The organism is Alkalihalobacillus sp. BA299 (assembly GCF_017745675.1).
Lineage (GTDB): Bacteria > Bacillota > Bacilli > Bacillales > Bacillaceae_F > Alkalihalobacterium.
Window position 1 is genome coordinate 57,672 of record NZ_JAFLJM010000012.1, and the last position, 109,120, is coordinate 166,791.

Sequence of the window (109,120 nt, forward strand, 5' to 3'; positions counted from 1 at the left end):
ACGGACACTTTCTAATTCTGTTATCGTTTGAAGATCTCGAACTGAGATCGATGAAAGAATAGGATTAGTCAAGGTTTCTCTCCTTCCTTCTAAAAATAGTAAGGACTACCACTGTTTTCGATCTGCTTCTATTAACAGTTGCGTCAGTATTTTTATTCCATATAATAAGGCATCTGAATTAAACGTCATGTTTGGATGATGTAATCCAGGCTTTAAGTCGCAACCTAATCCAATCATGGTTGCTGAAAGAGCAGGATTTTTCAAGGTATAAAAATGAAAGTCTTCTGCACCTGGAGATACGCAACTTGGTACTAAGTTTTCTTCCCCGAGAACTGAGACAATAGCTTTTTCAGCAAGACGTATACCTTCATCATTTTTAACAGCAGCAGGAGAATACTCCTCTACTCCTGATTCTATTTCTGTTTCAGTCAGCTTTGATACGGTTTGAATGATATGTTGGGCTTCTTCAATCAGTGTTGACATTAGATCATTGGATGCTGCTCTAAGATCAAGAGTAAATCGAGCGGTCTCTGGAATGGAATTCGATGACTCTCCAGCATGCAGTTCTGTCATTTTAATAGAATAAGAGAAATCACTCTTTATACGCAGCTTTTTAATAGCTTGTATTAATAGGGCTGCAGCTTCAATCGGATTATTTCCTGCCTCAGGTCTTGCAGCATGAGCTGGAAACCCTTTTATCACACCTTTGATACAAGCCGTTGACCCATGTAAAATTACAGGTGCAGCCTTCGAAAATGGGATCTCCATCACTGGTCGTAAATGAATTCCACCAAGAAATTTAACATTTTGAAGCACACCATCTTTCAGCATTTGCAATGCCCCCTCAGCCTTTTCTTCAGCAGGCTGAAAAATAATTCGAATGGTGTTCGTTGGAAGCGGATAATGTTCTCGTAACGTGATCGCAGTAAATAAAGCCATCGTACTATGTGCATCGTGACCACAGGAATGATTTGAACGGACAACTCCATCGACTTCTTGAACTAATGCATCCATATCCGCCCGAATCGAAATAACCTCCTCTTTCATCCCTTTAATTTCAGCAACTAAGCCAAAATGTTCGTCAAAAGTTCGAACATTAAGGCCAGCATTTAATAGCTTATTTTTAATATAAGCAGAGGTTTTTTCTTCTTTCCAGCTAGGTTCCGCAAGCTGATGCAGCTCTTGATAAGTTTGAAGAATTTCTTTTTTTTGCTGGTCAATAAAATAGTCAAGCTCCATTGACATTTAAAATTTCCTCCCCCTCACCTTAATCACTCTATTTAAAAAATTAAATGAGCAATCGCGACAACGATTGGTAAAGTTATGATCGTACGAATTAAGAAAATCAAGATAAGATCTTTAATGCTAATTGGTAGTTTAGATCCTAATAATAAGCCGCCCATTTCAGACATATAAACAAGCTGTGTGACAGAAACGCAAGCAATAACAAAGCGCGTTAACTCACTTTCGATCCCGCTTCCGATAACAGCCGGCAAAAACATATCTGCAAAGCCTACAACCATTGTTTGAGCAGCTGCTTGTGCTTCAGGTACCTGCATCAAGGTTAGGATTGGTTCAAATGGCTTCCCAAGAATCGTGAAAACCGGTGTATATTCTGCAGTAACCAACGCTACAGTTCCAATTGCCATAACGATTGGAAGTACGCCAAGCCACATATCCAAGACATTTTGACATCCATCTTTAAAGATCTTTGATACGCGTTCATTTGTTTGAGCCTTTTTTACGGCCTGATTAATTCCCCATTTCATCGTTGAAATATGAGCAGGTAGGGAATCTTCTACTTTTATTGTAGCCTCTTCATAACAAGAGTTAGCCTTTCTAGATAGCGGGGGAATTCGTGGCATGATAATGGCGGCAACGAGACCTGCAAAAATAATCGTTAAATAATAATGTATAAAATAGTTTTCTAGGTTTAAATAAGAAATAACAACGATGGTGAATGTAATTGAAACAACGGAGAATGTAGTTGCAACAACTGCTGCTTCACGCTTTGTATAATACCCTTCCTCATATTGCTTAGTCGTTAATAACACCCCGATTGTTCCATCTCCAACCCAAGATGCTAAGCAATCTAATGAAGATCGACCTGGCAATTTAAAAACAGGTCTCATAAATTTCATTAGCAAAGCCCCAAAAAATTCCAGTAACCCAAAGTTTAAAAGAAGGGGTAAAAATAGACCAGCTATAAGAAACGTTGTAAATAGTATTGGAATTAAATCATAAATTAATAGACCACCAGTATTTTCTGAAAATATCCATTCAAAACCTAATTCATAAAGAGTAATAATCGCAAAAACCATTCCTAAGAGCCTTGCTACAAACCAAAACTTACTGACATTTAATAATTTATTAAAATATACACTTTCTATAATAAATTTCGGTTTAAATACTAATGCAATGAAAGAGCCGATAACGGAAAGCGACATGACAGCTATAATAATAGTAGGAATTGCATTTTCGAGAACTGAATTGATTTGATTAGCTAGAAAGGCAACAGGAATTGTAATACCATCCTCTGAAGAGATTGGTATCATAAATAACATAATTCCGATGAGGGAAGGGATTAGAAACTTCAAGTAATCGTTGGTAGCAAATGGTTTTTCCTCAATGTTCTTCTTTACCTTAACTTGTTCATTCATTTTCATTCCACCTCTTCTTTTTATGATATAAATTCGAGCTTTTTTTATTTACTCTAGAAATAACTCTTGATCCGTATAAAGCTGTTCTAATTTTTGTTGACGCAGTGCTATGCTTTCTTTATTTTGATCCTGTATTCCGGCAATAATAATTTCTAGTAAACTGATTACTGATGCAATAGAATGGTGACCAGAATTCATATGCTCCTCTGTCGTTAGTGTAATATCCGCTAACTGACCTATAGGTGAGAGTTGTAAATTAGTGATAGAAATAACTGTAGCTAGTTGTTTTTTTGCCATGTTTACAAGATTAAGAGCTTCTTTTCTATATCTTGGGTAAGAAAAAACGATAGCGACAGAATTTTCATTTAGTTCAAAAATGTCTTCAGGGGTAAATCCATTTGGGTTTGAGAGAAATACATTTCCTCTTAATTGTTTTAAAGCATAATAAAACCAGTAGCCCGCAGCATATGAACTTCCAAATCCACCAATATATACTCTATCTGCTTTGATAATTGAATTTATAGCTTTCCACACTTCATCTCGTTTTAATTGTTTCAATAACTGCTGTAAAATAAGGACTTCCTGATCAATCACTTTCTCAAAGATATTTTCTCCATTGCCCTCTGATACAACCTCACCCTTACCAATCACTAAGTCTTTATGTAAAAGCCACTCTTCACGAAGTATTTCCTGCATTTGAGAATAACCACTAAAGCCAAGTGCATACGCTAGCCGAATGACAGTAGTTTCACTTACTCCAACCTTTCGTCCAACCTGAAACGCTGTAAGTAATACACCTTGATCCATATGCTGAATTAGATATTCAGCCACTTTTTTTTGACCAGGTGATAGCGAAGAAAACCTTTCTTTAATTGTTTTGATTAACTTTTTTTCGTTCATATTGTCTCCCCTCACTTCAAAAGAAGCATTATATACTTCTTTAATGTAATTATAATGCATTATATCCTTCAATACAATGAATATTCTAAAATTTTAAGATTCTAATTATTTAGCTTCTATAAATGGGGGTTTATTACTTATTCTTGGTTTGCGTAACACCTCTTCTTCTATAGAAAAATAAAGTCAATAATTCTTTACAAAGTTTGCGTTGTATTATGAACATTTAATTGAAAAAATAGTTATTGTACAAACTACAATACAAACTACATTAGGAGCTGAAAAACATGAATAAATGGGCATTTGTATCTGATTTTGACGGGACGATTTCCAATCAAGATTTTTATTGGTTAGTAATTGAAAAGTATTTTCCAGAAGGACGTGGACTTTTTAAGAGGTGGAAAGCAGAGGAAGTTCTAGATATCGATTTTTTACGAACCGTTTTCTCGTCGATCCATCAAGATGAACATAAAATAATTGAAGATATATTATCCATTCCAATTGATAATGGTGTTCCGGAGTTTGTTAGAAAAGTACAAGAATCCAACGGTGATTTTTATGTGTTAAGCGCTGGCACTAATTATTACATTGATCATTTATTAAAAAAACACGGGATCAAAGACGTCAAAGTCTTTTCAAACGAAGGCTACTTTCAAGAAAAAAACATTCATTTGACCATTGATGAAACACATCCACATTTTTCAAAGCGATACGGGATTGATAAGTCAAAAGTTATTCAAGAGTTAAAGAAAGAGTACGCTAAGGTCTATTTTATTGGTGATAGTGAACCAGACAGCCACCCTGCAGCTTACGCTGACTTAACATTCGCTAAAAATGGCCTGCAGGAAATGCTGCGAGAAAGAAATATTCCATACGTACCTGTAGAAACATTTAAAGAGGTCGAAAATTATTTAATGTCCAAAGGAGTTCTTGTCTGATGTTAACTCCAGTGACATTTTGGCAGACTTAGATATTATTAAACATGCACCGAAACGCTTTATTTGGGCTGGTGATCTTTTTTAATTGAATACAACGATTAATTTTTTGAGAGTTTACTATGATGCACCGTTAATAGTATGTAACAGAATAAAAATGTTCCTATAAGAGTGAGCATTTTACGCAACCCCTTCCTTACAATTATTCGAGTTAATAGTGATTAAGTTTAAAATTTAGGTAAACTTCTAATTCAACAACAGACATTTGTTGTAACTGTCTAAATATTAACAATGATTTCAGATAATTGTTATCGGGAAATATCCTGAATTTTATGTTATCCATATCCCCTATATTTGAAGAATACTGACTAAGAAAAAAGAGTAATGAATGGATATAAAAGAACTGACTACCTTACTGCAAAGGTAGTCAGTTCGAACCATAATGAAAAACCGCACTTTTTAAGATCAGGGGATTCCCTACAAAGCAATTTCATATTTTATGAAATTTTTATCCTACGCCAATTGTTCGTCTCCTTTTGTGACAGCCGCTTCCCTATTTTGGCACAATTAATGTAATCGCTGTCCCTATTCCTATTTCAGACTGAATGTTAAAATTGCCATTAATACTTCTTGCACGTTCTTCCATACTAAAAAGACCTACACCTTTTCCTAGGTCATTTTTATTAAAGCCCATTCCTTTGTCAATAATTGAAACTTCAACTGTATCGTCCTTTTCTATCAAATCCACATTTGCTTCTGATACATTTGCATATTTTGCAATATTCGTTAATGCTTCTTGGATGATTCGATAAATCGAAGTTTCTTTTTGCATAGTTAAACGATGACGCAAATTACTTTTGAAATGGACGGTAATGCCATAGTACTGCGAGAATTTTTCAATATGCCTGTGAATAGCAGGAACTACTCCAAGGTCATCTAACAAAGAAGGACGTAAATCCCAAGCCATACTTCTTACCTCTTCCATTATTCCCGAAACTTCATTACGAAGTTTCTCTATCGAAGAATAGTTTTGCTCACTCATCATCCGATCCATATGGATAATTAATGAAAAAAGACTTTGTCCTATTCCATCATGAAGTTCACGTGAAAAACGTTTACGTTCCTCTTCCTGGATTTCCATGACACGATTCATCATAACCTTAATTTCTTCTTCTGCTTTTTTTAACTGAGTCACTTCATTACGTATCGCTAAATACTGGTATGGTTCGCCGGTACGTGATAAAAAAGGAACAATCGTAGTATTCACCCAATAAAAGGATCCATCCTTAGCTTTATTTTTAATCTCGCCATGCCATACCTTTCCTGATGAGATCGTATCCCATAAGTTCTTCATAAATGCTTTGTCATGATAACCAGAATTTATAATTCGATGATCTTGTCCGATTAACTCAGCTTTATTGTACTTTGAAATCTTGCAAAATGTCTCGTTAACATATTTGATTTTACCTTTAGGATCTGTAATCGCTACAATGGAGGATTCATCTAATGCGAATCTAAGGTCTGTTAATTCTTTTAGAGAACGCTTTAATTCATCACGAAACTTATGATCTTCGATATGACTATCAATCTGAAGCAAGAGACTGTCTTCATTTTGTTTACTAACTTCATATTGACTGTCAAAGGCTCCTTCTTTAGTCAAAGTTAAGCAGTCCTTTCTTTAATGCGTATTTCACTAATTCAGGTCTAGTTTTAAATTGAAGCTTTTCCATAATATTACTCTTATGTGTTTCAACAGTCTTTACACTAATGATTAGATTCTCTGCTATTTCTTTATTAGAATAACCTTTGGCAATCCATTCGAGTACTTCTTTTTCCCGTTGAGATAGCGTTTCAAAAGACTTAGAGTTACCCCCATCTTTTAAATTGCCCATATACTCACTCATCAGTCGTTTTGTAGCTGTCGGGTTTAAGTACGCATTTCCTGTCGCTACGGATTGTATTGCTTCTAGTAACTCTTCATGAGGCGAGCTTTTCAAAATATAACCAGAAGCTCCTGCATGAATAGCATTAAAAAGGTATTCATCATCATCATGCATCGTCAATACTAGTATGGAAATTTCAGGAGCCTTCTGTTTAATTTCTGATGTAGCTTCTAAGCCCCCTTTACCATGTGGCATGCTTAAATCCATTAAAATGACATCGGGTTGTAGTTTTTGAGCCTGACGGATCGCTTCATCTCCATCTGCCGCTTCTCCAACTACCTCTATATTATTTTTTCCATTTAGGAGCATAGTTAACCCAGAACGGACCACAAGATGATCATCAACAATTAGGAGCTTAATCATACACGCCTCCCCTTTCAACTATATATCACATTAAAACTGTGTTTATAAGACTATTCTCTTTTTTATCATATAACAAATATTGTAACATTAGAAATGTATTTTTGAAGTAAGGATAAGAGACTAGCCCATATTACTGTTATAATGGGGATTGTGTAATAAATGAAATAAACCATTTAATCTAACCAAGAACTAAATCACTAACCCGACTAATGACGTCCAAAGTGAAAAGATCAATCACTTTGGATAATTTTTTTTCAACTTATGATAATTTATTTTCAAATTCAGGCCAATTATTTTCAACTTCTTGACTTTTATTTTCAACTTCTTGACTTTTATTTTCAACTTTAGATCATTTAAAGATTTCTAGACAACGTTAGACAACGTTCAACACTCTTTCGTTTCATGGTAAAATAACAAAAAAAAGCGACTTTCCCATCTAAACTATTGTTTAGATGGGAAGTGAGTCGCCTTGAAAGTATTGGAAATTATCAAAATAAACCCAGAGTCTACTTTTTTTGCTTGTTTTCAATCTCTAATAATGAGGCAATTTCTTTTGTCATAGCTAAAACATATTGGATGTCATCGGCAAAATAAGTTCGGTTTGAACGACTTCCTACAAGTAAAACCCCTATTACTTCTTGCTCACTAAAGATTGGTGCAGCAATTGCAGAGTATAATCTTTCTGCAAGCATAATTGGAGACTGTAATCGTTTTTGAGCTGCGTCTTTATCATTATTATCAATTATTATAAGTCGCCCGTGGCGCACGACTGCACCGACTAAGCCACTCCCGTACATTTTTCGCATTTCCTTATATCTATCGTTAATACTACCTATTGCACTTCTCCAATAGATTTGATGAATTATTGGAGCTACTAAAGCAATACCTGAAAAATCACTTGATGTTTTAATATTCAACTCTGATAATAATTCAGTTTCCATAACCGATTACATCCCCACTACTATCTTTTTCTTTTATTCTATACTTTTTAGGAGGGATTGTAATTCAGGAAAAACCCTGATTTTTATCAAAACAGACTTTTATTTTTCATTGGCTAAAATTGCCGTGAAGTTACATTTACTTAATATAATAGGCAACTAATCTCTCAAAAACAGGATGGTCTATGTCGTCGAAAAATTAAAACGGTCACATCCATATTATTGCGCTTTTCTTTGAAGTGCAGCATCTGCTTCTGCTTGCTGCTGTAGTTCATCATCCGTTAAATAGTATTCTTCTCCGAATGAATTCTTTGGCTCTTCAAGCGTGAAATAGCAAACGACAAAACTAATTAATGCACCTGATGCAAGGATAAAGAAAAACTGTTGTGGTGTTACAAACGTATATAACGTTAAGTAAACAGTTGCCCCAACGTTACCATACGCACCAGCCATTCCAGCGATTTGTCCTGTTACACGTTTTTTGATCATAGGAACAATTGAATACGTTGCACCTTCAGCTCCCTGGACAAATACTGAGGTTAAGACCGTAATTGCAACAGCTAACACTAGCGGCCAACTAGAGTTCATCATCCCCATTCCAAACAGGCCAAGCGTAATCCCAAGCATATAGACGAGCATTACTTTACGTCGATTTCCCATTCTATCAGAGAGAAAGCCACCTAATGGGCGTGCTACTAGATTAATAAATGCAAAAGAAGCAGCGATTAATCCGGCTTGTGAGGCTGAGAGTGAGAATGTTAGCTGGAAGAACATCGGTAACATAGAAACGATCGCTAGCTCAGCACCAAAGTTGGCAAAATACGTACTATTTAATGCACCAACGTTTTTAAACTTATATCTATCTTCTTCTGGAACACCTTTTTTAAGTCTTGGAATATTTACTTTCAAAATATTGAAAACTTGAAAAATAAGAACACCTACAATGACTGCATAAATCATATTAATCACTGTATCCGAAATAAATCCAAGTCCATTTAATCTCCATGAGCTAATTCCTACCGCTGCACCAAGTGGAATAGTCCATAAGATGAGTTGTACTAAATCACCCCAGCTACTCACTTCAAGAGCAGACGCTTTTTTCGGTTTAACTAACGCTTTACCTTCAGGAGTATCCCTTACACAAATGAAGTAAATAATTCCGTAGATAAAGCAAATTACACCTGTAAAAGCAAGAGCATATCGATACCCATTATCCCCTCCTAATAACGTTAAAGCAAACCATGGCAATAACATAGCAGCCGCAGCAGAACCAAAGTTCCCCCAACCACCATATATTCCTTCAGCAAATCCTACATTTTTGGGAGGAAACCATTCTGCAACCATACGAATCCCGATCACAAAACTAGCTCCGATACTACCAAGGATGAGGCGTGAAATCATTAATTGTGACCATGTATCACCAAAAGCAAATACAACCGCTGGAATAGACATGACAACCAATAAACCAGAATAGACAATTCTCGGACCATATTTATCTAATAATGAACCGATAATAATTCGAGCAGGTATTGTCAGTACTACATTACAGATCCCTAAAGCTGCAATATGTTGCGGTGTTAACCACCCCATATCTTCCATCATCGTTGTCGCTAATGGCGCCATACTAAACCATGCAAAGAAAGAAACAAAAAATGCAAACCACGTAAAGTGTAAAATCTTGATTTGTTCATTTTTAAACTGAAATAACTCTGTCACCTTCATTATAATTGCCCCCTAATATAATATACTTTAATACATCCGTAACCTAGCTCCCTATTCAAATATGGTTACTCTTTCTTCAAAAAAGGTCTGAACTCACCCGCACCACTTCCTCTCATTTTTTTAATATTGACTGTGTAATAATGACTTGTTTGTATTTGATTGATTTTAGGCTCAGAGATTGAGTCATAAATATCTGGGTTCCTCTTTTTACTCCAGAATATAAAAAGCCACAAAGGTATTTATTATCCTTTGCGGCTCCGTTGCCGAAAATGTATTCCACCCCCATTGATGGAATCACTATATAGAACGCCAATTATCTAATCCAAATTTCAATAGGCTGAAAGCTTTTTTATCATTCATCTGAACACGTCAGTGTGTTCGTGGACGGTCAACCATTGAACGTCGCTGTTTCTTAAAACTGATGTTATAACAATCTAAAAATTCCGTCAATAAAGCGTGCGAGGAAATATAACATATTTTTAACGTTAACACTATTGCGTTGGTATAATCCTTAGTAAGACAAAGATTTTCACTACAAACTAATTAGATAAAGAAACTTCAAATATATTACACGTGCTAAATATTTGATGATATTGGAGGTAATGTTGGATGATTGACCGTTTTCTCTTGTTCATGGGCCCTGAACTTAAAGACTATTACAAACCAACTGATCCATCAAACATTGGGGGCAGATTGCAAGATCTTGGTTATCATGTAATTAAAACTAAAGATATATCTGCCGTAAGTGCTTTCATTCAACAAGTGGACGCTCTCATTATTTGCTCTACAGTTGTAAATATAGAAAATTCGGCAAAAAAATGCCTTGCTCATCGTTCCTTGCCATTAATCTGGTGGGTTCACGATGATCCCAAGTCCGAACAAAAATGTGAATTAGATATAAACATTGACTCCTTAGTAAGCTCAAAAATGACCGACAGTGAATTACATTGGTCCCTTTACTTATGTTCGAAGCACTACCTTGAGCGAATACAATGGCAAAAAGAAAGAGAACTATTACTTTCTAAATTAGAAGAACGCAAACATCTAGAAAAAGCGAAAGCAATCCTTTGCGAAATGAAAAAAATTTCTGAACCACAAGCATACGAATTTATTCGCAAGCAAGCTATGGACGAACGGAAACGGATGGTCGATGTAGCGATGTCAATTATAAACGCATACCAAATTTTAATAGCCGAATAAAGGAGATAGATATAATGATGAAATCCTTTCTAAAAGAAGTAGGTCGCGGTAAAAGAGGAGCAAGAGATTTAACATACGATGAATCACTTCGGGTAGCTGAGTTAATATTTAATGGTACAGCTACACCAGTACAAATGGGTGCCTTTTTCATTGCTGAACGAATAAAAATGGCATCGACAGACGAAATGATTGCATTTATCGACGTCTGCCGCTCACAAAGCCTCATACATCCGATTCCAGGAAGTCTCGATTGTGCTGGTCCCTACGATGGAAGAAGAAACTCATTTTTAGCTACTTTTCCAACCGCATTTGTTTTGTGTGCATCAGGTATTCCCGTTACCTTACACAGTAGCCATACTCTACCACCGAAAAATGGTGTAACCTTATACGACCTATTAAATGTTTTAGAAGTTTCTACAGATAAGTTAGATTCTGACGCCTTAATAAAAGCAGCTGAAAAAACAGGATTTTTATTTGTCCCTACAGAAGAGTGGTGTCCACCACTTGCTCGCTTGCGTAACATTCGTAGTGAGATCGGCATGAGAACGTTGCTAAATACCGTTGAAAAAATGCTAAGATTATCCGATTCAACCTATATGACAGTCGGTATTTTTCATGGAACGGTCCTAGACAAAGTAGTTGAATTATTGCGAAGAACTGGCGTCCATAAAGGGCTCGTTGTACAAGGGATGGAAGGTTCAGAAGACATCTCAGTGGAACGCATTACTCGAGCATATTGGGTGTCAGAAGAACAAAAAGAATGGTTCGTTATCGATCCTGAACTTCTGGAAATGCAGGTCGAATATCCAGACATTAAATGGACAGCCAAACATCAAGCTGAAATGACTTTATCAGTATTGCAAGGAAAAGGCGATCTTCCCCACTACAATACGGTACTTTTAAACGCAGGTGTACGTATTTGGCTGTGCGGAAAAGCCAAATCTATTGAACAAGGAATATACCAGGCTAAGTACATTATCGATAACGGCCAAGCACTGGAACAGTATTTAATGTGGAAAGACATAGTAGAAAATACTCCTCACCCACTATCTAGTCAATCCTAAATATATCTGATTAAATAGGGGAATCCAAGCATACCTAAAGAAGCAGGCAACCTAATGGATTCCTGCTTCTTTATACTTTAATTGCAATATAGTGAGTATGCTAAGACTATAAAAGCGGATTCTCATGCTTCGCTTTAAGACGTTGCCACCCGTATTCATATAACCTTCATTATCATACTCGAGCATGATGAGATTATGGTTTCGAAGCGCTGTACCAATGGCAGAGCCCATTCCAATATCCATTCCACCGTCCCCTGTAACCATGACAAATGTAGCATCCTCGGCAACTTCAATTTCTCCACGACGTTTTAGTTCTAAAAATACTTCTACTGTACCCGATAACCGTGTCACATGCTGCACAGTTAATACATTTTTCTTGCTCTAACTGCGGTAAGAACCCTTGACGTGATCCACTTAAATCCTTTACCACACTGTTACCTTGCGCAGTAATAACTCCACCAATTTCTTGCGTTAAGTAGCCTAACTGAGGTTGAGCTCGTTCAAATGTTTGACCAACTGCATCTTCAGGTACTTCATACGTTTTAAACTTTACTTCATTAAAACCACGATCAAAGGTACGAATATTTGATTCTACTAAATGAGGATATTTTTTTTCGAACGTTTTACGAATAACAGCCCTCATAATCTCCGGATCTAAAAAATCACATATTTTAAACATTGCACCTAGCATTGCGGTATTTACCTTTGTTTTCTCTTCAACGGCAATGTTTAAGGCATCCACGACCGCTGTCCCATATTCGATTTGTAAGTCTCTTTTAATTTCATCAAATTCTCTTATTGAGTTGACAAGAATAATTCCATCGGACCTCATTCCACTAATAACATTAACCATTTTATATAATGCCTCATGAAATACACCAATGACGTGCGGTTCTACTCCCTCCCTAAACTTCATTTAATAAAATTTATCATTTGATGAACTTCCCCTATTTTCATTATAGAAGGTTTGAAGTTTTTTCACTGTGACATAAATCATACAATTTTAAAAAAATTATATAACACTTTTTTTAATAAGATTAAACTCTAGCATTATTCAACAAATGATTACAAAAATAATTGTATAACAGATCAAAATATGTACTATAACAGAAAGAAGAAGCTCTTTTAATTGATAAGCTTCCCCATTTTCTTAGCTCAATAGGACATATACAGTTTAAATTTCAAGTTTTTTTGAAATAAAGCTCTACTAGTGATTAATATCACAACCTCAAATTGAATGGCTTGTTATTATTACCGTAGTTAAAAAATTGCTAATGAAGTATTGGCAATGATGACTTCATTTAAGTAACGACTTACTAAAAAACAAAAAGTTTATTGGAGGATATGGTTTATGAGTATGTTTTGCTATCAATGTCAGGAAACAGCAAAAGGAACAGGTTGTACAATTGTAGGGGTATGTGGTAAAAAAGATGACCTTGCGAATATGCAGGATTTACTGATCTATACGATAAAAGGGGTTGCGATTGTAAATAATATCGCACGGGAGCTCGGTGTCAATCAAAAAGAGACAGATGAATATATCGTTACCTCTCTTTTTATGACGATTACAAATGCAAACTGGGATAAAGAAGATTTCTTTAATCATATAAGAAAAGGCTTGGCACTTCGTGAAGAGACGAAAAAGGCAATTGCTAATGCTGGTGAAACAGTACAAAATACGAGCGACTTTGTCACTTGGTTTGCCGATACGAATGAAGCGATTGAAATCAAATCGGCGAGTCAAGAAGTAAGTATACTAGCTACAAGAGATGAAGATATTCGTTCATTACGTGAGTTCATTATTTACGGTTTAAAAGGTTTAGCGGCTTATATGGAGCATGCGAATCATTTAGGGTATCAAAAAGACGGTCTTTATGCCTTTATGCAAAAAGCACTTGCTGAAGTGACCTATGATGATCTTTCCATTGATGAATTAGTAGGGTTAGCAATGGAATGCGGTAAATATGGTGTGCATGCGATGGAGCTGTTAGATAAAGCAAATACAACTACTTATGGTAATCCTGAAATTACAAAAGTAAATATTGGTGTTCGAAATAATCCTGGAATATTAATTAGTGGTCATGACTTAAAGGATATGGAACAACTCCTTGCACAAACGGAAGGAACTGGAGTTGATGTTTATACGCATAGTGAGATGCTTCCTGCTAACTATTACCCAGCATTTAAAAAATATAGCCACTTTGTTGGAAATTACGGTAATGCGTGGTGGGAGCAAACACGTGAGTTTGAGAGCTTTAACGGTCCGATCCTCATGACGACAAACTGTATTGTACCACCAAAAGCTTCATATAAAGATCGTATGTACACAACAGGTGCAACGGGTGTTGAAGGTGTCATGCATATAGAAAAGAATGAGGACGGAACAAAGGATTTTTCAGCGATCATCGAGCATGCGAAAACCTGTGAGCCTCCAGTAGAAATTGAAAATGGAGAAATCATTGGTGGATTTGCACATGACCAAGTCCTCCAATTGGCTGACAATGTTGTAGAGGCAGTAATAAATGGGGATATTAAACGTTTCTTTGTGATGGCTGGTTGTGATGGTAGACATAAAACGAGAGGCTATTATACAGACTTTGCCGAAGAATTACCAAAAGATACCGTTATTTTGACAGCTGGCTGTGCGAAATATCGTTACAACAAGCTTGATTTAGGAGATATTAATGGTATTCCAAGAGTATTAGATGCCGGACAATGTAACGACTCATATTCACTCATTATGATTGCATTAAAATTAAAAGAAGCATTTGGTTTAGAAAGTGTCAATGACCTACCATTATCATATAATATTGCATGGTATGAGCAAAAAGCGGTTATTGTTTTCTTATCCTTACTATACCTTGATGTAAAAAACATCCATGTAGGTCCAACTTTACCAGCATTTTTTTCAGACAATGTGAAAAAGATGCTAATCGAGAAATTCAATATTGGTGGCATCACTAACACAACAGATGATATCAAGATGTTCATGAATGCACTAGTAACACAATAATCTGTCGCTATAAATTAAACTTTTTTAATAATAAAGGCTCTTTTCTCAAAGATTGTTGTTTTTAGCTTTTGGACCGTAAGCCAAGCGGATGCTTGGCTCTTCACACATAGTGTGAAGAGTTTCAAAAAACGGTCCAAAAGCAACAAAGTTTACGAAAACAGCCATAATAAAAGAAGGATTCCATGTAACTAAATAATGGTTACTCGGAATCCTTTTATACTGTAATTCAGTATTTCTTTTCTTTTTGGGGAACGAATGGTAATAAACCTTATTATTATCTACTTACATTCATTGAATAACACTTTTCTCGATTTGTTTCAATTGATAAAAGTAGCCTTTTGCATCCATAAGTTCAATGAATGTACCATACTCAACAATCTTCCCTTGATCCATCACAATAATTTGATCCATTTGCTCTAATCCCTCAAGTCGGTGGCTAATAATCACTACTGTATCGTCTTTAGCTTTACGGAACAATAGTTCATAGAGTCGGCGTTCTGTCCATGAATCAAGAGAGGAAGTTGGCTCATCAAGAAGCCAAAAGTTTCTACCTTTAGCAACCGCCCGAGCCATTGCTAACCGCTGCTTTTCACCACCTGACAAGTTCTGCCCTTTTTCCATAACCTCATCCTCTAATAAGAAGTCTGGCAATTGGACATCGGCTAATAGCTGTTGTAATTGTTCTTCTGACCATAATTCGGACGATAATAAGAGGTTATCTTTAACCGTCCCACTGAAAAAGTGGTTTTCTTGAAGAACTACATTGGTCCCTTCCCATACGCTTTCTTCGTCATGCTGACTGACTGGTACTCCACTAAAAAAAAGCTCCCCCTCAGATGGAGAATATAATTTTAATAGGAGCTTCAACAACATTGATTTACCTGACCCGCTCGGCCCGACTATCGCAGTTTTCGAACCAGCAGGCAACACCAGATCAATTTGATCTAATGCTTTACGCTGTTCATCAGGAAAGATAAAGCTAACCCCTTTTAATTCAATCGATGGGGCATCACTAGGAAATGAGTTCCCTTTTGCAGGCGGTGCTGCTGTTTCTTCATTTTTTATAACCGAATCGAGTCTTTTTGCCGCTCTTTCACTTTCTTCATAATATATTGGAAAAGCAGCCATCGGCGTCGAGTGTTCAAACACCGTCAGACTTACCATGACAAGCATCGCTAAGAATACCCCCTCTAAGCTTCCACCGGCAACCAAAAATGCCCCGATAGCTAACACAGACCAAACGACTAAAAGTGAAGCACCCGTGTTAAATGATTGATTGTAGATCGATTGTTTAATAGCTTGTTGTTCTTCGTGAATGTACGCATTCGAAGCCATAACGAGCTGTTGTTCTTTTTCTTCTAGCTTTTGGTGAATTTTCAGCTCACGAAAGCCTTGAAACCACTCGGTCACTTCCGTAGATAAATGAGCTCGCTTTTCACGAACTCTTCGGCTAATTTTTTTCTGTTTTTGCGCAAACCATGCTGGAATAACCAAACCAGTCAAAAGCAGACCGATTGTAAGTAAAACAACGATCGAAATCGAATAAAACGATACAAAAAGAATTGTACTTAAGAAAACCAGCACCATAATGATCGGTGGATACATGACGCGAAGAAACAAGTTTTGCAGGCTTTCAACATCGCCAACTATACGTGCGAGCAGATCCCCGCTCCGATGCTTTTGTAGTAAACTAGGTCGAAGCCGTTCCAATTTTTCATAGAAATAAACTCGTAAATCACTGAGCATCGTGAAGGTTGCCTGATGAGAATAATAACGTTCCCCGTAACGGCTCAAAGCACGCATAATACTACCTATTTTAACAACAGCGACCATAACAAGTAATACATATAACGGCGGTTCAAGAGCTGCTCGAGAGATTAAGTAACCATTGGCTCCAAATAAGATGACTGCCGTTATTCCTGCAATATATGCAAATACGATTGACAAGATAATATCTCTTTTGTTCACCATAATGACGCGGATCATATTTATCAGCTCATTCATTTCTGCTCCTCCCTTCCCTGTTTAGAGAACAGTTCTTGATAGGCTGAAACGGAAGCTTTCAACTGATCGTGTGTTCCTTGTGCAACTAATGCCCCATGTTTCAGAAACAGAATATGTCCCGCTTCTTTTATTGTCTGTATCCGATGCGCAACCGTAATGATTGTCGAGGTTTCAGCTAATTCTCGGATTGATTGATGAAGCAATTGCTCAGTAAATAAATCAAGCCCAGTTGTTGGCTCATCAAACAGTACGACCAATGGCTTCTTTAAAAAGGCACGCGCTAAAGCAATCCGCTGTTTTTCCCCACCAGAAAGACCTCTTCCACCTTCACCAATCGGCGTATCATAACTTAAAGACAATGATTCAACTAACTCAGAAATCCCCGCTTTTTTAGCTGCAACCTTAATTTCTTCTCTAGTTGCATCAATCCCTAGCGCAATGTTCTCTGCAATCGATCCTGCAAATAAGTATGGATGCTGTGTAATATAGCTAATGTGACGAAACCAGTCCTGCTCTCTATATTCTGAACGTAATCGGCCATTGACAATCACATCACCTGCAGAAGGCTCTAATAGCCCTGCAATCACATGAAGCAGCGTCGTCTTTCCAGAGCCACTTTTACCAACAATAGCAACTTGACTCTTAGGTGGAATATTCGCCTGTATATTCTTTAAGGCAAAACCTTTTGAATCGTATTCAAAGCCAATGTTCTTAAGTTCTATTGAAACAGGTTGCTTCAGCATCGAACCGTTGCCCCACTTGGTTATGCAATCTTCTTTGGAAAGCTCTTGCTCAATTTTGGAAGCTGCACCTGTACTGCTTCGGCCTGCATGGAAAGCACTACCGAGTTCCTTCAGCATATTGAAAAATTCCGGGACTAATAAAAGGATAAAAAATGCTGCAAAAAAACTAATTTCATTAAATACAACGAGACGCAAGCCTAGCTCTAAGGCAACAAGTCCAATACTGAGCATCGAGATAAACTCTAACATCAATGACGAAGTAAACGCTACTTTTAAAATTTTCATCGTTGCATCGCGAAAATCTAGGCTACTATGACGAATCATCTCTTTGTAATGCTTGGAACGACCATACAATTTTAAGCTTACAAGCCCTTGTAATGTATCAAGAAACCGTCCAGAAAAGGCAGTCAAACTATCGAGCTTTTCCTCTGATTTTTGTTGCGTGATCTTACCAATGATAATCATAAATAGCGGAATAAATGGTGCCGTTAATAAAATAATAAGCCCAGAGTAGACATGTTGTGTAAACACGACAACTAAGAGCATAATCGGAGCAACTGTTGTTAATATTCGTTGCGGAACATATTTACTATAAAAACTATCCAGCTCATCCACTGCATCCATCATTACACTTACTTTTTCGCCTGATTGTCCTGTGTAGGATTCTATTAATGACTGACCTGAATAAGCTTGTAAAAGCCTTTTACGAAAGTCAGCTTTCACCTCTGCTGCCATGTTAAGACCAATCTTTCCACTCCAATACGATAATACCGCCCTAACCATAAAGACGCCTAATAAGAGCAATAAAAATAAAATCACTTCTTCAAACGTACGTTGATTGAGGAAAAGACCATCGACAATCGAAACGATCAAATAAGCTTGCATAATGACTGCAGCACCGAACATTATCGCTAGTACAAAAAGTGAATAATACCGCCCCTTCTGAGCCTTAGCAAGCTTTTGAAGTGTCTTCATCAATTAATCCTCGTACTTTGTACTTTTAGTAGCTACGAATATGGAAAGTATCATCGCTAGTACGACAACAAGGAACGGTGCATAAAACAATAAGAAGCTGTGCATCAATATTCCTCCTTAGACTTTACCTTTTTGAATGTAGGGCTTATTCATTATAAACAGCTTAAACACTAAATAAAGAGACGGAATGAGTAGCAATAGTCCTAAAATAAATACAGTCACTAATGCATAGGCCATCGTTTCATTCGTAAAACTATCATAGATCGTTAAATGTGGATACAATAAATAAGGATATCGCGACACTCCATAACCGTAAAAAGCACAAGCAAACTGTAAGACAACAAAAATAAACGACCAACCGTATTGCTTTGTTTTTAAAAACCATAAGCTAACGAGAAAACAAATAAAGGATATCGCAAAGACCCACCAAAGTGAAAGTAATCCTGCAAAATGAGCAGGGTTATGCCATCTCATTTCAATAATTATCCCTAGTGCTGTTACAATGGTCGGGAAGCTCCAAATCCACGTATATTTCCGGAACAAGCGAAGTGCCTGCCGATCCTCAGCAACAGAAGAGTAATAAGCTAAAAAACTCGCTGAAATAAATAATACACTCACAAGACTCAGCAAAACAATGGACCAGGCAAATGGACTTGTAAATAAAGCGATATAATCTAATTCTATTCCTCCCCAAGAAGTTTCTCGAATAAACCCTCCTTGTGACACAATTAAAGCTGTCGTCAATGAGGCAGGAATGAGCACGCCTGTTACTCCATACATTAATGTATACCCCTTGTGCCCTTTTGAACCATATGTCCCGAAAGCATAATAGCTTCCACGCAAAGCTAACAATATAATCGAAATGCTAATTGGAATTAATAACACCGTTCCGAAATAGTAAGCCGTTTTTGGGAAAAAGCCAATCATTCCAACGAAAAAGAATACAAGAAACACGTTCGTAATCTCCCATACTGGAGACAAATATCTCTGTATGACACTGTTTACAATATGATGCTTCCCTGTAACAATTGTAGAAGCATTAAAAAATCCTGCTCCAAAATCAATGGAGGCCACAATGACATACCCAAATAGGAACAACCACAGTACTGATATTCCTAAAATCTCAATCGTCATCTCGCAACACTCCTTTGTACGTTAGAGCTTTTTTCTAATTCACGCTCAACCGGATTCTTTTTAAACATACGAATTAATACGACAGCTGTTCCAAACATTAAAATGAAATAAAGGACTGCAAATGCAATAAACATCATCCAGACATGCGGTGAATCTGTTGCTCCTTCTGCAGTCGTCATAAACCCTCTCATGATCCACGGTTGTCGCCCTACCTCAGTAAACCACCAACCAGCCTGAATCGCGAGCATCGAGAGCGGCCCAGAAGTAACGAGTAGAAAACGAAACGCACGTGTTTGAATGAAAGACCAATTTCGTGACATGGATAGCCAGTACACCATCGATAGAACAGTTAACCAAATACCAATCATCACCATAATGTCGAACATATAATGAACCACATAAGGTGGATGAAATTTTTTAGGGATATCATTCAATCCAGTAACAACCCCACTTGGGTCACTATGGACGAGAATACTAAGAGCATAAGGTATTTCGATGCCATATTTCACTTCATTCTCTTCAGTTAATACACCGAAAAGAACGAGTGGTGCTTCCCCTTCTGTTTCAAAATGCCATTCGGCTGCTGCTAGTTTTTCAGGTTGATAATCTGCTAGAAGCTTCCCAGATAAATCACCTACAAGTGCTGTTGCGACACAAAAAATAAAGCCAACTTTCATCGTTAAAGCGAGTGCTTTACGATGGTATTCATGGCGGTTACCTCTCATCAAATGGAAAGCTGCAATAGATGCCAGCACAAAAGCTGATGTCATATAAGCAGACGTTAAAACATGCGCTACTTTTGTAGGCATAGCAGGGTTGAACATCGCTTGAAGTGGTTGAATATTTGTTAACTCACCATTCACTAGTGAAAACCCTTGTGGTGTATTCATAAATCCATTCACAGATGTAATAAATAGAGCTGACATAGCCGCTCCTAAAACGACTGGAGCAAGCAAATAAAAGTGAAGCTTCGGGTTTTTAAAACGATCCCATGTATATAAATAAATGCCGAGAAAAATGGCCTCAAAGAAAAAGGCGAAGGTCTCCATAAATAAAGGTAGTGCAACAAGCTGTCCAGCAAATTCCATAAAACGAGGCCATAATAAAGCGAGCTGCAACGCAATAGCCGTTCCAGTTACAACGCCTACAGCTACACTGATTACATAGCCACGTGCCCAACGCTTCGCAAGCAGCAGATAATGTTCATCTTGCCTTCTTAAACCGATCCAATGAGCAAGCATAATCATGATCGGCACACCAACACCGACTGTTGCAAAAACCACATGTACGGAAAGTGTTAACATCGTTAAATAGCGACTAAAATCAACTGATTCCATCTTCCCCTCCTCCTTTAACTCCATTACTTTATCAATATAAAACTATAGATATAGTGTATACCTATATCGTTTGTGAAACGTATCACAAAATAAACAATTCTGTTACAAAAGATTGAGCATTTCGTGACTACATTACATAGAAATCGACAATCTGTCCTTCACTATCAATTAATGTAAATAATTTAAAATAAACTCGTTATTCATAAAAGGTCAGGTACTAACCTCTTCTATTTATTTAATCGAATCATTTAAAAAAACCCAAATCCATATTCGATTTGGGCTTCTCATTGATACGTTATTCCTTATGCATCTGATAAAATATCAGTTCTTTGTTACAGCTACTCAAAAATTCCTGGAAGCCATAAGGTTAAGGATGGCATGAATGTAACAAGAAGGACAACGATAATTCCTGCAACAAAGAATGGTAAGATATCTTTGATGGTTTTTTCGATTCCTACTTTTGCAATATAACATGATATAAATAATGTAGCTCCAACAGGTGGAGTAAACATTCCTAAAGCTAAAGTTACAAGCATGACGATTGAAAATTGAATAGGGTCCATGCCTAGCTCTGTTGCAATCGGGAAAAAGATCGGGATAAATAAGAACAAGTTCGGAACCAATTCCATAATCATACCTGCCACAAGCATAATGGCCACGATGACTAATAATAAACCCCAAGTTGGCAGCCCAAGAGATCCCAATATTTCAGCAATCATTTTCGGAATGCCTTCAGTTATTAACACCCACGTAAAAATCATCGATGTACAAACGGTGATCATGACAACCCCAGTTCCATGGATGGTTTCACGAATCGACTGGTAAATATTTTTCAAGTTCAAACTTCGATATACAAATAACCCAACTAATAAAGCATAAATAACCGCTAAGGCTGCAGCCTCAGTTGCCGTTGCAATCCCGAGGACAATAGCGCCGATTAAAAGGATCGGCAAAAGTAATGCCCAGAATGCTTTTCGAATACTATTTAAAAATTCCATAAAAGTCGGCTTGCTTTCTCTCGGGTAACCTCTTTTTACTGAAATAATAACCGTTGTAATTAAATAAATAAGACCTACTAAAAGTCCAGGGATAACCCCAGCTATAAACATTTTGGCAACGGATAAATTGGCCAACCAAGCAATGATGATCATCGTACTACTTGGAGGAATGATAATCCCAACAACAGAACTTGAAGCGTTAATCGCTGCTGCAAAAGAAGAGGTGTAGCCCTTTCTTTTCATTTCAGGAATCAAAACACTTCCTGTTGAAGCGGCATCAGCTACTGAAGAGCCTGATACCCCAGCCATTCCCATACTTGTTACAACAGATACACAACCTAAGCCGCCAGGCAATTGCCTGACCATTGAATCGGCAACATCGATAATTCTTTTGGCAATATTGCCGTGGATCATTAAATTACCAGCTAGAATAAAAAACGGAATCGCTAAAAAGGCAAACGATTGAGTATTTGAGAAAAATCGTTGGGCTACCATCTCAAGCGGGATGCCAGCAACCAAAATGTACATTAACGCCGATGCACCCATAGCAAAAGCGATCGGAACTCCAAATACAATTAGCAGAAAAAAACTAGCGAGCATAACCCAAATCATAGCAAATTATCCTCCTCTCTAGGTGGCTCTAACTTATTTATGAAAATTAGGGCGAGTTGGTAGAGTAGAATAATGGTAATCGCAGCAAAAGATACGACCACTGAATAAAACAACCAAGCTCTTGAAATTCGCAGCAATGGCAAAACCTGACTCGCTACAGATTGTGCTAATTGATAACTAGAGAACATCATGTAAACGGAAAAAAACAGCATCACTAGCTTCGAAAAAATAAAGGCCCATTTTTGCGCTGCTCTTGGCAGTAATTCACGAAAAAAGTTAATCGAAAGATGCCCCTCATTTTTTGTTACAGAAATAATTGCAATGAATATAACCCATGGAAATAATATTTGTGTCAATTCATTTGAAAACACAAGAGGGAAATTAAAAACATATCTGCTTAAAACTTCACTGAAGACAACGAGTGTTAGGAGCACCATTAAAACACTTGCTAATAAATCAAGAAAATTGATCGTCTTATCTATGAAGGAAAGTGAACCTTTTCTGTTTTCATGTTCCATATTAAACACTCCTTATGAAAGATGAGGCCTTTGAGGAGGCCTCATCAAAAACAACTATTTATTGATTACGATAGTCTTCTAAAAATTCTTGTATATCAGCGATAATCTCTGCACCCATTACCTCTTCAACATCTTGATATACAGTTTGAACCGCCTCTTGGAATAATGGTAAATCAGGATATGTGATTTCTTTGAAATCTTCCTTCGCTTTTTCTAGGTAAAATTCATCACTTTCTTTAACAACTGCCCTGGAAGCATCACGTGCTAATTCTGATCCTTTAAGAACGACTTGCTGTAATTCTTCATCTAAACTATTAAAGACATCCTTATTAATAATCATGTAGCAATAGTAGTACGTATGGTTAGTCATTGCTAAATAATCTTGAACTTCGTGCATATTTTGATCATAAATGTTTAGTAATGGGTTAAATTGACCATCAATAACCCCTTGAGCTAATCCACTGTAAATTTCAGTATAAGGCATAGTTGACACAGAAGAACCGAACGCTTCGAACGTTTTAATTAAACTTACATCTCCAGGTGAACGAATACTCATGCCTTTTAAATCTTCAGGTGTATTGATTGGTCGTTTATTGTTAGTGATTTGTGCAAATCCTAGATCTACGTCCGTAAGTGAAACGAAATTTGTTTCTTGACTAAGGTCTTTTAAATGTTCGCCAACAGGACCATCTAATACCGCATAAGCTTCTTCTGGATTTTCTACTAAAAACGGTAAAGATAAAGCTGCATATTGTGGAATAACATTTGCTAGCTCATTAGCTCCTGGAATTGCCATTTCAAGTGCACCTAGTTGAACAGCATCGATCATTTCTGGTGAAGATGCATATGTTTCATTTGGGAAAAATTCAATACTAATACGTCCGTTTGATTCAGCTTCTACGTATTCTTTAAAAGCAATCGCTGCTTCTCCTTTGGTATCACCTTCTAACCCAGAGTTCCACCCTAGCTTCCACTCATAAGTTTCCTCAGCACCTGCTGTATCTGTATCAGTACCTGCTCCAGCGTTCTCTTCTGTTTCACTTTGGCCACATGCAGCAAAAAGCACGATTACTGCTAATAGGCTAGCGAACAACAACCATTTACTTGATTTCATTATTCATTTCCTCCTTTAGTTTCATCACATAATTGTTCTATATAATTTTTTAATACATGTATTGTTTTTACACAATCATTGAGTGAAGACCATTCCTTTGGATTATGACTAATCCCATCTTTGCTTTTCGTAAATAACATCGCCATTGGAACATGACGTCCAACCACCATTGCATCGTGTCCTGCACCACTTGGTAAATAATATGGACGAATACCTAATGTTTGTGCAAGCGAATTTGCCGCTTTTTCCTGCATGTCTTTACTCACTTCAACAGGTTTTACGTTTAAGGTTTCCTTAATATTTACTTCAATTTGATGTGCCGATGCAATTTCTTGAGCTGCGTTTACAATTAGATGAACGAGTTCGTCTTTAGTATGTTCGTGTATATCTCGTATATCGACGGTTAATCTAACTTCACCAGGGATAACATTTACCCCATTTGGATGTACTTCCAACTTCCCAATCGTCGCCACAGCTGAAGAACTAACTTGTGATGGAAACTGTTTGACCTTACCAATAAATTCACTTGCAGCAACTAATGCATCTTTTCGATCATTCATCGGTGTGTTACCGGCATGTCCAGCTTCTCCTTGAAAGGTAACATTTAGCCATGATGGGCCCGCAATGCCTGTGACTATACCGACGGGTAGATTTTCTTTTTCCAATCGTTTTCCTTGTTCAATGTGTACTTCAACAAAAGCAGCAATTTCAGATAAATCTCTTTTAGCATTTGTAAAACCTTCTAATTTTAATCCATCTTCAGCTACTACTTCTTCAAAAGTCCTACCATTATAATCTTTTAACTGTTTTTGCTTAGATAAATCAATCTCTCCTGCCATTGCACGACTGCCGGTCAACCCACCATTGAATCTTGCACCCTCTTCATCTGTAAAAATGACGACTTCAAAGGGATAGTCAGGTTGATAATTAGTATCTCTCCATGCTTGGGCAACTTCAAGTGCTGCTAGAACCCCAAGTGGACCATCAAAGTGACCTCCATTTGGGACACTATCCACATGAGAACCAGATAACACAACAGGTGTTTGTTTTTTTCCTTTAAACACTCCAAATACATTACCCGCGCCATCTTCTCTAATATTTAAGCCAGCTTCTTTCATCCATCCCTTTACTAATTCCTTTGCTTGCCTTTCTTCAGGAGAAAAAGAGATTCTCATTGAGCCGCCTTGTTCTGTTAGTCCAATTTGCGAAAGCTTCGCTAGTCTTTCAGCTACTCTTTCACCATTAATACCAGAATGATTAAGTGACTGGTCATAATCTGAAACCAGCTTTTTATGAAACGTCTCTGCACTTAAAACAGGTGTTGGCATCGTATACCTCTTTTCTTTTAGAAATTTTTATAATATTTCCTCTCTTTAATCTATTGACATTATACGACAATATCAGATCCTAATTAATGTCGGAAACTAACAAGATTCATTATCATTCCTTGTCCTTTTACAACAACCGCATGTTAAAAATGTAAATATTCGTGAATATAAAGGGCTAATTGTAAATCAAATGCAACCCGTCCATCTAGGGATTCTAAATTCAATATTTGGTTAATCGTTTTTAAACGATATTTTATTGTGTTCGTATGCACATACATTTTTTTAGCCGTTTGCGCCATATTTTGGTTTAATTCTAAATATACTTTTAAAGTAAGCAGGAGGTCTGTTTCGTTTTTTTCATCATAAGTAAGAATGGGCCCTAATGTATCATTAACGTATTCACTTAGTTCATCCCTCTCTGTCTTTAAGAATAACCGCTGAATCCCTAATTGGTTATAAGCCAGAATGGTCCTACCTTCATTAGGAGATTGTAAATAATCAATACATTTTTCTGCATCACGGTACGATACTTTCACTTTTTCAAGGCTATTCACAACTCGCCCTATACCTATTAATATCGATAGCTGAAACTTTTCACTAGCACGATTCAAAATCAGGATAAAGAGCCTCCTAATTTCGTTATCAATACTCTCCTCTGAATAGTGGGTTGGAAAGACAAACATAAATGCAATTTCCATGTTCTTATCAAGCACAAACGTCTTAAAAGGCACCTTTGAAATTTCTCTATAAATCAACCTCAAAAGCTGATGTTTTTTTATCGAAATTTCTTTGAAGGATAACAATGGATCATTTATGTACATTTTTATTGCATTGTACTTATGATTTTTATTTTCATATATATTTAGTTTGGATAATTGGTTTAAAGATAATGCATTAAATTGCTGATGAAGGATTTGATCTAAAATAAAACCTGAATATTTTAAGTCTTCTATAGCTGTACTTTCCCTACGATTCATTTCAAGCGCAAAAATTACAGATGCTTGTTCAACTGCAAACCTGTCAAGTGGATCTAATATAGCGTCACCATCTAGGAAAATTGTTAACAAACCGATGATATATTTATCTGCATATATAGGGAAAAAGTAAACACCCGTATTTACATTTAAAAAAGAGACGTTTTCATAAAATACTTTTTTTTCATCATCTATGACACGTTGCATAAGTTCAGGAAAGCTTTGAACCAATTCTAAAGCAATTTTAGCGGCATCATTTGAAGAACATTCGAGGATATCACCGAATTCATTATATACAGCCACTTTACATTGGATGAGTTCAGCTAATGCTTTTGTAATTTCAGCTAATCCTCCTTGTGATAAGGAAGCTTTTGACAGCTCCTCATGAATCCTCTTCGTCCGTTCATTCCCTGAAAACAGCGTGGCATTTTCAATCGCTACGGTTGCTTGGACAGCAAAAGTCTCGAGTAACTTTAAGTCATCCTCATTAAATTCAATTTCCTTATCATAAATATCAACGGTTAATACCCCTATACACTCTCCATTTGAAATAAGCGGTACACACAATGCACTCGTTGGATATTGCAGGCCAGAACGCGACTTACCGTATAGCTCTAATACTCTTTCACTAACATTTCCCATCCCTTTGGTCGTATCTTTTTTAGAGTGAAATATCCTCCCGCTTTGAGAAATAAAGGTTTTTCCACTCATTCCTTCTCCTGGCTCAAGTAAAATCTTTTTTAAATATTTCATATCAAAACCAGCAGCTGTTTTCGCATATAACTTATTTATCTTTTTATCATACAAAAACAAAACACTGGCGTTGGATCCATCTATGACATTTAATACTTCTTTTATTAATTGATTTAATACTTTATCAAGATCACGTGTTGAGTTTAATACTCTCACTGAATTAATTAAACTCATTAACTTTTTTTCAGTATTCATTCTAATTCCTCATCTTTCGATTAAGTCTAACTATTCTTATGTAGTCTACGTCATTCTAACATGGATTCTATTCTATACATTGTAGCAACAACGGCATCCGATTAAAAATAAGAGAGGGTATACTTTATAATTTGAATGTATTTGAATAAGATTAGCCACTATAAAGCTATATTTGGTAAATTTTCTGAGTAACAACTATCTTTACTGTCTACATTTGCTATTTTAAGCTCTTTTCCCTTGATTTAGTGACAATGAAAGAGGAAAATTTTATCTTTGGAAAAAATTTTTTTCGAGTTCCGCCCATTTATTTTCAAGTTTGGGTGCTTTATTTTCAAGTTCTGGCCATTTTTTTCAACTTTAGGGCATTTATCGATTTCTCGACAAAACTTGACAAAATTCAACATTCTTCACTTACATGCTCAGCCTTGTCATGCGCGATCACCTTATAGACATCCATGATTTATTTCGTCTCTACCAATACTTTTTCATTTCAGCTTTATTCATGTATAGATGCAAAAATCTATCCCACAGATTATGAGCTTTTATAATACGCCATACACTAAAATAAGTTCCCCACACAACACAATTGTGTACGAGAACTTACACTTTAAATACTAGAGTTTTCTATTAAGCTTTTAATCACACCTTATTAACTCCTCTGTTGCAGTTTGCTACAGTCATTACACAAAACGAAACCAAAGATTACCAATTCCTCCTATCACCTAATTTCTAGAAACCAAAAAGAGCCTTTCCAATAAAGAAAAGGCTCTTTTACTCATTTAACCCGTTTGGTGACAAAAGTGAAAATTATAGAAATGGTTAATCTCCTATTAATAAATATTATAAAGTGTTTAAGCTAAATTTTCTCCATTTGTAGCTATGACGTTTTTATACCAATGGAAGCTTTTCTTCTTATAGCGTTTATTTGAGCCTTCTCCTTCACTATCACGGTCGACATAAATGTAGCCGTAACGCTTTTTCAACTCGGCAGTAGAAGCACTGACTAAGTCAATTGGTCCCCAAGAAGTGTAGCCAATGATATTGCAACCGTCTCCGATTGCTTTTTTCATTTCTTCAATATGTGCTCGTAAGTAGTCAATACGGTAATCATCATTTATCGTACCGTCTTCCTCTAATTTATCAATAGCTCCTAGACCATTTTCAACAATAAATAACGGCTTTTCATAGCGGTCGTATAACTGATTACAGACAGTTCTTAGTCCAACTGGATCAATTTGCCAACCCCACTCCGACGCTTTTAAATATGGATTTTTCAAACCAGCTAAAAGGTTTCCAGACGTTTGTAACTTGACATGATCTGGATCTGTGCTTGCAACAAACGACATATAGTAGCTGAATCCGATATAATCAACTGTATGTTCTCGAAGAATATTTTCATCTCCTTCTTCCATCACAATAGTGATATCGTTCTCAATGAAATAATTTTTCATATAAGCTGGGTAATAACCTCTGGATTGAACATCTGAGAAGAATAATGTTTTTCGATCTTGAGTAAGAGCCGCAAACATATCCTCTGGCTTGGATGTGTAAGGGTACGTCAACATCGAAGCGATCATACAACCTATTTGTAAATTCGAATTTATTTCATGTCCAGCTTTTACAGCAAGTGCACTTGCGACAAACTGATGATGGACCGCTTGATAAATATCTTGTTCATTCTTTTTACCATCTTCAAATAATAAACCACCACCAGTAAATGGAGCATGAAGGTTAACATTGATTTCATTAAAAGTCATCCAGTATTTTACTTTCTTATGATAACGCTCGAATAATGTAGTAGCAAAACGCTCATAAAATTCAACTACTTTACGATTTTTCCAGCCACCGTAATTTTTTACAAGCCCAAGAGGCATTTCATAATGAGAAAGCGTTACAACTGGTTCAATGTTATATTTTAATAATTCATCGATAACCTTATCGTAAAATTCCAAGCCTTTTTCATTGGGAGTTTGTTCGTCTCCGTTTGGGAAAATACGTGTCCAAGCAATTGAAAAGCGAAAAGCCTTAAACCCCATCTCTGCAAATAACGCTATATCCTCTTTATACGTATAATAAAAATCAATTCCTTTATGATATAAATTAAACTTTTCCAAAGAAAAATCCGGGGGACTCATAATTCCATTTGGTGACACATCAGCGGTTGATAATCCTTTACCATCCTCTTGAAACGCCCCTTCTAACTGATTGGCAGCAACTGCGCCACCCCATAAAAATCCGTCTGGAAATTTTGCTAGTTTACTCATTTCAACACCTCATTTGATTTTATCTAAAAATCGTTTTCTCCGTTACCATTCATTTTAAAATATCGTGCAAGAGATTATTGATTCGACTGCTATTTTAATAATCCAACTAACTGCAAACCATGAATAACCCCATCTTCTTCAACATTTTTTGTTACATATTTTGCAGCAGATTTAACGATATCCGTGGCATTCCCTATTGCAACACTTTTTTTACGAACGTAAGCATTTCAATATCATTTAAGCCATCACCAAACTCATTCTTATATGAAAGCTCATCTGTTGACTCACGTTATCACTCTCCCTAATAGTGTTTAGGTTAAGAAATCTTATTTGTTTCCGAGACTATTTGTGGATTCTCTTTTGGTATACTTACCTGATTTGTTGACTCTGATTTGATCAGTAAGCCAACTCCCGCAAGGATAATTAAAATACTTACAATCCGCATAACACTAACTGGCTTCACCTCTACTCCAAACAATCCAAAATGATCTGCAATAGCTGCTCCTATTACTTGGCCTAAAACGACTAATACAAAAGCTGTTAATGCACCAATTTGTGAAATAGATAGTGTGATAATTGTTACAATGGTAATTCCAATCAATCCGGAAAATAAATACCATTTAAAGCCTTGAACTAAGGATCCACTTATTCCCATTGATGGTCTTTTTAATAGAATAAAAATAATAGCTGGTATCGCTTGGATGATAGAAAACCAAGCGATCATTGTTGGTAATCCAATAGCTTTAGCTCCAACACTATTAACAACACCATGAATACTAATGAGCAGTCCTGAGAGTAGTGCAAATATGATATAAATTACATACAACGAAAACTACCACCCTTCTTCTTTTTGAAAAGCAGTTTAATACCCCTCACACTTTTTGTATTTTTTATGTAAGGGGTTTTGATATCATTAAAGTTTTCTAAAATTAATTGTCCTAGCAAAGCTATTTTTCTAGAAACTACTATACTATGGTGATGAAATCATTCTCCTAAACCAGCTTTCATGACTTCATCAATCGCATTTAGCGCTTCGATTGCATCGTTACCGTTAGCTGAAATCGAAACTGCAGCACCTTTTCCTACTCCTAAAGACATCACACCCATAATCGATTTCAAGTTTACATTTTTCCCGTTATATTCTAGAAAAATCTCTGAATTAAATTTACTAGCTGTATTTACTAATATTGTTGCTGGACGCGCATGAATTCCAGTTGCATCTGTAATTGTATATGTGTTGATCGACATTTTAAATATCCTCCTTTATTCGTCTTTACACAAAATATAGTTGCTATAAAGCAACTATATTTTGTGGTCCCGATGCCTGACGCTACTTTTTGAGCGCCCTTAAGCTTCTACTTTTTTATAAAATTGAGGAAGATGTTCTTTATGAGCTTCCATCATTTCTGCAACAATTTCTTTTGCAATCGTATCAGAAGGACTTAATGGGTTAATGGTTAGGGCAAGTACAGCAGTATTGTAGTCACCTGTAATTGCGGCTTCTGCAGCTACCCGCTCAAACGATTTAATTTGTTGAACAAGTCCACGAACTGGCACTGGAAGATCTCCCATGACAATTGGTTTTGGACCATCTTTAGTAATTACACAGCTTATTTCAACAGCTGAGTCTCGTGGAATACTAGCAATAGCTCCGTTATTAATTGTATTTACAGGCTGAATATCTCCCTTATCATTGTAAATCGATGAAATTAAGCGAACGGCTGCATCTGAGTAATAAGCTCCACCTCTTTTTTCTAATTGTGGTGGTTTAATGTTTAAATTAGGATCTTTATAAAGCTCGAATAGTTCCTCTTCCAGCTTTTGTACCACTTCAGCTCTTGTACCCTCTTTTTCTGCATTTTTTAGGTCTTTTTCAAACATTTGTCGAGTTTTGTAATAGTACATGTGGTAAGGACAAAGAAGCACACCTAAAGCTTGAATAAATTCTGGCTCCCAGCCAATTCCCTCAATATTTTTAACAAAGCTACTGTTTTCAGGATTAGTTAATTTTTCAATAACTTCGTCTTTCACACTTACACCATCAACATAAACGTCTAATCCATATACCATATGATTTAATCCTGCAAAATCAATACGAATACGTGAATGATCAACATCTAGTAATTTAGCAATTCCCATTTCAATTCCGATAGGAACATTACATAAACCAACGATTTTGTTAATATTGGAGTAGCGTAAAACGGCTTCTGTCACCATTCCAGCTGGATTTGTAAAGTTAATCAACCATGCATCAGGGCACAACTCTTCCATGTCTTTACAAATATCCAAAATAACAGGAATAGTACGTAAACCTTTAAATAATCCACCTGGACCGTTTGTTTCCTGACCGATTACACCATACTTTAAAGGTATTCTTTCATCTTTAGCACGAGCATCTAATAACCCAACCCGAAATTGTGTTGTAACAAAGTCGGCATCCTTTAATGCAGCTCGGCGGTCTAATGTAAGATAAACTTCAATTGGTAACCCAGCTTTCTCGATCATTCGTTTCGCTAAATTCCCAACGATCTCCATTTTCTCCTTACCAGCTTCAATATCTACTAGCCAAAGTTCACGGATTGGCAATTCATCATAACGTTTGATGAACCCTTCTACTAATTCCGGTGTATAACTTGAACCGCCACCAATTGTTGCAATTTTTAATCCTCTTTTACTCATGATCTAACTCCTCCATTTGATTTAATTAGTTCATTTAAATCGATGATTTCAGCCGCTAAATCTTTTACAGTGATTGCATTCATTAGATGGTCTTGGGCATGGATCATTAACAATGAAATTTCTGTTTTTTCTCCTCTAACTTCACCTTGAATAAGGGATGTTTGTATATGGTGAGCCTCATTTAGCTCTTGCCCTGCTTGATTTAACTTTTCTCGCGCTTCTACAAAATTACCATTCTTCGCTGCTGCTAATGCTTCCATTGCTGAACTTTTCCCATTCCCAGCATGAAGAATAAGTTGGAAAATTACTTCCTCATTTGTTGTCATCTCTCTCTCTCCTATCACATTAATTAATTTGATTTGTTACCAATAGGCTAGTGAACTTGCTTCTAGCCTACTGATAACATTAGTTTCTTAGCCTACTTTTTTTTCTCCAGTCGTTTCAGGAGATGTTGTATCGCCACCTTCTTCAACTAACTTTTGTTTATCCCAAACTTTAAAGAAAGGTAACCAAATGAGTAAACCAACTCCGATATTCACTATTTGCATAACAGCACCTGAAATACTTTGAGTTGCTAAATATCCACCGATGATAGGAGGTGTCGTCCACGGGATCGCAATCCCTACTGGTTTAGCTACTAAGCCTGTGCTCATAGCGAAATAGGTTAAAACTGTCATAGCTAACGGTGTTAAGAAGAAAGGAACAATCAAAATCGGGTTCATGACGATCGGTGTACCAAAGATGACTGGCTCGTTAATATTGAAAGCACCTGGTCCAGCTGATAAACGCCCTAACTGTTTCATTTGTTTACTTCTTGACCATAAAAGCATAATGATTACAAGGGCAAATGTTGCACCTGAACCACCCATATTGATGAAAATCTCAAAGAACTGCGCTGTAAAAATATGCGGTATTTCCTCTCCAGCTTGGAAGGCCATACGGTTTTGGTCTGTAGCTGATAACCAAATTGGCGACATGACTCCACCAACAATTGAAGCACCGTGTAAGCCTGTAAACCAAAGAAGTGAAATAAGAATTACAGCTACCATCGAACCAATTAAACTACCACCTAAAGCACTTAATGGTGTATATAAGATATCTCCAACAACATTGTGTAAGCTTTCAAAGCTTGTCATTTCGATAACAATACGAAGTAACCATACGATTGTTATAACTGCAAAACCTGGTATTAATGCGATAAACGATTTACTAACTGCTGGTGGAACACCGTCAGGCATTTTAATAACAATATTCTTTGAAGAAACAAAACGATATATCTCTGTTGATAAAATGGCAATCAACATTGCTACAAACAATCCACCACTACCCATTAGCGCAGTTGGAATGACTCCACCTATCGTAACGGCTTCTTCAAATCCATCAAAAGTTCGTACGACATGGAATGGAGTAGCTAATAAGAACCCAGATACTGAAATTGCTCCAGCAGTTAACGGATCAATTCCATACTTTTCAGCTAACCGATAAGCAATACCAAACCCTGCTATTAAGGCCATAATTCCAAATGTCGCATCAACTGGATACAGAAGCTTCGTTAACCATTGATCTCCAAACACACTTGCCATAAACTCCCCATACCCTGGAATTGGGATAAAGCCAAGGATTAAAAATATCGATCCAATGATAATAAGTGGCATTGTTAGAATGATACCGTCACGTAATGCCTGTAAATGTCTCTGAGCCGCAATCTTACCGGCGAAAGGTAAGAAGTATTTATCTAAGAAAGCACTGAACTTTTCCATTTTTAATCATCCCCTTATCCGTTAATTAAGTTGATTGAATGCTTGACTACTTCTGCACCATTGCACGTTCCGTAATGAACTGTATTGATAACGTCTACTGGAATTCCATTTTCTTCACCTAGCTTCTTTAATTGCGCCAACATATAACGAACTTGAGGACCTAATAATAAAACATCTGCTTGATCAATATGATTTTTAACAGCATCACCTGGAACTGCCCAGATCTTTGCTTTAATTCCTTGATCAGCTGCTGCTTTTTCCATTTTTGTAACTAATAAACTAGTAGACATTCCCGCTGCACAACATAATAAAATATTCATCCAAAATTCCCCCTAAAAATAAGTATAATTTCTATTAATTTGACTCTACAATTTAGTCAGGATTTCGATTTAACTTCCTTCCTTTGTTGTAGATTGTATTTCCTATTGACTTCATTCTATAATTAAAGCGCTTTCATTTACACATAACCTTTTTCCGCTTCATAACGGAAATGATTAGTTCAAATTGATAGAAAATTATAAAAAAATAAAAAGCTCGCTCGGTAAACGCCGAAAGCAAGCTTTATTAAATATTGAGCTGTTTAGAAATGCTTTTGTTTTTAGGCACAACCATTCAGTTAGAAAAACGTGTAAAATATAGATTTCACATACTACTCTAAAATCAACTGTGTATCATCATTAACCTAACACTACCTTATTTATAAATCGGATGCTTTTTAATAAAAACATTAATAAATTCAGTATACGTATTACATTTAAGCAATTGTTGAATTAAGTCCTTACTATCTACAATACTCACAAGGATGTTGTACATTTTTTGTAAATCTTTTGAACTATTCTTCTCAACATTTAAAAGACAAATAAATTGGACTGGTTTCTTATCCCACATAATCGGCTTTTCTAATGTGCATATCGCCCAAAATGTCGATTCAGTCTGCGGAACAATCGGATGAGGAATAGCCACTAAATTCCCAAAACAAGTGGGAGATACCGCTTCTCTTTCCAATACTGAATCCGTATAATTTTGATCTACAAGACCTAACTGTTGAAGGTTTTCTCCTAAAAAATGAATGACTTCTTCTTTTGTCTTAAACTTTTGTTGGAGGAAAACTAACTCTTCTCTCGTATATTCAAAAGTATCTTTATCAGCTGTTGAAAAAATAGATTCAATTTTTTCAATATCTTCTCCGCCTAAAATCGTGTTCACTTCAATGACTGGTACAGATAATTTCTTTGAAATCGGAATGGTACTTATAATAAAGTCTAAAGAATGTAATGACATTTGACTAAGCCGGTAATATTCCGTTGTCCCAAGTATTTCTAATTTTGATCCAAACCTTGACTGCAGTTTGTAGTTCAACAACCTCGCACTCCCAGCTCCTGAAGCACAAACAATAATACACCTTCTAGGGCGGTCATTCATCTTCGTTCTTTCCACAGCGGCACCTAAATGTAAAGCAATATAGCCAATTTCATTTTCACTAATATCAATATCTAATTCCTCTTTTAAGACAAGACCTGCAATGACACCAGCTTGAAAAGATACAGGATAATAGGATTTGATCTCATTGAGCATCGGGTTTCTTAAATTCATACCGTAGCGTAAACGATTAATCGCAGGCTTTAAATGTATGCATAAGCTTACCTGTAGTTCTTTATCATTTTTTATACCCAGTTTTAGCTTTTCTTCAACAGTATCGATTATTTTCTTTGTTAACTGATAAATTTCATTATCCATTAATGCTTTAATTTGACTATCACCTATTTTGGATTCTGTCACCATTTTCGTTCCTAACAGATGAATAGCAATATAGGCGATTTCGGGTTCAGGGAAACTTACTTTTAAGCTTTTCTTTACTTGGTTTACAATTTCTATAGCGATATTGTACTCTCTTTCATGAATGATCTCTTTTAATTCTTCAGGATACATTGAAACATGATTACCATTTCTAATTCTCCTGCAAGCTATCGCAATATGAACAATTAAATTATTAATTCCTATGTCTGAAATTTCCAAATCATATTTATTCACATAATTTATAATAATCGACTTTATACTTTGCATTTCAGCTTCAGGCAAAATAGATATTGATCCATCAATGATATCTACTTCATTTCTGTTTAATAAATATTCTGACATACAAAATCTCAATTTTCGTTCCTCACCTTTAATCCTAAAGCCATAATTGGGGCGAATTTCAGTAGTGATTTCGTATTTTTTTAATATTTTCTTTACTTCCTGAAGGTCATTTTGTAATGTCGATTTACTAATAAAAAGCTCTTCAGCTAAATCATCTAGCTTTATAAATTCATCTGAAAGGAGAAGTTTTTTAAGGAGCAAACGAACTCGATCATCAGGTGAATTAGGTGAAAAGCCTAAACCGAGTTCATCATACCGAAAAATTTCTTGAAGCATCACTCTAAAAAGCTGCTCATCATGAATCTCAAGTTGATAGCCCTTCCCACGGACAGACTTGATGGATGCGCCATGCTTAGATAGAAGTAATTCCAACTCCTTCATGTCATTTCTAATGGTCCTAGAGGTTACTTGTACAACTTTTGCTAAATATTCACTACTTAAAGGTGTTTCTGCTGCCAAAAGTTCTCGAAAAATGGATGAAATCCTAACTCCAAGCACTCCACTTCCTCCTCCTTCTCTCAGATTCTCTATTTAATTCAATGCCCCTTCTATTTTCAAGTCCTTAAGAAGATATAAATTGCTTCATATCCCTTTTATATAAAGTAGCGCTAAAAAAAAGTATCGTCAATAGGGAAACCTCTGTATACTTAACCGTCAAATAGTATTCCCTTATCTACATTTTAAAAAGAGAATAAATCATAAACGTCTGAGCTTCTCGTACTTACCCAAAATAGAGTTGCTACTATATATAAGTAGCAACTCTATTTTGGGGTTGAGGTTATTGGATTACTTTGAAACTAACCCTTTAATGGCAAACGATACATTTTGTGGGCGCTCTGCCATACGGCGCATAAAGTAACCAAACCAATCATTTCCGAATGGTACATAAACTCTTACAGTATAGCCTTTTTGAACTAATTGTAGTTGAAGGTTTTCCCTAAACCCATAGAGCATCTGAAATTCAAATAGACTCCTAGGAATATTATTTTCATCTGCAAATTTCTTTACTTTTTCTATTATCATATGATCATGAGATGCAACAGCCGTATAACTTCCATTCAATAGATGCTGTTTAATAATTTGAAAATAATTTTCATCAATTCTATCTTTATCTTGATAGGCTACCTCTAATGATTCTTTATAAGCTCCTTTCACTAATCGTAGAGGTACACCTTTTAAATCTGCTATATCTTTCTCAGCTCGGTGAAGATAAGCTTGAATGACTGTACCAACATTATCAAACTCCTTCCTTAGCTCGTTAAGTATATCTAATGTTTGTTGACAATGAGCATAATCTTCCATATCAATTCTAACAAAATTATTATACTTTTTAGCTGTCTGTAAAATTCTTTTCATATTCTCTAAACAAAACTCATAGCTAATATCAAGCCCCAACTGAGTCATTTTTAATGACAAATTACAGTTCACATTCGATTCCTCTATCATTTCTAATGTCTTAATACAGTACTCTGTTGAATCAAGTGCCTCTTCTCTTGTATCAACAAATTCACCTAAATGATCGACTGTACAAATTAATCCCTTCTCGTTCAATTCTTTAACCTTTAATATAGCGTTTTCAATGGTTTGCCCAGCTACAACTTGCGAAGCCCCCAATTTTAATCCCCACTTTTTAGCAGCTTGATTCATCGCTTTGTTTTGAGAGAGAAACATAAAGAATGATTTCATTGATTGCTCTAACATACTAATCCTCCACCTTCTATTATTTATATATTTACTAAAATATTGCAAAAACTGTGCCAAAAATGAAATTCCATATTTTATATAAAAAAAGTTTTTCTATAAAGGTTTTGTATAAAAACAGTAAACAATTATGTAGATTTTATAGACAATATTGTAAACTTTTATTTTTAATAAAATTACAATTATTTACTTTCTAAATAAAACTATTCAGCTATCTCTATAATTGAGCTGAATTTTAATTTATATTAAGTTTTATTTTTATAATTTTTTGAACTTGGCACATTAATTGCAAGTATAAAGTAACGCGGCGACAATCATAAAGTTTACAAATAAGGGGGAAAGATGATGAGTTTACCACTTACCACATGGCTCTGGATTTTTATTCCTATGATCACCATTATCTTATTATCAACTGTATCTTTATTTATCGAAAGGGAGTGACCTCTGTTGAATTTAGCTACAATCATAACTTTTGTCATTTATTTAATTGGGATGTTACTTATTGGATTATGGACGTATCGAAAAACAAACACCATTTCTGACTACTTCTTAGGAGGAAGAAAGTTAAACAGTTGGGTAGCAGCTATGAGCGCTCAAGCCTCTGATATGAGTGGGTGGCTTCTGTTAGGACTTCCTGGCGCCATTTACGTAACCGGTTTAAATGGTATGTGGATTGCTATAGGACTAGCAGTGGGAACTTATCTAAACTGGCAATTTATAGCCAAACGCTTACGCCGTTATACTGAAACCGTAAACTCAATTACAATACCTGATTATCTAGAAAACCGTTTTAAAGATAACACTAAGGTCATTCGTGTGTTTTCGGCACTGACAATTATTCTTTTCTTTTTATTTTACGCCTCATCAGGAATGGTCGCTGGAGCTGTCCTTTTTGAACAAGCTTTCGGTATCGATTATAATGTTGCATTACTCGTTGGTTCAGTTGTCATTGTTTCTTACACCTTTTTAGGTGGCTTCCTTGCAGTTAGTTTAACAGACTTTATTCAAGGGATCTTAATGTTCTGTGCGTTGTTATTGGTTCCAGCAGTTCTTATCGTCTCCTTAGGTGGGTTTAGTGGTCTTTGGGGTACAATCAGTGATATTAACGTTGATTTACTTAACATTATGAAAACAGTTGGGGTTGAAGATGGAACATGGGCAACAAATATTACTTCATTTAGTATAATTGGAACAATTTCACTATTAGCATGGGGGTTAGGCTATTTTGGACAACCTCATATACTGACTCGTTTTATGAGTATCCGAAGTGCTAGTGAAATTCCAAAGGCTAGACTGATAGCTGTTGTTTGGGTAGTTCTATCCCTAATTGGCGCCGGATTTGTAGGGTTAGTAGGAATTACTCAATTTGACACACCGCTTGAAAACCCAGAAAGTATTTTTATTATCCTTGTTCAAACTCTATTTAACCCTTGGGTAGCTGGCATCCTACTTGCAGCCATTCTTGCAGCCATAATGAGCACCATTGATTCACAGCTCTTGGTTTCATCTAGTGCTATCGCTGAGGACTTCTATAAACAAATTTTAAGAAAAGAAGCTAGTGAAAAAGAATTAGTATGGATAAGTCGAGCTTCCGTCATTTTTATATCAGTTATCGCTGTTATATTAGCTAAAAATGGTGGAAACGTCCTTGAACTTGTATCTTACGCTTGGGCAGGTTTTGGGGCAGCGTTTGGACCAGTTATTATCCTTTCATTATATTGGAAACGAATGACAAGGTATGGAGCTCTTGCAGGAATTTTAACAGGAACATTCATTGTTATATTTTGGAATGAAATTCCGGTATTAAATGCAATCGGCTTATACGAACTTGTTCCAGGCTTCGTTCTCGCAACTGTTGCAGTGGTTTTAGTTAGTATGATTGATAGAGCCCCTTCAGCTGAAATAGAAGCGGAATTCAATCAATCTATCTATCCAAACAATGAACAACCTACCGAAAAGTATAAATCTATATAACCGTCTATCAAAATGAAATAGAAAAATGGCATGAATCAATCTTGATTCATGCCATTTTTCTATTTCTTTAAATATAACTACCTCCAAAGAGGTTAGAAAAGACTATCCAAAATACTTCTTCTCTATTTACTCTGGAGGTAATAAAACTTTCATGAAACCTTAATATCTATTAATACATTTCTGAAACTGTTTTCGCTTGCATATGAAGCGTTAAATAATCTGGACCGCCTGCTTTGGAATCAGTTCCTGACATTTTGAACCCACCAAATGGATGGTAACCTACAATTGCTCCCGTACAATTTCGATTAAAATATAAGTTTCCAACATGGAAATCCTGCTTTGCCTGTTCTATACGATCACGATTTTTTGTTATAACAGCACCGGTTAAACCATATTCAGTATTATTTGCAATTTCTAGCGCATGGTCAAAGTCTTTTGCTTTACTAAAAGCAACTACTGGTCCGAAGATTTCTTCTTGCATTAACCTCGCTTGTGGATCAACGTCTGCAAAAATGGTTGGCTGTATAAAATAACCTTTAGAATTATCTCCTTCACCACCAGCAACGAGACGACCTTCTTCTTTACCCACCTGAATATAGCCCATAATTTTATCAAATGCTTTTTGGTCAATTACCGGACCCATGTAATGCTCATTTGTTGTTGGGTCCCCAACGGATAACTCTTTTGTTAACTTAATTGCTTTTTCAAGAACTACATCATAGACATCTTCATGTACGACGGCACGTGATCCAGCTGAGCATTTTTGCCCTGAGAAACCAAACGCTGAAATAACAATCGATTGAGCAGCTAAATCTAAATCTGCCTCTTTATCGACAACGACGGTATCTTTCCCGCCCATTTCTACAATGACTCTCTTCAAATGGTTCTGACCTGCTTGGACGACAGCAGCACGTTGATAGAGTCTTGTACCTACGTCACGTGAACCTGTAAAGGTAATGAGATTTGTTTTCGGATGATCCACAAGGTAATCTCCTACTTCTGCTCCACTTCCTGGGATGAAATTTACAACTCCCTTTGGAAGACCAGCTTCTTCTAGAACTTCCACAAACTTTGCCGCCACAACTGGTGTTGTACTTGCTGGCTTTAATAAAACCGTGTTTCCTGTCACAATAGGCGCAACCGTCGTTCCCGCCATAATTGCAAACGCAAAATTCCATGGCGAAATAGTCACAGTTACCCCAATCGGTGTATAGAAATAACGATTAAGCTCTCCTTCACGACTGTTTACAGACTTACCGTCTTTAATTTCAATCATTTGACGAGCATAGTACTCCATAAAATCAATAGCTTCTGCTGTATCGGCATCTGCTTCTTTCCAAGGCTTTCCACCCTCTTTTACTAACCACGCTGAAAATTCATGTTTACGGCGACGGACAATGGCTGCAGCTCGAATTAAAATATTGGCACGCTCTTCTGGATTTACTTTTCTCCAAGTTTGAAATGCTTTGTCTGCATCTTGTATTGCTTTTTCAGCTAGTTCACGGTTAGCTTTTGATACAACCCCAATTATTTCCTCCTTATTAGATGGGTTATAAGATATAATTTTCTCCTCCGTTGAAACACGCTCCCCATTTATTACGAGGTCATACTCTTTTCCGAGTTGACTCTCTACTTGGCGAAGGGCAATTTCAAATGCTTGCCGGTTCTCCTCTACTGTAAAATCTGTAAATGGTTCATGCTTATAAGGTGTTAACATGTTAATCCCTCCGTTTAATTTTTTTATTTTCTCACAATCTATCTATTGCAATTTACGTGCCAACTTTTAAATGATCAACAAAATTTTAAATAGTTAGCTTATACAGCTATAACTAAAAATAATTTATTAAATGCACATAACCACCGTTAGACATAATTGCTTATTTTTCTTCGTCTATATACACTTATGTCTAAAGTGTATATAGACGAAGAGAATACAATTATATTCAATCGCAACCACACGGTAAACAATCTTCTTGTAAAATAGCTAACTCACTGTTAATACTTACTTGTTGCTCTACCTCTACATTTAAAGTACTTATATACCCACTCGAACTCATTTGAATTTTATGGCATTTACCATCTTTGGCTTTAATTAAAAATAATGGTTCCCATTCATAAACAAACGACCCTTGTTCAATAAATATTTCTTCTACTACCCCTTCCCAAGCACAAACTACTCCTCTACAAATATTCATAGCATTCACCATCCTAAAAATTATGTTTTATTTATCTATTAAAATGCAAAAGCCGTGCCAAAATTTGTGAAAAAGAAAAAAATACTACTTTCTATGGTAATTAATGTATTAAATAATGAAATTCAATTATTTAAAGATTTTAGATATAAGTGTAAAAAAATAGATTTATTTCAACAATTGTGTATAATTTGTATATTAACAAAATTATAAGAATGAATACTTTAAGGGGGTATCTTCTTGAAATACAATATTAGTCTGGTTGATTTATCCTTACCTTTGGAAAATGATTTAAACCTATCTACGATGATAAAATATCATTACAAATTACCTCTATCCGAGATTAATAACATTGGAGATGAGGTTGACATAGTATTAGAAGATGATAAAGGAAAAATTATTGGTTGGGTCCCTTACAAAAAGGTTAAAAATGAAGTTTTTAACCAATGGAGTAAAACAAGAGCTTGTTTTGATGAATTATTAAATTCTATTAATGATGCAGTGACCATTGTAGATCAAGCCGGTGATATCATCTTTTGGAATCACAAATCTGAAGAAATGTACGGCCTCTCTTCACAAGACGTCTATGGTCAGTCCATTACAAACTTTTTTGAAAAAGAAGCTGTAGTCCTAATGACTACAATTAAAGAAGGAAAAGGGGTAGTCAATAAATATAATCGCCCAAAAGCGAATGTTCATGTATTAATTAATACCTCTCCTATTATTGTTGATAATCAGATCATTGGTGGTCTCTCAATAGAGAGAGATATAACGGATGTAGTTCGATTAAATGATGAATTATCTTCTACAACGGCTTACCTACACGAATTAGAAAGTAATGTAGCACAAGAAAACTTATCTCCCTTTAGTAAGATAAAAGGAAGAAGTGAAGCTTTACAATCTGCGTTAAAATTAGCAAAAAGAGTAGCAAATACCGAGGCAACGGTATTAATTACAGGAGAAAGTGGTGTTGGGAAAGAATTATTTGCCGAAGGAATTCATAAAGGTAGTAATCGCTCAGAACATCCCTTTATCGCAATTAACTGTGGAGCCATTCCACCTCCCTTATTTGAAAGTGAGTTATTTGGTTACGAACAAGGGGCATTTACTGGTGCTGTAAAAGGGGGCAAAAAAGGGAAACTTGATGCTGCCAAAGGAGGAACTATCTTTCTAGATGAAATTGGAGAAATGCCGCTCGAATTACAGGTGAAATTACTACGGGTTTTGCAAGAAAGACAATTTTATCGTATCGGTGGAAATAAAGCCATTCCTATTGATGTAAAAATTATTGCAGCCACCAATCGGGATTTAGAGAAAATGATCGAAGAGGGAAGTTTCCGAGAAGATCTATACTATCGTTTAAATGTTATTTCTATCTCCGTCCCCCCTTTACGTGAGAGGGTTGAAGATATTCCAGAACTTGTACAATTGTTTTTGAAAGAATTTTCTGTAAAGTACTCTACTCCTATTCCTAAAATAGACCCGGAAGTAATGTATATCTTTCTTCAAAATACATGGAATGGAAATATACGACAACTTCGGAATATTATTGAAAGAATTATTATTTTGGGAGGAAATAATGAAATCATTAGAACTCATCACCTTCCTCCTAACTTTGTTAAAGTAAAACGCGACTTAAAAGTCAATGAGAACGTAACCCAACTTGAAAAAATGACTATGTTGATGGACAAAGAAGAAGACTTAGAGTCGGAAGAAATAAAGTTTGCTCTACAAAAAACATACGGAAACAAATCTGCTGCCGCAAAAATATTGAACGTCTCTAGAGCAACTCTCTATAATAAGATGAAGAAATATAATATCAAATAGTCCTGACTGATCGGTACATGATCGTATTAAAGAATTAAATACGAAAAGGAGTGACTACGAGGGTCACTCCAATTTTAATCCATATCTAGTAGCCCCATTCACTGACCCCTTAAAACTTTAACCAATTAATTTTCTGCCATACTCTTAGAATATTTTGTAATGACATCTACACTCTTATCTAAATTCCATTTTTTCAAGCTATTAATTGAAATTGGACCCTTTGCGAAAAACTCAATACCTGTTGAAGATTCACTAGGATATATTCTAGACGTCATTACTTTTTCTCCACCATTAATAAAAATTTCAATAGAAGATTTATCTAAGAAAACTCGCAAATGAAGCTGATTATCCTTCAGTTCCACTGGTGCTTTACGAATACCTTTTAATCCTTTTCCAGATTTATTTCGGTCCAACGTCAGGAAACTTTCATTGCAATCATAGCTAAGCACTGTTTCCTCCTTTGACTCATCATTTACACGTAGTCTCAAGCCAAACTGTGTAGCTTCTTTTGCATCTATAACAATATCTAGTTCAAGGCAATAACCCGAAACTCCTTCAAAAACTCGCTTCCCGTCAAAAATCACATTTTCAAATTGAGTTAGATTGTTTCGTAATTTCTCAACTTCCGGCATTGGCTTACTAATAATTTGACCATCTTCTATAAATAATTGCCGAGGTAAAGTCATCGCTCCAGCCCAATCAAATTCTTGCTCAGGCATTTCACTTTCCCACATTGCCATCCATGCAACCATCACTCTTCTTCCTTGATCATCTATTGTAGATTGCGGTGCATAAAAATCAAACCCATAATCAAGGAGCCGGAAGCTACCATGGTCAAGCTTACCACTTTCATAATCTAGCTTGCCTAATACATAACCAGATTGGTGAAGGTTTTGATAAAGGTGTCCTTCCGAAACCATTCCTTGTGGTGACATCATTAGAATATCATGGCCATCTAAATGAAAAAGATCCGGGCACTCCCACATGAAACCAAAGTTCCCTCCCCCTTTTGCTACAATATTAAGAAATTCCCATTCGAGTAAATCTTCTGACCGATAAAGAAGAACCTGACCTACTTCCTCTTTTGTCTTATTACCGATCACACAGTAATAATAATCACCGTGTTTCCATACTTTAGGGTCTCTAATATGGTGAGGGTGAATATCCCCTTCAGGAGCACCCTTAATAACTGGGTTACTCGCTATTTTTTTAAAACTTACTCCATCTTCACTTACAGCAAGACATTGAACCTGCTCTAAATCTGTATCATGGTTTTCCCCGGTCCATTTATGTCCTGTATACATCAGGTAGAGCTTTCCATCCTTTTCAATCGCACTGCCTGAAAAACAACCATCTTTGTCATACTCTTCACTTGGTGCAAGCGCAACCGGTAGATGCTCCCAAAAAGTTAAATCTTTACTTTTTACGTGCCCCCAATGCATTGGTCCCCACTGCGAAGTGAATGGATGGTGTTGGTAAAATAAATGGTACTCTCCCTTATAAAAAATAAATCCGTTCGGATCATTAATCCAATATGCAGGTGATGCTACGTGATAGTTTAATCTCCAGTAGTTCTTACTTACTTTATCTTTTGCTTGATTAATAGACTTTGTTGCCTTCTCTATTGCCTGCTCATGTCGTTTCATATGGTACCTCCTGTTTTCCTCCATACTACGTCCTTACCATCTTTTCACACTTAATTTGTTTTTCTTGCAATCTCTCTACTACTTCGCTTTTTAAAATAGGTGAAAGTATCACTGTCGTCCATAGCCCTATAAGACTTACACTATAAAACGGAATCATACCTGGAAATGATCTAATGATTAGATATAGAAGAACAAAGCCACCTAATAATATTCCTGTTCGAGCTGGGTGTAATGCACCAGTGATAAACGCCATTTTAACCGTGTTCCATATTCCTTGAGATCGATACGAGAGAATCGGCATGATATAAAGAACCACTAAGCTATAAATAACGAACATAAATATTAATCCGTACTTTAAAAATACATGTAGAATTCCATTCATAGATTGAATAATCATATAATTCGTAATTAGCACAGCCCCTACTGTTACAATTAGTAACATAAACACATTCGCTTTTATAAAACTTTCTTTATACGCATCTGCGAAAGTCCGTACAACTTTACATTCCTCTTGCTTTGTCCAGTAATTAAGAACAGTTAACATGGCAATCGTTGCAGGGAAAAGACCAAAAATACCAAGACCGAGTAATGCAAATAAAATCCATAACAAATTTACAATTGCTAGTTTCATTAACCAGTCACACACTTTATATATTCCACCTGTCACCCCACCTAATTGCATACCTGTCACTCCTATCCTTTAATACATCAATTCATCCATGGAAGGCAGAGCTGGAATCGCACCCCTGCGAGTGGTCGTGATTGCTCCACACTTCCCTGCAAATACAAGCATTTCGCGTACCTTTTCTTTATCCTTCAAAAAGTCAACAAGCTCACCTAAACTTAGTACTTTCCCCATTATAACGTCACTTCCTTGCTCTCTATGCATATCCACTAGTTTTTCGAACCTGTATGTGTTAAACCTTGAATGTAATACCTTTGTAAGAAAACAAAAATTAAGATCATCGGAATTGTTGTAACCGTCAGTGCTGCCATTACTTGACCCCATTGAACAGGTGGTTGATTCATAAAATACTGTAACCCAATTTGAATCGTTCTCATCCGGTCCTCAGTCGCTACCACTAGCGGCCATAAGAAATCATTCCAGTGATTAATAAACGTGAAAATTGCAACTGTCGCAAAGATTGGTTTAGAAAGCGGAACAATGATCTTTAAAAAGATACCGATTTGTGAACAACCATCAATTCTCGCAGCTTCCTCAATCTCCTTCGGAAAGTCTAAAAAGAACTGTCTAAAAAGAAAGATACTAAACGCATTGGCAACGAATGGAACAATTAAGCCAGTATACGTATTGACCCAACCAAAGTTATAAATAAGAACATATAGCGGTAAGAAAATACTTTCCGGCGGGATAATGAGTGTTGCAATAATAACAGCTAACCAGAAGTGACGTAACGGAAAATTAAAACGCGCTAATGCATAACCGGCCATTGAATTAACGATTAATCCAAAAATAAGAATTCCTGTTGTGAAAATTAAGCTATTTAACATATAACGGAACAAATCGACTCGCTGAAACGCTAATACATAATTGGCAAAGTAGCCCCCATCTGGTAATGCAGGCGGTAAAAACGCCTTAATCGAGCCAATATCTGCAAAGATCTGAAATTCATTTTTCAACGAAGAAACCAGCATCCAAATAAGAGGGAATAAGAAGATGAACGCTAATAACGACATAAAAAGGTAAAGAATCGTGTTTTTGATCAATCTACTCTTCATCATTACGCTCAACCCCTCTCCTCAGCAATAAACTTACGTTGTAAAATCGTAATAATTAATACTAATATTGTAAACACAACGGCCATAGCCGAAGCGTACCCTACATCTCGATAGTTAAAGCCAACTTCATAAATATGATAAACAAGTGTTTTCGTCGATCCTAATGGTCCACCTTGTGTCATAATCATCGGCTGAACAAGTAGCTTTACAGCGGCAATTGTAATCGTAACAAAAATGAATATGGTTACATTTCTTAAGCCCGGAACGGTAACATTCCAAAATTGCTGTAAGCGAGTAGCCCCATCAATTGAAGCCGCCTCATATAAATGCTTCGGAATATTTTGCAATCCCGCAAGGAATATTAACATTTGAAATCCTGCTCCTTGCCAAACGGACATGACAATAATTGAATTCATTGCTTGATTCGGACTTGTTAAAAACGGCTGCGGTGAAATACCAAAGACACCTAACATTTCGTTGATCAAGCCTTCGTTTGGGTTATATAAAAACGTCCATAAGATCGATACAACAACTAGTGACATAACGACCGGACTGAAAAATGCAGTACGGAAAAAGACTTTAAATTTCAATTTCTGATTAATTAATAGGGCTAACCCAAGCGCAACAGCCATCTGGATAGGTACAACTAACAATGCAAAATAGGCTGTATTACGAAACGCTTGTCTAAACTCTGCATCTTGAAAAATATAAGTGAAATTTTCTAACCCAATAAATTGTTGTTGACCTGGTCTTAATAAGTAAAAATCAGTGAAACTATAATAAAACGCCATCCCCATTGGATAGAGCAAAAACACCCCTAATAATAGTAAGGCTGGCAGTAAAAACAGGTACCCATTGATTGTTTCTTGTGTTTTTGTAGAATTAATATTAAATCGTACTTTTTTTCTCTTCGCTTCCAATTTCTTATTGGTTTTCATTAACCATCACTCCACATAAGGCTTTTAACAAAATTAGAGGCTTCATGTAGCCTCTAATTTTTGTCTAATCGCGGCTATTCAAAAAGAATTTACAAGGGCAATGAGCTATCTGCAGTCACGCAGGTCTACTAGCCCAATACAGCGGTTCACCTTATTGTTTCAAGGTATTTTTTTAATGTAATAGCAATCGCATTGAAATATCTAACTATTGGTTAAATCGACGAAGTTCGCGTTCTACTCGCTGAACTTGCTGGTCTAAAATTCCTTTTGGATCTTCACCTAACGCCGCTGCATGGAATACTTGAGCAAAAGCATCTGTTAATACAGGGTAAGCTGGTGTAGTTGGACGTGCATGTGCAGTTGAAACAACTTGATCACGCATGATCTTTTTCGGTAGTTCATTATATTCTTCCATACTTTCAAAAGCAGACTTACGTGAAGGCGGCATTCCCGTTACTTCTGACAATCCAATTGTTGACTCTTCGTTTGTCATCCACTTCATCACTTGATAAGCCGCTTCTGGATATTCTGTTTGTGAAGATATCGCATATGCCATACTTCCTGATGGAGATTTTGGAACTTCACTGTATGGATATGGCATCATTCCATAATCAAGCCCTGCATTTTCAGCAGAAACTGCAATCCATGGACCACCGAGCGCCATAGCAGCTTTTCCTTCTTCAAATTGTGTTTCTGAAGGTGTAAGCGATACAACACCCTCTTCAAAAAGACTCTTTACAAATTCAAATGCTTCGACACTTTCCGGTCCATTTAAATACCCATCAACCGTCGTTCCATCTTCTGAGATTAAGTCACCACCATTTGACCACACAAATGGTGCACCCATATACGTATACCACTCACCAACACCATAGTTCATAAAGAGGTTTAACCCAAAACGATCTTCAGTTGTTAATTGTTTTGCTACATCTATAAATTCATCCCAAGTCCACGCCTCCTCAAGTGTAGTTGGCGCTTCAATACCTTCTGCTTCAAAAATTTCTTTATTATAGTAAAGAACAACGGATGATTCCATTGCCCCTAACGAATATAACTCTCCGTTATACGAGCCTTGCTCTAAAATAGAGTCAACAAAATCTTCTTTATCTTCATCTGAGATATACTGACTAATCGGAGCAATAATCTCAGCTTCTGCATAACTAGCCACGAAAGGACCATCTAGTGCTAATACATCCGGTAAATTACCAGCAACTAAAGCAGCGTTTAAGCTATCATTATAAGAACTGCCGCCATCATCCATAACAACTTGAACGTTAATTTTAATCTCACCTTCATGAGCCTCATTAAACTTTGCAATACGGTTTTGGTAAAATTCAGTTTCAGCTTCACCTGATTGGTGAATCCACATGTCTAGTTCAATTGCTTCCCCTACATCTTGATTGGCATCTTGATTAGAATCTTCATTTGAAACTTCTTGATCATTATTATTGCCACAAGCAGCTAACACCACACTAACCATGAGCATTAAGACAAACAAAACTTTAACTCTACTCATCATTAATCCCCCCAAAATTAATTTTTCTAAGTCTTAGGAAGCTAGCAACTTTGAAATATATTAGAATGCATCGCAAACTTCCATGTAAGAGCTTACAAATAATATACCGAATGACTATTAATATGTCAAACGTTTTCATATAATAAAACATAAACTTTTATAAAATATAGTTGGAAACACCCTTAATATTCAATACTTTATAGCCGTTCATCTTTCTATAAGCATAAATAAATGCTATATTTAGGTTTGCTTTCACTTAAATTTGAGGTAACGTTTTCAGATTATAACGTCTTTTTCTTCTCCTTTAATTAATAAACTAAACTATAAATCTAGGAACTCCACTATCAAAATCCCGAAATTTTGATCACATGCATGAATTAACTTTTGAAAAACCCTATGTCATACGTTACCACATTTGTGCTATACTTTATTAAGACCGAATGGAAGAGCATTCGCTTTATTAATGAAGATCCTTCTGATATCTTAAAATAAGAACGTTTTCAAAAATTCATGGATTACTTACTAGGGGAGAAAACTATGGTAAATATAAAAGATGTTGCGAAAAAAGCTGGTGTATCCGTCACAACTGTTTCGCGTGTCATTAATAATAGAGGCTATATCGGTAAAGAGACACGTAAAAAGGTCGAAAAAGCTATGGCTGATATAAATTACGCTCCAAACCAAATTGCTCGTGCACTACAAAAGAGTCAATCATACTTATTAGGTGTGATCGTTCCTGACTCCGAACACCCTTTTTTTGCTGAATTAATTAAAAATATCGAACTATTCGCTTATAATAACAACTATAAGATTCTCATTTGCAACTCTTTAGATCAAGCTAATAAAGAAACAAAATATATAGGAATGCTTAGAGAAAATCGTGTAGATGGTATTATTATGTGCAGTCAAACTTTAAATATAGAAGAATATCGTAAGGTTGATCTTCCTATTGTCTCGTTTGACCGAATCATGTCAAAAGAAATTCCTTATGTTGGGTCAGATAACTTTGCTGGCGGTACCATTGCCACTGAACATTTGATCGAAAACGGTTGCAAGAGACTACTGCATTTATCCGGTCCACTTGATATCGATATGTTGCCAAATAGACGAGCAGACGCTTTTAAACTGACATGCATGAAACACAATATACCATTTAAAATCATCGAAGAGGAATATAGCAGACAAACTTTTTCAGTCTTTGATCGTCACGAAGAATTTATTGAGGAACATGTTGCAAATGAGCTTACGAACTATGATGGTGTGTTCTGCAGTAATGACATTTTGGCATATGCTGTTTATATTTATGCACTGAAAAACAATATCAAAGTACCAGAGCAACTAAAAATTGTCGGTTATGACTACAATTCTTTTACTCGACTACTTCAACACCCGAAATTAACGACAGTAAAGCAACCAGCCGACTTAATCGGAAAAGAGTTGTGTTCAACTTTACTTAAAATGATTGAAGGTAAAAAAGACGATAAACCTAACAACTCTATCGTTGATGTAGAACTGATCAAAGGTGATACAACTTAAGTTAAGTATTCGCCTATTAATCATTAAGTAGCTCTGTTACCTGGAGAAACATAAGGGATAACGTATCAATTAGAAGCCCAAATCGAATATTGATTTGGGCTTTCATAATTACTGTTTTATCAACAATTATTGAGGTACAAACGGACACTAGGTTCCTTATTTGCTAAAATTGTTTCTATTTTACCAAGATATTTCACAAATAAAGGAACATGTGTCCGCACACTGGCTCAAATACACCGTTTTTATAGAAATAACGAATCAAATGTCAGCTAGCAAAACTTTTCCTACTATATCAGGTTCCGCAAAAGGTTCGATATGGTCGGACTGATGGCTCAGGCAGGGTCGAGTATTCATCCTGTTCTTTGGTGTGTGCGTACGGGTTGGAGAGAACATTAAGTAGCCGCTCTACCACGCTGTAATCCCCTTCTTCCACCGCGGCTTCTAGTGCCTCTTCTACCCGGTGGTTGCGAGGTATAATCGCAGGATTGCTGTTTCGCATTAACTGATGCGAGGAGTCTTTCGTTTCCTGCTGTCTACCTAGCCTCTCCTGCCACAGCTCATACCACTGTTTAAATTCTTCGGTACCGAACAAAATCGTATCCTCATGTCTTTCAAAAGTTAATGCACGGAAGGTATTCGTATAGTCTGCCCGATACTTCTGCATCATACTGAGAAGATCTTCAATAAGGGTTTCATCCTGTTCCTCTTCATTAAATATCCCTAGCTTTGCTCTCATTCCCGTAAGCCAATTGTTACGAAATAACTTAGGAAAATCTGAAATTGCATCCTGAGCCAGTTGGACAGCCTCCTGCTGATTTTCATGCAGGAGCGGTAATAAGGTTTCAGCAAAACGTGCGAGATTCCACCCACCAATATTCGGCTGATTACCATAAGCATAACGACCTTGAATGTCAATTGAACTGAATACAGTATCAGGGTCATACGTATCCATGAAAGCACAAGGGCCATAATCAATCGTTTCTCCACTAATGGTCATGTTATCAGTGTTCATGACTCCGTGAATAAAACCAACGAGCTGCCACTTAGCAATCAACGCGGCCTGACGTTTGATCACTTCTTGAAGTAGCGAAAGATATCGACTTTCATCTCCTTCAACGTCTGGAAAATGGCGCTGAAGTGTATAGTCAGCCAGAGTACGGAGTTCCTCTACAGTGCCCCATTTAGCAGCAAATTGAAAGGTGCCGACGCGCAGATGACTGGCAGCCACTCGGGTTAGAATCGCACCAGGTAATTCGGTTTCACGAATAACTGACTCACCAGTTGTCACCACTGCTAGACTCCGTGTAGTAGGAATACCAAGCGCATGCATTGCTTCACTGATGATGTATTCGCGCAGCATCGGTCCAAGTGCCGCTCGCCCATCGCCACCACGGGAATATGGGGTTCGTCCTGGACCCTTGAGCTGAATATCAAAACGATCCCCTTGGGGAGTAATTTGTTCGCCAAGCAACAACGCTCGACCGTCCCCTAGCATCGTAAAATGGCCAAATTGATGTCCCGCATAAGCTTGTGCAAGCGGCAAAGCACCTTCGGGAATGTCGTTACCTGCAAACACCGCTACGCCATCATTACTTTGCAGCACCTCATCATTCAACCCTAATGCAGATGCTAACGAGGAATTGAAAATGATCGACTTCGGTGAGCGTACAGGGGTTGGATTAAGGCTCGTAAACAAAGATTCCGGCAGACGAGCATAACTGTTGTCGAAATTCCATCCTGCTTCTTTTACTGCATTTCTCTCTGTCATCGTATCTCCTTTTCTCCTTTTCATCATTTTCTTTTTGTGTTCTAGCATAAAACATAATCAGAGGCATTCTTTGTTTTCTATATTTCTCTCTTACTTACATTGCAGAAGGCAACCTCTTTTATTGTCTACTTCTGCCAATTTATTATTCGGGGGAGAACTTTCTTGGCATTCGTATTGTATATTCATCTCCAACTACTTTGATGAACAAAAAAGCTCTCTTCATTTCCTGTGTAACGGAGTGAACCTTTCACTACTTAAAATCATAACAGATTGTTCTTATTTATTCCTAATACCAAAAACATCACTAACACTATGTTAAGCTATCGAAAAATAATAAAAAGCCAGCACCAAGCGTTGCACTTGGAAACTAGCCAGGTATCAAACTTTATTAATAAACATATTCGCTATATTGATTTTGATCTTGAGTTCCAAACCCCATTTGTCTTAAAAGCTGTTTGGCTGAAGCTAAACTTTGTTCTGTTTGTTGTTGCCATGCGATTATGTTTTGAATAAACGGTTTAAATTCATTGGGGGCATCGTCTCTCATTACGTCTAACCATTTCGTTATTTCTTGGTCTTCTTTTAGTCCATTATTCACACATGAAACCAGCGTTTGAATAATGGATTCGTGATATTCACCATTTTGCAATCGTTTTGCACTACCTACTGCTGTTACTCGATGATAAGAAGCTGGAACAAGATGATTATGCATTTCAGCATTTCCTTTTAGGTTTGCTGTAGATGGGATATGAAATAGTTGTGTACTCATTGAACAAACCATTTCTTCACCATGTAAACTATAGTTTAAAAATTCTAAGACAGAAGACCAATCCTGACGATAAAGATAATTATCCAATACATTCACCCACTTTTAAAAAATTCAATATATCTTATGTTATTTTAAAATTTTTGACTCTCTATATTCACAGTGGGTGAATCAAACTTTAACTTGCAAAAAAACTTTGCCTGGAAGTTTTCGAGATAATTCCAAATCGGAAGTGATTTCAACACGTACCTACTCAATTAAAGAAAGTTTAAATAATTTATCATCACCTTCACGGGGATTGCCTCTCCCATCACGATTGTTCGTAATCGTAAATAATGTATCATTTTCAATTAGTACATCTCGCATTCTCCCCGCGTTTTCAAAAAAGGTATCCACAGTATTGTCAGTCAAATTAAACACTCGAATACTTTCACCTCGTAAATTAGCTACATAGATTTTTTTATTTTGAATCGCAATTCCTGATGGAGCCCACGTGTCATCTCCTGTTTGATATAATGGCGAGACCATATTAGGAGCTTGTTGGTCACCTTCAATGATCGGCCATCCATAGTTTTTTCCAGGCTCAATCAAGTTAATTTCATCATGAGCCACTTGTCCATGCTCAGAGCTATATAGATTTCCTTCATCATCCCAAGCTAGCCCTTGCGGATTTCGGTGCCCGAAGGAATAAACATATGAATTATTCAATGGGTTATCATTCGGTACAGTACCATCTAATTCCATACGCAAAATTTTCCCTGCCAAACTTTCTATATTTTGGGCATTTTTTGGGTTCCCTGCATCACCAGCGGTAGCATACAGTAGCCCATCTGGACCAATTTTAATTCGTCCACCGTTATGAATTCTTCCTCCAGGAATTCTTTCTAGTAAAATCGATTTTTCCTGCCATGTATTTTGATTAAGTTTTAGGCCGATTATTCGGTTATATACTTGTCCATCTTGTTTATATGTATGGTAGGCAAATGCTTCTTGAGAATCGGCAAAATCAGAAGCAAGTGTTAAACCTAAAAATCCTCCCTCGCCTTCATGCAGGATATCCTTTGTAACTTCAAGATTTTGAACTGTTTTTGAACCACTAACACCATCAACTTTAATAATATTTCCTGGCCGTTGACTCAAATAAAAGGCATTATCATGTTTATTAATATTCCAAGGAATATTTAAATCTGTTGCGATCACCTCAGCTTGTCGTGAAAATACTTCAATTGCATCCCTTTCATTCATTTCGGATTGATGATTATCTTCAGAAGAACAAGCAGAAATATAGAGAATAAAGATCAGTGTAAAAATGAATTTTTTCAATCCTATCACCTCATTTTTTCTTTTTTTTAAATAGTTTAACCATTTTTCATAGAATAAAATAACATGCTTCTATAGTAAGAACCTTTTTGTTAGTGAAAAATACACTTTCATTAGAGAAGAAAAGCTATCAGTTCCAAGAAGTGTGCTTAAATTAAATTCAGCATTATTAATTTTTCTTTTTAAAGCATAAGTACTAATAGATTAATATTAGAAAGGCCAACTTAAATGCCTAATTGCACCAGAACAAAATTTCTCTACCTTACATGTATCTTATTTCAGAGGGAATGATATGTATATCTTCATACTAAGGGGACTAGTTTAAATGGACTATAAATTATTTAGGGCGATCAATCAGTTGACGGGACGTTATTCTTTATTAGATATGCTAATGATATTAATTTCAAACAAGGTTCGCTATGTATTTATATTTGTTTTAATTTCTATGTTGTTTCAAAACTATTCACACAAAAAAGTGGCGCTGTCTGCGATTACATCCATAGTACTTTCCTTGTTTATCAATAGTGCGATTAGGCTGGTGTATTTTAAACCCCGTCCCTTTGTGAAACACCGTGTAGGCATTCTTATTCCTTCAAAGACAGACTCTTCATTTCCAAGTAAACATACATTACTTGTTTTTGCTATATCTACTTCGATTTTTCTGCGGGAACGCGTTCTCGGGTCGATCATGATGGGGCTATCCGTGCTTACGGGATTTTCACGTATATGGGTAGGACATCATTTTCCATCTGATATAATTGGAAGTGCCTTCATTAGCATCTTTACGAGCAGTGTCATTAATAAAACTTTTAACCAGTTCACTTCAAAGTTAAAATCTTTGTAAAGCACTTCGTAAAAGAGATGAGAGTAGTAAAGCTTGCTTAAAAATATTAGAATAAGGACACAATTGCAAGAAATTCGCAAATCCACTTACCGGTTGTGTCCTAAATTCATTTGTTTTCTATTTTACGATTAACACGGGACAATTTGCTCGTTTTGCCACTTTATGACTGACACTTCCAAGGACAAACTCCTGAATCCCATCTAACCCTCTACTTCCGATAATAACAAGGTCGAAATTATTTTCATTTGCGTATTTAATAATAGATGGGCCTGCTTCGCCTTGCATAATCTTAATAGAATATTCGACACCTTCATCTGTCGCTTTCTTTGTTATCCCTGTTAATAGCTCTTTTCTTTTTTCCTCAATAGATAGGGAGTTCCAATTACTTAATATATCATTCTTTGCCTTGTTTGCATCTACCACATAGACAATTTCTAGCTTTGATTCTGAACTGCACTTTGCAATATGTACCGCATTGTCACCAGCTCGTCTTGAATGTTCCGATCCATCGTATGCTAATAGGATTTTCCTGTACAAAACATTTCACCTCCGTTTAATGACCACCTAACTTATTCGCCAGTTTTTCCACTAATTCTGAACTATCTTCATTTAACCCTGTCACATTTACATTAATTCCATTTTCCTGAAATTTATTCACAATCTTATCTATCGCAACGACAGCAGAATCATCCCAAATATGAGCCCTAGCTAAGTTTATTTCCACTTCCTTCACGTCAGCTTTATACTCAAACTTCTTGATTAAATCGGTGACTGAAGCAAAAAATAATTGACCTCTAATTTTATATATTTTTTTTGACCCTTCAACCTTACTCTCCACTATTACATTCGATATTTTCGCTGCAAAGAAGATCGCACTTAATAAAATTCCAGCAAAGACACCAATGGCAAGATTATGAGTAACAACAACAGTAACGACCGTAACAATCATGACCGTTGCATCGGTTTTAGGGACTAAGTGAAGTGTCCGTAATGAGTTCCAATCGAACGTACTGATCGAAACCATAATCATCACCCCTGCCAATACGGCCATAGGTATTAACACCACGATATCGCCTAATACAGCAATCAAAAACATTAAAAAAGCACTGGCTACAAATGATGATAACCTTCCTCTACCACCTGACTTTACGTTAATAACGGATTGACCGATCATTGCACAACCTGCCATACCGCCGAATAACCCTACAGCAATGTTTGCAATCCCTTGCCCGCTGCTCTCTACATTTTTTTCACTTTCAGAGTTTGTCATATCATCTACGATGGATGCCGTTAATAACGATTCAATCAGTCCGACAACTGCTAAAGCAATAGAATACGGTAAGATAATCATGAGTGTTTCTAAGTTAAATGGCACAGTCGGAATCCAAAATTCTGGTAATGTTCTTGGAATCGTTCCCATATCCCCAACTGTCCATGCTTGAATATTCATAAAAACAGCCAAAGCTGTAACGAGAATAATGGCAACAAGAGTAGACGGCACAGCTTTAGATATGTAAGGGAATAAATAAATAATAAGCAACGTTAATGCAACTAATGCGTAGATCATGGGTCTATGACCGACAAAATGCTCAATTTGAGCCATAAAAATAAGGATTGCTAATGCATTCACAAACCCGACCATAACTGAACGTGGAATAAATTTCATATATCTTGCTAACTTAAACACACCAAACAGGATTTGTAGTATTCCTGTTAAAATAGTTGCTGCTAAAAGGTACTCTAGTCCGTGGTCCGCAACCAATGTAACGATCACTAAAGCCATCGCACCTGTAGCAGCTGAAATCATCCCTGGTCTCCCCCCAACAAATGCTATGACAATAGCCATAACAAAAGAGGCATACAAACCTACCATTGGATCGACCCCAGCAATGATTGAAAAGGCAATCGCTTCCGGTATTAAAGCGAGAGCGACAACAATCCCTGCTAAAATATCCCCTCGTAAATTTCCGAACCAAGAATCCTTATAGTTCAGTTCACTCACTCCTCCCCCCTCCTTCCTAACACTAGTAATTTTCCTTCCTTTAGTATTTTTCCTAATTTGTTTTTTATATGTGAAAGCTTGCACTTCTTGTTTATATGAAAAATATGGAAGTTGGTATAGTTTTAAAACTAATAAAGGTAGTCACCTTTTGAGCCAACAAGAAAATAATGTTCACTAGCCAACTGAAGTAGCTGTTTTTAAACAAATAAAAAACCCATCCATGAGTGTGACGGGTTTTGATGTGTTTAAACTTCCATAATTATAGGGAGAATCATCGGCTTACGCTTTGTTTCTGCATATAAAAATGGTCCGAGCAATTCGGAAATTTCATTCTTAATTTCAGACCACTGTGTCGTTTTTCTTACCATTAATTCATTCAAATGGTCAGTGAGCCTTTTTTGCGCTTCATTAATTAAATCTCCTGACTCCCGCATATACACGAAGCCACGGGAGATAATATCTGGACCAGCTACCACCTTGAATTCTTTCATATTTAACGTGACAACGACTACCACAAGTCCTTCCTCCGAAAGTATCCTCCGGTCCCTTATCACAATGTTCCCTATATCTCCAATTCCGCTTCCATCAACATTTACAGATCCAGAAGGGACTTTCCCAACTAGGGAAGCTTCATTTTTATCTAATGCTAAAACCTCACCGTTATCTAAAATAAAACAGTTTCCTTCTACTATGCCACAGTTTTGAGCTAATTGAACATGATGCTTCAACATTCGATATTCTCCGTGAATTGGAAGGAAATACTTCGGCTTTATTAAACGGAGCATAAGCTTTTGTTCCTCTTGCCCACCATGACCTGATGTATGTATATCATTTAATGGTCCATGGATCACCTCTGCTCCCACACGGTAAAGCTGATTAATGATTTTATTTACGCTTAACGTATTACCTGGGATGGGTGAAGCAGAAATTACGACGGTGTCCCCAGGAATAATTTGAATTTGCCGATGTCTCCCATGGGCAATTCGGGAAAGGGCTGCCATTGGTTCCCCTTGACTTCCAGTACATAGAATCACTACTCTTTCACTTGATATCTTATTTATTTGTGAGGAGTCAATAAATGTATCTTTTGGTACATTTATATACCTTAAGTCTAAAGCTAACTCCACAGCTCTTTCCATGCTTCGTCCAAAAACAGCAACTTTTCTTCCGTCCTTAACGGCCGCTTCTACAGCTTGCTGCAGCCGATAAATGTTTGATGCAAACGTAGCAAAAATAATTCTACCTTCAGCGTTCTGGAATATGTGATCAATACTTTCGCCTACTTTTCGTTCAGACATTGTGAAACCAGGCATTTCACTGTTTGTACTATCCGATAGTAAGCAAAGAACTCCCTCTTCTCCAATTTTAGCCATTTTTGTCAAGTTTGCAGGATCTCCAACAGGAGTAAAGTCAAATTTGAAGTCACCTGTATGAACAATGTTTCCTGGAGGTGTATTTACAACGATACCGTATGAATCGGGTATGCTGTGGGTGGTTCTAAAAAAGGAAATAGAGGTTTTATTAAATTTTACTACCTCTTCTTCAGCAATTTCATTTAATTCTGCCTCTCGTAATAACCCATGTTCCTCTAACTGATTACGAATTAAACCTAGTGTTATTTTTCCACCGTAGATTGGGATATTAATTTGCCGTAACAAATATGGAATACCACCTATATGATCTAAATGACCATGAGTGATAAAGAGTCCTTTAATTTTGTCCACATTCTTCATTAAATACGTATAATCAGGAATAACTAAATCAATTCCTAGTAATTCATCTTCGGGGAATTTTACCCCTGCATCAATAATAATAATTTCATCTTGATATTGTACTACGTACATATTTTTTCCAATTTCACCCATACCTCCAAGGGCAAAGACGGCTACTTGATGATTTTTTACATTCATAATTATTTAGTCTCCAATTTTAATTTTTTTCCCAATTCTTTATTAGCTATTATACACTAATTTTGATCTTGTCACAGTGACACCCCGAACAGTGACACCCCGAAAAATCTTGTTTCACAGGAATGTTCCACGAAAATCATTTTAGAAAGTTGAAATAAAAAATAGAAGCCCAACCACTATTGAGCTTCCATAAACTATACTAATTCATTTTAGCATCCACATCCCAATACTAATTCGCAGGTCAATTTAACATAATCTGTGTCACGTACTCTACGTAGCTTGGATGATGATGACAGACATACTGATGTAGTAGTGTTTACCTTATTTTTAACTCAAGTTTAACATTAATTAAATATGAAAATTATTCCTGTCTCACCTACATCATTCCTTCTCATTATATTGTTAAAGTGAGCATATATATATTGCAATTCTCTAAAAATCTTATTGTACAATGCCATTATTTCAGCTAATCCCAGCAATAATTCTTCTCCATCAAAATTTTTCCTTACATTCTCATTTTCAATTATTGATTTTCAATTATTGATTTTCAATTATTATTCCTACTATCCTCCGAAAATATTTTAAGTTTCGACTTCTTTTTCTGGGGTCTTACAATTGGTAGAGGTCTTCTTTCTATATATTCCTCTAATGAACATGATTGATCTTATTGCTTAAAAATATTTATTCTTACGAGTCTTTATTTCTTTCAATTTAATTAATAGTTTATTATAATAATTAAATAATAATAATTATTATATTCTGGTTTGTAATTTTCTTACGACTAGAGGCATAATTATTTACTAATTTATTTACATAGAAAGGGGAAAAAAACATATGGATAATAAAAACACTGCTAACACTGGAGGTTGCCCGTTTAGTCACGGAGCCGCTACTACTAACAAAACTAGTAGTATGCCAAATAGAGACTGGTGGCCAAACCAATTGAACTTGAATATTCTTCACCAACATGACAGGAAATCTAACCCTATGGGAGAAGAATTTGATTATGCAAAAGAATTTAAAAAGCTAGACTACGATGCTCTTAAACAGGACCTTCACAATTTAATGACAGACAGTCAAGATTGGTGGCCTGCTGATTATGGACATTATGGTCCATTCTTCATCCGTATGGCTTGGCACGCCGCAGGTACTTATCGTACAGGTGACGGTCGTGGTGGTGGAGGAACTGGCGCACAGCGTTTTGCTCCATTGAACAGCTGGGCTGACAACGGCAACCTTGATAAAGCGCGCAGGCTGCTATGGCCGATTAAGCAAAAGTACGGTAACAAAATCTCTTGGGCCGACTTGTTGCTTCTAACAGGTAATGTTGCGATTGAATCAATGGGCGGCAAGACATTTGGTTTCGGAGGCGGACGTGCAGACATTTGGCATCCAGAAGAAGACATCTACTGGGGTTCTGAAACGGAAATGTTAGGTGATAACCGTTACACAGGAGATCGCGAGCTTGAAAATCCGCTTGCTGCCGTTCAAATGGGTCTTATCTATGTTAACCCAGAAGGTCCAAACGGTAATCCAGATCCGCTCGCAAGTGCCCGAGACATCCGCGAAACGTTTGCACGTATGGGAATGAACGATGAAGAAACCGTTGCACTAACGGCCGGAGGCCATACTTTTGGTAAGGCACACGGTGCAGGAGATGCTGCTCATGTTGGGCCAGAGCCAGAAAGTGCTCCTATTGAAGCACAAGGCCTTGGTTGGCTAAGCACACACGGCAAGGGCATTGGTCGTGACACAATCACGAGCGGAATTGAAGGTGCTTGGACCGCTAATCCGACACAGTGGGATAATGGTTACTTTGACTTACTTTTTGGATATGAGTGGGAGCTTACAAAGAGTCCTGCAGGCGCACATCAATGGGCCCCTGTAAACCCTGCTGAGGACCACCTTGCACCAGATGCTGAAGATCCATCTGTTCGTGTTAAGACGATGATGACTACAGCGGATATGGCAATGCGTATGGACCCGACATACGAAAAGATTTCTCGTCGTTTCCATGAGAATCCAGAAGAATTTGCAGATACATTTGCTCGTGCATGGTTTAAACTATTGCATCGTGACATGGGTCCTCGTTCGAGATATCTAGGTCCAGAAGTTCCAGAAGAAGATCTTATCTGGCAAGATCCTGTACCTTCTGTTGATTATGAATTAACCGATTCAGAAGTAGCAGAGCTTAAAGCAAAGATCTTAGACTCAGGACTTACAATCAGCGAGCTAGTAACAACTGCTTGGGCTTCAGCTAGTACCTTCCGTGGCTCAGATATGCGCGGCGGCGCTAACGGTGCCCGCATCCGTCTTGCTCCACAGAAAGATTGGGAAGTTAATCAGCCGGAACAACTTACAAAAGTGCTTACTGTACTAGAAGGCATTCAAAATCAATTAGATAAGAAAGTCAGCATTGCTGATTTGATTGTACTTGGAGGTAGTGCTGCAGTAGAAAGAGCTGCACAAGATGCAGGCTTTGATGTAACAGTTCCTTTTGCTCCTGGACGTGGCGATGCAACACAAGAGCAAACGGATGTAGAAGGCTTTGCAGTGCTAGAGCCTATCGCTGATGGTTTCCGCAACTATCAGAAGAAGCAGTATAGTGTGAGTGCAGCAGAGCTCCTAGTAGACAAAGCACAACTGCTAAACCTTTCTGCACCAGAAATGACTGCACTAATTGGCGGCATGCGTGTTCTAGGTACAAACTACGGTGGTACTGGGCACGGTGTATTTACTGATCGTGTAGGCACTCTCTCTAATGACTTCTTTGTTAACTTGCTTGACATGGGAGTAGCATGGAAACCTGTAGACAGTGATGTATTTGAAGGACGTGATCGCAAGACAGGTGAAGTGGTCCGTACAGCAACTAGCGTTGACCTAGTGTTCGGTTCAAACTCCGTCCTACGTGCCATTGCAGAAGTTTATGCTCAAGACGATAACAAAGGGAAGTTTGTGAGTGACTTTATCGCTGCCTGGGTCAAGGTAATGAATGCAGATCGTTTCGACCTTAAGCTTGACAAGAAAGCTCAACTAAAAGGCAATTAAGTGTAAGAGATATCCGCCGTCAGTTTATCGACGGCGGTACTTCTTTTAGAAGACCCGTCAATCAAATTGACGTTCTCAAGGCAAGAAAAAGAAAGTATATCAACATGTTAGCCGATGAACAAATTTCTCATGAAGATTATCGGGAAAACAATTAACTAGTATCCATTATACTCCTATAAACATAAGATAAATCGGAAGAACAAAAAGCATAATCAATACAAATTTCCAGTTCCAGCGTATAGATACATCTAATATATTTGAGTTTAATAGATTTGCTAATATATTACTTACTGCAGTTGCTGGTGAAATCACATTTGATATCCCCCAACTGGCCAATAGTAATATTGAAAAGTACTCAGGACTAAAACCTATTAATTCTGGATCTATACTTGTTACAAGAATAGTAATAACTACAATCGGATGTATTCCAACGATAGCAGTTAATACAACAATTAGTGAAAGAAAAAAAGTTATCCCCATAGTAAAGGAACCAAACATGCTATTTATTAATGTTATAAAGTGGGCACTAAATTGAGTTTGTATGATTGCACCACTAAAAAAACCCGCAATTAGAAATAGCACAATTTCTTTTTTCAGCCGTGGGATACCATGATACACATGATTTTTAAATTCTTTTGTATAAAAAGAGCCTTTTCCAGAACCTATACACCAAAGTAATGGAAAAATAATAGAAACTAAGCATATAATAAGTACCATTGAGTAAGTAGTTGCTATTTCAAGTATTAAAACTGTACTCATCATAATCGTTAATAAAATAAAAAGTTCGATTACCCTTTGTTTGTCTTTCCGTAAATCTATTTCTTTTGAGTTTGTCCTATCTATTTTTACTGATTGGCTTAAGGAGATAAGGAACTTTCTTTCAACCATAAAACTGACCAAGATACTAATCATAGATAACCCGATCGCATATAAAACGATAGAAGACCAATTTACAGGTAACTGACTTAAAACGAGGGCCATCGCTGAAAAGTATGGAGACCAAAAAATAGTCGTTACAAATCCGCGGTTAATAGCATTGGCAACCAATCTTGGCGCCTTTAAATTAGATGCCTCTGTTAATTTATTCACAATCGATACCGAACCAATATTTAATATAACTCCAAGGAGATGGGTTAACAACTTTGAGCCGAGAAAAAGAAAATTGGGTTTATTCATCTTATTAGATAATACCTTTTTCAGCGCTTCAACATATCCGCCTGCTTTTACTGGGATTCCTAGAAGAGGGACGCATAAAAATACTGCTACAAGTGTAAGGTTAATTCTTAACGATTTAATCCATTCCTGAATGGGAATATTGTAATATAACATAATTATCACACCAGTTACTAGAAGGACACTACTTATAACTAATGTTACTCCCCGAATCACAGGCATAACCCATACAATAACACCAATAATAATAATACTAATGATAATCTCCATCTGTGGTACAGGGAAAAATTGCAAAAGAATAAATCCTACTGCCAATAAGCTAATGAGAATTCCTTGAAACTTTTCAATGTTTCTCTTAGTCGACCTTACTTCCGCATGAGTGACTGTCTGTAGCTTCACAAAAAGCTCCTCCTATTTTTAAAACCAAAGTCAATATATTTTAATGTAATACACTATGAACATTACTTCCCGATTCATCATATTACTTAAAACCGAAATTCTTTGATTCTAAAAACTCACGCAGGTGAATTCTTTTAGGCGTTTTGTATAGGTCTGCAACTGATTGTGTCCATGTTTGGTTCCTTTTACCACTTTTTCTTGTTTCATAGTATTCTTTCATTAAGTTATTATAGGTTCGAATCATTTCAATCTGTTTATCTCCTTCATACATTTCTTGATGAACAACTGCTTCTAAAGGTAATCTTGGCTTTTGTTCATTAATATGGTTTTGGTCGGGATACCCTAAACACATACCAAATACAGGATATACATATTCTGGTAGACCCAATAAATTACTTACCTCCACTGGCGAATTGCGGATGCCACCTATGAACACTCCACCTAATCCTAGTGTTTCTGCTGCAAGCATCACATTTTGGGCATACAAACTTGTATCCACCGTCGCTACAATAAATGGTTCTATTGTATCGAGATTGCCTTGGATATTTTCGAGTTTATTACTTAAGTTAACACGATAAAGGTCAGCACAGAATACTAAAAAAACTGGACAATCAATGACATGTTGTTGATTGCCAGAAAATGCAGCTAATGCTTCCTTTTTTTCTTGATCCTTTACTATAATAACAGAATATGCTTGTAAATTATTTGAAGTTGATGCCCATTGGCTCGTTTCTAGTATATCAGTTAATAACTTTTCATTAATACTCTCATCTTTAAATTTCCGAATGGAACGATGATTCGCCATTACTTTCTTTAAATTGTTCATTACCCTTCATCCTTTCTTGTTACACAGATTATTCGAACTACGAAAAGAAGAAAAAGCCTTAATGGTCTTTTTCTTCTTCCCAAAGTTTATATTACTCAGCCATTCCTATTGTTTTTAAAACTTCTCCAGTTGTATTGTAATTACGGTTCATGATTTCATAAAAATCAGTTGGACCAGCATATGATGGTGAAACACCGAGCTTTTCAAACGTCTCTACAACTCTTTCATCCTCTAATGCCTGACTAAACGCATCGTGCAAGATCTCAACGATTTCGTCTGGAGTATCACCATTTGCAATAAGGCCAGTCCAAACATCAAAGCCGACATCAATTCCTAATTCCGTTAAAAGAGGTACATCCTCGAAACCTTCTGTTTTTAATGTTCCTGTATTTACAAGCGCACGGACACTGCCAGCTTCAACATGTGGAATTGCTTCTACTGTTTGAACGACTGCCCCCATTACATGATCCCCTAATAACGCAGCAATTGATGGTGCACCGCCATCAAATGGCATATGTGTTAGTTCTACACCAGTTTCTAATGAAAATGCTTCCATTGTGATGTGTTGTGTTAACCCTGCTCCTGTTGTTGCATAAGTAAACTCTCCTGGATTATTGCTTACATATTCAAACCATTCTTCGTACGTCTGCCACGGCGCATCTTCTTTAACTAATAATACATTCGGTGTAGCAACAACTTGCATAATTTGTTTAAAACTATCTGGATTATAACCTGGATTATCTGTATGTGGCTTGATTGTCATTGGTCCACTAGTTGTCATTCCAATTTTGTAACCATCAGGCTTTGCATTTACTATCTCCATTGTCCCAATAATAGCACCACCACCAGGTTTGTTGACAACGTTTACATTTACACCATTAGGCATGTAATCCGAAATAACCGATGACAGAGCACGTGCAGATGTATCTGTTGTTCCCCCCGCAGCGTATGGAACTACAATTTCAATATCTCGTTTTGGAAAATCGATTTCTTCAACATTTTCTGCTGAATCTCCATCGCTTTCAGAAGGTGCTGAACCAGAATTTCCGCTTGAACATGCTGTTACCAAAAATGTTGCTAGTAATAAAGCCAAGAATTTTATAAATATTGATTTCATCTTTTCATTCCCCTTTTATTTTTATATTTTAACCATTTAGGTTAATCACTGTATTCTACCTTCTTACATATTTAACTAGCTTTTGAATTAGGCTCGTTACTACTGTTTTTTTTAAACTTCTCTATACACAATTTCACAATTGGGTATATTAAACTGATGATTGCAATCGATAAAAATACCGCCGCTATAGGCTTAGTAGCAAAAATTGATATGCTGTTGCCTGATTCAATTAATGCTCTACGAAGATTTGATTCAATAATTGGGCCAAGAATAATTCCTAAAATTAATGGTGCTAACGGATAATCAAATTTCTCCAACAAATAACCAATAACACCAAATGCAAGAGCGACCCATACATCAAATAGATTATTAGATAAAGAGTAGCTTCCTATAAAACACAAAGTAACAATGATTGGAAGTAATATAGTTTTAGGTACATCTACAATTTTTCCAACAAACCGTATTGCAAATAAACCAATTAACAACATGAAGATGTTTGCAATAATTAACGTACCAAATAAACTGTATACTAGTGTTTGTTCATTTTGGAAAAGTAACGGACCAGGAGTGACACCTTGGATTAACAATCCTCCTAAAATTACCGCCGTTACAACATCCCCTGGAATTCCTAGTGTTAATAACGGAACCAACGCCCCACCAGTTACTGCATTATTGGAAGTTTCTGTAGCAATAACTCCCTCAGGAATACCTTTTCCATACTCCTTTCTTCTTTCAGGTTTTGCGAAACGTTTTGATTCATTATAAGAAAGAAAGGTCGCAATCGATGTCCCTGTCCCAGGAATAATCCCAATAAAGGTACCGATGATACCTGCTCGTAAAAACTCAACCCAATTTTTTGCTACCTCTTTAATAGAGACTCGCTGCCGTTGGTATTTTACTTTCTTTTGATGATTCGATTTTACTTTCCCTTCAATTTCTTTGATCACTTGCGAAACCGCAAACAAGCCAATTAATGCTGGGATAAAAGCAATCCCACTTGTTAGATTTGCACTACCGAATGTAAATCGCATCGCTCCATTTATTGGATCCATTCCAATGGTGGCAATCAATAGTCCTATTGCAGCTACAATAATCCCTTTTATGACGTTCTTTCCAGACACCGTTCCAACGATACTTAAACCAAATACCGCTAATGCGAAGAACTCCGCAGGTCCAAATCGCAAACCCGCTTGGGCTAGCTGTGGAGCAATCAGCATTAGGATAATACAACTGATAATTCCACCAATAAAGGATCCTATCGTTGCAAAAGAAAGGGCCCTCCCTGCTTCTCCTTTCTCTGCCATTGGATAGCCATCTAAAAGAGTGGCTGCTGCTGATGGGGTACCAGGTGTACGAATTAATATAGCTGTGATAGCGCCTCCATACATACCACCTAAATAAATCCCTAGTAACATACTAATACCTGCTACTTGTGGCAGAGCAAACGTATAAGGAATAAGTAAAGCAATTCCCATTGTTGCTGTTAAACCTGGTATCGCACTAAATAATATTCCTAAAAATACACCGATGAACACTAAAAATAAAGTTTGAAAATCAAAAATTTGTGCAATAACCTGTTCCATTTCTACATCCTCCTCTCTTTAACTTAATGGTACTTTCAGTAATACTTCAAATAATAGAAAAATAGAAGCAGTAGAAATGGAAGACACTAGAAATAGTACTCTATAATTTTTAACACCTAGTAATACCATTACCACTATAATAAATAAGAAAGTTCCAATCCTATAATCAAAGAATGAGAGACTAGCCACATAAGCTATCATGCTACCAATTAAAGCAAAGACTTTAAAAAAATTTACTTTTTCCTCGTCATCTGGATTCACCGATTTTGCTAACAATAAAATGATCATTTGGAGTGCATTAAAGAAAATAATCAAATAAATAATCAACTTCGGGAAAAAATCAGGTCCTAATCCAGCTGTATTGGGTCTATGAGGTATTTGATTTATCACATATAGCATAAAGAGGCTTATACATATGATCGTTATATTTACATAAATCTCTTTTTTCAATGAAATGCACCTCCTATTTGCCATTGCTAATGAGCTCTCGAATTAATCCATAAACAATAGCAGTTCTTTCAGCAATCGTATCAATCCATAAATATTCATTCGGAGAGTGGGCGAAGCCGCCATAAGGTCCTAGTCCATCAAGTACAGGCTTTCCTGTCTTGGCTGCATAATTTCCATCACTCCCACCACCGACCATCTTGTCTGTTAGCTCGACATTTATTTGGTTCCCAATATTCTGTGCTAGATGGAACAAATGACTTGTCTGATCCGTTCTAATTAATGGCGGACGATAAACAGAACCTGTAACCTTTAACTTCGTCCGTTTATTTCGGACACGTAGAGTCTGAAATGCTTCTTCGATTCTTGCAACTTCACTCATTTCGGTGACCCTAACATCTATTTCTGCAGAAGCAAAGTCTGGAACAACATTAAATAAGTTTCCACCTTTTATCTCACCTGTGTTAATCGTTGTCCCTTTACTTTCATTGGCAAACGAAACAATATTCGTTATTTGGTAAGCTAGCTCCTCAATAGCATTTGCACCATCTTGTGGGTTAAGACCTGCATGAGCAGAAATTCCAGTAACTGCTACCGTGAATTTCCCTCCGCCTTTTCTAGCTGTCTTTATTTCACCATCATCTGTAGCAGGCTCTAAAACTAAAACAGCATCACTTTTACCTGCCTCTTGTTCTACTATTACCTTTCCTGAAGGACTACCAATTTCTTCATCGGATGTTAATAACCATACAATTTGATAGTCATTTAACTCTACATCCTGTAATAAGTCAAACAGATGATATACCATTACATAACTAGCCTTTATATCTATGACACCTGGCCCCATAACCTTCCCTTCTTCTACGATAAAAGGCATGGTCTTAATTGTTCCTTTTGGATAGACTGTGTCTAAATGGCTAATGAGTAATATTTGTTTATGCCCTTGTCCAAGTTGAAACCGAATGTGATCGCCGTATTGTTCTTGAGGATAACGTTCGATTGTTAGGTTATATTTAGAAAAAACTTCTGTTAGCACATTGCTCAATTGATCAATACCTTCTTTATCATGGGAGAAAGATTCTACCACAACAAAATTTTGAAGCAATTCGATCGATTCCGCTTTTCTTTCTCTTAGTTTTTCTAAAACTGCTTGCACCCCAACACCTCCAAACATCTTGCCAATATATTTAATCGTTAATAATTCAGCAAGAACGCTCAATACTTTTATTTAACAATGGCTAGTTGAGTACCAACCTTTATACCTTTTAATTCATCATTCAATTGAATATAAAGGCGCCTTTTGTTCTAAAACATTAATGACATTACGAGCTGTAATCATACCTACCTCTCTTAATGCTTCATACGTGTAACCAGCCATATGAGGGGTAGCAACAAAGTTTGAAAGCTCTAAAAGTGGAGAATGAGTAAGTGGCTCCTCTACAAAAACGTCCATTGCTGCACCTTTTATCTCACCTTTTTGAAGTGAATGATATAATGCTTCTTCATTAATAATCCCACCACGAGCCGTATTTACGATAAATGCGGTTGATTTCATCATTTTTAATTCTTCTTTACCGATCAATGAATTTGAATGTTCATTTAAATCGGTATGGATTGTAATAAAATCTGCCTGCTGTAATAATTTTTCAAATGCTACGTATTGAACTTGTTCTTGTTGATCTAACTCTTTATCTGGATAGAGATCATAACAAAGGACATTCATATTAAAGCCTCTTGCTCTTCTAATAACTTCCTTCCCAATTCTCCCAGTACCAATGACCCCAAGTGTTTTGCCAAATATTTCATTTCCGATTAAACGTGGCCACTTTTGCTCCTTGATTTCAGAAAAAGCTGCTGGGATCTGGCGAGCTACAGATAGGAATAACCCGAATACTAAATCTGCTACTGCATGTCGATTAGCGCCTGGAGCATTGGCGACAATAATGTTTTTTCCCTGAGCTTCTTTAATAGCAATATTATCTACGCCAGCTCCATGCTTTGCAATGATTTTTAATTGGTCAGCATTTTGTAGAACACGTGATGTTACTTTTTCAACACCTACAATTAAGGCATCTGCGCCTTTCAAGGCTTCCGCAAATTTGTTTTCGTCTGAAGTAATATCCTGCTCTAAAATTTGAAGCTCGCAATTATTCGACTGTAATAATTCCACTGGATCATTTGAAAATTTTCCAAATGTTGGTGATGAAGAAACAACTTTATACACGTAAGGCCCCCCTAGCAATATACAGAAAACCTTAATTAATATAAATTAAGTAATTTTCTAAATTTGAATACGTATTTATAGATTAATTTAACCCATAAATCGTCCACCGTTCACATCGATGACAGCTCCAGTAATATATTTTGATTCTTCTGAAGCTAAGAAAACGGCAGTGTTAGCAACATCCGATTTTTCACCTAGTTCCTTCAGAGGTATATCATTTAGTGTTTTTTCTCTTTCTTTTTCACTACTTTCTTCATAGAAAACACGATGCATTCTATCGCCGCTAATAATCAGGCCTGGAGCAATGGCATTAACATTGATACCATAGGCACCAACTTCATTCGCTAGTCTCCGAGTGAGTGAGATAATGCCTCCTTTAGCTGCTGCATATGGTGCACCTGTTACTAGGCTTGCGGTTCTTCCGCCAATCGACGACATATTGATAATTTTTCCGCTGCCCTTTTCTCTCATTTGTTTTACTGCAGCTTGTGATGCTAGAAAGGTCCCTTTTAAATTCACATCTAGAACTCTATCCCAATGCTCTTCTTTAATGTCTTCCAAATATTTTGGGGTATTTAAACTTCCCCCTGCATTATTAACCAGTATGTCGATCTGACCGAATTTCTCGACTACATAGTCAACCATCTTTTTGGCATCTGCTTGGTTAGAAACGTCCGCCACAACATAATCTGCTTCGTAATTTTTTTGTAAATCTGAAGTAACTTCTTTAAGCGACTGCTCATTGATGTCACTTAATACAATTTTTGCTCCTTCTTTTGCCATACTAAGGGCAATTTCATGTCCAAGGCCGCCGCCTCCGCCTGTAATCAAGGCAATCTTGTTATCCAATTTTCCCATTATCTTATTCCTCCTTCCCTTCATTAAATTTGCATGCTCATTTTCTTACATATGAACAAAAATTGTATCGTCTTCTACTGTTACATCATACGTTTTAACCTTTACATTTTCTGGGTCAAACAGGGAACAGCCCGTTTTAATATCGAACTCCCAGCTATGCCATGGGCACTTTAATACTTCTCCTTCTTTTTCAAGAGTGTACTCACCGGGTTCAGTAGCTGTACATGTAGCATCTACGCTTCCAAGTGATAAAGCAGGGCCTTTGTGTGGACATACATTTCGAAGTGCATAAAGCTCTCCATTTTTTGAACGAACAACAACAATAGATTTCTTATTAAAAGTAAATGCTTTCATATCGCCATTTTTTATTTCTTCTGCTTTACAAGCTGTATACTTTGTCACTTTCTACTCCTCCCAACCAATACACTAAAGTTTATAAAGATCTCTTGCATTTTCAAATAGAATTTTATGCTGCAAATCCTTTGATATTTGTGGTGGCAGTGTCCGTTTAGGAGAGTCGAAATCCCAATGCGGATAATCAGTTGAGAACATAAGCATATCTTCGGTCCCCATCATATCGATAATATTTAATAGATGTTTTGCTGAAATATCATGCCATGGCTGTGTACTAAAGCGCATATTATCACGGAAATAGTCACTAGGCATCCGTTTAACCCAAGGCGTCTCTTGTCTTAGACCTTTGTAAGCAGCATCCATTCGATTCATTAGAAACGGAACCCACTCAAAGCCACCTTCAATTAATGCGACTTTTAAATCTGGAAATTTATCAAATACACCATTAGTAATCATGCTTATAATTTGATTCATATAAGCTTGCGGATGTGCAGAACGCCAAGCAACATAATAACGAAGGTAATCGTTACCAGATACGCTGATATCAGCTGAAAGGTGCATACCAATTACAAGGCCATGACGATGTGCCGCTTCAAAAACCGGATGATATTGTGGCTCTCCCCAATAAAAGTTACCGACTGACATCATGACTTGGACCATTTGCGGATGCGATCCTACTCGCTCAATTTCTTTAACCGCTTCAACTGGATCACGTGGAATTGTTATAGAACCTAGTAACCGCTTGTCCTTACTTAACCACTTGTCAATCGTATAATCGTTATAGGCTGATGCTCTTGCTGCTGCAAATTCAAACCAGCCATTAGCAACGGTTGCCTCATGAAACCAACCACCAAGTACTGCATACGTGATCTCATTTTCATCAAGTAATTGCTTCTTCAATAAGTCAAAGTCCGATCCTGGCGGAGAATTCTCTGCAAATGTATCCGCACGATATTTACTGCCTTTTCGTACTTGATTAAATGGAACCGTTTTAATCGGCTTCCACCCATAATCTGTAATATAGCGCTTCCAATGATCCGATAAATAAGGAAGCAAATCATGAGTGGAACGGACATCATGATGAACATCAGTATCAATGACTTTAAACGTTTTTTTACTATTATTTTCATTCTCTTTTTTTGATAAATCGTTGACTTGAACACTCATTATTTTCAACCACCTTTTTTAGCAATCTACTAAACTTTTAAAGGATCAATGTTTAATTCTTTAGCAAGTTCATTTAATTTAAGAAAAGTTTGCTCTTCCATCGGCACACCTTGTTCTTTATTACTTTTCTCCTTCAAGAATTCTATTTCTCCTGGTAAATAGATTTCTTCCGTTCCTTCTGCTTTCTTAGAATCCTTAACATAAGAAACTAATTGTTTAATAGCTGCATAGTAGAGATCTAATGAGATAAATTGTTTAATATCGATCGTTAACATAAAGTGAGAGATTGACTGTTTTTGATTTACATCGTACATTGACGGGATCATTTTTGAAATTGGGCCACTCGCCAGCACACCTGTTAATATTTCCGCCATAACCGCTAATCCAAACCCTTTTGGTCCACCAACAGGTGATAAAAATCCACCGTTAATGACCTCATCTGGATTCGTTGTCGGAATACCTTTTGAATTTACACCCCAGTCTTTTGGAATCTCCTTGTTGTTTTCCTTTGCAAAAAGGACTTTTCCAAAAGCGGTATTACTTAATGCCATATCTAGTACAATTGGGTTCCCATCTCCAGATGGGGCAGCAATTGCAATTGGGTTATTCCCGATGATCTTTTCTGCTCCACCGATTGCAGGCATAAGAGGTGCAACATTACTAATAACAATGCCAATCTTATCCTTTTGTGTTGCCATATTCGCGTAATAAGCAGAAATTCCAAAGTGATTACTATTCTTTACGGCAACTAGTCCAATTCCCGATTGCTCTGCTTTTTCGATTGATTTTTCCATCGCTTTGTAAGCAACAACTTGTCCAGCTGAATAATCTCCATCCAATAATGCAATGGCATCGTTATCTTTTTCTACCTTAATACTTGCTTTGTTTTGGATTAGGCCTTTTTGAATTCGTTCAACATATATAGGTAATCGTAAAAAACCATGACTATGTATTTCTCTCAGGTCCGCCTCCAGTAAAACTTCAGTAATAATTTCTGCCTCATCTTTCGGCATACCAAGTGAAACAAAACACTTATTTGAGAAGTTTCTCATCTGCTCTTGATTTATATACAAATTAAATCCCCCCGAATTTTTTCTGTTACACAGTTATTTAACTGGAACTCTAGAACTTACAGGATTTGTTAACTTGCCAATCCCTTCAATTTCAATAGTCACTTCATCACCTGCATTAAGCGGGCCTACACCAGCTGGAGTACCAGTAATGATAATATCTCCTGGATTCAACGTCATTACTTCTGTTACTTTTGCAACAATACTTTCGATATCATGAATTAGGTCATTCGTGTTAGAGTCTTGTCTTACCTCTCCATTAACTGTTAGTTTAATCGCGACATTATTTCCGTCGATATCTGTTGCAATTACTGGGCCTAATGGTTTATAAGTTGGGAAAGATTTGGCACGGGTAAACTGGCCATCTTTCTTTTGTAAAATACGATCTGAAACATCATTACAACATGTGTATCCAAAAACGTACGATAATGCTTCTTCTTTTTTAACGTCTTTAGCTTCCTTTCCAATAACAATCGCAATCTCCCCTTCATAATCGGTTCGATGGTCAGGGTTTTTTAAACAGATTTCCTCACCATCACCAGTAATTGCAGTTGGGGAAACCATAAACATCATTGGTTCTTCAGGGAGTTCTTTCCCCATTTCCTCCGCATGACCTTTATAATTTAGTCCAATCGCCACCACCTGGCCTGGCTCAACTGGGGCAAGAAGCTTTACATCAGCTAGGTTAAAAGTTTGATCAACTTTCTTTGCCGAACCTGTTATAAAGTTACCATCTAATTGAGTAATGAATTCACCTTCCAGGACACCAAACATAATTTCTTCATTTGCTTCAAAACGTACATATTTCATTTATCATTACCTCCAAATTTATTTATTGCTCTAAAAAAATTTCAAAACTATTTTAGATATTAATCGATGTATTATTATGTGATCGTAATATTTCTTCTCCAGCACGGATTTTGTGCTTTTTCATATGGCTTTCCGCCAAATCACTATCCCTTAGTAACAATGCGTTGTAAATCTCCTCATGTTCTTGAATGGATAATTCGATGTGCTGGTCATTTTCCCTAAATAATGACGGATATCGTTTCGTATTACTCCATAAATCTTGTATCGTTCTTAAAAGTAAGTCATTATTACATTCCGAATAAATTAAATAATGGAAATCTATATTTAACTTTGCGTAGCGCTCGTAATCTTTTATTTCAAAGGCTTCTTTTGATTCCAAAATATTTTGTCTCAGTCTCTCAAGATGTTCATCGGTTAAAGCCTGTACTGCTAATTTCGTTGCAAGGCCTTCCAAAACGGATCTCAATTGAAAAATTTCTTTAATATCCTTTGCAGAAATAGTACTAACAACAGCCCCCGTATGAGGAATAAACTCGATTAGCTTATCAGATTCTAGTTGTCTAATTGCTTCTCTAACTGGAATTTCACTGCTACCAAAACGTTCTGCAATTCTACTAATGACTAATTTCTCCCCAAATTCATATTTCCCATTAAGTATCTCTTCTTTAATAGTTTGATAAATCATCTCTTTTTTTGTTCTATATAGCTGCACTCAGATTTCCTCCCCTCTAGCAACATATATCATATATGATATATCCTATATGATATAGGATATATGATTACGCTTTCATTTGTCAACAAATATTCTGAATAAACATTACTTTTTTAAAATTAAATCTCTATTTATTCTTAAAGAGATTGAACCGGATACAATCTTCCAATCATTAAAAACGTTTCAAGATTTTCTTGGAACAGATATTGAATTATTAGAATTAAACATAGCACTTTAATTTTATTACTAATTTTCTGTAGTTTCTAAACCCTTGAAAAGCAAAAGTTCACGAAAAAACATCGGGGAATACCCGATGTTTTCATTTACTTAAAATTTGCGTTACATTTCATTACGACTTAACCATTGAATTAACTCTTCAGACCAGTGCCATAAGTGAAGATGTTGATCAGCATATATGATTGCCTCGTTTTCATCACCTAGACGAAAAGCACTCGGAATATTGGCAGGTAAGCGTTTTTTCATGAGTAAATACTCGATAACATAAGGATTATTTTCATTTTATCTTTTTCGTAGGGCCATTTTGTAAAAATTCGACAACACACGATTGAAATTGTCACGAGTTGTATGTGATTCATTGTATTCCTCGAGTAATCCTTTTGCTTCTTCCAACATTTCCTCTTCTACATATGCAACAAATAACTCAAAACGAACCCCTTGATTATCGCTCGGATTTAATTCGATTAATTCCTTATAATGAAAAATGGCTCCTTCTTCTCTTCCTACATCTTGTAAAAAAGAAGCGTAATTAAACTTCACTCTCATATACGGCCGAGTCTCGATTAGCCCCCAAAAGTATCCTTTATTTTCTTTAAAATATTTTTTTCCTAGCTCTTGTTCCCCAGCTCTCATTCCCATTACAAGAAGTTCTTCTGGGTCCTCTTCAAATTCTGCTAAAATGTTGTTAGCATCAGGACTATTAGGATATAACGTTAAAGCCTTCTCCGCAAGCTTTTTTCGCTTCATTCCCGTTGCTTCAAAAGCTTCATATAGTAAATCTTGTGCTTGTTCCTTATTTGAGGAATTTTTTCTAGGTGGAGTGCTGCCACCTTTTAAGTGATTATTTAAAAACTCGTTCACTTCTTCTATTGAATCAAAGTCTTTTTCCTGCAATAATTGTGTGACTTTGGAAAGTTCATTTTCCAATGACATTTTGGAACTTAAAAAGTCATCTTCAAAGATATTTTCGTGATCGAAAATATCGTTATCCGTCACTAGACCATCCTCATAGATTTCATCAAAACTAAAGTTCTTGCCGTAATTCTAATACATCTTCCCATAGCACATTCTCTAACTCTTTATACTGATTATCTACAAATTCCATTGCTTCCATACCGCTTTCTTTATATAAGTTCATTATTTTTACTGACATTTTATCTGTTCTTTCAGAAGGTAAATCCATTCCACTCACAAAGAACATCATCGTATTACCAGCAGGTAAAATAATACTTAACATGAGTCCACCAACATAAAATTCATTTTCTTCAGCTGTTGCTTTTACTATTTTTACCTCTTCTGTAAAAAAGTCTTTGACACGTACGTAATTATTATCTTCTTGATTAAGAATGATCGAGATAGAAGGTTTAGCTTTTGTCCAAGACTGCACAATTTCCTTTGTTATTTCCACCACAACATTTTTTATATTTTTTTCCACTACCACAAGGACATACATCATTTCTGCTAACTTTGATCACCAAATCACATCCTCGTAAACTTTTATATCTATAATGTACCATATACGATATATTTTCCTTTTACATTTAGTATTACCAACAATAGTAAAAGTAATCCAAGAATAATAGCATTTAAACACATTAATAAAAGCAGAAACCTTAATTGGCTCCTGCTTCTTCATTAAAACTAATTTAGCTACTGCTTCACAATGGCTTGGATAAGTGATCTTAGACTATTTCATAACTAGCTGTGATACACACTCCACGTGGGTTTTGATAGAATGATGATCCTGATATACATAAATATTGAATTTTCGTATAGGTGTACCTCAAAAACAATTAAAAATGCTATCTAATTATATCGACTAATATCTTCGTTAAGTAAGTCGGTTATAACCCTCTTTTAATAATCCAAATACATAATTTCCTACTTCATTGCCTATTACAAAAAAAGACACCCCTAGAGTGTCGTTCAAAATTTTGAGGAAATAATATTCCTAATCTGTTTCTTCTTCATCAAATAATAACTTTACATAATCTCTTCTAGAATATAGAATTCTATAAATTGAGACATACGTATCATCTATTTTGTAAAAAATAATGTAGTTCCCACATATTAAATATCTGTAATTTGTTTCAACATCAATCTTTGATGATAATTTTAGACCAAGAAGCGGAAATTCTTTTAATTCTTCATAATCCTTAATAATTTTTGAAACAACATTTACAGCCGCAGTTGGATTGTCGAGCTCCTTGGTAATATATTCTTTAATATCATACAAATCTCTTTTGGCAACAGGGTTAATTCTCAACTTAAGCATAAAAATTATACTCCTAGATCAGCCTTAACTTGTTCTTCCGTTAACCATTCATCTCCAGTTTTAATGGCCTTTTCAGCTTCCATCAGTTTTGATAACAACTTTATGGTAGCTTGATTTTTTTCATATTCTTCAATATCAACGATGGCATATCTACCTCGACCATTCTTTGTTAAAAATACTGGATCTCCTACAGCAATGTCCTTTAAAACCTCATTGTAATTTCTTAAATCTGAAACAGGTTTAATATTTGGCATAATATCAACTCCTTTGTTGATATTATTTTATCATTATTTAACTTAAAATAATACACAAAACATTACAGCAAACAACAAAAAAACTTTATCCCATCACCTTTTCGATATCGTCCACCATGAATTTTGTATTACAACAAATAATATATTGCGTAAAAGTTAGACTCCCATAAAAATCAAAAATCCCCCAAACCATTATAGTCTGAGGGAACATATAACTTTCTTTAAGCCCGCTCTATTAAAGCGACTGCCTCCACATGGCTTGTATGCGGAAACATATCCACTGGCTGAACCGACTTCAACTTAAACCCAGCTTTCATTAGCTGACTTACGTCCTTTGCTAGTGTCGACGGGTTACAGGAAACATACACCATTTTCTTTGGCTTGACTTCAATGATTGTACGAAGTAATGCGTCGTCGCATCCAGTACGAGGCGGGTCGACGATGATGACGTCGGGTTTCCAGTCTTGCTTGACCCATTTCGGGAGCCACTTTTCCGCTTTGCCAACGACATAGTGGGCGTTATTGAAGCCGTACTTTTTCGCATTAGCGTTGGCATCGTCAATCGCTTCAGCGATGACGTCCATTCCTCTTATTTCTCCAGCGTTTTTTGCGATCCACATGCCGATCGTGCCCACTCCACAATATGCGTCAACGACTTTTTCAGTTCCGGTTAATTGTGCTGCTTTTTTAACTTCATCATAAAGCTTCACCGTTTGAATCGGATTAAGCTGGAAAAAAGCTCGGGCCGATAACTCGAATGAGACATCTCCTAAAGTTTCTTGAATGACTTCCTCACCCGCCAGGTGAATTGTTTCTTCACCAAAAATCAGTGAGGTTTTCTTGCCGTTTACATTTTGCAATATCGAGGTCACATCTGGCAGTCTTTTCTTGATTTCGTCAATAAGCAATTGCTTTTTCGGTATGTCTTGCTGCGTTGTAATTAAAACAAGCTGAATTTGACCGGTTGCAAAAGCGACTCGGGTCACGATCGTACGAATGATTCCCTTGTGTTTTTTCTCGTTGTAAATTGGTATGTTTAGATCTTCTAATATTTTTTTAACTTGTTGTGTAACTGTATTTGTCATTGGGTGCTGGATCATGCAATCAGAAATGTCGATCAACTGATGCGAGTTGATTCCGTAGAGCCCGGCTAACACTTTTTCTTTGTGCTTTCCGACTTGCAATTGACTTTTATTTCGATAGTGCCACGGGTTTTCCATACCGATCGTATCATGTAATGGCAATTTATTTGGATCGATTTTCGTATGACGTTCAAATGCTTGTCTCACAATATCTTTCTTTTCCCGCAGCTGAGCTTCATAGCTTAAATGCTGAAGCTGACAGCCGCCACATTTATCATATATTGGACAAGGCGGGGCAGTCCGATCAGGTGATGGTTTCCTAACTTTCTTTACTTTTGCCTCTGCGAACTTCGGATTGACGTTTGTTACTTCGGCTACTACAACTTCTCCAGGTAATGCACCTGAAACAAAGACAATTTTTCGTTTAAAAAAGCCGACTCCTTCGCCGTTAATTCCAAGACGTTTTATCGTTAATGGGAATTGTTGTCCTTTTTTTAGGATTACTGCATCGTTTTGCTTATGGTCCATGCTATTCACTCCGTCATTCTTTAAAATCGTGTTCTCATTATAGCATGGACAAGAACAACTTCCTAAAATTCATTCCCAAGAACAGAATTAGTCTTGCTAACTGCTTTAAAAGTGAGTGGAAGTTCTTTTAACGACCTAAAGCCAATAAGGTTTCTCCATTGCGGGTCTGGTGTCCCCATTTGCAGATGATCTAATTGTTGCAAAATGGTTTGAATAGCAACTTGGGCTTCAAGACGTGCTAATGTGGAACCTATACAAAAGTGAGTGCCATACCCAAAAGCTAGATGGGGATTAGGACTTCTAGTAATATCAAGAACATTAGGGTTTATGAATATTTTAGGATCACGGTTAGCTGCGCCCAGTAATATATATACATGCTCGTCTTTTTTAATCCTAGTTCCGTTTATTTCAATATCCTCTGAAGCAATTCGAGCAGTCATCTGTGTCGGACTTTCAAAACGTAAAAACTCTTCTACTGCCCGTTCAATCAAACTTGGATTTTCTTTTAACATCGCTAATTGCTCCGGATTGCTTAATAAAGATAAAATCGAATTACTAATAAGATTTACCGTTGTTTCATGTCCAGCAATAACAAGTAAAATACATGTTGCAAGCAATTCATCGTCTGTGAGCTTAATACCTTGCTGTTCCTCTAGTATTAACTGGCTAATGAGGTCCTGTTGAGGAGCTTGTTTACGGTTTTGAATAAGTTTTTTAAAGTAAATAAGTAACTTCTTCGTTTGCTCGTTTCCATTTTCTAACGTCTTCCTTGATCTTGTAAAGTCAATCGTTGGGACTAAGCTTAGCGCCCAATCCCTGAATTGTTGTCGATCTTCGATTGGAACTCCTAATAGTTTAGCAATGACGTGACTAGCTAATGGATATGAAAAATCCATTACAACATCCATTTTCCCCTTGTTTTGCACTTGATTTAATAGCTCATGAACAACTTCTTCCATATATAGGCGATAGCTTTCAATCATACTTGGCGTAATGCCTTTACTAACTAACATCCGCAGACGTTTATGGTCAGCTTGATTTTTAAAAAGCATCATGTCGTTCTGGATATTTTTAAGTTGTTCATATTTTTTGGACGACTCAGGCAGTGGGATCCGGTTTTTAAATTTAGTATTTTTTAGGACTGCTACCGCTTCTTCATAGCCAGTAATATACCAGCCTGGTTGTTTATATAAATTCCCCTTATATACCGGATTTTTCTCTCGCAGTTTATCATAAGTTGGATAAGGGTTACTTAGGAAATCAGAAGAAGGAATAGTTTGTTCTGTCTTCTTAACGTGTAGTGCTTGTTTTAATTCGCTTGTCATTTTATACCTCCGATGATTTAATCATATTCAGCTCTTTTCCAATTAAATGAAAAGACTTTAACAAGTAATCTATTTCTTTTGAGCTATGATCAGCTGTAACGGTTAAACGAATACGACTTTCTCCTATTGGGACAGTTGGGGGACGGATTGCTGGTGCAAATACCCCTTTTTCTTGTAGTCTTTCTGCAAATGATAGAGCCTTATGAGGATCTCCGATAAGTACAGGAATAATTGGTGTGCCTTCGTCTCCTTTCACGGAATAGCCCATTTCTTCTAAACTCGTTTTAATTCGTTTTGCGTTTGAAAGCAATCGTTGGCGTCTTTCATGACTTTGTTCAATAATCTCTAATGCAGCGTATGATGCTGCACAAATCGATGGCGAAATGGCTGTTTGAAAAATAAACGATCTCGCATGATTTCGTAAAAAATCAATTAACACCCTCGACCCAGTGACAAATCCCCCTTCCGTACCAATGGCTTTGCTTAGCGTACCAATCACTACATCCGGATTGACACTAAAATATTCGCTAGTCCCTTTTCCGTTTTCTCCCAAAACACCTGTTGCGTGTGCATCATCAACAATGACATAAGAATGATAGTGTTTAGCAAGTGCGATGATCTGATCAAGAGGTGCAATTGTTCCATCCATACTAAATACCCCATCTGTTACAATAAAGCGCCGTTGATAAACTTGAGTTTCCTTTAACTTTTCCTCAAGATCTTTCATATCTACATGGTTATAAATGACTGTGTCGGCTTTTGATAGTCGACAGCCGTCAATAATGCTCGCATGATTTAATGCATCGCTGAGAATGACATCTCCTTGTTCTGGTAGTGAAGAAAGGACCCCAACATTAGCTAAATAGCCGCTTGAAAATAAAAGAGCTGCTTCCGTCTGCTTATACGTTGCTATTTTTTCTTCCAGTTTTTGATGCCAATCTGTATTGCCTGTCGTTAACCTTGAGCCGCTGCTTCCTACGCCAAATTCATGAAGTATTGTTTCTGCTGCATAAATTAAACGTTTATCATTTGCCAGACCTAAATAATTATTGGATGAAAAAACAGCTTGCCTCTCCCCATCAACAGACATCATAGGTAGCGGAGCTGTATTCATTGTTCGAAACGTTCGATACAAACCTAACTCTTTTGTCTTTTCTAACCGATGATTTAACCATTCATCAAACTTCAACGTTTGTCACCCCATTTGTTATCTAAGTCACTTTATATACGACCGTAAAATTTATTTTAGGATTGCTCTTACTAAAACTTGTCCAACTCTTTCTCCCATTGAATAATAACCGGTTGCTTTTCTAAATAGCGTATATATGTATTCAAATCTTTTGCACTTTTTAAACCATCAACAAAGAAAATGCGACAGCCTCGTTCATCTCCGTATTCTTTAAGCTTTGTTATTCGTTGATAGCCTAGGCTACTGCTTGCAACATAGCCTGTAATGTATTCAGGGTCATCTGACCAACATAATTCTGCGACTGTCGCTGGATGCTCACACACCTTTGTTGCAAGCACGAGCGCTTCCTTAACTCTTGAATTTTTAGGCTCATTATAATGATCAGCCCACTTTTTAAAATTTGTGTTCAACCAATCCATTCTCGAAACACGTATACCTTTGTCGTTCGATTGATCCATTCGTTCCCCTGATTGGACATCTACTAATATAGCACCTCTAAATGCCGAATATTTCGTCATTTCAGCATAAGCTTTTTCGATGACTTGTCTTTGGATACCAGCCTTCTCTAAAAACTTCCAAGACAATTCTTTTCCTTCCTCTACTGAATTCATTTCATTTGTCTTTACTTGCAGTGGTTTTATTCGTGTGATAGGCTCGTGAATCGCTTCAAACTGAATCTGCATAAAATCTGGTTTTCCTCTTGAATGTCCTAATCCCTTTTCTAATAACACATTTACAGCATCCTTTAGATCACTATAGGTAGAAAGTATTTCTCCACCAGATATATGTTTACCTCCACGTTCATGAGGTCCCTTTTGGGCTGCTCTCATCCTAACACTATAAAACTTCTTATCTTGCATACCGCTATCCCTCCTTGAAATAAGGTGACAATTAAATAATAGAATCGTTAACCATTTAAGTCAATACAGTTGACGTTTTTATTTGGTAATTTATTCTCTTTACTAGATGATTTAGGTTACTTCTTAAAACTCATCATGGGTTCAGAGACAGCATGGGTGACGATAAAATCTTTCAACCGTTACATCCACTTTTATTAATAACAAAAGAAAAAGCTCCCAAATGGACATTGAGAACTTTATTAGATGGAATACAAAAATTCACTTTATACTTTAATACTTTGTCGGCGTTGCTTAAGTTTTTCAACGGAAGTAAGACCAATACTTTTAGAACCGAGTACCGTTTCCTTTTCACCGTAAAACCCATGAAAGTCAGATCCACCTGTTGGAATAAGATGATATTTCTCCGCTAACTGACTTGCTTTTTGCTCATCCTCTAATCCATGCAATGGGTGCTTTACTTCAATTCCCTCTAAACCAACCTTTACCCATTCTTGAACGGCTTCATAATTATTAAACTGTCCCGGATGCGCTAAGACTGGTACACCTCCAGCTGCTCGAATCGCTTGAATCGCATCGATGACGTTAATGTATTCGATCGCTTCAAACGCTATCCCTTTCGGTTGTATTTCACTTTCTCTAGCAAACAACTTTTTATATAAGTCACCATAAATCCGATCCGTATAGCCCTTGTTTAGCAGTACATGCATAATATGTTGTTTATACACACCGGTTCCTCCAGTAGCAATTTCCTCGACTTCTTCCCAAGTAATCTCATAACCTGCTAGACGGATTTTTTCGACCATATTCATTGATGCTTGGTGTCTTCGTTCAATCATCGGTTGACATAGTTCTTCAATCGCTGGATGACCCGGTGTAATATAAAAACCTAAAATATGTGCACGTCTTTCTCGCTTATAATCGTAAGCGGAAATTTCAATACCAGGGATGATTTCAATTCCGATCTGTTGTCCTCGTTGTAATGCATCTTCTAACCCTATCGTTGTATCATGGTCCGTAATGGCCAGGTGTGTGACCCCGTTTTCTTTTGCTAATGTAATTACTTCTTCAACGGTAAACGAATTGTCCGAAATTTTCGTATGGCAATGCAAATCGATCATTTTTTTATCAGCTCCATTTTAAAACTAACTCTTTTTTGTAGCTCTTCAATATTCATTGGCTACTCCTAAGGGAGAAGAAGGGGTGCTTTCATGTAAGATACCGTCTTGTAAATGGTACGTTCGATCGACGACCGTCTCCATAAAATCAATGTCATGAAATATTCCTATCATACTCGTCCCTTTTTCCTTTAACTCAATAATCATTTCTTTTACCGACTCTTTAGAGGCTTGATCTAAAGAAGCAGTTGGTTCGTCTAATAATAGCAGCTTCGGACGTTTGACCATCGCTTGCGCTAAATTTAAGCGCAATTTTTCTCCGCCACTAAATGTTCTTGGAAACGAGGCCCAAAGTGGTTCAGGAAGTTTAAAGTGATGAAGAATTTCTTTTGATTGCTCCAAAGCACGCTCTGACGTTTCTCCCATCTCAATAAGAGCGTCAGCGACAACCTCTAGGGCAGTAACCCGAGGCATCACATTTAAAAACTGTGACACATAACCAATTTCTTTTTTGCGAATGGCCAGCATTTCTCGCTCGGCAGCTTGAACTAAATCAATCGATCCAAATCTTTCAGAGTGATACAGCATTTTACCTCCTGTAGGTAAATACGTTCGGTAAATGCTTTTAAGTATCGTCGATTTTCCCGCTCCACTTTTTCCTGTAAAGCCTAAAAATTCACCCTGGTGTAATGCAAAGCTGATCCCGTTACAGCCGACGATTTGCTTTTGATTAAATTGGTGCATGATAAACGTTTTCTTTAGATTTTCGACTACAAGAAGCTTGTTCATTTCGCTTCACCTCTCTTATGTTTGATTCTGCTTCAACTTCTTCAATTTTCCTTACCATTTTCTATGAAACTAGTGCCCGCCGTAAGAGGATCAGATTACACATTTCCATACTTCTTCATGAAATCTTTCATATCGATTAGATCATCAAACCGTTCTTCTAAACTTAATCTTTTTGTACTCATTCTTTGCTCCTCTATTAATAAACTTCACTAACTTGCGTTTTCATTTGAAAATTCATTTGGCAAACGGCTTGACCATTAACAAAGACCGTTTCGAGAATCGGGCGCTGTCCTTCTTCACCAATAATTAATATGTCTGCTTTCTTTCCTACTTCGATCGAACCTACCTCTTTGTCTATCTTTAAAGCTTTCGCTGGATTAAATGTGACCATATTGATTGCTTCATACATATTCATGCCGCCGTGATAAAGCTTAAATACGGTATACAGTAGCGAAGATGGATAATAATCTGAACAGAAAATATCAACGAGACCATGTTCTATTGCTTCCATCGCAGAAAGGTTATTGCTGTGAGATTTTCCAAGTAAAGCATTCGGTGCTCCCATTACTACGTACAAATTCATATCTTTTGCTTTTTTGGCAACTTCAAGCTCAATCGGAAATTCACTAATTGTAGCCTTCCATTCCTGAATAACCTCTAGTTTTTCCACAGTATCGTCATCGTGAGACGCAATCGGCACACCGTGATCATCTGCAAGGAGAGCTAAAAGTTTAATTTCATCGTCTCCTAACGTTTCTAACGCTTTAGCCTCTTCTATAAAAGCAGCAGCCTCTTCTTCCGAATAATGGCGATGTTGCATTAATAGCTTTTTATGGACTTCAATGTCACGAAACTGCCCTTGGCCTGGTGTATGATCCATAAATGAAAGCTGATCAATGTCACTAGATTTGAGTAATTCTTCCACTTTATTTAACGCAGTTAGATTTGTAATTTCATAACGAAGATGCGTTTTATGACGAATGAGATGCTGACCTTTTGCAAGTCTTTTAATGTCTTTAATGACCGATAAGACGGTAGCATTTCTTCTCGTCCATTTTTTCGCATTATCCTCCATTAGGGACAACGAATGATAAATTGTTGTAATGCCTTGACCGACAAGCTTTTTTTCCAACTCATAAAAAGAAACTTCAAGCGGAAACCGACTACTTGGCCGAGGTTCTAACTCAATTTCAATTGCATCACTATGTGAGTCAACAAAACCAGGAACAACCCATTTTCCAGCGGCGTCGATGTCCTCTGAATGAATAGAAAGTGGTGTCCCTTCCTCAATTCCAACAATCGTCTCGCCTTCAATCAAAATTGTTCCATTGTCAATCACTCGGTGTGGTAATACAATTTTCCCATTATAAATCTTCATACGCTTCGTCATCCTCTCACCTCTCTGCTATTTTTACAATAAAGAGTGAACTAACTGCTGTGTATAAGGGTGTTGCGGGTCTTCTAAGATCTGATCGGTTAATCCATGCTCAACCACTCTTCCGTATCGCATCACCATCGTTCGATCGGCTAGCATTCGAATGACACCGAGATCATGAGAAACGACGATCATCGCTACATTGAGTTCACGCTGAATTTTTCGGATCAAATCGAGTACTCTCGCTTGTACAGATAAGTCTAGTCCTGTTGTTACTTCATCCAGCAATAAAAGGGGTGGATTATTCGCCAGCGCTTTTGAGATCTGAACTCGTTGCTGCATGCCTCCGCTGAAATTTTTCGGTAACTCATCCATTCGTGAAAGAGAGATTTCAACATGATTAAGAAGTTCACCTGCACGCTGACGAATGTCCCCAACATGTAATGAGCCGGAGGCAATTAATTTCTCAGCAATGTTCCCACCGCTTGAAAACGACATTTTCAACCCAAGTAATGGGTTTTGATAGACCATTCCTAGTAAATAATTACGAATGTAACGCTTTTGTTGAGCGGACTCGCAAAAAATATTCACTTCTCCATTTTTATAATCTGAGATCATCGCTTCCCCAGACGTGATGTCGTCATCAAAATATAAGCTTTTGACAAAAGAACTCTTGCCTGAGCCACTTTCACCAACGATACCAACGATTTCACCTTTATAAAGTTCAAGATTGACATCGATACAAGCCCAAACGCTGCCGCAATGAGGACAACGATTATCTTGACTAGTTAGCAGATCCGGTGTTTCACAATGTGAACAACCTTTTCCATAGCGTTTATTTAAGTTTTTGACGTTTAAAATAGGCTCTTGAACCTCTTGTTGTAGTGCTGCATGAACCATTCTTAACTCCTCCTTTCTTGCTGTCGTTTTTGACAACAACCCGTATCTGAGCACTGGTAAAACTTCGTACCTGTTTCACTATCATACATTTCATCTAAATACGTATCATCACTACCACATAAACGACATGAAAGACCTTCAAAGCTTTCGACTTCAAATGGATAGTCTTCAAATTGCAAAGGTTCAACATCTGTATAAGGTGGAATAGCGTAAATTTTCTTTTCACGTCCAGCTCCGAAAAGGTACAGTCCTTCAGCTTGATGAAGCTTTAATAAATCATAACGAGGAATAGGACTAGGATTAAAAATATATCGACCATGGACGATACTCGGGTAGTCAGCCCCGATCGTAATTTTCCCCCAGTGGACAATATCCTCATAAAGCCGTAACCATATGCTGCTATAATCCATTTCTGCATGAAGTCGCTTTGTTTGTTTTTCTTTCGCTTCCACTCTTCGTAATGGCTCAGGTAATGGAACTTGAAGCACTAAAATTTGATCTTCCCTTAAAGGGATTTCTGGTATTCGGTGACGGGTTTGAATGACCGTCGCTTCCTCTGAGTCATTTGTCGTTTCAATCCCTGTGCAATCTTCGACTAATTTCTTAATACTAACAGCGTTGACACTGTCATCGTAGCCTTGATCAATGACCTTTAGGTAGTCTTCTTCTCCTATTAGAGATAAGGTTAATTGCAATCCGCCTGTTCCCCACCCACGGCCAATTGGCATTTCCCGTGAAGCAAAAGGAACCTGGTAACCTGGAATCGCAACGGCTTTTAACGTAGCTCTTCTAATTTCTCTTTTAGATCCTTCATCTAAGAAAGCATAATTATATGGTTGTTCAAGCTGTTGCACACATATCAACCCTTTTCTATAAAATTATTAAACATAAGTGAACGTACTCGTTCTCTTTTGTCCCATTTGCTTGTCAGCTTTACCCTCTTCTTTCGTTTTACGAATACGATCTAGCATTGACTGGAACGTAATATAATGTGGTAATTTCAAATGGGAAACAAAGCCGTGAGCTTCGACACTATCAATGTGTAATAACACAAATTCTTCATCCTGTGTCGGTGCTCGCCCTTCTGTTTCTAAGCTTCTTTCGAGAATCGCCATTGCGATCGCTTTGACTTCGTTTTGTCCAAACGTCAGCCCGTACCCTAGCATAAACGAAACGTCTCCTTGATCATTTTGCGTAAATGAATTGATCGTCTCGACTTCTGTCAACATGATTTCTCCAATATAAATAGCATCTTCTTCATCTGTTGCAAAAGGATACGGAATATATACATCCGTATAGCCAACCCGTAACTCTCCGATCGTTGGGTGGACCGCGCCATATCCCCGCATACTGCTGTAAGCAAGCGACGTCATAGCTCCCGTTTCTCCTCTTGAAAGAACTTGAAGGCGAGCTGAACGTTGTGCTGGGAATGTTAGCTTATCTCTTGTAATATCAATTGGTTCAATTTGATCGGATGATACATTAGCTAGTAAGCCCTGTTTTCGAAGAAGCTCAGCTACTTTAGGAAATGCTGGTTCATGATCTTGTACCTCTACATTTAGTTCGAATTCTTCTAGGAACCTTTTAATCGATATACTTCCTTCTTCACGTAAATCGAATCGTAATAATCGATGAGTATAATCATAGGTTGGCCCTAACATTTGTCCGTCTGGTATATCTTTAAAAGATGATGAAATTCTTCTAATCACTCTCATTTCACTCGGTTCCACCATGACCGAATAATGATTTCTAGGTAGGGTAGACCGATACGCTCGAAGTAAAAAAGCCGCTTCTGCAGGATCACCTTCTGATTGCTTTAAAGCTAAGGCTGCATATTCTGGTGCATAAAGTCCACCTTCACCCATCACTCGATCAATTAGTAGCCTCATTTGTTTTTCAATTTGTTCGGGATCCAGTCCAGCAGAAGACCCTTTTAACCTAAAATATCGGATGAGTTGATCGGCGTTTTCAATTGCTTGTTGTCCTCCTGTAACCGCTACATATCCCATTACAATCCCTCACCTTCAATTAATGTTGTTCTCGGAATCCCAAGCATTTCTCCGGTCTCACTAACAAGCACCATATCTATTCCAAGTGGGTATTCCTGATTTACTTTTCTGCGCTCATTTATCCAATGCTGTGAAAATCCATCCACACATACCTTTATCTCTTCAGCTATTCCTGGCCCTCGTAGCAATAAGGTCATTCCAGATGAAAATGAATCAGTGAATATTTTTTCCACGAATACAATAATCGTTGCACTAAGATGAGGGTCTTCAAGCGTTCCTACTTTTACACTCTTCATTAATCGAGTAAGTTCTTCTTCCTCTTTTGGTTTATTAATAAAAATAAAATCAGCTTCAGTGATCGGTGCAGCTTTCCCAAAAGTTTTCCACTGCAAATATTGAGTAATATCACTAGAACAATCGCCATTGATTGCAAACGAAACTTCTTGGTCGACCAATGTTAACGCAATGGCTTCTAGTGCACGTGGAAAATGATATGGTGTGTTTAACATCTCAATGGAAGAGTGGATGTTTTGGATTTTCCCTGGTCGTGCCATACTATCTAGTAATTTTCTGTATATTGTTTGTGTACCATGTACGAGATCAAAATTACTTAAATTAACTTTTGTCATTGTAATCCTCCATCGTATCAAAATGTACTCGAGTTTGATTGGCTAGTGCTGCCTCTCTTAAATGTCTGTGACGAATGTTTTGTTCTTCTTCTAGTAACTTCTTATTTAGTTGGGTAATTATAGGCAGGTTCGCGTTAAAGGCAGCATCTACAACCGCAATTTGATACGCACGTTCCGGCTGCTCTCCTTTAATAACCCCCATCCCATACTTACTATTAATAGAAACCATACACTCAGTGACTAGAATTTCACCCATATAAAATGGCTGAGAGGATACCGAGTCGCGAGTTTTCACCATCACTAATCCTGTTGCAGGCTTTCTTTCCATTTGGATCTTCGCCACTGTTTCAATTTCACAGACCATTTGTTTGAGAAATTGAGGATCTCCTTCAACAAGAATTTTCGTTAATCTTGACTTTTTCATACCATTTTCCCCCTTTACGAAGTAACAGCTATTTTTCTTTAACCTAAAACTCTACTAAGCACTTATGCATATCTCCTCTAATTCGAGCAACACTATATTCTAATGGAGTTCCAGCAGGATGATTCATCATACTTTCAATTTGAAGAATTGGAACATTTTCTGGTAAATCCAATAATTCTGCATCCTTTAAAGAAGCAAGACTTGCTTGGAAACTTGATTTAGCACGAACGGGATGGATTTGATAATGTTCAATCAAAATTTGATAAAGGCTTTGAAAGTTAGTTAAATGCTCTTCAAATAATGGAACTTCCTGCTCTGGAATGATTGTCGTTGTTATCGATACCGGCTTTTGATCAATACATCTCAAAATCTCGAGTCGATAAACAAGATCTGTATCTACTAGCCCTAAGCTTTTCTGTTCCCCTTCAGTAGCATTTGCTTTGTGCCAATCTATTAATTGGCTACTATGGGCTAAACCTTGCTTTTTCATATTTTCAGAAAATCTTGTCTTCGATGAAAGTACATAAACGATCGGCTCAGGAATTTGATTCACATAGCAGCCTTTTCCATGAATAGGAGTCACCCATCCTAAATTTGTTAATCTTCCTACCGCAAGCCTTACTGTATTCCGATTGACATTAAATTGACGACAAAGCTCATTTTCAGAAGGGATTTTTTCATTGACAGCATATTGCCCTGAACAAATCTTTCCTATTAAATATTCAGCTATTTCTAAATGACGCAAAGACATTTCCTGTGAACGTTTCATTCCTAACTCCTTTTTTCTGCGTGATAATAAAAATCTAACTTATTAACAAGTTCAGTTGGTTAAGAGATTGTAAATCTATTTGAAACTATTGTAAAAAGATGAATTTCTCGACCTTAAAGTGTTCACAATCTTCACGAAGCATTTACTAATTTTACGAATGCATTAAAAAATGAAGCCATTTTCACACATTAAATAAAAGAATTTAATATGTGAAAATGGCTTCAACTAGATTACATCCCTATTTTTTGTATAACCTTCGGCAAAAACAAAATTTAAATAAATTAAAATCTCTTTACAAACTTTTACAAAAATACTGAAATTTATTAAAACTAAATTAAAATAGTTTGTCTATGATTAGAGTCGTTGGATATTTCACTTCAATAGGAGGGTTTTACCATAAGGGGAATTTACTTTTGCTTTTATTCTTAGTTAGACGAACGATCGTACATTTATCAAAAAGAAGCGATCACTCATTCAGTATGAAAAATCTTACACACACTTAAAAGGTTTAAAATTGAGAGGAGTATTCAAATGAAAAAAGCATTAGTATTATTATTTACCATCGCTCTTGTTGCTATATTTACAGCTTGTAATTCTTCAAGTAACACAGGCTCTTCATCTACTGAAGAACCAAATAAGGAAACAAAGTCTGAAACTCAGGAAAAAGATACTCTAACAATTGCTTGGCTTCCAAATGAATCGGGTTCAGATGTAAAAGGAGCACGTGAAGAAATTGGGGCTGCAATTGAGAAAGCTACTGGTAAAAAAGTGGAACATCAAACAACAACGGACTACCTAATTGCTATTGAAACGATTGCTAATGGGAATGCCGATTTAGCGTTTCTAGGGGCACAAGGTTATATTGAAGCAAACAACAAAAATAACAATGTTCAACCACTCGTTGTACCAAGTGGTGCTTCTGGAACTTTAGATGATGCCGTTTACTACAGTTGGCTAGCTGTAAAAAAAGACAACGAAGACCAATATATGGATGGTTCAAATTATTCAATTGATAACATTGCTGGAAAAAGATTTTCATTCGTATCAAACAGTTCAACTTCAGGTTTTAAAGTACCGTCTAATGGAATTGTCTCTCACTTTAGTGAGATGGATGAGTATAAGGATTTAACTGCAGAGGATTTACTTGAAGGCGGAAGCAACCTATTCTTTAGTGAGGTTCTTTACGGTGGTTCTCACCAAGGTTCCGCTGTAAACCTATTAACTGACAAAGTTGATGTTGCTGCTTTTTGTAACGCGTGTGTTAATAACTATGTTGAGTTAGTAAGTGGTGAGGAAAACCGTCCTGGAGCAGTTTACAAAGTTAGCGATGATGCTGCTGAGCCATTTAATACCTTAATAGGCGAAGAGTTTGTCCTAATTTCTGTAACACCTGTTTTAAATGCGCCTTTTGTTGTAAATCAAGATAATGTTAGTGCGGATGTAATTGATCAAATTATTACTGCATTTACTTCGGATGAAGTTACTAATAACACGAAAATCTTTGTTCCAAAAGACTCTGATGGAAAAGGATTATTCTCTAAGGGAGCTGACGAGCGTTTTGTAGAAGTAGAAGATGCTTGGTTCAACCCTATTCGTGAATTATCAAAATAATTTTATAAAAGGAGTCGTTAACAATGACAACGTTACTAGAATTAAAAAACGTATCAAAGCAATATGGTAATGATACTCTAGCGTTATCTGATGTTAACTTCTCTGTTAATGAAGGAGAGTTTGTTTCCGTCATCGGACCATCGGGGGCTGGGAAATCAACTCTCCTTCGTTGCATTAATCGAATGATTGATGCATCTAGCGGAGAAATCATCTTTGATGACGACAATATTATGGATTTTAATAAAAAGGAATTAAGAAAACTACGAACTAAAATCGGTATGATCTTCCAGCATTATAACTTAGTCAATCGATTATCTGTGATTGAAAATGTCCTTCATGGTCGCCTCGGGTATAAGTCTACCCTTGCAGGGATTTTAGGCCTATATAATGATGAAGAAAAAAGACAAGCCATTGAAATGCTCGGACTTCTTGGTTTAGAAGAACAAGTGTACAAACGCTGTGATCAATTAAGTGGTGGGCAAAAGCAACGTGTTGGTATTGCCCGAGCATTAGTTCAAAACCCAAAAATGTTACTTTGCGATGAACCAATCGCATCTTTAGATCCAAATGCCTCAAAAGTGATTATGGATTATCTTAAAGAAGTTTCTGAAACTATGGGAATAACTGTAGTCGTTAATCTGCACCAAGTGGATGTAGCCCTTAGCTATTCAGAACGTATTATTGGGGTAAGTAAGGGAAGCATTGTCTACAATGGCTCTCCTAATGACATTACAACAGAGGAAATTCACACAATTTACGGTTCTGAGGCCGGTGACCTCATCATGGATTTGGGAGGACGAAATGCAGGATAAATATTTCGCCAAAAAACGGATTACATCTTCAATTATTCTATTGATCATCTTTGCTGTAACATACGGTTCGATGATCTTAACTGAATTCAGCTTAGTCAAGGGATTTTCATCCATACCAAAGGCATTTGAGTGGGCTTTTTCGAACTTCTTTCCGAATGCAAAGTCCTTAGACCGTCTGCCAAATATTCTGGATAAACTGATAGAAACGTTACTTGTTTCCATCGCAGCTTCGACATTGGCTGCAATTTTTGCATTAATGTTTGCAATTGCTGGATCAAATACGACGAAAGTCAATAATTTCTTTAGTACAATTGCACGTGGCTTCGCTACATTATTTCGTAACATCGATATTGCCGCCTGGTCCATGATTTTATTGTTTTCATTCGGACAAAGTGCATTAACAGGATTTTTCGCCTTATTTTTTGTTTCCTTTGGCTTTTTGACTCGTGCTTTTATTGAAGTTATTGATGAAATGAGTAACAGTTCGGTTGAGGCTCTTCAAGCAACGGGGGCCAGCTACTTTGTAATCATCTTTCATTCGGTCATTCCATCAAGCATTGCTCAAATGATCAGTTGGATGCTGTTCGTTATTGAGACGAACATTAGAAGTGCCACTTTAATTGGGATTTTAACGGGAACTGGGATCGGCTTTGCATTCGATCTTTATTACAAAGGCATGAATTACAACGCGGCAAGCTTAGTCGTTATCGTAATCATGGTATCAATCCTAATGATTGAATTTATTTCAAACTATGTTAGAAGGGTGATTTTGTAATGGGACTTCAAAAATTCACCAATCCAGAGCCAAATAAAAATAGTGAATTGATTCAACAGTATCTCGAAAAACCAATTAAAGTAAAGCCCTTAACCAAAGCATCCTTTGTTATTCAAGCAACCTTATATTCATTACTCTTTCTAACGATTTATGGTTTTATGACGTTTGACTATAAAGATTTAAATGTCTTTGAGGCAATTATTGCGACTCTCGTTAACTTTAAAACCATGTTCACCGAACCACAATTTAATCACTTTACGTTTGGTGAAGCCTTCTATGCTGTAATGGTAACGCTCGGGCTTGCTATCTTAACAACCATTTTTGGTGCGATCATTGCCTTATTCTTAGGTTTATTTGCTTCTCAAAATCTTTCTAATCCTAAAGTTTCAAATACAATAAAAGGTATTGTCGCTATGATTCGAGCAGTTCCAACTGTTTTATGGGTACTCATCTTTGCAGTTGCTGCTGGCCTCGGTAGTGTTGCAGCCGTTATTGGGATGACGTTCCACTCTGTTAGTTATCTCGTAAAAGCATATTCCGAATCTTTCGAAGAGCTAGACCAAGGTGTCATTGAAGCGTTAAAAGGAAGTGGAGCCAACTGGTGGCAAATTGTTTTTCAAGCTGTAATTCCATCTTCTATTACCTATTTGATTTCTTGGACTTTTTTACGCTTTGAAATTAACTTTGGAGTTGCAGTTGCAATGGGTGCTGCGGCTGGTGCTGGTGGTATTGGTTTTGACATGTTTATGGCAAGCGCCTTCTACTATGATTTAAGAGAAGTTGGGATCATTACGTACTTTATCTTAACGATTGCCATCCTCTTAGAAGTTCTCGCGACTCAAATTAAGTCCCGCCTCAGAGTTCGAATATAGTTGAGAACAACTTTTATAAAGTTATGGCAAAGGACGACGAAGGAGCATTTCCACGTCGTTCTTTTATTATTAACCAAAATATTTCCATTCCTATACCAAGCTATCCCCACACTGCCTAAACTTACTAGTTCGTAATTGAGTAGAATTTGCTACAATAGGAGAAGTAAAATGTTCTGCGAAGGAGAGATAGTTCATGTCGATTGCAACAGATGTAGCTTCCCTACAAATTATGGCCCATGTCTATAAAAAAATGAGCCTTCAATCAGTTTTTGAAAAAACTTGTGAAAGCTTAGTAAATGAAGTCCCATACATAGATTGGGTCGGAATTATTCTTTTTGAAGAGGGTTCAAGCAAACTAGTCGCTGCATCAGATGAAGATGATCTCCAGTGGGAAAGTAATGCTGAATTAAAATTTCCAATTTCCAATTCTATGGGGCAACAAATTGGAGTTATGATTGTTCGTAGCATGCAGGCGATTGCCTTTGACGTTACTGATGTCAGTACATTAGAAACGATTGCAGAAGCAATAGGTCAAGAAAGCTTTGCCAACTAAAAGGGGATTTGAAGAGGCTGACACTTTGTTAGCCTCTTTTTTATTTCAAAAATTTTGTCGTGTCTCTTCCATCAACATTTTGTCTAACGATAGATCATCAAGACTTTTAAAGGTATAGCCTTGTTTACGACAATCGTCAATAACGCGTCCTAAGGCTTCAGCATTATCTTTAGAAACAGAATGAAGCAGCATAATAGAACCTGGGTGAATTCTCTTCATTATTTGTTTGTAAGCATAATCTGCCCCTTTTTGTTTATCTACTTCCCAATCTTTATAAGCCATTGACCAAAAGACATTCGTATAACCTAATTGATTGGAAAGAGCTAATGACTTTTCACTGAAAGTCCCTCGTGGTGGTCTAAGATAATTCATATCACGACGGCCGGTAATTTTTGTATACTCTTCTTTTACCTTTTCTAACTCCTCTTTTAGTCTTGCCTCACTTACTTCTGGCAAACTTGGATGATGCCATGAATGATTGCCAACGATATGACCTTCTTTTATCATTCGTTTAACAAGATCTGGTTCTTTTTTTAAATAATGTCCGGTTACGAAAAACGTAGCAGGTACCTTTTTTGCTTTTAACACATCTAATACTTTAGCTGTGTAGCCATTTTCATACCCATTATCAAAAGTTAAAAAAAGTTCTTTTTTATTCGTTTCACCGATAAAGTAGCTACCATGCTTTTCAAGTAGCTTTAAATAATGGGGTTCTGTAGTTACAGGTTTATTATCTTTTTCTGGTTTATAATTCCAATGGTAAACCTTTGTGTCGTACGCCTGAGCAGAGCCAAGACCTGTAAAAATGAACGCAATGATAGCTATAACAATAAGTAGTTTTTTCATTTAAACATCTAACTCCCTTAGTTTTTTATTAGCTTTTCACACAAATAAAAAACTATCCATACAGAAAAGCAAACGGTGCTCAGGTGTTATTTTCATGTTCTGCCTATTTATTTTTAACTTTAAGTCATTTCTTTTCAACTTTGGCTGGTTTATTTTTAACTTTCCCTTAATTATTTTCAACTTCACCTCATTTAAAGATTTCTCAACAATATATTGCAAATTTCGACCATCGCGTACTACTCAAGTCACCAACCACCTTAGAAAAACAAGACATACCGACAGTGATCACGAAAGTCGTTGTCTTTTTTTAGACTTTACCCCTATAAACCTTCTATAAAGTACAAAAAAGATAGGCAATCCAATGACTACCTATCTTTAATCCGTATTAAATTAAAATACGCGTTCAGCAAACTGTGAAAGCTTTTCTAATGAAGATTTATCCACGTCGGCATGTAAACTGTTACCGTGTGAATCCATCGTTACGATCGCTGCAAAGCCTTCTACTTCAAGATGCCACATCGCTTCTGGAATACCAAATTCCATTAAGTCTACACCTTTTACTTTCTTAATACAGTCCGCATAGTATTGAGCTGCTCCACCGATTGCATTTAAATAGACGCCACCGTGCTCCTCTAATGCTTTTAATGTCTTTGGTCCCATACCACCTTTACCGATAACCGCACGGATTCCAAATTTCTTCATTATATCACCTTGGTACGGCTCCTCACGAATACTTGTTGTCGGTCCAGCCGCTTTGACATGCCATTCTCCTGCTTCATCCTTTAACATTACTGGCCCACAGTGGTAAATGATTTCACCGTTTAAATCGACCGGTGCATCATGGTCCATTAAGTGATGGTGGATCGCATCACGGCCAGTATGCATTGTTCCGTTAATGATAACAACGTCTCCTACTTTTAATTCGCGAATTTGCTCTTCAGTAATAGGTGCTTGGAGAACGACTTCACGAACGTCAGATGTTGCTTCAACCGTTGCTGCTGCTTCTTGTTCAGCAAGTGCGCCAAAGTCAATCTTTTCGCCATCTTTATAAAGCCACTCGTTAATCTCACCCGTTTCAGCGTCAACAACGACACCTAAGCGACGGAATGCCCAGCAGTTATATGCAACGGATACAAAGAAACTAGCTGGAAGACGGTGCATCGTTCCGACTTTACAACCAAGAAGTGTTGCTTCTCCACCAAAGCCCATTGTTCCGATTCCAAGCTTATTTGCATTTTCCATAACATAGTCTTCTAATTTACGTAGATCTTCATTAGGATTTACATCATCAACCGTACGGAACAGCTGCTCTTTCGCTAATAAGTAACTAGCCGAACGATCGCCACCGATCCCAACACCGATAAATCCTGCACTACAGCCCTGTCCTTGTGCTTGGTATACTGAGTGCATAATACATTTACGAATTCCATCAAGGTCACGACCTGCACGTCCTAGCCCTTCGAGTTCACATGGCAAGCTGTATTGAATGTTTTTATTCTCACAGCCACCGCCTTTTAAAATGAGACGAACATCAATGTAGTCTTCTTCCCATTGCTCAAAATGGAATACTGGTGTTCCCTCACCAATGTTATTTCCGCTGTTTTCACCCGTTAGCGAATCAACAGAGTTTGGACGTAACTTGCCCTCTTTTGTCGCTTGCTCGATTGCTTCTTTAATTGCTTTTTTCATTTTAATTTGATTAGCACCAACTGGTACTTTAATTTCAAATGTTGGCATCCCTGTATCCTGGCAAATCGGTGAAATATTCTCATCTGCCATTTGAATATTTTCAGTAATTGTCGATAATGATAATGCTGCTCTCGTTCCTGCATTTTCTTTTGCTTTTGCCGCCTTAATAGCATGGCGAACATCATATGGTAGATTCGTAGAGGTTTCTACAATAAGCTTGTACATACTATCTTTAAATTTTTCCATCCTGTTCCTCTCCCCTCGGAATTACAGATACGAATTTTTTACACATGTACTATTATACGCCTTGTCAAAACATTTCGAAAGGGGGATGAAAGCGCATCAATTAATTTCCTATTTTTTTCTCCTCGACTTAAGCTTCTTTATTATAAAATGCAGTAAGCTCTTGATCTTGTAATTCTAAGTGAGTTGTCTTGTTGATATAATGAATGATCGGTTTTCTATCATTCTTCCATTCAATGAAAGTAACACTCGTATTATCAATTTGAAACGGACGATGATGTAAATGCCAGTCATCACCGAAGAGTATAAACATTAAAGCAATACTAATTAAACCGCCATGAGCTACCAATGCCACATGTTTTCCTTCATGGGCTGTTCTCATTTGCTCAAGTATGTAGTGACATCTAGCAGTAATTTCCTCGACTGTTTCAGTTCCCATGATTCCTGATGTTAATAATGTACGTTCTTTTGCTTGAGGATATTGAGTATAAATATCTTCACGTGTTTTACCTTCAAGAGGTCCTAGATTAATTTCACGTAGTTTATCCCATTTGTGGGGAGTGATGTTTTTTACCTTCGCGATTTCATTCGCAGTTTCATAAGCCCTTATTAAATCACTACTGTAAATATAATCAAGCTGCTTATGTTGGAAATAGTCGCTTAAATATCTAGCTTGCTGTTTTCCTTCATTTGATAAAGAAAAGTCTTTCCAGCCTTGAATAATCCCCAGTTTATTACCCTCTGATTCACCATGGCGAATGAAATATAATTTCACCTTAGTTCGCTCCTTTATTTTCCCATGAATGGCGAAACACTTTACATTTGCCTTCTAATTGATCAAGCATCTCTAAGATTCGGTCGATATCTTCTATTGTTGCATCTTCTGGATCAATTGCATCTAGTAAATCACCAATCATTTCGATTTTTTGGTTTAGATATGATAATTGCTCATTTTTGTCATTGACTGCTCCGCCCATTAAAAACTCTCTCCTTTTGTTTATATCATCGTAACTTTAACAAAAATACGAAAAACACTCAAGAAATTGAAAATTTTAAGAAGTGCTCCTTAAGGTTATCTTTTCCTAGTATGGACTAAGTATATATTTGTTACACCCTTTTGCAATTGAACATATTCAGTGTGGTGAGCCGATGTTGTCATGAAAAGGTCTGAGTAGCATTATCTGTACTTATCCTCATGTATCCTATTATTCTGCTCATTTAGGATCTCTCCTACTTGTATTCTACTTTTATCTCAAAAGGCTTTTCTCCTCCTACATCATTTAACTCTTTCCAGTAGTACACTTTATCTATAACATCATGGAATAGCTTATTTACCTTAGTAGGATTTTCCTCAACATCCATAGACAATAGCTGTTCTATTTTAGCCTTTGCTTTTTTATGCTTTTCTACCTCAGACTTAGCATCTGCTCCCTCTAAAGACTCTAGCATCTCAGTTAATGACTGTTGTTGTTCTCTTATATTTTTAATTTCCACAGTAGCCTCATCCTGCTCAAAGATACCTACTTTAAATCCATCCTGTACTCTTTTCTTTTGAGCCTCTAGCTTGTTATATTGCAGAGTTAGTTCCTGCTGTTTCTGAGCTACCTTACTTAAAAAGCTCTTATCACCTGCTACAATAGCCTCTATTACTGTATCTAGCTCTGAAAGATGCTGTCTAAGCTCCCCAAATATACCCTCCTGTACTCTAGATGCCCTAATACCATTGTTTTTACATCTAGGCTTATCTTTAGCCTCCTGCTTAGCCTTATAGCCTTTAGAGGCATGACAGTTAAGAACATAAAGCTCTCTACTTTCCTTATCTAATTTATTCCTACCTTTCCTGTTACCATATTTCATACAGAAAGATAAAGTCTGATTACATTTAGGACATTCTAACAGCTTAGAAAGTGTATATACTCCTCTCTGAGATGACTGAGGTACTTTCCTACGCTTTTCTTTTAGCTTTTGTGCCTTATTATAGGTATCTGCATCTATTAAAGCAGGGTGAGCTTCCTCTACATTAATAACATCCTCTCCTGTAAGCTCATAGTGCACTACTCCTCTGTAAGCTACATTTGTAAGGATTAAAGAGAGACCTCTAACAGAAAAAGGCTGACCTGCTCTATTTGTAATGCCTCTGAACCTTAGCTGTTCTACAATCTCAGTTTGATTGTATCCCTGATTGACATACATATCATAAATAGTCTCTACTACTTTAGACTCCTCAGGATGAGCGAGGAGATGCTTACTGTCATCTTTTATATAGCCATAAGGAGCAATCCCAAAATATACTCCCTTTTTAATTGCCTGTATTCTACCTCTCCTGAGCTTTCTTTTAGTCATCCTCATAAAGTGATTATCCATCTCAGATTGAATACCTGAGGTAAAAATATCATCATCATTCATAAAGTTATATGTTTTATGGAGAGTAAATAACTGCAAGCCCTCATTTTTCATAAACCTAACAAAGAGTTCAAAGTCTGTTCTATCCCTTGTTAACCGGTCTTGGTCAGTAACTAGGACTCCATCATAAATATTCCTTTTAAGCTCCATTAGCATCCTCTGTAGTTCAGGTCTACCATCCCAATCCTCTGAGCTACCTTCCTCAGAAAACACCTCATATTCCATATTGTTAGACTCTGCATAGTCAGTAAGTAGCTCTAGCTGTCTGTCTATCTCTAAAGCATCAGTATCTTTTAACCTAGACTTTCTGACATAAATAGCTACTAACTTTTTACCAGCTTTTACTGATTTCATTCTCTATATGTTCTCCTCTCTGACTATCAACTATGCTGAATTTCATCAGACTTGTATAATCCTATTGTAGCAATTATATACATAGATGCAAGATGTTTTACATTGGATGTTCTTATGTACTTTGCATTGACATAAGTTATATAATAGAAAGAGGTATTAGAAATAAGATAGGAGTAGTTGAAATGACTAATTTAAGAACCAAACCCAAAAGCATACCTAAGAATGATGCTTGGGAGGCTTATCTAGATATAGAAAAATATGGAAAAACAACATTATCAAGCATAGAATTTACTACCACTAACCTCTGTAATATGAGATGCAGACATTGTGCTGTAGGTCATACCCTTACACATAAAGACAGTAAAGCCCTTCCTTTAGAGTTATTGCTACAAAGATTAGAGGAAGTTCCTACCTTGAGAACATTAAGCATAACAGGTGGAGAACCTATGATGTCCTTAAAGTCAGTAGAAAATTATGTATTACCTTTATTGAAATATGCTCATGAGAGAGGTATGTACACTCAAATAAATTCTAACCTAACATTAGACCTAGAAAGATACAGGCTCATAGCTCCATACTTAGATGTATTACATATCTCTCATAATTGGGGAACAGTAGAGGAGTTTATAGATACTGGATTTGCTATGATGGAAAGAAAGCCTACTAGAGAACAAAGAAAAGCATTATTTGATAAGATGATAACTAATTCTAAGGCTTTATCTGAAATGGGGGTTTTAGTATCTGCTGAGACAATGATTAATAAGAATACATTACCTCACTTAGAAAAAATTCATAAGCAAGTAGTAGAAGAGATGGGATGTAAAAGGCATGAAATTCACCCTATGTATGATAGTGGATTTGTTGGTATGACTGCACCCTCAGACATACAAAATTCTTTACAATCCATGTATCCAAGTGATTTTACGAATAGCCTTCAAGTCGCCACATTAGATGACATTCGCTCAGCCATTCACCGACTTCTCGATTATCGAAATGAAGAAATATGGATGTTGTTTGGTACTTTACCGTTTTATGCATGTAGTAACAATGCTGATGATTTACTATTACTTAAACGTTTGTATGAAGCTAAAAATGTTACGGTTCGGAATGACCCAGATGGACGTTCTAGATTAAATGTTAATATTTTTGACGGAAGTATTATCGTGACTGATTTCGGTGATACACCGCCGCTGGGTAATATTCAAACCACTCCATTAGAAAAAGCATATGAGACATGGAACTCTTCCTCCTTAGCAGAAGAGTTGAACTGTCATTGTCCAGCTGTTAAATGTCTAGGACCCAACATCTTGGTTAAAGACATATATTATCAAGGGGTTTCATTTAAAAATCGTATATCAAATCTCTAATAGAAATAAGGAGTGCTTGAATATAAGCACTCCTTATTTACTCTTAGCAGCGTCTGTCTGTTTTAAAGATACACTTGTATAAGCAAATGCATCCCCTTAAAAACTGCTCTTTATTTAGTCCTTAGCGTGGCTGATTTGCTGTATAAAATTTGAAGCTTAAATGATCTTGAACGGGAATCCATGCACCGATCCCCTGCTGAGTCACGTTTTTAACATCAAGCTTTCTTTTTCCATTTTTTATGGTTAAATAGACTTCACCATACGTTACTTTTCCTTTTTCATTTGCGGCTGGAACATAGGCATATAGATACCCAACGTTTTTAGGCGCAATATTATATATCTGTCCTTTTTTCGTCCCATATCCAATGATTGTATCAAAAGCAAGTGGTAGTCCTGTTTTTTCAGCCGCTTTAATCATCATCATTTTTTTTACTTCTTCACTATTTGGAACTTCAGCCGTTAATCCACCTGAAATTTTCTTTTGTTGATCCTGTGTATAAGTCAACTTTTGTGGCGTGCGTCCACCACGATTATCCACATAATTTGTGTTCACCTTATTATATTCCCAATTCACGTTTGTCTCCCCTGATTCATAATTAAGTGGCCATTGGCCTAAATAAATGGAAGCCTTAAAAAGCAATGCTGTTTTCGCATTGTGAATAGTAGACTCATTTAATAATCGAATGAGTTCTGGATTTGCAATTTTAACCTCTGATGAATCTAATAGTTCCTGCGTTAATTCACTTGGCTGTAAATAAGGAAGATCTTGAGTTGGATTAGGATACGTGTTGTCTTTTGAAATGTCTAAGACGTAATCAGGAATTTTGGCTTTCTTTTTCTCCTCTGTATTTTTTTCAGCCAAACCAGTTAACGGTAATATAAATAGAAACAATACAAGAATACATAGCGATACCTTTCGCATCGACTTTTCCTCCTTCTTTCTATAACTGTACGATTGCTTATAGTTTTTTCAATCTATAAAAATTTATCCATCAAAAAAGACTTCATTACCGAAGCCTTTGATTTGAGTCCTATATGCTAACTATTTTTTTTACTCGTTTAAAAAATACTTGAATAAGTGGTCCAATGCTTAAGGTAACAACTATCGTACCAATTCCAATCGGCCCTCCTATGAACAACGCAGCAATTAAAGCTATAATCTCAGCTAATGTTTTTGCTCCCATAAGACGTAGTCGAAACAACCGTTTTAAATTTAACATTAGTCGATCAATTGGAATGATAGCAAAGTCAGCTTGCAAGTAAGTCGCTATCCCTAACCCCATTATAGTAACTCCTAATAATAGTACTGCAGCTTGTATTGGTAACTCCGTTAAGCGAATATCTTGAAAAACAATTAACAGCCAAAAATCAATGAAATAACCTAGTAAAATGACCGTAATTAACGAATGAATTTCTGGACGTGCCCAAGCTAAGAGAGCATTAATTATGATTAAAATAACACCTATAAGGATAACCCATGTGCCAACAGTCCAACCAAAGCGTGCTGATAAACCAACACTTAACGCATCCCAAGCTCCTGCTCCAAGATTAGAAATAATTGTAAACGTAATACCGACAGCTAAAATAAATAGTCCAATAACATAAGATAAACTTCTTCGCACGATAGTTGGCAATGTACTCTCACCTCTTACTGTGTATAATTTACATTTTATGCATAACCTAACCTTAGTTTTTTATAAGGTTAGGAGGAATTTTTTTGGATTATCATTGGGTTTGGAAAGCAATATTAATTATTTGTGTAGGAATTATGATATTACGGCTTGGTGGACGAAAATCCATTTCTCAATTGACAGTATCCCAAACCGTTATTATGATTTCTATCGGTACGTTAATGATACAACCTGTAAGCAACCGTAATATTTGGACGACATTTATGATTGCACTATTACTTGTTATTACTTTAATCTTTATCGAATTTCTTCAATTAAAATTTGATATTATTGAAAGTTTTATCACCGGTAAATCAATGGTTGTCATTGAAAATGGGGTCCTCAATACAAAGAACTTAAAAAAGTTAAGACTTACGGTCGACCAATTAGAGATGCGTTTGCGACAAGCGAATGTTCAGCACATTAGTCAAGTAAAATGGGCCACGATTGAACCTAGCGGACAACTAGGTCTTGTCTTAAACGAACAAAGTCAGCTTGCAACAAAACAAGACATTCAAATGGTATTAAATTATATTCATAGTAAACTTCCCGCAGGACAAATTCCACCTAATATTATTCAACCGAAAAGCCATTCCTCCATATTTACAGAAGCGAAATCACGAAAACACGACAACGGTGCCCCTTCTAGACAACTGGATTAATAACGTACAGTCTCACGCACGGTGACAGGTACCTTTACTGAAGTAAAGATGCCTGTCTCAACTAAGAAGCGGAAGATGTCTGCTTATCGGCGACAAACGCTGGAGGGCCAACAATTAGTGTCCTGACTTTTGGACACGTTTGATGGACCGAAGCGACCTCGAGCCGATGACACCTGCAGCTAGACAAGAAAAGCGGAAGTGCCCGTATAGCGACGTATGGACTAGCCTCGGCCGCAGGAGATAAAGGAAACACAATGAACGTTAGTGAATTGATGTTGACTTATCGTACGGCGGTGAGGGAAGTCTCACTAGTCGCTGGGCGCTACAGCTAGACAATAAGAAAAGCGCAAGCGCCCGTTTAGCGACGTATGGACTGGACTGAGCCGCAGGAGATAAAGGAAACACAATGAACGTTAGTGAATTGATGTTGACTTATCGTACGGTGGTGAGGGAAGTCTCACTAGTCGCTGGACGCTGCAGCTAGACATCCTCGAAATTTATAATTTGGGCGTTTGCGTGTATTTTTTTGCAAACAAATTGTATGAGAACCCCAACATTTATTATAGAGCCACAAAAAAAGAACTACCTGATTAAAGGTAATTCCATTACATATTTTATGTATTACCAATTTCTTGGTTAATGAAATGGTGCGGGTGAAGGGACTCGAACCCCCACGTCAAAGACACTAGATCCTAAGTCTAGCGCGTCTGCCAATTCCGCCACACCCGCAGCTTAAACCAATGGTGAGCCATGAAGGACTCGAACCTTCGACCCTCTGATTAAAAGTCAGATGCTCTACCAACTGAGCTAATGGCTCCTAGAATAATGATGTTTCTTCCTCTACAGACTTCTTTTCAATGTAGATGCGTCGAAACAACTCATAGTATTTTCGAAAAAAGAAAATGCTCATTACTTACCGACTAAGCTAATCGTTCCAAAAATAAAAATGGGTACTATCAGTATTACCCATTTTAACAGGCTTCGTAGAATGCTACGTAACTTTGTTAAAGTTATAAGTGGTGCCGGCAAGAGGACTTGAACCCCCAACCTACTGATTACAAGTCAGTTGCTCTACCAATTGAGCTACACCGGCATGGATGGTGGAGGATGACGGGCTCGAACCGCCGACCCCCTGCTTGTAAGGCAGGTGCTCTCCCAGCTGAGCTAATCCTCCAATAAGATTTTGATAAGCGGCGAATCTCTTCGTCAGTTTCGTACTTACGGTACTCACGTATTTAAGGATACGCTCCGTTTCCTTTAGAACTTCACTTCCTCGACCTTCTTGCTTCTGAAAATCTTCTTTTAAAAATATATGGTGACCCGTACGGGATTCGAACCCGTGTTACCGCCGTGAAAGGGCGGTGTCTTAACCGCTTGACCAACGGGCCATTTGGCTCCACAGGCAGGACTCGAACCTGCGACCGATCGGTTAACAGCCGATTGCTCTACCAACTGAGCTACTGTGGAATAATTCATGGTGGGCCTAAGTGGACTCGAACCACCGACCTCACGCTTATCAGGCGTGCGCTCTAACCAGCTGAGCTATAGGCCCTAATCATATTGTTTTCATGGTCGGGAAGACAGGATTTGAACCTGCGACCCCCTGGTCCCAAACCAGGTGCTCTACCAAGCTGAGCCACTTCCCGTAAAAATGGTGCGCCCTGAGAGATTCGAACTCCCGACCTTTTGATTCGTAGTCAAACACTCTATCCAGCTGAGCTAAGGGCGCATATGGTGCCGAGGGCCGGACTTGAACCGGCACGGTAGTCACCTACCGCAGGATTTTAAGTCCTGTGTGTCTGCCAATTCCACCACCCCGGCAAAGCAGACGATTTACTTGGAGCGGAAGACGGGACTCGAACCCGCGACCCTCACCTTGGCAAGGTGATGTTCTACCACTGAACTACTTCCGCATAATGGCTGGGCTAGCAGGATTCGAACCTACGCATGACGGAGTCAAAGTCCGTTGCCTTACCGCTTGGCTATAGCCCAATATGTTTGTTAACCCATCATAGCAATTATAATGGGGCGATTGATGGGAATCGAACCCACGAATGCCGGAGCCACAATCCGGTGCGTTAACCACTTCGCCACAACCGCCACGCGTCTGGCAGGGGCAGTAGGAATCGAACCCACACTGACGGTTTTGGAGACCGTAGTTCTACCTTTAAACTATGCCCCTTAATTAAGAAAATGGTGGAGGGGGACGGATTCGAACCGCCGAACCCTCAGGGAGCGGATTTACAGTCCGCCGCGTTTAGCCACTTCGCTACCCCTCCAGCCTAAAATAAATGGTGGCTCGGGACGGAATCGAACCGCCGACACATGGATTTTCAGTCCATTGCTCTACCGACTGAGCTACCGAGCCTTATTCGGTCTGTGATAAGCTTCGAATTTCTTCGTTAACTCCCCTCAGTCACGTCCTCATGTATTACTTATACACTCCTGCGTTCGTTTGGTTGTTCCCTCGAACTTCTCGCTTCTCTCAACCCTCAAATATGAAAAATTAAATGGCGGTCCCGACGGGAATCGAACCCGCGATCTCCTGCGTGACAGGCAGGCATGTTAACCGCTACACCACGGGACCACTTTGGTTGCGGGGATAGGATTTGAACCTATGACCTTCGGGTTATGAGCCCGACGAGCTACCAGACTGCTCCACCCCGCGTCGTTATAAAGCTTACGGATGATGTTCACTTCTCCGTAGCGTCTTGACTGTTTCTTCCTCTTCTAGATGTTCTTCGCAGGATATCCGTCGAAACAACTCGATGATCAATCACCGATGCATTGCTCGTTGCTCCACCCCACGATAATATGAATGTTCATTTTAAAAAAATATGGCGGAGGAAGAGGGATTCGAACCCCCGCGCGGTTTAACCCGCCTGTCGGTTTTCAAGACCGATCCCTTCAGCCGGACTTGGGTATTCCTCCGCATGATAATGGTGGAGCCTAGCGGGATCGAACCGCTGACCTCCTGCGTGCAAGGCAGGCGCTCTCCCAGCTGAGCTAAGGCCCCATATAAAATATCTTATAGCCTGGCAACGTCCTACTCTCACAGGGGGAAGCCCCCAACTACCATCGGCGCTGAAGAGCTTAACTTCCGTGTTCGGCATGGGAACGGGTGTGGCCTCTTCGCTATCGCTACCAGACTATAAAATTGTGATAAGCTTCGTATTTCTTCGTTGACTGCGCTCATTTCGTTGCTCAAGTACCCTTCAAACGTACATTCCGCTACTCGTGAACTTGTCGCCTCGATCTACTCGCTTCTAACAATTTTCTTATCGGATTTTGGTAAGCGGCAAATTTCTTCGTCAGCTGCAATTCTTGCGGTGCTCCGACGTACAGGATGTACTAGTGCCGACGTTGTCACAGGACGTGACGAACTTAGTCGGTTACCTTTAACATACGCTCCACTCCTCAGAATTTTGCTTCCTTGAACTTCTTGCTTCTGAAAATCTTTTTGAAATTTTGAAGGTTTATTCCTTCAAAACTAGATAACATAGACATTGAGTTTTCTTGAAAAGTCAAGTTCACCTTCTATTTTGGATAAGTCCTCGACCGATTAGTATCTCTCAGCTCCACGTGTCACCACGCTTCCACCCGAGACCTATCAACCTCATCATCTCTAAGGGGTCTTACTTACTTAACGTAATGGGAAATCTCATCTTGAGGGGGGCTTCACGCTTAGATGCTTTCAGCGCTTATCCCGTCCACACGTAGCTACCCAGCTATGCTCCTGGCGGAACAACTGGTACACCAGCGGTGTGTCCATC

Annotated in this window: 96 protein-coding genes, 20 tRNA genes, 2 rRNA genes and 3 pseudogenes (1 of these 121 running past the window's edge); 16 read left to right on the forward strand and 105 right to left on the reverse strand. The window is 37.2% G+C overall.

Features of this window, described 5'->3' with window-relative positions; all coding sequences use genetic code 11:
- The 4 genes in view from J0N78_RS15940 to J0N78_RS15955 are tightly spaced (at most 48 nt apart) and all read right to left on the reverse strand, a layout consistent with a single transcriptional unit that may run on beyond the window.
- Positions 1-72 carry the 5' portion of a GNAT family N-acetyltransferase gene (locus tag J0N78_RS15940; protein ID WP_209124107.1) on the reverse strand. 753 nt of this gene lie to the left of the window's left edge, so the window shows 72 of its 825 coding nt (coding positions 1-72); the start codon lies at positions 70-72; its stop codon lies beyond the left edge, outside the window.
- A 33-nt stretch (positions 73-105) separates the two neighbouring features.
- Positions 106-1,245 (reverse strand): amidohydrolase, encoded by a 1,140-nt coding sequence (locus J0N78_RS15945; protein ID WP_209124108.1) that lies wholly within the window; start codon positions 1,243-1,245, stop codon positions 106-108.
- A 35-nt stretch (positions 1,246-1,280) separates the two neighbouring features.
- A complete protein-coding gene (locus J0N78_RS15950; RefSeq protein ID WP_209124109.1) occupies positions 1,281-2,660 on the reverse strand; it encodes a YjiH family protein in 1,380 nt (459 codons plus the stop codon).
- Between the two features lie 48 nt (positions 2,661-2,708).
- A complete protein-coding gene (locus tag J0N78_RS15955; protein WP_209124110.1) occupies positions 2,709-3,560 on the reverse strand; it encodes a MurR/RpiR family transcriptional regulator in 852 nt (283 codons plus the stop codon).
- 284 nt (positions 3,561-3,844) lie between these two features.
- Here J0N78_RS15955 and J0N78_RS15960 point away from each other — a divergent pair, with 284 nt between their 5' ends.
- The gene (locus J0N78_RS15960) at positions 3,845-4,495 is read left to right on the forward strand and encodes an MtnX-like HAD-IB family phosphatase (RefSeq protein WP_209124111.1); all 651 of its coding nucleotides are present in this window, start codon (positions 3,845-3,847) and stop codon (positions 4,493-4,495) included.
- Between the two features lie 550 nt (positions 4,496-5,045).
- Here J0N78_RS15960 and J0N78_RS15965 read toward each other — a convergent pair.
- The 4 genes from J0N78_RS15965 to J0N78_RS15980 all read right to left on the reverse strand — a co-directional run bounded on the left by J0N78_RS15965 (position 5,046) and on the right by J0N78_RS15980 (position 9,458).
- Entirely contained in the window at positions 5,046-6,152 is a 1,107-nt protein-coding gene (locus J0N78_RS15965; RefSeq protein ID WP_209124112.1) for a PAS domain-containing sensor histidine kinase, read from the reverse strand.
- Complete coding sequence (locus J0N78_RS15970) at positions 6,145-6,798, reverse strand: response regulator transcription factor (RefSeq protein ID WP_247747368.1); 654 nt, start codon at positions 6,796-6,798, stop codon at positions 6,145-6,147. The genes J0N78_RS15965 and J0N78_RS15970 overlap by 8 nt, the downstream gene beginning before the upstream one ends.
- Positions 6,799-7,304: 506 nt before the next feature.
- Positions 7,305-7,739 carry a GAF domain-containing protein gene (locus tag J0N78_RS15975; protein ID WP_209124113.1) on the reverse strand — a complete coding sequence of 145 codons (435 nt, stop codon included), beginning with the start codon at positions 7,737-7,739 and terminating at the stop codon, positions 7,305-7,307.
- A gap of 216 nt (positions 7,740-7,955) precedes the next feature.
- The gene (locus J0N78_RS15980) at positions 7,956-9,458 is read right to left on the reverse strand and encodes a NarK family nitrate/nitrite MFS transporter (protein WP_209124114.1); all 1,503 of its coding nucleotides are present in this window, start codon (positions 9,456-9,458) and stop codon (positions 7,956-7,958) included.
- Between the two features lie 609 nt (positions 9,459-10,067).
- On the opposite strand from J0N78_RS15980, the gene J0N78_RS15985 reads away from it, so the two are divergent.
- Together J0N78_RS15985 and J0N78_RS15990 are read left to right on the forward strand one after the other, a co-directional pair.
- Positions 10,068-10,658: an ANTAR domain-containing response regulator gene (locus tag J0N78_RS15985; protein WP_209124115.1), complete on the forward strand. Its 591-nt coding sequence runs from the start codon at positions 10,068-10,070 to the stop codon at positions 10,656-10,658.
- 14 nt (positions 10,659-10,672) lie between these two features.
- Positions 10,673-11,722: an anthranilate phosphoribosyltransferase gene (locus J0N78_RS15990; RefSeq protein WP_209124116.1), complete on the forward strand. Its 1,050-nt coding sequence runs from the start codon at positions 10,673-10,675 to the stop codon at positions 11,720-11,722.
- Between the two features lie 138 nt (positions 11,723-11,860).
- Here the strand turns inward: J0N78_RS15990 and J0N78_RS15995 are convergent.
- A pseudogene (locus J0N78_RS15995) lies at positions 11,861-12,064 on the reverse strand (thiamine pyrophosphate-dependent enzyme); the annotation flags it as partial.
- A pseudogene (locus J0N78_RS16000) lies at positions 12,063-12,617 on the reverse strand (2-oxoacid:acceptor oxidoreductase family protein); the annotation flags it as partial. The pseudogenes J0N78_RS16000 and J0N78_RS15995, both read right to left, overlap by 2 nt.
- A 462-nt stretch (positions 12,618-13,079) precedes the next feature.
- On the opposite strand from J0N78_RS16000, the gene hcp reads away from it, so the two are divergent.
- Positions 13,080-14,735, forward strand: a complete 1,656-nt coding sequence (hcp, locus tag J0N78_RS16005; RefSeq protein ID WP_209124201.1) for a hydroxylamine reductase — start codon at positions 13,080-13,082, stop codon at positions 14,733-14,735.
- A 288-nt stretch (positions 14,736-15,023) separates the two neighbouring features.
- On the opposite strand, the gene cydC is transcribed toward hcp, so the two are convergent.
- The 20 genes and pseudogenes from cydC to J0N78_RS16100 form a co-directional block, all read right to left on the reverse strand.
- Positions 15,024-16,739 (reverse strand): thiol reductant ABC exporter subunit CydC, encoded by a 1,716-nt coding sequence (gene cydC, locus J0N78_RS16010; protein ID WP_209124118.1) that lies wholly within the window; start codon positions 16,737-16,739, stop codon positions 15,024-15,026.
- Entirely contained in the window at positions 16,736-18,457 is a 1,722-nt protein-coding gene (gene cydD, locus J0N78_RS16015) for a thiol reductant ABC exporter subunit CydD (protein WP_209124119.1), read from the reverse strand. Before cydD ends, cydC begins: the two co-directional genes overlap by 4 nt.
- A 3-nt stretch (positions 18,458-18,460) precedes the next feature.
- Positions 18,461-18,562: a cytochrome bd oxidase small subunit CydS family protein gene (gene cydS, locus J0N78_RS26540; protein WP_374193918.1), complete on the reverse strand. Its 102-nt coding sequence runs from the start codon at positions 18,560-18,562 to the stop codon at positions 18,461-18,463.
- A gap of 12 nt (positions 18,563-18,574) precedes the next feature.
- Positions 18,575-19,591, reverse strand: a complete 1,017-nt coding sequence (locus J0N78_RS16020; protein WP_209124120.1) for a cytochrome d ubiquinol oxidase subunit II — start codon at positions 19,589-19,591, stop codon at positions 18,575-18,577.
- Positions 19,588-20,928 (reverse strand): cytochrome ubiquinol oxidase subunit I, encoded by a 1,341-nt coding sequence (locus tag J0N78_RS16025; protein ID WP_209124121.1) that lies wholly within the window; start codon positions 20,926-20,928, stop codon positions 19,588-19,590. The genes J0N78_RS16020 and J0N78_RS16025 overlap by 4 nt, the downstream gene beginning before the upstream one ends.
- A gap of 338 nt (positions 20,929-21,266) precedes the next feature.
- Entirely contained in the window at positions 21,267-22,538 is a 1,272-nt protein-coding gene (locus J0N78_RS16030) for a TRAP transporter large permease (protein ID WP_209124122.1), read from the reverse strand.
- The gene (locus J0N78_RS16035) at positions 22,535-23,056 is read right to left on the reverse strand and encodes a TRAP transporter small permease (RefSeq protein WP_247747369.1); all 522 of its coding nucleotides are present in this window, start codon (positions 23,054-23,056) and stop codon (positions 22,535-22,537) included. Before J0N78_RS16035 ends, J0N78_RS16030 begins: the two co-directional genes overlap by 4 nt.
- A 58-nt stretch (positions 23,057-23,114) precedes the next feature.
- Entirely contained in the window at positions 23,115-24,170 is a 1,056-nt protein-coding gene (locus J0N78_RS16040) for a TRAP transporter substrate-binding protein (protein WP_209124123.1), read from the reverse strand.
- On the reverse strand, positions 24,170-25,498 hold the full coding sequence (locus J0N78_RS16045; RefSeq protein WP_209124124.1) for a Zn-dependent hydrolase: 1,329 nt from the start codon (positions 25,496-25,498) through the stop codon (positions 24,170-24,172). Before J0N78_RS16045 ends, J0N78_RS16040 begins: the two co-directional genes overlap by 1 nt.
- A 143-nt stretch (positions 25,499-25,641) precedes the next feature.
- A complete protein-coding gene (locus J0N78_RS16050) occupies positions 25,642-27,420 on the reverse strand; it encodes a helix-turn-helix domain-containing protein (RefSeq protein WP_209124125.1) in 1,779 nt (592 codons plus the stop codon).
- Positions 27,421-28,271: 851 nt separating this feature from the next.
- Positions 28,272-29,684: an aryl-phospho-beta-d-glucosidase gene (gene bglH, locus J0N78_RS16055; protein WP_209124126.1), complete on the reverse strand. Its 1,413-nt coding sequence runs from the start codon at positions 29,682-29,684 to the stop codon at positions 28,272-28,274.
- Between the two features lie 89 nt (positions 29,685-29,773).
- A pseudogene (locus J0N78_RS16060) lies at positions 29,774-29,937 on the reverse strand (HAD family hydrolase); the annotation flags it as partial.
- 63 nt (positions 29,938-30,000) lie between these two features.
- Positions 30,001-30,510 carry a DMT family transporter gene (locus J0N78_RS16065; RefSeq protein ID WP_209124127.1) on the reverse strand — a complete coding sequence of 170 codons (510 nt, stop codon included), beginning with the start codon at positions 30,508-30,510 and terminating at the stop codon, positions 30,001-30,003.
- A gap of 158 nt (positions 30,511-30,668) precedes the next feature.
- Positions 30,669-30,932 carry a phosphocarrier protein HPr gene (locus J0N78_RS16070; RefSeq protein WP_209124128.1) on the reverse strand — a complete coding sequence of 88 codons (264 nt, stop codon included), beginning with the start codon at positions 30,930-30,932 and terminating at the stop codon, positions 30,669-30,671.
- A gap of 99 nt (positions 30,933-31,031) precedes the next feature.
- Positions 31,032-32,363, reverse strand: a complete 1,332-nt coding sequence (locus tag J0N78_RS16075) for a 6-phospho-beta-glucosidase (protein WP_209124129.1) — start codon at positions 32,361-32,363, stop codon at positions 31,032-31,034.
- Complete coding sequence (locus tag J0N78_RS16080) at positions 32,360-32,689, reverse strand: PTS sugar transporter subunit IIA (RefSeq protein ID WP_209124130.1); 330 nt, start codon at positions 32,687-32,689, stop codon at positions 32,360-32,362. The genes J0N78_RS16075 and J0N78_RS16080 overlap by 4 nt, the downstream gene beginning before the upstream one ends.
- 87 nt (positions 32,690-32,776) lie before the next feature.
- Entirely contained in the window at positions 32,777-34,123 is a 1,347-nt protein-coding gene (gene celB, locus J0N78_RS16085) for a PTS cellobiose transporter subunit IIC (protein WP_209124131.1), read from the reverse strand.
- A 14-nt stretch (positions 34,124-34,137) separates the two neighbouring features.
- Entirely contained in the window at positions 34,138-34,443 is a 306-nt protein-coding gene (locus tag J0N78_RS16090) for a PTS sugar transporter subunit IIB (RefSeq protein WP_209124132.1), read from the reverse strand.
- A 373-nt stretch (positions 34,444-34,816) separates the two neighbouring features.
- On the reverse strand, positions 34,817-36,760 hold the full coding sequence (locus J0N78_RS16095) for a BglG family transcription antiterminator (RefSeq protein ID WP_209124133.1): 1,944 nt from the start codon (positions 36,758-36,760) through the stop codon (positions 34,817-34,819).
- A 288-nt stretch (positions 36,761-37,048) separates the two neighbouring features.
- On the reverse strand, positions 37,049-37,963 hold the full coding sequence (locus tag J0N78_RS16100) for a proline dehydrogenase family protein (RefSeq protein WP_209124134.1): 915 nt from the start codon (positions 37,961-37,963) through the stop codon (positions 37,049-37,051).
- A gap of 447 nt (positions 37,964-38,410) precedes the next feature.
- On the opposite strand from J0N78_RS16100, the gene putP reads away from it, so the two are divergent.
- Entirely contained in the window at positions 38,411-39,937 is a 1,527-nt protein-coding gene (putP, locus tag J0N78_RS16105) for a sodium/proline symporter PutP (RefSeq protein WP_209124135.1), read from the forward strand.
- Between the two features lie 169 nt (positions 39,938-40,106).
- Here putP and pruA read toward each other — a convergent pair whose 3' ends face one another.
- Together pruA and J0N78_RS16115 are read right to left on the reverse strand one after the other, a co-directional pair.
- Entirely contained in the window at positions 40,107-41,654 is a 1,548-nt protein-coding gene (gene pruA / locus J0N78_RS16110) for an L-glutamate gamma-semialdehyde dehydrogenase (RefSeq protein WP_209124136.1), read from the reverse strand.
- Between the two features lie 226 nt (positions 41,655-41,880).
- Entirely contained in the window at positions 41,881-42,132 is a 252-nt protein-coding gene (locus J0N78_RS16115; protein ID WP_209124137.1) for a biotin/lipoyl attachment domain-containing protein, read from the reverse strand.
- A gap of 237 nt (positions 42,133-42,369) precedes the next feature.
- On the opposite strand from J0N78_RS16115, the gene J0N78_RS16120 reads away from it, so the two are divergent.
- On the forward strand, positions 42,370-43,956 hold the full coding sequence (locus J0N78_RS16120; protein WP_307794954.1) for a sigma-54 interaction domain-containing protein: 1,587 nt from the start codon (positions 42,370-42,372) through the stop codon (positions 43,954-43,956).
- 125 nt (positions 43,957-44,081) lie between these two features.
- On the opposite strand, the gene J0N78_RS16125 is transcribed toward J0N78_RS16120, so the two are convergent.
- From J0N78_RS16125 to J0N78_RS16150, 6 genes are all read right to left on the reverse strand, one after another.
- A complete protein-coding gene (locus tag J0N78_RS16125) occupies positions 44,082-45,602 on the reverse strand; it encodes a glycoside hydrolase family 32 protein (RefSeq protein WP_209124138.1) in 1,521 nt (506 codons plus the stop codon).
- A 25-nt stretch (positions 45,603-45,627) separates the two neighbouring features.
- Positions 45,628-46,284: a YesL family protein gene (locus tag J0N78_RS16130; protein WP_209124139.1), complete on the reverse strand. Its 657-nt coding sequence runs from the start codon at positions 46,282-46,284 to the stop codon at positions 45,628-45,630.
- An 18-nt stretch (positions 46,285-46,302) separates the two neighbouring features.
- Positions 46,303-46,461 (reverse strand): hypothetical protein, encoded by a 159-nt coding sequence (locus J0N78_RS16135; protein ID WP_209124140.1) that lies wholly within the window; start codon positions 46,459-46,461, stop codon positions 46,303-46,305.
- Between the two features lie 35 nt (positions 46,462-46,496).
- Positions 46,497-47,345, reverse strand: coding sequence for a carbohydrate ABC transporter permease (locus J0N78_RS16140; RefSeq protein ID WP_247747370.1), 849 nt, complete (start codon positions 47,343-47,345; stop codon positions 46,497-46,499).
- Positions 47,346-47,350: 5 nt separating this feature from the next.
- Positions 47,351-48,280 (reverse strand): carbohydrate ABC transporter permease, encoded by a 930-nt coding sequence (locus J0N78_RS16145; protein WP_209124141.1) that lies wholly within the window; start codon positions 48,278-48,280, stop codon positions 47,351-47,353.
- A gap of 205 nt (positions 48,281-48,485) precedes the next feature.
- The gene (locus J0N78_RS16150; RefSeq protein WP_247747371.1) at positions 48,486-49,796 is read right to left on the reverse strand and encodes a sugar ABC transporter substrate-binding protein; all 1,311 of its coding nucleotides are present in this window, start codon (positions 49,794-49,796) and stop codon (positions 48,486-48,488) included.
- Between the two features lie 537 nt (positions 49,797-50,333).
- On the opposite strand from J0N78_RS16150, the gene J0N78_RS16155 reads away from it, so the two are divergent.
- Complete coding sequence (locus J0N78_RS16155; RefSeq protein WP_209124143.1) at positions 50,334-51,332, forward strand: LacI family DNA-binding transcriptional regulator; 999 nt, start codon at positions 50,334-50,336, stop codon at positions 51,330-51,332.
- A gap of 292 nt (positions 51,333-51,624) precedes the next feature.
- Here J0N78_RS16155 and J0N78_RS16160 read toward each other — a convergent pair whose 3' ends face one another.
- From J0N78_RS16160 to J0N78_RS16170, 3 genes are all read right to left on the reverse strand, one after another.
- A complete protein-coding gene (locus J0N78_RS16160; RefSeq protein ID WP_209124144.1) occupies positions 51,625-53,100 on the reverse strand; it encodes a protein adenylyltransferase SelO in 1,476 nt (491 codons plus the stop codon).
- A gap of 388 nt (positions 53,101-53,488) precedes the next feature.
- Positions 53,489-53,956 (reverse strand): hypothetical protein, encoded by a 468-nt coding sequence (locus J0N78_RS16165; RefSeq protein WP_209124145.1) that lies wholly within the window; start codon positions 53,954-53,956, stop codon positions 53,489-53,491.
- A gap of 159 nt (positions 53,957-54,115) precedes the next feature.
- On the reverse strand, positions 54,116-55,198 hold the full coding sequence (locus tag J0N78_RS16170) for a PQQ-dependent sugar dehydrogenase (protein ID WP_307794956.1): 1,083 nt from the start codon (positions 55,196-55,198) through the stop codon (positions 54,116-54,118).
- A 313-nt stretch (positions 55,199-55,511) separates the two neighbouring features.
- Between J0N78_RS16170 and J0N78_RS16175 the strand changes: the two genes are divergently transcribed.
- Positions 55,512-56,030 carry an undecaprenyl-diphosphatase gene (locus J0N78_RS16175; RefSeq protein ID WP_209124147.1) on the forward strand — a complete coding sequence of 173 codons (519 nt, stop codon included), beginning with the start codon at positions 55,512-55,514 and terminating at the stop codon, positions 56,028-56,030.
- A 117-nt stretch (positions 56,031-56,147) separates the two neighbouring features.
- On the opposite strand, the gene J0N78_RS16180 is transcribed toward J0N78_RS16175, so the two are convergent.
- The 3 genes from J0N78_RS16180 to rnjA all read right to left on the reverse strand — a co-directional run bounded on the left by J0N78_RS16180 (position 56,148) and on the right by rnjA (position 59,945).
- Positions 56,148-56,567 (reverse strand): universal stress protein, encoded by a 420-nt coding sequence (locus tag J0N78_RS16180; RefSeq protein WP_209124148.1) that lies wholly within the window; start codon positions 56,565-56,567, stop codon positions 56,148-56,150.
- 16 nt (positions 56,568-56,583) lie between these two features.
- Complete coding sequence (locus J0N78_RS16185) at positions 56,584-58,032, reverse strand: SulP family inorganic anion transporter (RefSeq protein ID WP_209124149.1); 1,449 nt, start codon at positions 58,030-58,032, stop codon at positions 56,584-56,586.
- Positions 58,033-58,277: 245 nt separating this feature from the next.
- Entirely contained in the window at positions 58,278-59,945 is a 1,668-nt protein-coding gene (gene rnjA / locus J0N78_RS16190; protein ID WP_209124205.1) for a ribonuclease J1, read from the reverse strand.
- Between the two features lie 831 nt (positions 59,946-60,776).
- On the opposite strand from rnjA, the gene katG reads away from it, so the two are divergent.
- Positions 60,777-62,990, forward strand: coding sequence for a catalase/peroxidase HPI (katG, locus tag J0N78_RS16195; RefSeq protein WP_209124150.1), 2,214 nt, complete (start codon positions 60,777-60,779; stop codon positions 62,988-62,990).
- A gap of 165 nt (positions 62,991-63,155) precedes the next feature.
- On the opposite strand, the gene J0N78_RS16200 is transcribed toward katG, so the two are convergent.
- The 32 genes from J0N78_RS16200 to J0N78_RS16355 all read right to left on the reverse strand — a co-directional run bounded on the left by J0N78_RS16200 (position 63,156) and on the right by J0N78_RS16355 (position 91,490).
- Positions 63,156-64,562 (reverse strand): hypothetical protein, encoded by a 1,407-nt coding sequence (locus J0N78_RS16200; protein WP_209124151.1) that lies wholly within the window; start codon positions 64,560-64,562, stop codon positions 63,156-63,158.
- Between the two features lie 82 nt (positions 64,563-64,644).
- Positions 64,645-65,388: an oxygen-insensitive NADPH nitroreductase gene (gene nfsA, locus J0N78_RS16205; protein WP_209124152.1), complete on the reverse strand. Its 744-nt coding sequence runs from the start codon at positions 65,386-65,388 to the stop codon at positions 64,645-64,647.
- 91 nt (positions 65,389-65,479) lie between these two features.
- Positions 65,480-66,505: a Bug family tripartite tricarboxylate transporter substrate binding protein gene (locus J0N78_RS16210; protein WP_209124153.1), complete on the reverse strand. Its 1,026-nt coding sequence runs from the start codon at positions 66,503-66,505 to the stop codon at positions 65,480-65,482.
- Positions 66,506-66,576: 71 nt separating this feature from the next.
- Positions 66,577-68,088 (reverse strand): tripartite tricarboxylate transporter permease, encoded by a 1,512-nt coding sequence (locus J0N78_RS16215; protein ID WP_209124154.1) that lies wholly within the window; start codon positions 68,086-68,088, stop codon positions 66,577-66,579.
- An 18-nt stretch (positions 68,089-68,106) separates the two neighbouring features.
- Entirely contained in the window at positions 68,107-68,538 is a 432-nt protein-coding gene (locus J0N78_RS16220; RefSeq protein WP_209124155.1) for a tripartite tricarboxylate transporter TctB family protein, read from the reverse strand.
- 13 nt (positions 68,539-68,551) lie between these two features.
- Complete coding sequence (locus J0N78_RS16225; RefSeq protein WP_209124156.1) at positions 68,552-69,691, reverse strand: M20 family metallopeptidase; 1,140 nt, start codon at positions 69,689-69,691, stop codon at positions 68,552-68,554.
- 117 nt (positions 69,692-69,808) lie between these two features.
- Positions 69,809-70,759 (reverse strand): phosphoglycerate dehydrogenase, encoded by a 951-nt coding sequence (locus J0N78_RS16230; protein ID WP_209124157.1) that lies wholly within the window; start codon positions 70,757-70,759, stop codon positions 69,809-69,811.
- An 87-nt stretch (positions 70,760-70,846) separates the two neighbouring features.
- Positions 70,847-71,617 (reverse strand): SDR family NAD(P)-dependent oxidoreductase, encoded by a 771-nt coding sequence (locus J0N78_RS16235; RefSeq protein WP_209124158.1) that lies wholly within the window; start codon positions 71,615-71,617, stop codon positions 70,847-70,849.
- A gap of 45 nt (positions 71,618-71,662) precedes the next feature.
- Complete coding sequence (locus tag J0N78_RS16240; RefSeq protein WP_209124159.1) at positions 71,663-72,019, reverse strand: Rieske (2Fe-2S) protein; 357 nt, start codon at positions 72,017-72,019, stop codon at positions 71,663-71,665.
- A gap of 24 nt (positions 72,020-72,043) precedes the next feature.
- Positions 72,044-73,138: an amidohydrolase family protein gene (locus J0N78_RS16245; RefSeq protein WP_209124160.1), complete on the reverse strand. Its 1,095-nt coding sequence runs from the start codon at positions 73,136-73,138 to the stop codon at positions 72,044-72,046.
- A gap of 29 nt (positions 73,139-73,167) precedes the next feature.
- Positions 73,168-74,211: an Ldh family oxidoreductase gene (locus tag J0N78_RS16250; protein ID WP_209124161.1), complete on the reverse strand. Its 1,044-nt coding sequence runs from the start codon at positions 74,209-74,211 to the stop codon at positions 73,168-73,170.
- Between the two features lie 33 nt (positions 74,212-74,244).
- On the reverse strand, positions 74,245-75,018 hold the full coding sequence (locus J0N78_RS16255; RefSeq protein WP_209124162.1) for a fumarylacetoacetate hydrolase family protein: 774 nt from the start codon (positions 75,016-75,018) through the stop codon (positions 74,245-74,247).
- A gap of 52 nt (positions 75,019-75,070) precedes the next feature.
- A complete protein-coding gene (locus J0N78_RS16260; RefSeq protein ID WP_209124163.1) occupies positions 75,071-75,730 on the reverse strand; it encodes a GntR family transcriptional regulator in 660 nt (219 codons plus the stop codon).
- A 339-nt stretch (positions 75,731-76,069) separates the two neighbouring features.
- A complete protein-coding gene (locus J0N78_RS16265) occupies positions 76,070-76,213 on the reverse strand; it encodes a hypothetical protein (protein WP_209124164.1) in 144 nt (47 codons plus the stop codon).
- Between the two features lie 36 nt (positions 76,214-76,249).
- Positions 76,250-76,963: a tetratricopeptide repeat protein gene (locus J0N78_RS16270; protein WP_209124165.1), complete on the reverse strand. Its 714-nt coding sequence runs from the start codon at positions 76,961-76,963 to the stop codon at positions 76,250-76,252.
- 28 nt (positions 76,964-76,991) lie between these two features.
- A complete protein-coding gene (locus J0N78_RS16275; protein WP_209124166.1) occupies positions 76,992-77,354 on the reverse strand; it encodes a hypothetical protein in 363 nt (120 codons plus the stop codon).
- Positions 77,332-77,484 carry an SEC-C metal-binding domain-containing protein gene (locus tag J0N78_RS16280; RefSeq protein WP_247747374.1) on the reverse strand — a complete coding sequence of 51 codons (153 nt, stop codon included), beginning with the start codon at positions 77,482-77,484 and terminating at the stop codon, positions 77,332-77,334. The genes J0N78_RS16275 and J0N78_RS16280 overlap by 23 nt, the downstream gene beginning before the upstream one ends.
- Positions 77,485-77,918: 434 nt before the next feature.
- Complete coding sequence (locus tag J0N78_RS16285; RefSeq protein ID WP_209124167.1) at positions 77,919-78,242, reverse strand: type II toxin-antitoxin system RelE/ParE family toxin; 324 nt, start codon at positions 78,240-78,242, stop codon at positions 77,919-77,921.
- A 5-nt stretch (positions 78,243-78,247) separates the two neighbouring features.
- Complete coding sequence (locus J0N78_RS16290) at positions 78,248-78,496, reverse strand: type II toxin-antitoxin system prevent-host-death family antitoxin (protein ID WP_209124168.1); 249 nt, start codon at positions 78,494-78,496, stop codon at positions 78,248-78,250.
- A 221-nt stretch (positions 78,497-78,717) separates the two neighbouring features.
- Positions 78,718-80,106 carry a 23S rRNA (uracil(1939)-C(5))-methyltransferase RlmD gene (gene rlmD / locus J0N78_RS16295; protein ID WP_209124169.1) on the reverse strand — a complete coding sequence of 463 codons (1,389 nt, stop codon included), beginning with the start codon at positions 80,104-80,106 and terminating at the stop codon, positions 78,718-78,720.
- A gap of 62 nt (positions 80,107-80,168) precedes the next feature.
- Positions 80,169-81,431, reverse strand: coding sequence for a cytochrome P450 (locus tag J0N78_RS16300; RefSeq protein WP_209124170.1), 1,263 nt, complete (start codon positions 81,429-81,431; stop codon positions 80,169-80,171).
- A gap of 1 nt (position 81,432) precedes the next feature.
- Complete coding sequence (bioF, locus tag J0N78_RS16305) at positions 81,433-82,620, reverse strand: 8-amino-7-oxononanoate synthase (RefSeq protein WP_209124171.1); 1,188 nt, start codon at positions 82,618-82,620, stop codon at positions 81,433-81,435.
- Positions 82,621-82,691: 71 nt separating this feature from the next.
- Entirely contained in the window at positions 82,692-83,480 is a 789-nt protein-coding gene (gene bioW / locus J0N78_RS16310; RefSeq protein WP_209124172.1) for a 6-carboxyhexanoate--CoA ligase, read from the reverse strand.
- 263 nt (positions 83,481-83,743) lie between these two features.
- On the reverse strand, positions 83,744-84,598 hold the full coding sequence (locus J0N78_RS16315) for a PHP domain-containing protein (protein ID WP_209124173.1): 855 nt from the start codon (positions 84,596-84,598) through the stop codon (positions 83,744-83,746).
- 45 nt (positions 84,599-84,643) lie between these two features.
- Positions 84,644-85,384, reverse strand: a complete 741-nt coding sequence (gene phnL / locus J0N78_RS16320) for a phosphonate C-P lyase system protein PhnL (RefSeq protein ID WP_209124174.1) — start codon at positions 85,382-85,384, stop codon at positions 84,644-84,646.
- 196 nt (positions 85,385-85,580) lie between these two features.
- Positions 85,581-86,774, reverse strand: a complete 1,194-nt coding sequence (locus J0N78_RS16325) for an alpha-D-ribose 1-methylphosphonate 5-triphosphate diphosphatase (protein WP_209124175.1) — start codon at positions 86,772-86,774, stop codon at positions 85,581-85,583.
- Positions 86,775-86,795: 21 nt separating this feature from the next.
- A complete protein-coding gene (locus tag J0N78_RS16330) occupies positions 86,796-87,659 on the reverse strand; it encodes an ATP-binding cassette domain-containing protein (protein WP_209124176.1) in 864 nt (287 codons plus the stop codon).
- A gap of 2 nt (positions 87,660-87,661) precedes the next feature.
- On the reverse strand, positions 87,662-88,513 hold the full coding sequence (locus J0N78_RS16335) for an alpha-D-ribose 1-methylphosphonate 5-phosphate C-P-lyase PhnJ (protein WP_209124177.1): 852 nt from the start codon (positions 88,511-88,513) through the stop codon (positions 87,662-87,664).
- 27 nt (positions 88,514-88,540) lie between these two features.
- Positions 88,541-89,668, reverse strand: a complete 1,128-nt coding sequence (locus J0N78_RS16340; protein WP_209124178.1) for a carbon-phosphorus lyase complex subunit PhnI — start codon at positions 89,666-89,668, stop codon at positions 88,541-88,543.
- Positions 89,668-90,297 (reverse strand): phosphonate C-P lyase system protein PhnH, encoded by a 630-nt coding sequence (gene phnH / locus J0N78_RS16345; protein WP_209124179.1) that lies wholly within the window; start codon positions 90,295-90,297, stop codon positions 89,668-89,670. The genes J0N78_RS16340 and phnH overlap by 1 nt, the downstream gene beginning before the upstream one ends.
- Complete coding sequence (gene phnG / locus J0N78_RS16350) at positions 90,284-90,721, reverse strand: phosphonate C-P lyase system protein PhnG (RefSeq protein ID WP_209124180.1); 438 nt, start codon at positions 90,719-90,721, stop codon at positions 90,284-90,286. The genes phnH and phnG overlap by 14 nt, the downstream gene beginning before the upstream one ends.
- 43 nt (positions 90,722-90,764) lie before the next feature.
- Entirely contained in the window at positions 90,765-91,490 is a 726-nt protein-coding gene (locus tag J0N78_RS16355; protein ID WP_209124181.1) for a GntR family transcriptional regulator, read from the reverse strand.
- Positions 91,491-92,021: 531 nt separating this feature from the next.
- Between J0N78_RS16355 and phnD the strand changes: the two genes are divergently transcribed.
- From phnD to J0N78_RS16380, 5 genes are all read left to right on the forward strand, one after another.
- Entirely contained in the window at positions 92,022-93,101 is a 1,080-nt protein-coding gene (gene phnD, locus J0N78_RS16360; protein ID WP_209124182.1) for a phosphate/phosphite/phosphonate ABC transporter substrate-binding protein, read from the forward strand.
- Between the two features lie 23 nt (positions 93,102-93,124).
- Positions 93,125-93,913 (forward strand): phosphonate ABC transporter ATP-binding protein, encoded by a 789-nt coding sequence (gene phnC / locus J0N78_RS16365; protein ID WP_209124183.1) that lies wholly within the window; start codon positions 93,125-93,127, stop codon positions 93,911-93,913.
- The gene (locus tag J0N78_RS16370; protein ID WP_209124184.1) at positions 93,903-94,688 is read left to right on the forward strand and encodes an ABC transporter permease subunit; all 786 of its coding nucleotides are present in this window, start codon (positions 93,903-93,905) and stop codon (positions 94,686-94,688) included. Before phnC ends, J0N78_RS16370 begins: the two co-directional genes overlap by 11 nt.
- Positions 94,688-95,560: a PhnE/PtxC family ABC transporter permease gene (locus J0N78_RS16375; protein ID WP_209124185.1), complete on the forward strand. Its 873-nt coding sequence runs from the start codon at positions 94,688-94,690 to the stop codon at positions 95,558-95,560. The genes J0N78_RS16370 and J0N78_RS16375 overlap by 1 nt, the downstream gene beginning before the upstream one ends.
- Positions 95,561-95,753: 193 nt before the next feature.
- Positions 95,754-96,113 carry a GAF domain-containing protein gene (locus tag J0N78_RS16380; protein WP_209124186.1) on the forward strand — a complete coding sequence of 120 codons (360 nt, stop codon included), beginning with the start codon at positions 95,754-95,756 and terminating at the stop codon, positions 96,111-96,113.
- Between the two features lie 45 nt (positions 96,114-96,158).
- Here the strand turns inward: J0N78_RS16380 and pdaA are convergent, their stop codons facing one another.
- From pdaA to J0N78_RS16405, 5 genes are all read right to left on the reverse strand, one after another.
- The gene (gene pdaA, locus J0N78_RS16385) at positions 96,159-96,959 is read right to left on the reverse strand and encodes a delta-lactam-biosynthetic de-N-acetylase (protein WP_209124187.1); all 801 of its coding nucleotides are present in this window, start codon (positions 96,957-96,959) and stop codon (positions 96,159-96,161) included.
- Between the two features lie 390 nt (positions 96,960-97,349).
- Positions 97,350-98,894 carry a fumarate hydratase gene (locus J0N78_RS16390; protein WP_209124188.1) on the reverse strand — a complete coding sequence of 515 codons (1,545 nt, stop codon included), beginning with the start codon at positions 98,892-98,894 and terminating at the stop codon, positions 97,350-97,352.
- Between the two features lie 127 nt (positions 98,895-99,021).
- A complete protein-coding gene (locus J0N78_RS16395) occupies positions 99,022-99,666 on the reverse strand; it encodes a histidine phosphatase family protein (protein WP_209124189.1) in 645 nt (214 codons plus the stop codon).
- A gap of 1 nt (position 99,667) precedes the next feature.
- Positions 99,668-99,868 (reverse strand): SE1561 family protein, encoded by a 201-nt coding sequence (locus J0N78_RS16400; protein WP_209124190.1) that lies wholly within the window; start codon positions 99,866-99,868, stop codon positions 99,668-99,670.
- Positions 99,869-100,121: 253 nt separating this feature from the next.
- The gene (locus J0N78_RS16405; RefSeq protein ID WP_209124191.1) at positions 100,122-101,648 is read right to left on the reverse strand and encodes a recombinase family protein; all 1,527 of its coding nucleotides are present in this window, start codon (positions 101,646-101,648) and stop codon (positions 100,122-100,124) included.
- Between the two features lie 182 nt (positions 101,649-101,830).
- Between J0N78_RS16405 and yfkAB the strand changes: the two genes are divergently transcribed.
- Positions 101,831-103,015 carry a radical SAM/CxCxxxxC motif protein YfkAB gene (gene yfkAB, locus J0N78_RS16410; RefSeq protein ID WP_209124192.1) on the forward strand — a complete coding sequence of 395 codons (1,185 nt, stop codon included), beginning with the start codon at positions 101,831-101,833 and terminating at the stop codon, positions 103,013-103,015.
- A 121-nt stretch (positions 103,016-103,136) separates the two neighbouring features.
- On the opposite strand, the gene J0N78_RS16415 is transcribed toward yfkAB, so the two are convergent.
- Both J0N78_RS16415 and J0N78_RS16420 read right to left on the reverse strand, forming a co-directional pair.
- A complete protein-coding gene (locus tag J0N78_RS16415) occupies positions 103,137-103,937 on the reverse strand; it encodes a YfkD famly protein (protein WP_209124193.1) in 801 nt (266 codons plus the stop codon).
- 109 nt (positions 103,938-104,046) lie between these two features.
- Positions 104,047-104,649, reverse strand: a complete 603-nt coding sequence (locus J0N78_RS16420) for a YczE/YyaS/YitT family protein (RefSeq protein WP_209124194.1) — start codon at positions 104,647-104,649, stop codon at positions 104,047-104,049.
- Positions 104,650-104,732: 83 nt separating this feature from the next.
- Here J0N78_RS16420 and J0N78_RS16425 point away from each other — a divergent pair, with 83 nt between their 5' ends.
- Complete coding sequence (locus tag J0N78_RS16425; RefSeq protein ID WP_247747375.1) at positions 104,733-105,347, forward strand: DUF421 domain-containing protein; 615 nt, start codon at positions 104,733-104,735, stop codon at positions 105,345-105,347.
- Between the two features lie 645 nt (positions 105,348-105,992).
- Here J0N78_RS16425 and J0N78_RS16430 read toward each other — a convergent pair.
- The 22 genes from J0N78_RS16430 to J0N78_RS16535 all read right to left on the reverse strand — a co-directional run.
- Positions 105,993-106,076 (reverse strand) — tRNA-Leu (locus tag J0N78_RS16430).
- Between the two features lie 12 nt (positions 106,077-106,088).
- A tRNA-Lys gene (locus J0N78_RS16435) sits at positions 106,089-106,164 on the reverse strand.
- Positions 106,165-106,364: 200 nt separating this feature from the next.
- Positions 106,365-106,440, reverse strand: a tRNA-Thr gene (locus tag J0N78_RS16440).
- Positions 106,441-106,445: 5 nt separating this feature from the next.
- A tRNA-Val gene (locus J0N78_RS16445) sits at positions 106,446-106,521 on the reverse strand.
- Positions 106,522-106,660: 139 nt separating this feature from the next.
- Positions 106,661-106,735 (reverse strand) — tRNA-Glu (locus J0N78_RS16450).
- Positions 106,736-106,738: 3 nt separating this feature from the next.
- Positions 106,739-106,814: transfer RNA gene (locus J0N78_RS16455), tRNA-Asn, on the reverse strand.
- An 8-nt stretch (positions 106,815-106,822) separates the two neighbouring features.
- Positions 106,823-106,899 (reverse strand) — tRNA-Ile (locus tag J0N78_RS16460).
- 17 nt (positions 106,900-106,916) lie between these two features.
- A tRNA-Pro gene (locus tag J0N78_RS16465) sits at positions 106,917-106,993 on the reverse strand.
- A 6-nt stretch (positions 106,994-106,999) separates the two neighbouring features.
- A tRNA-Arg gene (locus J0N78_RS16470) sits at positions 107,000-107,076 on the reverse strand.
- Between the two features lie 3 nt (positions 107,077-107,079).
- Positions 107,080-107,168 (reverse strand) — tRNA-Leu (locus tag J0N78_RS16475).
- 17 nt (positions 107,169-107,185) lie between these two features.
- Positions 107,186-107,260, reverse strand: a tRNA-Gly gene (locus J0N78_RS16480).
- A 4-nt stretch (positions 107,261-107,264) separates the two neighbouring features.
- Positions 107,265-107,339, reverse strand: a tRNA-Gln gene (locus tag J0N78_RS16485).
- 32 nt (positions 107,340-107,371) lie between these two features.
- Positions 107,372-107,447, reverse strand: a tRNA-His gene (locus tag J0N78_RS16490).
- Positions 107,448-107,455: 8 nt separating this feature from the next.
- A tRNA-Trp gene (locus J0N78_RS16495) sits at positions 107,456-107,529 on the reverse strand.
- A gap of 12 nt (positions 107,530-107,541) precedes the next feature.
- Positions 107,542-107,626: transfer RNA gene (locus tag J0N78_RS16500), tRNA-Tyr, on the reverse strand.
- A gap of 13 nt (positions 107,627-107,639) precedes the next feature.
- Positions 107,640-107,715: transfer RNA gene (locus J0N78_RS16505), tRNA-Phe, on the reverse strand.
- Positions 107,716-107,858: 143 nt separating this feature from the next.
- Positions 107,859-107,934: transfer RNA gene (locus tag J0N78_RS16510), tRNA-Asp, on the reverse strand.
- A 4-nt stretch (positions 107,935-107,938) separates the two neighbouring features.
- Positions 107,939-108,015: transfer RNA gene (locus J0N78_RS16515), tRNA-Met, on the reverse strand.
- Positions 108,016-108,185: 170 nt separating this feature from the next.
- A tRNA-Ser gene (locus J0N78_RS16520) sits at positions 108,186-108,278 on the reverse strand.
- A 9-nt stretch (positions 108,279-108,287) separates the two neighbouring features.
- A tRNA-Ala gene (locus J0N78_RS16525) sits at positions 108,288-108,363 on the reverse strand.
- 17 nt (positions 108,364-108,380) lie between these two features.
- Positions 108,381-108,496: ribosomal RNA gene (rrf, locus tag J0N78_RS16530) — 5S ribosomal RNA — on the reverse strand.
- A gap of 393 nt (positions 108,497-108,889) precedes the next feature.
- Positions 108,890-109,120 (reverse strand): 23S ribosomal RNA (locus J0N78_RS16535); the annotation flags it as partial.

Coding starts and splice junctions, on each gene's coding strand:
- J0N78_RS16145 (WP_209124141.1), bottom strand. CDS start 48,280: ATGAAAACCAATAAGAAATTGGAAGCGAAGAGAAAAAAAGTACGATTT.
- J0N78_RS16125 (WP_209124138.1), bottom strand. CDS start 45,602: ATGAAACGACATGAGCAGGCAATAGAGAAGGCAACAAAGTCTATTAAT.
- celB (WP_209124131.1), bottom strand. CDS start 34,123: ATGGAAAAGTTCAGTGCTTTCTTAGATAAATACTTCTTACCTTTCGCC.
- J0N78_RS16405 (WP_209124191.1), bottom strand. CDS start 101,648: ATGAAATCAGTAAAAGCTGGTAAAAAGTTAGTAGCTATTTATGTCAGA.
- J0N78_RS16070 (WP_209124128.1), bottom strand. CDS start 30,932: ATGTCGATCAACACATATACAATTACAGATGCAACTGGAATTCATGCG.
- J0N78_RS16135 (WP_209124140.1), bottom strand. CDS start 46,461: ATGGGGAAAGTACTAAGTTTAGGTGAGCTTGTTGACTTTTTGAAGGAT.
- katG (WP_209124150.1), top strand. CDS start 60,777: ATGGATAATAAAAACACTGCTAACACTGGAGGTTGCCCGTTTAGTCAC.
- J0N78_RS16035 (WP_247747369.1), bottom strand. CDS start 23,056: ATGGAACATGAAAACAGAAAAGGTTCACTTTCCTTCATAGATAAGACG.
- phnD (WP_209124182.1), top strand. CDS start 92,022: ATGAAAAAAGCATTAGTATTATTATTTACCATCGCTCTTGTTGCTATA.
- J0N78_RS16215 (WP_209124154.1), bottom strand. CDS start 68,088: ATGGAACAGGTTATTGCACAAATTTTTGATTTTCAAACTTTATTTTTA.
- J0N78_RS16300 (WP_209124170.1), bottom strand. CDS start 81,431: ATGACAAGCGAATTAAAACAAGCACTACACGTTAAGAAGACAGAACAA.
- J0N78_RS15945 (WP_209124108.1), bottom strand. CDS start 1,245: ATGTCAATGGAGCTTGACTATTTTATTGACCAGCAAAAAAAAGAAATT.
- J0N78_RS15960 (WP_209124111.1), top strand. CDS start 3,845: ATGAATAAATGGGCATTTGTATCTGATTTTGACGGGACGATTTCCAAT.
- J0N78_RS16175 (WP_209124147.1), top strand. CDS start 55,512: ATGGACTATAAATTATTTAGGGCGATCAATCAGTTGACGGGACGTTAT.
- J0N78_RS16400 (WP_209124190.1), bottom strand. CDS start 99,868: ATGGGCGGAGCAGTCAATGACAAAAATGAGCAATTATCATATCTAAAC.
- J0N78_RS16150 (WP_247747371.1), bottom strand. CDS start 49,796: ATGAGTAGAGTTAAAGTTTTGTTTGTCTTAATGCTCATGGTTAGTGTG.
- J0N78_RS16090 (WP_209124132.1), bottom strand. CDS start 34,443: ATGAATATTTTATTATGTTGTGCAGCGGGAATGTCTACTAGTTTATTA.
- J0N78_RS16080 (WP_209124130.1), bottom strand. CDS start 32,689: ATGACAACAAATGAGGAAGTAATTTTCCAACTTATTCTTCATGCTGGG.
- J0N78_RS16340 (WP_209124178.1), bottom strand. CDS start 89,668: ATGGGATATGTAGCGGTTACAGGAGGACAACAAGCAATTGAAAACGCC.
- J0N78_RS16030 (WP_209124122.1), bottom strand. CDS start 22,538: ATGATTTGGGTTATGCTCGCTAGTTTTTTTCTGCTAATTGTATTTGGA.
- J0N78_RS16130 (WP_209124139.1), bottom strand. CDS start 46,284: ATGCAATTAGGTGGGGTGACAGGTGGAATATATAAAGTGTGTGACTGG.
- J0N78_RS16020 (WP_209124120.1), bottom strand. CDS start 19,591: ATGACGATTGAGATTTTAGGAATATCAGTACTGTGGTTGTTCCTATTT.
- J0N78_RS16025 (WP_209124121.1), bottom strand. CDS start 20,928: ATGGAATCAGTTGATTTTAGTCGCTATTTAACGATGTTAACACTTTCC.
- J0N78_RS16050 (WP_209124125.1), bottom strand. CDS start 27,420: ATGAATACTGAAAAAAAGTTAATGAGTTTAATTAATTCAGTGAGAGTA.
- nfsA (WP_209124152.1), bottom strand. CDS start 65,388: ATGAACAATTTAAAGAAAGTAATGGCGAATCATCGTTCCATTCGGAAA.
- J0N78_RS16325 (WP_209124175.1), bottom strand. CDS start 86,774: ATGACGAAGCGTATGAAGATTTATAATGGGAAAATTGTATTACCACAC.
- J0N78_RS16390 (WP_209124188.1), bottom strand. CDS start 98,894: ATGGAAAAATTTAAAGATAGTATGTACAAGCTTATTGTAGAAACCTCT.
- cydC (WP_209124118.1), bottom strand. CDS start 16,739: ATGAATGAGCTGATAAATATGATCCGCGTCATTATGGTGAACAAAAGA.
- phnC (WP_209124183.1), top strand. CDS start 93,125: ATGACAACGTTACTAGAATTAAAAAACGTATCAAAGCAATATGGTAAT.
- J0N78_RS16285 (WP_209124167.1), bottom strand. CDS start 78,242: ATGCTTAAGTTGAGAATTAACCCTGTTGCCAAAAGAGATTTGTATGAT.
- J0N78_RS16355 (WP_209124181.1), bottom strand. CDS start 91,490: ATGAAACGTTCACAGGAAATGTCTTTGCGTCATTTAGAAATAGCTGAA.
- rlmD (WP_209124169.1), bottom strand. CDS start 80,106: ATGGACCATAAGCAAAACGATGCAGTAATCCTAAAAAAAGGACAACAA.
- J0N78_RS16330 (WP_209124176.1), bottom strand. CDS start 87,659: ATGGTTCATGCAGCACTACAACAAGAGGTTCAAGAGCCTATTTTAAAC.
- J0N78_RS16290 (WP_209124168.1), bottom strand. CDS start 78,496: ATGCCAAATATTAAACCTGTTTCAGATTTAAGAAATTACAATGAGGTT.
- J0N78_RS16235 (WP_209124158.1), bottom strand. CDS start 71,617: ATGGGAAAATTGGATAACAAGATTGCCTTGATTACAGGCGGAGGCGGC.
- J0N78_RS15970 (WP_247747368.1), bottom strand. CDS start 6,798: ATGATTAAGCTCCTAATTGTTGATGATCATCTTGTGGTCCGTTCTGGG.
- cydS (WP_374193918.1), bottom strand. CDS start 18,562: ATGCACAGCTTCTTATTGTTTTATGCACCGTTCCTTGTTGTCGTACTA.
- phnG (WP_209124180.1), bottom strand. CDS start 90,721: ATGAAAAAGTCAAGATTAACGAAAATTCTTGTTGAAGGAGATCCTCAA.
- J0N78_RS16375 (WP_209124185.1), top strand. CDS start 94,688: ATGGGACTTCAAAAATTCACCAATCCAGAGCCAAATAAAAATAGTGAA.
- J0N78_RS15975 (WP_209124113.1), bottom strand. CDS start 7,739: ATGGAAACTGAATTATTATCAGAGTTGAATATTAAAACATCAAGTGAT.
- J0N78_RS16045 (WP_209124124.1), bottom strand. CDS start 25,498: ATGCCAACACCTGTTTTAAGTGCAGAGACGTTTCATAAAAAGCTGGTT.
- J0N78_RS16040 (WP_209124123.1), bottom strand. CDS start 24,170: ATGAAATCAAGTAAATGGTTGTTGTTCGCTAGCCTATTAGCAGTAATC.
- J0N78_RS16280 (WP_247747374.1), bottom strand. CDS start 77,484: ATGGTACATTATAGATATAAAAGTTTACGAGGATGTGATTTGGTGATC.
- J0N78_RS16255 (WP_209124162.1), bottom strand. CDS start 75,018: ATGAAATATGTACGTTTTGAAGCAAATGAAGAAATTATGTTTGGTGTC.
- pruA (WP_209124136.1), bottom strand. CDS start 41,654: ATGTTAACACCTTATAAGCATGAACCATTTACAGATTTTACAGTAGAG.
- hcp (WP_209124201.1), top strand. CDS start 13,080: ATGTTTTGCTATCAATGTCAGGAAACAGCAAAAGGAACAGGTTGTACA.
- phnH (WP_209124179.1), bottom strand. CDS start 90,297: ATGACAAAAGTTAATTTAAGTAATTTTGATCTCGTACATGGTACACAA.
- bglH (WP_209124126.1), bottom strand. CDS start 29,684: ATGAGTAAACTAGCAAAATTTCCAGACGGATTTTTATGGGGTGGCGCA.
- bioW (WP_209124172.1), bottom strand. CDS start 83,480: ATGCAAGATAAGAAGTTTTATAGTGTTAGGATGAGAGCAGCCCAAAAG.
- J0N78_RS16140 (WP_247747370.1), bottom strand. CDS start 47,345: ATGATGAAGAGTAGATTGATCAAAAACACGATTCTTTACCTTTTTATG.
- J0N78_RS16245 (WP_209124160.1), bottom strand. CDS start 73,138: ATGAGTGTTCAAGTCAACGATTTATCAAAAAAAGAGAATGAAAATAAT.
- phnL (WP_209124174.1), bottom strand. CDS start 85,384: ATGAACAAGCTTCTTGTAGTCGAAAATCTAAAGAAAACGTTTATCATG.
- J0N78_RS15980 (WP_209124114.1), bottom strand. CDS start 9,458: ATGAAGGTGACAGAGTTATTTCAGTTTAAAAATGAACAAATCAAGATT.
- J0N78_RS16370 (WP_209124184.1), top strand. CDS start 93,903: ATGCAGGATAAATATTTCGCCAAAAAACGGATTACATCTTCAATTATT.
- pdaA (WP_209124187.1), bottom strand. CDS start 96,959: ATGAAAAAACTACTTATTGTTATAGCTATCATTGCGTTCATTTTTACA.
- cydD (WP_209124119.1), bottom strand. CDS start 18,457: ATGAAGACACTTCAAAAGCTTGCTAAGGCTCAGAAGGGGCGGTATTAT.
- J0N78_RS15990 (WP_209124116.1), top strand. CDS start 10,673: ATGATGAAATCCTTTCTAAAAGAAGTAGGTCGCGGTAAAAGAGGAGCA.
- J0N78_RS15950 (WP_209124109.1), bottom strand. CDS start 2,660: ATGAATGAACAAGTTAAGGTAAAGAAGAACATTGAGGAAAAACCATTT.
- yfkAB (WP_209124192.1), top strand. CDS start 101,831: ATGACTAATTTAAGAACCAAACCCAAAAGCATACCTAAGAATGATGCT.
- J0N78_RS16210 (WP_209124153.1), bottom strand. CDS start 66,505: ATGAAATCAATATTTATAAAATTCTTGGCTTTATTACTAGCAACATTT.
- J0N78_RS16075 (WP_209124129.1), bottom strand. CDS start 32,363: ATGAGTAAAAGAGGATTAAAAATTGCAACAATTGGTGGCGGTTCAAGT.
- J0N78_RS16155 (WP_209124143.1), top strand. CDS start 50,334: ATGGTAAATATAAAAGATGTTGCGAAAAAAGCTGGTGTATCCGTCACA.
- J0N78_RS16160 (WP_209124144.1), bottom strand. CDS start 53,100: ATGACAGAGAGAAATGCAGTAAAAGAAGCAGGATGGAATTTCGACAAC.
- J0N78_RS16315 (WP_209124173.1), bottom strand. CDS start 84,598: ATGATCGATTTGCATTGCCATACGAAAATTTCGGACAATTCGTTTACC.
- J0N78_RS16115 (WP_209124137.1), bottom strand. CDS start 42,132: ATGAATATTTGTAGAGGAGTAGTTTGTGCTTGGGAAGGGGTAGTAGAA.
- J0N78_RS16265 (WP_209124164.1), bottom strand. CDS start 76,213: ATGAAAAAACGCTTACCTGCCAATATTCCGAGTGCTTTTCGTCTAGGT.
- J0N78_RS15985 (WP_209124115.1), top strand. CDS start 10,068: ATGATTGACCGTTTTCTCTTGTTCATGGGCCCTGAACTTAAAGACTAT.
- J0N78_RS16380 (WP_209124186.1), top strand. CDS start 95,754: ATGTCGATTGCAACAGATGTAGCTTCCCTACAAATTATGGCCCATGTC.
- J0N78_RS15955 (WP_209124110.1), bottom strand. CDS start 3,560: ATGAACGAAAAAAAGTTAATCAAAACAATTAAAGAAAGGTTTTCTTCG.
- J0N78_RS16415 (WP_209124193.1), bottom strand. CDS start 103,937: ATGCGAAAGGTATCGCTATGTATTCTTGTATTGTTTCTATTTATATTA.
- J0N78_RS16100 (WP_209124134.1), bottom strand. CDS start 37,963: ATGTTAGAGCAATCAATGAAATCATTCTTTATGTTTCTCTCTCAAAAC.